A 115,343-nucleotide genomic window follows, 5' to 3' on the forward strand; every position below is an offset into this window, starting at 1 on the left:
TTAGTTAGTCTAGACTTCATAATAACGCCTCCTAAGGTGAGTTCTGAGGGCTCCAACCCAGTACATACTCATCCTAGCGGGGCGTTCGTTTTACTGCAAATTGAATCTACTAACACCTACAGGAATGTTAACGGGCAGTTTAGCGCAACTTAAGACTATATTAATCATATGAATTAGGTAGGAAAGTAAATGAGTTCCATAAAAGGGATGAAGCTAGTTGCAGACGAAAAGATGGATTGTATCAATCAGCTTGATTATTATCGTCATTGGCGCAATCTGGGTCATGTATGTGAAGCACCCCAGCACAATTGATGTAAAGCTGATTGGTGTTAAGTATCAGTTAGGTTACGAAGGTGTAAAATCTGGGATAGAGCCTGCGACTGTTATAATTCAGGGCAAGGTGCATACGAGCTTGAAAAGAGAGCGAATATTTAAGGGTGTAGTACGAATTGTAGGTGAACAAATTCCAGTGCCTCAGGATCAGCGCAATATAGAAATTCATTTTTCTAGAGACGGCTGGGGCTCAATAGCCTATCCTTATTTTCTTTATGACGAACGGGGAACAACTGTAGGAGCTGAAATTTACCAGTCACATTCTATATTCGCGAACAAAGACTTTAGTCAAGTAACATTCCTTATAACAACGCCCAATCAACAGTCTGAATCCGAAGATGGAAATCTTCAGACCGTTTGGAACACTGAGAATGGAAAGATGCTATCTGCCCCCGCAACAACACGAGAAGAGGCCCTAGCCTTATCCAATAAGCTGATGCGTGAATATTTGAAACCTTATGGGAAGTCTTTACGATAACCTGTACATCACATAATTAAGCTAACGGGAAATGATTGTTCAATACACTACGTTAGCTGGTCTAATGCTCAGCTGCCGTTTCTAATTGAAATAACGAGCAGGAATATAAAGAATTGGAAACGAGTACATAATTCAGCATCAAAAATAGGTTGATTAACGTGATTTCAACAACCGAGGATTTTTGTAAGCATCATAAAACTAAAAGGAGTAGCTGTTACTATGAAGGATTTACATAATTTTGTTTCAGATTACACGAAAGATAAGAAACATTTGCATCTTGCGATCGGGATTATTAGAGAGGGCGGTATTGAATACTTTTCGTTCAGTAATAATCAAAAGAGAAGTACGATTCCTCCTGAGCATATGTTGTTTGAAATCGGCTCCATAACCAAAGTTTTCACATCCATTCTCTTATTAGAAATGGAACGGGAAAAACTGCTTTCCTCGGATGACATGGTTGGTAAGTTTGTGCCAAACGTTAAAAACGATTATTTGAATAAGATTACCTTGAAAAGCCTTGCTACTCATACCTCTGGTTTACCTAGATTGGCAACAAACCACAATCTGGCTAAAAAAAGATCGAATCCTTATTCAATGTATACCGAGCAAGATTTAACTGCTTTTCTATCTGATGCTGACTACACGGATAGTATTGGTTCATTTGGATATTCCAATATCGGTGTGGGCTTACTGGGGAATATTCTATGCAAGGTGTCAGGAAGCAAGTATGATGAACTGTTGAAAAAATACATAACGGGCCCATTAAAGATGAATGAGACAGCCGTTACACTTGATTCAGAACAGAATAGAAGGTTTTTGAATGGACATGCTTCAACTGGGAAGAGAGTCCCTCACTGGGATCTCTCTATACATGAAGGAGCTGGGGGGATTAAGTCATCGGTTAACGATTTAAGTTTATTTGTCCAAGCCAATCTAAATGATGATAATCCGATAGCCTCTACACTGCAAAAAAGTCATATCCCTATGTGGATCGGAAATTCAAACCGTTATTTTGGCTGGGGTGAGGATAAACTTCTAGATAAAGGTATCCTCTGGCATAACGGGGGTTCAGCTGGTTTTAACAGTTATCTAGCTTTCAACAAGGAACTCCGTGTAGGAATTGTATTGCTATCCAATTATTCTTGTTTCTCAAATTCTCTTATGGATTATTATGTTGCTCAATTAATAAAATGGATTACTAAAAAAGAGCCTTCTCAAGGAACTATGATAGACGTTACAGGGTTAAAAATATTTGAAGCCATCCTAAGTAGTGAAAAGTCATGAACTAACGGAGAACGTTAGTTGAAATAGCCGCGGCAGTCTAAGACTTTATTTATCTGGTCTTGGTTCGCCGCTGCTTTTGTTATGGGGTTAGTCTAAAACTTATTTTTTAACCCCTATTGTTTTACACGAAATCGTTTATTATGCGCGAATCTATCACAATAGTGACCATATAAATCAAAAAAAGAGAATTCCACCCCTTATTAACATAAAAATCCCCTTTCTTTCATAGGTGCAATCCAACTACTATAGGTATGAGTTCGAATGGTAAAAAGTATCATTTTTTTGATATTAGTATCAAATTAGTCAGGATGACCACGCTCTTTGATATCAAAATAAGCTAAACCTTTACAGCATTTTCCCACACCTCTTTCATTGCGCAGCTCTTTTCTAGTAAATGATTTCATTGCTAATCACTTGCTTGTCAGTCTCCCCAACAAGTTAACCCACATGTTATTTTAACTCGAATATTCAACCCGCATAAGCTATACCTTCAACCAAAACTACTTAGTCGAATGCATTCAGAAGTTATTAACAAACTATTGTTAACGCTTTCATGTTAACGGAGCGATTTCTTTGTCTTTTTTATTTTAAAATTTGCAATAAATACAAATAAAAGTAACTTTAAGGTTGTGTTAAAGCACTATTATTTATCGGTATATTAACCAAATTCACTATTCTATGAGGAGTGTGTTATTTATGTTTAGAGAAATTCACAAATCCAAAATTCACCGTGCGGTCGTTACGGAAGCAAATTTAAATTATGTAGGCAGCATCACGATTGATCAAGATATTTTAGACGCATCCAATATTTTAGAGAACGAGAAAGTACAAGTTGTAAATATCAATAACGGCGCGCGGTTGGAGACGTATGCGATCACTGGCCCAAGAGGCTCAGGCATGGTTTGTCTAAATGGAGCGGCTGCGCGAATGGTTCAGCCAGGAGATCTCGTTATTATTATCTCCTACGCCATGATGGAAGATCATGAAGCGAGGGTGTACAAGCCCGATGTGGTCATTATGGATGAGAATAATCGGATTGTGACGGACAAGTATCAAGAGCTGCACTCTACAACGGTATAATGCCACAGACAAAAAGTAGGGGGAGCTATATGAATATCATCCGAAATCTCTCAGAGGTACTCATTGCAAGCGGAACGAGCGGTGCGGGCATTACGTTCTGCGAGGCGGGTAAGGATCGATTCGTGTCGTATGGGCAACTACGCAAGGCAGCGGGTGCAGTACTCGGTCAGCTGCAGGAAAGAGGGCTTGGCAAAGGGCAGCATGTTGTGCTGCAGACCGAAGATAATGAACGATTTCTTGTTTTGTTTTGGGCCTGCCTATTGGGCGGCATGATCCCCGTTCCACTTACAGCGGGACGAACTGACGAAGGCAGGAAGAAGCTTCTTCAAGTAAGCAGCCAACTTGGAAATCCGTATTTGCTGTGCGAGCCAGAAATATGGGAATCTGTTGCAGCTTATTGTCTCAAAAATGAAGAACATGCCGCAGGACAGCTTCTGCAAAAAAAAATGCTGCCGATCAAGGATGTTTTGGATGAAGCAGCTGCTATAGATCGCCAAGGAACAGTCTATGCGGCAACCGAGGATGATGTTGCATTTATCCAATTCACCTCTGGTTCTACAGGTGATCCTAAAGGTGTTGTTTTGACACATGGCAACTTACTTTCGAATATGCGGGCGATATTGGAGGGCGCGCAGTCGACCGAGGCTGATTCCTCTTTAAGCTGGCTCCCGCTTACGCATGATATGGGTTTGATCGGATTTCATCTAACTCCGATGCTTGGGCTTATGAATCAATGGCAGATGCCGACCTCGACATTCGTGCTTCATCCGATGAAGTGGATGGAGCTCACGCATCAGCATCGCATTACCTGTCTATCATCACCTAACTTTGGTTATGTTCACTTTCTACAGCATTTTAAACCTGAGAATGCCACCTGCTGGGACCTTAGCTCGGTAAGGCTTATCTTTAACGGAGCGGAACCAATATCTGCGAGCAATTGCCGCGAGTTTCTCGCACAGATGAAGCCTTATGGGCTTAGAGAACAATGTATATTTCCCGTCTATGGACTAGCGGAAGCAAGTTTGGCCGTTACATTTCCGCATGTGGAGGAGAGCTTGAATACCTTATATGTAAGCCGAAAGGGCTTGAATATCGGAGATGTTATTCAGGATGCTCCAGCAGATGATCCCAATAAAATAGAAATCGTTGAGCTCGGGTTCCCTGTATCCGAATGCGAGCTTAAAATTTGCGACGAGTCTGGTCGGGAAACGCCAGATCGCTACGTTGGACTCCTCCATATTAGAGGGAGGAATGTCACCAAGGGTTATTTTAACCGCCCTGATGTGAATGCCGTTATTCTATCGACAGACGGATGGCTGAATACCGGTGATCTTGGATTTATGCAAGACGGCAGATTGTATGTGACTGGCCGCATGAAGGATATTATTTTCGTCAATGGACAGAACGTATACCCGCATGATTTGGAAATGCTGGCAAGCGAAATAAAGGGAGCAGAAATAGGCAAAGTAGCTGTCAGCGCGATTCAGAATGAAGCAACGAAGCAGGATGAGATCGCCGTATTTATTCAATATCGAGGCAAGCTTAACGGTTTTGTGCCGCTGAGGCAAAGCGTGCAGCGATTGCTAAATCGAAAAACTGGACTCCAAGTGGAGCTCATTGTTCCAGTAAAGCGTATTCCGAAAACTACCTCTGGGAAAATTCAGCGTTACACTCTTGCTGAGAGTATGCAGAGCGGACAATTCTCCTCAGTCATTTCGGAATTGGAGTCGCTGGCAGCGATTATGGAAGAAACAGCTCCCGAGTCGGCTGCTGCAGCTCCTGAAACGGATGCCGAACATCGCATATTGTCTATTTGGAAAAAAGTGCTGAAGACAGACCGCATTGGAATAGATGATCATTTTTTGGAGCATGGCGGTAATTCACTGAGCGCAGCTTATGTAGCTGCCCAGCTGCAGTCGGCGTTTGGCATAAATGTATCTCTGAGCGAGTTGTTTCAGCATCATACTGTTCGGTTACTAGCCGCTTATGTCGCTGAAGTGACTGCTGGGGAAGATCAAAGAAATGACAGAAATGGCCAGTGCGAAGTGATTTCAAATGGAGGCACGAGGGATTGGTATCCCGCCACGTCTGCTCAGAAGAGATTATTTATTGTTGAGGAAATGAATTCAGGTCTCCTTCGTTATCATCTTCCGCAGCGCATAAGCATTGAGGGGGAACTGGACCTCAGTAAGTTTCAGCAGGTGTGGGAGTCCTTGATCAACAGGCATTCTTCACTACGTACATCATTTGTTATGGATAATGATATCGTGGTTGGTCGAATTTCGGATTCAATAAAGCTGCCCATTGTTTATAAAGACGGCCGCGGCTGGTCAGAGAGTGATATGCAGCACAAAATAAGTGCATTTCTGCAGCCCTATGAGCTGTCTAAGGCGCCGTTGTTCCGAATGGAGTTAATCACACTCGGCCATAACCGCCATCTGATGTTATTTGATATGCATCATCTCATTACAGATGGCACGTCGATGGGGATATTAATCGGGCAATTTGTTGCGATGTATGAAGGGGCTGAGCTGCCTCCAATTTCTTTTCAATACAGCGATATTGCTGATTGGGAGAAAAGGAGCAGGGCAGAAGATAGGCGCATGATCGGACAGAGAGAGTATTGGCGGCAAATGTTCAAGGAGGGAGCGGAGGAGATCGACATCCCGGCAGATTATCGGCGTCCGCTCACTCCTAGCTACAAGGGAGCTATTGAAAAATTTGTACTCGATGCAACACTTACAGCTAAGCTGGAGCAATTGGCTTTCCGAACAGGCGGTACGTTGTATACCGTTTTAACTTCCGTTTACTTTATGCTGCTGAGCAAGTACACCGGAGCAGTTGATATGGTGATCGGTACTGCGTCGGCAGGGAGAACAAGGCCGGAGATGGAAGGTATCGTGGGCCTGTTCGTCAATATGGTGCCGCTGCGACTTCAGGCAGGCAAGGAGCTTTCGATCCTTCAATGCTTTGAAGAGATCAATAAACAAATATTGTTATCGCTAGACCATCAGGACGTCCCTTACGAAGAAATTGTAGAGCTGGCAGAGGTAAAACAAGAACATGGCCGTAATCCTTTGTTCAGCACTGTATTTACGTTGCACAACATGGAAATTCCACAGTTTCATACAGCGAATGTCACATTCAAGCCTGAGCCGATAGGGACAGGTACATCTAAATTTGATATGAGCTGGGAATGTATAGCTTCGGAGGATGGCATTACAGTATCTATTGAATATTCCCTTGACTTGTACAGTCAGGAAACAGTAAGAGGATTTGCTCGCCATTATAAAACATTAGCTGATGCAGCAGTGCAATCCCCTGAGACGACTGTTGAGCTGCTTCCTATGTTAGACGAGGATGAATGCCAGCTTATTTTGGCTACTAGCGAGTCGAGTCGAGCACTTTACCCTAACGATACTTCACTGTACAGGCTGTTTGAGAGGCAGGTGGCTCATACACCACAGCTCCCGGCTATAGTTATGGATGAGGCAACCCTCTCCTACACAGAGCTGAATGAAATGGCAAATGCTCTGGCTAGATGGCTCATCAACCATGGAGTAGTTCCGCATTCACGTGTGGCGCTGCTCCTTCATCGATCCTTTAATATGCCAGTTGCGATACTTGCTGTGTTGAAGACCGGCTCCGCATATGTGCCAATCGACCCGAGTTATCCTATCGACAGGATTGAGTTTATGCTTGGGGACGCTGATATTTCTACAATGATAGTAGATGCCTGGACAAGCCATATAGGCGGCAAGCTTGCTCAAGCTGGGAATAGACCAGTAGATAAGATTGACATGGATGCTATGAGGAACGAGTGGAGACAGGCAGAGAGACATAATTTGAACGTGGATGTAACAGGGGACGACGCAGCTTATGTGATGTACACATCTGGTTCCACAGGACGGCCAAAAGGAATTTTAACTACGCACCGAAACGTCATTCGCATTGCTCGGGCTACTGACTATATCCGAATCACGAATGAGGATGCGCTGCTGCAGTTATCGAATTATGCGTTTGACGGATCGACGTTTGATTTTTATGGGGCACTTTTGAACGGCGCAAAGCTCGTCCTTGTGAATGAGAACGATTTGCTTGATATCCATCAGCTTATTTTATTGATGAAGAAACAAAGGGTTACGGTGTTTTTTGCGACTACAGCTTTGTTTAATGCATTCGTTGACTCTGGATTGAAGGACTTGCCTTCCCTTCGTCATCTATTGTTTGGCGGTGAACGCGCATCAGCCTCGCATATTAGAAGAGCTTATCAGACCGTCGGTTCAGGCGTGCTGCTTCACGTGTACGGTCCAACAGAGTCTACTGTTTTCGCTACTTGTTATCCGATTGACTCGCTAGAGCAGGACAATGCTGCGATTCCAATAGGCAAGCCTATCGCACAATCAGAAGCACTTGTATTGGACGAAAATGGTGCCTTGCTCCCAGTACTTGTGCCTGGGGAATTATGTATTGCCGGCGATGGTTTAACACAAGGTTACTTGAACCTGCCAGAGCTTACTGCAAATAAATTTGTTCCCCATCCTTTTAAGGAGGGAACCAAGCTTTACAGGACAGGGGATTTGGTTAGGCGGCTGCCTGACGGTAATCTAGAGTTTTTGGATCGGCTCGACACCCAGGTGAAGCTGCGTGGATTTCGTATAGAACTAGGGGAAATTGAGAGCAAACTGCTAGAGTGCGAGGACGTTAGGGAAGCGGTAGTTATGCTGAAATACCGCAGCGGCGATCCACAGCTTGCTGCCTATATCGTTGCAAATGGTGAGCTTTCCATAGATCGGCTGCAAGCAGAGCTGGGAGCAAAGCTGCCGCAATTTATGATTCCGGCAGTCTTCGTGCGGGTGGAGAAGCTCCCGCTCACTTCTAACGGCAAGATTAACAAAAACGCATTGCCTGAGCCTGACTTTTCCAAACTGAGCATCGGAATGGCAGCAGCCTATGTTCCGCCTACAACCCAAACCGAGATTCAGCTTGCAACCATTTGGAAAATGGTTTTGAAGGTAGAGGCTGTAGGCGTTAATGATCACTTCCTCGCACATGGCGGTCACTCTTTGAAGGCTGCAGCACTTGTATCGGAAATTTACAAGCAATATCATGTCCGAATGCCGATCAAGGAAGTATTTCTACGTTCAACAGTTAGAGAGCAAGCAGAATGGATTGACAGTGCAGATATAGAGGCATATGAACCGATAATACCGATAAACATTTCTCAATCTTATCCGTTAAGTCCATCCCAGCAGCGTATTTTTCTCATTGAAGAAATTGCAAACGCGGGTATAGCCTATCATATCCCGCTAGCGCTGCGCTTAACTTGCCATGTTCAGCGAACGGATATGGAACGGGCCATAAAAGGACTTATTGCTCAGCATGAGCCGCTTCGTACATCATTCCAGTTTATTGACGGTGAGGCGCGTCAAATTATACATGAGCATGCTTCGTTCGAGCTTCAAGAGATAAGCGATACAACAATAGATCTGGAGCAACATTTCTGCGAATTTGCCAAGCCGTTGTCGCTTTCACAAGCACCGCTCCTTGACGCACGGCTGCTCAGCAGCGCATGCGGAGAAACTTATTTGCTTCTAAATATCCATCATATTATTGCGGATGGCATTTCGGTGAGTCTGCTTATTGAAGAGCTAGTCAAACGACTAGACGGCAAGCGCTTGGAAGAGCCGCATATTCAGTACAAGGATTATGCAGTATGGAGAGCAAGCCAAGGGAATACGGAACGCATGCGGAAGAGCATCCGATATTGGGAGACCGAGTTAAGCGATCCACCCCCGAGCCTCGACATGCCGCTTGACTTCCCGCGTGGGGAACGGCAATCGCTAGAGGGGGAGACGTTTGGATTCCATGTCCCTTCAGAGCTAGCAATTCGGCTTCAATCTATATCCGATACGCTCAATATTAGCTTAAATAGTCTGTTGTTTGCTTCCTACGCTCTGCTTCTTCAAAAGTATACAAGTGGAAATGACTTGATTATTGGGGCGCTAGCGGCAGGAAGATCACATCCCGAAACGGCTAATATGATCGGTATGTTCAATAATTTTCTTCCAATTCGCCTTAAAATAGGCGATGGAATGAAATTTGATCAATTTGCGAAGGCGTCACATGATCATCTTCTTGCAGCACTCGAACATCAAGATGTGAGCTTTGACCAGATGATTGAAGCTGCGCAAATGACGATGGATCCCTCACGAAACCCGCTGTTCGATACGATGATGATTTTGCACAACCAGATCGGAAATGATCTGGAAGTGAAGGGTCACACTGTAGGGGTACAGCCTATACGCGCAGGTAAAAACATGACATCTAAATTGGATTTTAAATTTGATCTTTATTCTCATGGTGACGGAGGCCTTCGAGCAGAGCTAGAGTTCAATACGCGATTATTTCATAAAGCAACGATGATGAGGTTGGCGGACCATTGGCTCAATGTACTGAAACAAGTGACGGATGAGCCAGGTATGAGATGCTCTTCCCTCAGCTTAATTATGGAGAAGGAAGCGCAAATGCTTCTTCAAGAATGGAATGATACAGCAAGGCCGTATCCTGATGGCGAAACCATCCATGGCTGTTTTGAGGAACAGGTACGCAAGACGCCGAATGCTCCAGCCATTCGATCGAACGACGGTATGTTTACTTACCGTGAGCTTGATGATCGTGCAAACCGACTTGCTCTGCTGCTCCGTCAGAAAGGTGTTGGAGCTGACACAATCGTCCCGATTGTTGCAGAGCGCTCTTTTGAAATGATGGCAGCGATTTTAGGCATTCTAAAAGCCGGGGGCGCTTACTTGCCTATCGATCCGCATTTTCCAGAGGAGCGTATTGGGTACATTCTTGAAGATAGCGGAGCCAATATATTATGTTTCCAGCACAAATGGATGAACCAACTGCCGTTTAATGGTGAAATTATAGATATAGATGCTGTTGAAGACAAGGGTTCCCATGATGCTGAAAAATGGCTATGGGAGCCTGCAGTGAATGCGCATCATTTGGCATATGTCATCTATACATCAGGTTCTACTGGAAAACCAAAGGGAGTTATGATCGAGCATGCTGCGGTCATCAACCGTATACATTGGATGCAAGATCAATATCCACTTGATTCGCAAGATGTCATTCTTCAGAAGACACCTATAACTTTTGATGTTTCAGTGTGGGAGCTGTTCTGGTGGAGTTTTGCAGGGGCATCTGTTTACTTGCTGGAACCGCGGGGGGAGCGGGAGCCGCAGGTCATGATGAAAGTAATCCGTGAGCAAGCGGTGACGGTCATGCATTTTGTCCCATCCATGCTGGGCGTATATCTCCAGTATGCATCGGAAGTTAAGGCGGACAAGCCTTTCGGAGGTTTGCGTTACGTATTTGCAAGCGGAGAGGCGTTGAAGCCTGCACAGGTGGAAGGGTTCTACAGCCAACATTCTGCAGGCAGCGAAAGTCCACGACTCATAAATTTATACGGACCGACTGAAGCGACCGTGGATGTCAGCTCATATGACTGCGCGAACTATAAGCAAGGATCTGTTCCAATTGGCTCACCGATTCAAAATATTCGGCTGTACGTTGTGGATGAGCAGCGGCGGCTGCAGCCCATTGGAATTCCGGGCGAGCTCTGCATCGCTGGAGTGGGACTCGCTAGAGGTTATTTGAACCGTCAAGAATTGACAGCCGAAAAATTTGTAACCGATCCTTTTTTTGCTGGGGAACGAATGTACTTGACCGGAGACCGCGCGCGCTGGCTTGCTGACGGTCATATCGAGTATTTGGGTCGATTCGATCATCAAGTGAAGATTAGAGGATTTCGAATGGAATGTGGAGAGATTGAGCATGCGCTGATGCAGCTGGAGGAGGTTTCCGATGCGCTCGTCATGACCGTAAAGGATCGTACGGGAGAGCCAGCCTTATGTGCATATGTGGTTTCATCTTTTGAACGCAATGAACGTGAGCTGAAGGAGAGGCTGAGGGGGATGCTTCCGGAATATATGATTCCTTCCCTGTTTGCCTGCCTGCATTCCTTTCCTCTTAATGCTAGCGGGAAGATAGACCGCAGCCGCCTTCCACAGCCGACGTTTGCTGATTCTATTGGCGGCGCCGATCCGCGCAGTGAGACGGAGCTTCGACTAGCAGAGCTATGGAAGAGCATACTTGGTGTTCGCATCGTACGCACCGACGATCATTTTTTCCAGCTTGGCGGACATTCGCTGCGCGCAGCGCAGTTAACGGGTGCAGTGGAGCGGCAGTTAGAGGTCACATTTACACTAAAGGATGTGTTCGCCTACCCGGTCCTAGAAGAGATGGCAGCGTTCATTGATAGATCGCCGAAAAGGACTGCAGCATCTATCACAAGGGCCGAGCAGAGGGATGTTTATCCATTGTCGCTTGCGCAGAACCGACTATTCGTTCTTCATCATATGAAGCCTTCCAGTACAGCCTACAATTTGCCGCTCGCACTCAGTATGCGTGGTGAACTGAACGTTGAGAGACTGCAAGAGGCGCTGCAGCGGCTCATTGATCGTCATGAACCGCTCAGAACAAGCTTTGAATGGCGCGATGGCGCCCCCGTTCAACGCATTCATGAGCGAGTAATGGTGCGAGCTGATGTAACAAAAACGGATCAAGTGGATGGATGGAGCAGCATGCAAAAATTCGTTCAGCCATTCGATTTGAGCATTGCTCCGCTGCTGCGCGCTTCACTTATTACGAATGGCGTGCAAGAGCATTTGCTGTTGCTTGATATGCATCATATCGTATCTGACGGTATTTCAATGACAGTGCTGGCACATGATTTCACCAAGCTTTATGAAGGCGGCACGTTGCTGCCGCTTGAAGTCCAGTACAAGGACATAGCTGTATGGCAGCAGGGTTTTATGAAGAGCCGAGAGCGGGATAGGCAAGAGCAGTACTGGCGAGAGGAGCTGGCGGGAACGCTGCCGCTTCTGGATTTGCGAGTGGACAAGCCAAGGCCAGCCGAACAAAGCTTTAAGGGGAGAAAAATCATTCATGCGCTGCCTCTCTCGTTAATGTCCGAGGTAGAGTCATTGGCAGCAACGGCTGGCATGACTAGTTTTCCAATATGGCTTGCTTGTTTTCACGTGCTGCTTCATAAGCTGACGGGGCAAGAGGATATCATCTCTGGTACACCGATTGGAGGAAGATCCCATCCAGAGACAGCCCCGCTTGTTGGGATGTTTGTCAATACCGTTGCTATCCGGAGCCAGCCATCTGGCGAGCACAGCTTTCTTCATTTTGCCCGACAGATCAAGGAGAAGGTGCTTGGTGCGATGCATAATGGGATGCTGCCGTTCGAGCATTGTGTAACCGCACTTGATGTAAAGCGAGACCTGAGTCGAAATCCAATCTTTGACGTCATGTTCGTTATGCAAAATATGGATGTGCCGGCAATGAAAGCTGATGTGCTGCAAATAAAGACGCAGCCGCTGGAGCACGCTGTATCCAAGCTGGATCTGACGTTTGAGCTTGCAATGCGTGAGGATGGTGCAGACCTTACTGTAGAATATGCAACGGATCTATTCGAACAACAAACAATCAACCAAATGATTAGCTACTATATTCGAATTGTGGAGCAAATTACAAAAGATACGCATATCTCTTTAAACCAGATAAGATTGCTGAATTCGGATGAAGAAGCCATTCAACTTGTTCAATTCAACGAAACGGCTACCGCTTATCCAAGCCATATAACCGTTGAGTCTTACTTGGAAGCACAAGCTGAGTGGATACCGCATGCTACTGCCCTGATCTATGAGACTGGGGAAATGTCATATCGTGAACTGAATGGGAAGGCCAATCGGCTGGCAAGAGCTCTGAGAAAGCACGGGGTGAAGCATGAGGATACTGTAGCCGTCATCATGGAGCGTTCTGTAGACATGATCATTGCGATTTACGGCATATTGAAGGCAGGAGCGGCGTATATCCCGATCTCACCTGGGCTTCCTGAAGAGCGAGTTCGATATATGCTGGATGACTCGGGAGCAAGGATTGTTTTGACTCGGGGCTTAGACGGGCAGATCGGCAACATGTCGCTAGACTCTGAACGATTGAACATAGAGGAAGCGCTGCAGCATGAGCAAAATGATGGGCCGTTAGAAAAAATCCATCGATCGCGCAGTTTAGCGTATGTGTTGTACACCTCAGGGTCAACAGGACAGCCGAAAGGGGTAATGATTGAGCACCATTCCGTAGTGAATCGCCTTACGTGGATGCAAAACAGATACACACTTGATATGCATGATGTGATTTTGCAAAAAACGCCATTTACGTTTGATGTGTCGGTATGGGAGTTGTTCTTATGGAGCTTCTCAGGCGCTAAGCTATGCTTGCTTGCACCAGGCGGAGAAAAGGACCCTGGGGCGATATATGATGCCATTAATAAGTATGCGGTGACTACGCTACATTTTGTACCTTCTATGCTTCATCTGTTTTTGGATTACCCGGGCCTTGTTAAGGATAGTAAAAAGCTTGAGAGCTTACGTTATGTTTTTGCCAGTGGAGAAGCGCTTACGGTCAATCAAGTAGAGAGATTTAGAGAGCGAATCGGAGAACCTAATGCTGCGAAGCTCATTAATCTGTATGGTCCAACGGAAGCGACGGTCGATGTGTCCTATTACGAGTGTATAGGAGAGCAAAGTTTAACGAGCGTGCCTATTGGCAAACCAATCGACAACATTTCCTTATATGTGGTCAATGAAGTTATGCAGGCTCAACCGGTAGGCGTGGCGGGAGAGCTGTGTATTGCGGGAGTTGGCTTGGCGCGGGGGTATTGGAAACGTCCTGATTTGACCTCGGAAAAGTTTGTGATAAATCCATTCGCAGCTAACGAGCTCATGTATCGTACAGGTGATCTTGCGAGGTGGCTGCCTGATGGCAGCATCGAATTTCTGGGACGAATGGATCACCAGGTGAAAATTAGGGGGTACCGCATTGAATGCGGGGAGATCGAGCATGCGCTTACGGGTCATCCAGACGTAAGGGAAGCCGTTGTCATGAAGCGTGACGGGGCTGCGGGGGAAAGCGCATTTCTATGCGCGTATGTCGTAACGAGTAATGCAGTCACTACTGCACAATTACGTTATCATTTGGCTAAAACATTACCCGATTATATGGTTCCGGCTGTCTACGTGGAACTGGATCAAATGCCGCTTTCTCCAAATGGCAAGGTAGATCGCAAGTCATTGCCAGCACCAGACGAGCGGTTGGATGCAGGCGTGCGTTATGTGGAGGCAGCAAGCGAAACGGAAAAAACCATTTCTATTGTGTGGGGAGAAGTGCTAGGCCGAACCGCTATTGGGACGCATCATAATTTCTTTGATGTTGGGGGAGAGTCGCTGCTGCTTGTCCGTACCCACCAGCGACTGGAAGAGCTGTACCCAGGTTTACTCAAGGTGACGGATCTATTTAATTATCCGACGATTGCCGCGCTTGCGGAATATATTGATTCCCGAAGCAATCTTCCTCACATTTGGCATTACGCTGGAATTGCTGCAGGTGAGGACTCCTTCAATAACACATACACTGCGCAGCGGAATGGTTCGTACCAATTCACCCTTGAGGACGATTTAATTGAGGGACTGGCGGAAATGGCATATTCGCAGTCTGTGTCCATTACAACCGTTGCTCTAGCAATCTATCTGCTCTTCTGGAAGCAGCAGTCAGGCGCTAATGACTTGGTTATGCCGGTTGCAACATCAAGGGGACGGCTCACACCTTTAGAGCTTGACTTTAGTACGGTGCTGGAGTTTAGCGAACTAATCCGAGCAGCCGACTCGTTGTTTGACGATACGAAAATTTCCTACGATTGGAATCAAGTGGAGAGAGAGCTTGGGAGCCATAATAGTTCCCGCATAACGCCTTTGTTTGTAGATCGCTCACGCACAGGCTTCATTCCCGAAAATCAACTCATGCACCTCTTCGATATCATTCTGACGTTAGACAGCGGCAGGGGAGCAGCAGGTAAAGGGATGAGCGGTTTATGGGAATTTAATGCACGTCGATTAAAGAAAGAAAAGGTTAAGGCATGGGCTCAGGGCTATATTAAACTGCTCAGAATGGCCGTTCATCAATTTCAGCAGACTTCTAATGCTAGAGCTGGCGGCAAGCAGTAAGGACAACCCCATATGCAAAGGAGCATTACGTTGAAAAAGATCTTGTTTATGCTCGGGAATATCGCATGGTATTTAGGTATCTTCTACGCTTTGCTTTATCTGCTGCGATCAACCTATCAGTATGAAGCTACACTCGGCCTTGCCAAGTTTATGGATCGTAACCCGGCGATGTTCATGGCGGTATTATTTACCTCCATTTTGCTCATCTATATGCTTGTTTTCCGTTTGAAGAGAAGCATATGGAAAGAGCAGAAGCAAACCTTGTTTCAAGTTAGCGGATTCAAGAAGATCGGGGTCAAAGATGCCGGGTTGATGCTGGCTATGGGGGCAGCCGGATGCCTGTTTAGTATTGGTCTAATTGAAATTGATGTCATCGCTCGACACTTTCCGTCCATCCCCTTTCTCGTAGATGATCTCATTAGGGGAGATTCCATTTTATATGTTATTTTAGGTGCGGGGCTTATTGCCCCCATCTATGAAGAAATTTTGTTTAGAGGATTAATTTACGGACAATTGCGTCAAGTGATGCCGCTGTATGCTGCGCTTATTTTGCAAGCATTGGTTTACGCCTATTTTCAGCCAAGCCTCAGTCTGTCATTCATTGGTTTTGGTTCTGGACTCATCTACGCGATATTGTATATCCGAATAGGGAGCCTGTGGGCGCCAATTATTGTACAAACCTCAGCCATGAGTCTTATTTTTATAACAAAATATGTTGGTTGGCATGAAGCGCTTAACGAAATAGGAGAACCCTTGTTGTATGTTCTAACGGCTGGAAGCCTGCTCTTTCTCGTAGGAGGAACGGCATATATTTGGCGCAGAGGGCTCGAAAAAGGTGCAAGTTCAGTACAAGCAGACCCGATTACGGTTGGAAGAGGGCGATAAGATGAGAAATTGGACTGTATCGATAGGGCGTGTTCTACTAGTCATCGGGTTGTATTTCGCCTGGTTTCTTACCGTTACCAAGTTATTTTTTGCTTATATCTACCCGTTGAGTCCTTGGTTTGAACAAAATACGCTTACTGTCATTATATTAAATGACATTATTGGTTTTCCGCTTATGTACTTTGCAATAAAGCTAATATTTAAACAAAACCTATTCAAGGAAGCCCGATTTCAAAAGATGGATGGCAGCGCTATTTCCTTGTCGCTATGGGTGGGTTTGGGTGCGGGCTTGTTCACTGTGGCATTCTCGCAATTGCCTGCGATCCAGTCTGATCAGTTCAAATTCCAAGAGTTATTCGAATATTTGAATCGGGCAGAATGGTATGTTTTCCTCGTTTTTCTATTGCTAGGGAACGTATACAAGGAAACGTTATTCAGAGGTTTACTGCTGAACAGTTTTAGAGGCGTTCTGCCTGTCACCGTTGCGATTTTGCTGCAAGGGTTATTATATGGCGTTCTATTCTTCTTAGGCGATATTCCGCTTTCCTTGTATGGGTTTCTTGGCGCCATCATTTTTGCCCTCTTGTACGTATGGTTTGATTCCATCTGGGCGCCGATTGCCGCGCAGGTGGCTTGCCAAGGAGTTCAATACTTGCTCTGGCATCTAGGCCCGAAGAGTGACGATATATTCATATTGTCAGCTGTAATGGCAGTTGCAGGTGCCATGATTGCAACTGGCTTATATTTGGGCAATCGCCGCTTTCGCAAGCCATACAATCACAAAGAGGTCATTCACACATGAGAACTTTAACTGTAATTAGTAAAGTTCTACTCTATTTAGCTATTTATATCTGCGTAGTTTTATTCACGAATTGGGCGTTGAACAATTTGATTCAAGATGCTGAGTTTAGTGCGTGGCTTAGCAAAAATCCAGCGAGCTCTCTTATCGCAGCGAATACGATTGTGATCGCCATTTATGTGCCGCTGCTTCGCTGGCAAAACATTCGAATGCAAGACCTCGGCTTCGTTCGACCACAATCAGCAGTGATGGCTGCTGGGACAGGAATTTGGCTTGGTCTGTTCATCGCGGTGTTCACACAGCTTGCTTGGATCGCTGAGAATTTTCCGGAAATTGCGAATTTGGTTCAATTTGTAGCTGGTGGAGGGAATTTCTATGTATTTGTATTGAGCAGCTTATTGCTAGGTTCTTTGCTCGAGGAATGGCTGTTCCGGGGGATGCTGATCCATGTTTTCCGCCAACGATTCTCCTCTGGATGGTCTGTGCTGCTGCAAGCTTTGTTGTTTGGAACTGTATTTATGAGCGTAACCATTGGTGCCTTCGCTGCTCTTGGAGCGATTATTTATGGTGTAATTCGCGTGAGCACAGGATCGATATGGTCATCTTTGCTCGCGCATGTGTTCAGTACAGCAACCTTGTACGTCGTCTCTCATTTTATGAAGGATTCCTCTCCCGAAATTTTTCTTATTCTGTCGTTCATAAGCGGAATAGCGATTATTGTGCATTTGTATATTTTGCTGCGTAAACAATCGGAGGATTTGAAGCGGCAAAATAAAAGTATATCAATTTAAATCAATGATTTATGGTAGTGATCACATTGCCACTGCAAACAACCGCAAAAGAGGAGTGTGCAGCATGTTCCAGTTGGATTTGTTGGAACCAAATCGCAATGAAAATGAAGGAGACGCAGGTAGTGACGCGGTGCTGGAAACCGCAAGTCAAGAAATTGCGATCATCGGCATTTCTGCCAAGCTTCCAAAGTCAGACACACACCGAGAGTTTTGGGATATGCTGCAAAATGGCGTGGACGGTGTACGTTCCTTCCCGCAGTCGAGGCGGCAGGAGTTGGAACCGTATCTTCGTCGCCTGAGCGCATTGTATGAAACCATTTCAATATTTGATGGTGCATATTTGGAGGATATCTCTTCCTTCGATTATTCCTTTTTTCGATTGTCTCCGAAGGAAGCTTCACTAATGAGTCCGAACCAGCGCATGTTTCTGCAGACCGCATGGAGCGCATTGGAGGATGGCGGTTATGGGGGCGAAGCGCTCCATGGCTCACGAACAGGTGTATTTATCGGTCATAACGCCGATGCGCTGCATGATTATAAACGTATTATTGAAACGGTAAATCCAGAAGCGCTCGCAATGGCAGCGCCAGGCAATTTAAGTTCAATGATCGCAAGCCGCATCTCTTATCTCTTGAATTTGAAAGGGCCGGCACTTAATGTCGACACCGCTTGCTCATCCTCTCTTGTGGCCGTCCATTTAGCATGTCAGTCCATTCGCAGCGGTGAATGCGATGCTGCTATCGCTGGAAGTGTGAAGCTCAATCTGCTTCCGATCGATATGGGCATTCGGCTTGGGATCGAGTCAAGCGATAACCGTGCAAAGCCGTTTGATGACAGCTCTGACGGGACCGGTATCGGGGATGGTGTAGTCGCATTGCTGCTTAAACCGCTCGCAAAGGCGCTGCAGGATGGGGATCATATTTATGCACTCATTAAAGGGAGCGCTATGAATCAGGATGGCAGCTCCGTAGGCATCACTGCGCCTAACGCCTTGGCGCAGGAGGATGTCATTGTCCGTGCTTGGCAGGATGCAGCCATTGATCCCGAAACGATCATGTATTTGGAAGCGCATGGTACAGGAACCACATTGGGAGATCCTATTGAAATTGACGGCATTACGAGAGCATTCAGACGTTTCACAGACAAGAGGCAGTTCTGTGCGATTGGCTCGGTCAAAAGCAATATCGGACATCTGGATCATGCTGCTGGTATTACAGGGCTGCTGAAGGCAGTTCTTTCTCTTTGCAATAAACAGATTCCACCTACGCTGCATTATCGTTTCCCCAATCGCAAAATATCGTTTGTTGATTCTCCAGTGTATGTCAACGACAAGCTATCGCATTGGAGTGATGAGTTTGGTGCGCGTAGATGCGGTATTAGCGCATTTGGTATGAGCGGAACCAACTGCCATGTTGTGCTGGAAGAAGCACCGTCAATGTCAATGAATGATAGCGTTATGTTGGACGAGGTAGCGAATGCAGCTTATGGGGAAGAAAAAAATGAAGTTTTTTGCCTATCCGCCCAAAGCGAATCGGCTCTTAAGCGATCCATTATTAATTATCGTGCTTGGTTTACCGATCAGGAGCAGCAAGAATGGCGCTTGACGGACATCTGCTTTAGCGCGGCGATAGGTCGCGGACATTATCGATATCGTTTGGCGATCGTCGCCAAAAATGAAGTTGAGCTTAGAAATAGGCTGGAAGCCTTAGATGTTGAGCGGTTGCAAAACACGAAAATGCCGAATATTTATTACGCCGATTCAAATGCAGCGCATATGGGAGGGAATGACGAGCGAAAGCAAAGGGAGCTCTTAGAGCAGGTTGTCCGCAGTAATCGGGGCTACGATGATGCAAGTACACAGTTAGCTCAGTTATATGCAGCTGGTGCTAAAGTAGATTGGAAGGAGCTTTATCGTGATGAGAGACGCAGAAGGGTACCGCTGCCTGTATATTCATTTGATCCCTATCCGTGTTGGGTAGAGGAAGATGATCGCAGTGTTAATATAGCACCTCTGAGAGAGATTAAATATGAATCGGCAGTTAACCATGTGAGGCTGTGCAGTGAAGGTGCCGTCTCGGAATCGGAGCAAAGTGTCGCTAATGTATGGGGGGAACTGCTCGGTTATCGTGAGTTCAGCAATGATGCTAACTTCTATGAATTGGGCGGTGATTCGATCATTGCGCTGCGAATCGTTAATTCACTTAGTCAAAGCTGGGGGATTCGACTAGAAGTGCAGCATTTGCTAGGACATCCTACACTTAGCGAGTTTGCTGGAGTTGTGGAAGAGCGGCGATTAAGGAGCGGTTCGCCAGAAACGGAAAAAGTAATTCATATGCCCCAGGTGGCGGAGCGGGAGTATTATACGATCTCTTCGTCGCAAAAGCGCATGTACTTGCAGCAAGCTGCATCGCCTAGCGATAGAAGCTATAATTTGCCGGAGCTTTTACATATAGAGGGGGAAATTGATGCAGGCAGATTGGAAGCGTCTATACATTTATTAATAAAAAGGCATGAGATGTTAAGAACGTCATTCGCCATAGTAGACGGTGAAATTTGTCAATTTGTCCAAACTGATGCTCACTTTTCCCTTCAGCGGCTGCAGGCATCCGAAGAAACGGTGCTTGAAACGCTGCATAGCTTGTTTACATCATTTGACCTGAGTCATGCACCGCTGCTTCGCGCTGCTTTATTGACCGTTAATCCTGAGCGGCATGTGTTGTATTTGGATATGCATCATATTGCTTCGGATGGCTTCTCCGCAGGTATTTTGCTCAAAGAGCTTATGATGCTTTACCGAGGAGAGAGTCTTGAGCCGTTAACCTTGCGGTATATAGACTACGCAGCGTGGCAGAGAGAGGAACTGCAATCGGAGCGGATGGAGCGACAGAGAAGTTACTGGATGAAGCAATGCCAAGGGGAGTGGCCTGTGCTGGAGCTTCCGACTGACTTTCCTCGCCCTCTGATAAAGAGCAATCGCGGCGAAACATTTGATATATATGTGGACAACGAGTTATCGGATAATCTGCGAAAGCTGGCAAAATCAACGGAATCTACGCTATTTATGGTGCTTTTATCGGTCTATTATACCCTTCTTGCAAAGTATTCTGGCGGGGAAGATATTGCTGTAGGCACACCGATTGCGGGGAGAGTCAACCGTGAAGCTGAGACTCTGGTAGGGATGTTCGTCGGAACACTTGTATTGCGCGGGTATCCCGTGGCAAACAAACCGTTTACCCAGTTTTTAGAAGAGATAAAAGCAGCATCGACAGAGGCTTATGAAAATTCCGACTTTCCATTTGAAGAGCTAGCGTCCATGGTGGATCGGCGAGACAGCAGCCGCAATCCGTTATTCGATACGATGTTTATTATGCAAAATTTGAACATTCCCAACTACTCGAGTGAAGAATTGACCTATCGACACGAGAGGTTCCCGCATGGGACGGCGAAATACGATCTGATGGTTCAAGCCGTGGAGCAAAATGACGGCACCCTGCGATTGGTAGTCGAATATGGCAAGGACTTGTTCCGCGAAGAGACTGTAAGGTCGATGATGAGGCATTACGTTACGTTGCTAAGTTATGTATCGGACTATCCAGACCATACATTAGGCGAGTGTGAAATGTTGTCCCCTCAAGATTACAACAAGTTGCTGACGGAATTTGGCAGTCGTGCGGCTGCTTTCCCTAGTGCTCGCTGTATCCACAGCAGCTTTGAAGAACAGGCAAGACGGGTTCCTGGAAGAGTCGCCGTTCAGTGCAGAGGGGAGTCATTAACGTACGAGCAATTGAATGGGCGAGCAAATGCGCTGGCGCGCAAGCTTGTTCGCTGCGGTGTTGGCCCTAACAGCATTGTCGGTGTGATGGCTGAACGTTCGATTTCAATGGTGACAGGAATGCTTGCGATTATGAAGGCTGGCGGTGCATACATGCCAATCGACCTTCAATATCCGCAGGAGAGAATTAGCTATATGCTTGTTGACAGCGGAGCAAGTTTGCTTTTAGTAGACGATTCGGTTCATAGAAATGTGTATCCATCCGTTCAGGAAATTCGATTAACGGATGAAACGATATATGACGGGGATAAAAGCAATGTGGACGTATCCATTTCAGCAGATGATCTTATGTATGTCATCTTCACTTCGGGATCTACTGGGCAGCCGAAGGGGGTTATGGTTCCGCATCGCAGCTTTTATAACTTCAGCCATTCGATGAAGCTGTTTTATGACGGAAATTTTGATGAAAGAGACCGCTGCTTAAGCCTTACCAATATTTCGTTTGATGTGAGCGTATGCGAGCTGTTTATGCCTTTTATGTTTGGCGCGTCCCTTGTCCTTTATCCAAATCCCAAGCTTCTTGATCCTAGAGAGCTAGCAAAAGTATTAGTAGAAGAGAAGATAACTTTTGCTTATATTCCGCCGACGCTGCTTCGGGATATGGCGCAATCGTTGGAACAATCGAGGATGACGATCTCCTTGGACAAGCTGCTTGTTGGCGTTGAACCAATAAAAGATACAACGCTTGCGCTTTTTGTTCAATTAAATCCGAATATACGTATTGTTAACGGCTATGGTCCGACTGAGGCAACGATCTGCTCCAATATGTATGTGTATAAATCAGCTGCTGCGAGCGGCGTTAATGTGCCAATTGGCGGGCCGATGCATGGCGTCGCGGTTCATATTTTAAATTTTGGAGACAAGCCTGCACCGGTGGGATCGGCTGGGGAGCTATGCATCTCCGGCAGCGGCCTTGCTGCTGGGTATGTTAATAAACCGGATTTGACCGCGGAGCGGTTTGTTGAGCACCCGCTGCTGCCAGGCACCATCATGTACCGTACCGGTGATTTAGCTAAGTGGCTGCCAGACGGAAATGCGATGTATTTAGGCCGAATGGATGATCAAATCAAGCTAAGAGGCATTCGGATCGAGCTTGGAGAAATTGGTGCGCAGCTTCAAAGACATGAGGCGGTAGACGAAGCGGTTATCATCGCTCATGAGGATCAAGCAGGCGATAAAAAACTTTGCGCATACATGGTTGTGAATCAAACAATAGGAGCTCACGATTTAAAGAGCTTTTTGAAAAGTAAAATGCCAGATTATATGATCCCTTCGTTTTTTATGGAGATCGCTGCGATACCATTAACACCTAATGGCAAAGTGGATCGCAAGGCGCTCCCAGAACCTGTTTTACAGCAACGAGTCGTGGCTGAGCTTACCCTGCCGCGAACCTCGCTGGAGGCAGAGGTGGCTGAAATATGGAGAGATGTGCTCGGCATGGAGCAAATTAGTATTTATGATGATTTTTTCGAGTTGGGTGGACATTCCCTGAAGGCTGCAGTATTGGTAAGCCGGATTCAAGCTAAATTTCATGTTGAAATGCCGCTGAGCATCGTATTTGAACGACTGTCTGTTGCGAGTATGGCTGAGTGGCTGGCAGGGGGAACGCTGTTAAATTCTGAGCTGGGCATCGGAGGAGCTATCATTCCACTGCAAGCAAATCGGGATCATTATCCAATGTCTCCTGCACAGAGACGCCAATATATGATCGAGCTCATTGCCGGACAATCGACGATGTATCATATTCCGTTTGTGCTTCACATCCAAGGTAATTTGGAAAAAAAGAAACTGGAAGCCGCGTTTACTGCTCTAATTACGAGACATGAGAGCCTGCGAACATCATTCCACTATGTGGGTGAAGAGTTCTGTCAGCGAATTCATCCTGCTCATCCATTTCAGCTAACGGAAATGGTTATGAAAGGCGGACAGGCTGATCTATGGCAGCGCGCGTCAACTGCAATCGGAGCAGATGTACGGATCAATGAATTAATGGCCCAATATACAGATCCATTTGATCTCGGAAGCGGCTCACTGCTAAGAGTCGGTCTTGCTCAATTGGCAGAAAACCGTCACTTGTTGTTGCTGAATATCCATCATATTGTGACGGATGGGATATCGATGAGCGTGCTCATAAAAGAGTTGATCGATTTATACAACGGGCAGGCCTTGCCAGAGCTGACGGTGCAATATCGAGATTATGCAGTCTGGCAGCTGGAACGATTAAGCGGTGACTATTACTCGAAGCTGAGGCGTTATTGGCTGGGCATGTTCTCGGACGAACTCCCGGTGCTTGATCTGCCTGCAGACAAGCAGCGTCCGGCGGTTCAGCGTTTTGAGGGCCGAAGGTATGCTTTTCAGCTAAACGAGGAGCTGGCATATCGGGCGCGGCAATTGGCAAGGGAACGAGGGACGACGTTATATACGCTGCTGCTTAGCGCTTATACGGTTCTCCTTGGGAAGTATAGCGGACAAGAGGATATTATCGTGGGTACTCCCGTAGCCGGACGCAATCACATTGATGTAGAAAGGCTAATCGGCATGTTCGTCAATACGGTTGCCATTCGTTGCCGCCCGCAAATAGGAATGACGATTGGCAGTTACATTACTGAAATGCACGGGAATGTGCTGCAAGCGCTGGAGTATCAGGAATTTCCGTTCGAGGATCTTGTAAATCAGCTTGATATGGAACAGGATTTAAGTCGCAATCCCCTATTTAATACGATGTTTATTTTGCAAAATATGGAGCAGCCAGCAAGGCAAGCGGGGGATTTGATCTTCGAGCCGCAGCCGTACGAAACCGGATTCAGCAAGTTTGATTTGTCGCTGGAAGCAGTGGAGACGGGGAAGGGGATCACATGCTGCCTTGAGTATGCAACCTCCTTATTTCATGAGAGTACGATCGAGAGAATGGCCTCACATTTCTGCACAATCGTTAGGGAGATGACATCAAGCGAAGGGTCCAGGAGGACGATTGGTGAGCTGGAATTATTGGATGAGGCAGAGCAATTGCAGCTTTCTTCGCTGTCAGCAAGCGCTGATGATAAAGCGGAACAGAAGAGTAATGACATCGCGGAGAAGGTAAGAGATGCACTGCTCGATGAAACAAAAGAGATGGCAGAAAATAATGCACATTTCTCTGCATCCACCGAAGAGCATCCCTGCTGGATGAGCATTATGGAAGAGATAGAGCGGCAAGCGGCAGAAACGCCGCATTCCGCTGCGATTTTATTTGGTTTGGAGACGCTCTCGTATTTCGAATTAAATGAGCAAGCGAATCGTCTTGCACATACGCTTCGCAGCCGCGGGGTAGGACCGGAGCGAATTGTAGCATTGATGGCAGACCGTTCACCTCTGTTGATGATCGGCATTCTTGGCATTTTGAAAGCAGGAGGCGCTTATGTCGCTATTGATCCGGCATACCCTGCTGAGCGTATTCAGTGGATGTTGGAGGATTGCGGCGATCAATGGCTTCTGACAGAAAGAAAATATGCCGGGTTTGTCATGAACGCTTCAGAAGAATGGTATTTGGATGATGCAGATCTGTATAGCTCGGAACGAGGAAATCTGGAGATCGTAAGCCGTCCGGAGCATCTGGCATATGTACTGTATACTTCCGGCTCAACGGGCAGGCCGAAGGGTGCAATGATCGAGCATCGCGGACTGGCAAGCTTCGTGAGCGGATTCCGTGAGCGAATTCCATTCGAAGCAGGCCAAAGTCTATTGGCAATGGCGACCGTGTCATTCGATATTTTCATTGTAGAGAGCCTGCTCCCATTAACAATGGGGATGAAAATGGTGCTGTGCAATGAAGAGGAACGGGGTGATGCTCATCTGCTGCAGGAGCTTATAAGTAAGCATCGGGTAGAAGTGCTGCAAATTACACCATCACGCTTCAAGTGGTGGATGGCGCAGGTGAGCCAAAGCGAGGTTTGGAAAGCCTTAAGCGTCGTCATGATTGGAGCGGAGCCGTTGACGATGGATTTGCTGGAAAGACTTCGTTCGGTGACGAATGCACGTATCTTCAATCTCTATGGACCAACGGAAACAACAGTATGGACATCGGTGTGCGAGGTAACTAGCGGTGAGAACATTACGATTGGCAAGCCTATTTCCGGGGCAGCAATGGTTGTGCTAAATCCAGCGCTGCAGCTGCAGCCGACGGGTGTGATTGGTGAAATCTGCATCTTAGGGGCAGGCGTTGGACGGGGTTATCTTCACCATCCGGAATGGGATCATGGTGTATTCATCACGAGCCCGTTTAATGCAGGTGAGAGGATGTACCGCACGGGTGATCTTGGCCGAAGGCTGGCGAACGGTGAATTTGTATACGCAGGCCGCCGCGATCATCAGGTAAAAATACGAGGACATCGCATTGAAACCGGTGAGGTGGAGCAGCAGCTGCTGCTGCATGAGCATGTGAAGGAAGCAGTTGTCATTGCATTTCAGGAGGAGAAGGGCGAGCATGCGCTTTGTGCGTATGTAGTACCCGCTCCCGACTCTAGTTGTAACAACAATATTAACGAACACAACCTCTCCGACATGATTTCGGAGCTGCAGACCCATCTCAGCAGCAAGCTGCCTGCCTATATGATTCCAGCTTATGTGATGCTGCTAGATGCAATACCGCTCACACCAACCGGAAAGCTGCATCGAAAGGCGCTGCCGAAACCTCATAAGTTTGCGCTGAGTGAGCGCCAGTACTTAAGGCCAAGAAACGAGACGGAACACAAGCTTGCCGAGCTGTGGAAAGATTTGCTGAAATCGGACGATATTGGCGTGATGGACAGCTTCTTCGAGCTTGGCGGCCATTCGCTCAAGGCTGCAGCGCTGGTGAGCCGAATCCACGAGCAGTTCGGTGTACATGTGCCGCTGAGGGAGCTGTTTTTAAATCCAAAGCTAGGGTCCCTTGCTGAAGTAATTGAAGGTAAACATCTGCAAACATATGAATCGATTCCTCGCCAGATGGATCAGGAGCATTATCCGATGTCGCATGCGCAGAGAAGACAATATTTGCTGGGGCTGCTAACAGGAGAATCAACGATGTACCATGTTCCGTTTGCACTGCGAATTCGGGGCAATCTGGACGCTTCGAGACTTGAAGCTGCGTTTTCATCATTGGTTGCTAGGCATGAAAGTTTACGAACTTCGTTTCATTATATGGATGAACAATTCAGGCAGCGAGTTCATCCAGCGACGGCATTTCATTTTGAGGATGCTGTAGAGGAGCTAGTGCCAGCTGGCAAGTGGTTGGGAGCATCTGGTGATGAAGTTAGCGCCGAATCCGAATGGCTGAATGAGCTCACTACGAAGTTTATAAGAACTTTTGATTTGGAAAGCGGACTGCTGCTAAGGGCAGGACTTCTTCAACTGGAAGAAGAGCATTACTTGCTGCTGCTGGACATCCATCATATTGTGACTGATGGCGTTTCAATGAGTGTGCTGGTAAAGGAATTAACAGCATTATACGGCGGAAATGAACTGCCAGAGCTGCGGGTGCAATATAGGGATTATGCGGTCTGGCAGGAGGGACAGCTAGGCGGCGAAGCAATCGAGGCGCATGAGCGTTACTGGTTGAAGAAGTTTGAAGGCGAGCTGCCGCTGCTGGAATTGCCGACAGATAGGAAACGCCCAATCGTTCAAACTTTCAAGGGGCGAAAACATGTCTTCCATCTGGATGGGGAGCTTGCACAGAAGGCGCGGCGTTTGGCGGTAGAGCAAGGTGTGACACTATATTCAGTGCTGCTGAGTGCTTATGCTTTTATGCTTGGGAAGTACAGCGGACAAGAGGATATTATTGTTGGTACGCCAGTAGCTGGACGTAATCATGTTGATGTGGAGGGACTCATCGGCATGTTCGTCAATACAGCAGCCATTCGTTGTCGACCGCAGCTCGAACTTACAGTTAGCAGCTACATTGCTGAATTGCACGAGGATGTGCTGCAGGCGCTGGAGTATCAGGAGTATCCGTTCGAGAAGCTGGTGGAGCGGCTAAACCTCGTTCAGGACAAGAGCCGAAATCCGTTGTTCGATACGATGTTTATTTTGCAAAATATGGAGCATTCAGCGTTGCAAGCGGGCGGTTTGAGCTTCGAGCCGCAGCCGTTTGAACACGGTGTCAGCAAGTTTGATTTGACACTTGAAGCTGTGGAGCGCGCTGAAGGCATTGCCTTCAGCTTGGAATATGCAACGGATCTGTTTCATGAGGAGACGATCATCAGGATGGCGCACCACTACTGCGCGATTATTAAAGCAATGGCGTCGAGCGAAAATCGATGGCGGACACTAGGCGAACTAGAGCTGCTAAACGATGAAGAAAAGTTGGAACTGCTTGCGGAATTGGATAGTATGACGTGGATGAACAGCAGTGGAGCTGATGGTGGAGGGGCTGTAGCAGCAGGAGATGCACCCGCTAAAATGCCGCAGAGTTTGCAGGGCCAAGTTTCATCTTTACCAGGTGTCCCGTTCAAATGGCGATCCGTCATTGAAGAGATAGAGAAGCAGGCTGCAAAAACTCCAGATGCGGTTGCAGTCCATTTTGAATCGGAGCAGATGACCTATCGCGAACTAAATGATAGATCCAACCAGCTGGCACATACGCTTCGCAGCCGCGGGGTGGGACCAGAGCAAATCGTAGCGCTGATGGCAGACCGTTCACCCCTGTTGATGATTGGCATTCTTGGCATTTTGAAAGCAGGAGGGGCTTATGTCGCTATTGATCCGGCATACCCTGCTGAGCGTATTCAGTGGATGCTGGAGGATTGCGGCGATCAATGGCTTCTGACAGAAAGGAAATATGCCGGGTTTGTCATGAACGCTTCAGAAGAATGGTATTTGGATGATGCTGATCTGTATAGCTCGGAACGAGGAAATCTAGAAATTGTAAGCCTTCCCGAGCATCTGGCGTATGTATTGTATACTTCCGGCTCAACGGGCAGGCCGAAGGGGGCAATGATCGAGCATCGCGGACTGGCAAGCTTCGTGAGCGGATTCCGTGAGCGAATTCCATTCGAAGCAGGCCAAAGTCTATTGGCAATGGCGACCGTATCATTTGATATTTTCATCGTAGAGAGTCTGCTCCCATTAACAATGGGGATGAAAATGGTGCTTTGCAATGAAGAGGAACGGGGCGATGCTCATCTGCTGCAGGAGCTTATAAAAAAGCATTGGGTAGAGGTGCTGCAAATTACGCCATCACGCTTCAAGTGGTGGATGGCGCAGGTGAGCCAAAGCGAGGTTTGGAAATCCTTAAGCGTAGTCATGATTGGCGCGGAGCCGTTGACGATGGATCTGCTGGAGAGATTGCGTGCGGTGACGAGTGCACGTATTTTCAATCTCTATGGCCCAACGGAAACAACCGTATGGACATCGGTATGCGAGGTAACTAGCGGTGAAGCTATTACGATTGGCAAGCCTATTTCAGGGGCAGCAATGGTCGTACTGAGTCCAGAGCTGCAGCTGCAGCCAACAGGTGTGATTGGTGAAATTTGCATCGGAGGAGCGGGCGTTGGTCGGGGTTATCTTAATCATCCGGAATGGGATCAAGGAGTATTCATCACAAGCCCGTTTAATGCAGAGGAGAGAATGTACCGCACGGGTGATCTTGGCAGAAGGCTGGCGAATGGTGAGTTTGTATACGCAGGCCGCCGCGATCATCAGGTGAAAATACGAGGACATCGCATTGAAACCGGTGAGGTGGAGCAGCAGCTGCTGCAGCATGAGCGTGTGAAGGAAGCGGTTGTCATCGCGTTTCAAGAGCCTGAGGGTGAGCCTGTTCTCTGCGCTTATGTTGTCCTACAAAAGGCTGATGATGCTGATCTGCCAAATATGACCTCGTACGCGGATCATTATGTTGCAGCAGCACTCGAAAGTATCCATAAGGGAGAAACCGTATGGTTAGAGAGCGTAGGCGGGCATTCTCTCGGTGTAACTGAGGAGCTAATCCAACATCTGAGAGGCAAGCTGCCTGCTTATATGATTCCAACCTATGTGATGCTGCAGGATGAAATACCGATGACGCCAACAGGCAAGATAAATCGCAAGGCACTTCCAAGACCGCAGCAGACAGAACGGAATGTACGACATTACCGGGAGCCGAGCACGGAGACGGAGCGCAAGCTGGTTATGCTCTGGCAGGAGCTGCTATTGACGGATAACATCGGAGCGACAGACAGCTTCTTCGAGTTAGGGGGACATTCGTTAAAGGCGGCAACATTGGTCAGTCGGATAGGCGTACAATTTGGTGTGCGCGTCCCTCTGAAAGAATTGTTTCAGAATCCGACACTAGAGTCACTCGCTCTAGTAATTGAAGGTCAAAGCCAGCAAACGTATGAATCGATTCCGCGTCAGATGGACAGGGCGTATTTCCCAATGTCGCGCGCTCAAAGAAGGCAATATGTTTTATCTCTGCTGTCTGGAGAAGCAACGACGTATAATGTCCCTTTTGCACTGCATATTCGTGGGAATCTGGATGCGAAGAAGCTGGAGCAGGCGTTCACCGCTTTAATCATGAGGCATGAGAGTTTACGGACGTCTTTCCATTTTGAGGATGGACAATTCAAGCAACGGATTCATCCATCTGCGGCATTTAAGCTGGATGGCAATGCATGGGCGCGAATGACTGCCAAACGTATGTTGTCAGAAACGAGAATGGATGAAACCATCACTAGATTAATGGCGCGGTTCATCCGTCCATTTGATCTTGGCAGCTGCTTATTGCTGCGGGCAGCTCTTGTTCCGCTAAGCTCTAGCTCTCACTTGCTGCTGCTTGATATGCATCATATTGTTACGGATGGTGTATCGGTCAGTGTGCTTCTGAAAGAATTGATCGAATTGTACTCCGGCAATGAGCTTGCAGAGCTGCGGGTGCAGTATAGAGATTATGCTGTCTGGCAGGAAGCTCAATTAATTGGTCCAAGGTACGAGGCGCATGAGCGCCACTGGCTGGATATGTTCTCAGGCGAACTGCCAATACTGGAGCTCCAGGCGGATAATCCGCGACCAGCGATGCAGAGCTTCGAGGGGCGCAGATATAGTTTTAAGTTGAATGAGGAACTTACGAGACGAGCGCAGCACATGGCAAGAGAGCTGGGGACAACATTGTATACGGTGCTGCTTGGTGCTTATGCGCTTTTGCTTGGCAAGTACAGCGGCCAAGATGACATTATTATTGGCACGCCGACAGCGGGACGTGACCATGTCGATCTTGAGGGCCAAATTGGCATATTCGTTAATACAGTTGCGATTCGATGCCGACCACAGCCTGAAAGAATACTCGGCGGTTACATCGCCGATGTTCATAATCATGTACTGCAAGCGCTGGAGCATCAGGAGTATCCGTTTGAGGATTTGGTGAAGCGATTGGAGCTTGGGAAAAATCAGAGTCGAAATCCTTTGTTCGACACGATGTTCATTTTGCAAAATATGGATCGTTCTGTCATCCAAGGAGGCGATTTAACCTTTGAGCTTCAGCCGTTCGAGCCAGGAGTTAGTAAATTTGATTTGACGCTGGAGGTTGTGGAGAGCAATGGTGAAATGATTTGCAGCTTGGAGTATGCCACAGCACTGTTTCACTCAGATACGATTACGCGCATGGCTCAGCATTATTGTGCAACTGTAGAGGAAATGACGGCTGCTGCCAGCCCTCTGATGAAACTAAGCGATCTATTGCTGCAAGATGGTCCGAAATAACATCCTTCTCGGCGGTATTTCCTTCGTGCAGTACCGCCGAGAAACGATTAAATGATACGAGTTTGGATCTATTAAGGAGGATAAGCGGATGAAAGTTACGTTGGACAGACAACCATTTAATGAATTCTGGGCGAACTGTATGCTCAATCAAGCCTATTCAATCGCTGTTTCTGCTCATCCCAGCTACCGATATGCGGCATATTTGAACATTCATCGATATTATCCTTGGTCTGCAGCGACAGACCAGCAATTTCGATATCCGACGATTGATACGCTATATTATCTCGACGATTGGACCAAATTCCCATTAACCGGTGTTATTAAGTGGATTGAGCCGGGGCACTTCCGCGATAAGGAAATGTTTATAGATGAAATAAAAGAAGTGCTTGACGGTGGCCGCAATTTAAGTGTGAATGTCGATTTGTTTTATTGGCTGCCGGGAAGCATGGCTTGGAAAAAGTTTCATTGGTACCATTATTCGCTGTTTAATGGTTACGATAATGAACGCTCATCCTTCTATGTAATTGACGATACGCTTGCTGGCTACAATGAACATGAGGTTCCTGAGGATCGGCTCAGAAAAGCATTCAAAAATTCAGAATACAATATCAACAAAAACTATAATGGCCCTGCCTATTATATTTACAATCTTCATTCAACGATTAAGCCGTATGAATTGAACTTATCGGAAGTTGTTGACAATGCGGAGCGGCTTACGCGGGAGCTTGATGATTTCTCTATGGAGGGAATGTGGCAAGTAGATTCAAGCCCGGATAAATATAGCGCTCATATTACGTATGCACTCATTGGAATCAACATTATATGCAACCGGCATATTGCAAATGAAGGACTTATTCGAACGCTGCGAGAGCATAAGCAAATAAATGTGACGTTATACGAATCCCTTAAGGATCAATTGGAGATGATCTGTGACGGCTGGCATGCGATTAAACAATCTTTTGTTACGCATAAATTTCAGCGAGACAGAGAGATAGCTCTAGCAGAAAAACTACTTGCAATGGAAAAAACATTTTGGCGTACGCTGGCTAGTGGTGTTTAACAAAATCAAATCGCTTCCTAACAAGGTGGTCGTTCCTAATTATGGATAGTATACCGTTGCTTTGTTTGCCTTACGCGGGGGGCTCGGCTCAGGTCTATAAGAAATGGTCGCGGCAGCTAGATTCTTCTATTCAATTGATCCCGATTGAATTAGCTGGGAGAGGAAGCCGGATGAGTGAGCCGCTCTACGAGGATATTCATGAGGCAGTTAAGGATGTATTGCATTTAATCCGTGACTATACACAAAATCAGTATGCTTTATTCGGCCACAGCATGGGATGCTTGATCGCTTATGAATTAATTCATAGCATTCATGCAGCAGGATTGACGCTCCCATCCGTAGTTTTTATGTCAGGGTATGGGGCGCCTCATTCCAGCCATGTGAACCGAGAATTATATCAGCTTCCCGATAAAGCTTTTATCGAAGAAGTATTAAGCCTTGGCGGAACATCTGCTGAGCTGTTTGAGCATAAAGAGCTGCGAGACGTATTTATGCCCATATTGCGAGCTGATTTTAAGCTGGTTGGCACGTACAAGCCAAAAGGTAAGCCGCCGCTCCCTCTTAATCTCATTGTTATGAATGGCTCTGAGGACAGCAGCCTGTACGGGACTTCAGAAGATTGGCAGTCACAAACGACGGAGACCTGTAAAATCGTCAACTTCGAAGGAGGACATTTTTTCATACATGAACGGGAACAACAAGTCGTTTCGCTCCTAAATGATACGCTCCTGAGGACATGGGCTGGCAAAGAAATCATCCAATCATAATAGAGAGGAGCAAAAAATATGGATAAGGTATTCATAGACGCTGGCCAGAGAAATCAATATTTGTGGCTAGAGGATGGAGGGTTTCCCTCAGACTTGCTTAGCAGAGAAGCGGAGTATCGTTCTATGGAGCAGCGCATCCATTTACCCAAAGAGCTCGCAGAAATGCTGCTTCGAGATGCTGAACATTCCAATCAGCGATTGTATAGCGTACTGCTTACTGCGGTTTATATCATGCTTTATAAATATAAAGGGGATGACCGATTAACGATCGGCATTCCGTCTCAGAGATTCGGAAGTCATATGGACGGGACATGGATTCCGCTTCAAATCAGGGTAGATGAGCAAAATATGCTTCAGTCATTACTAAAGCAACTAGACGGAGCTCTGAATGAATTCGAGAATAGTAACAAGGGACATATTTTGGAACAAGAGACTATGGATTCCGCCAGAACAAGCAGCTTCAATTCAGGACAGGCTGTAGCCGTAACCTTGGAAAATAGTTATGGGAAACCGAGCGCTGACGGGGTTGGTTTGCTCTTTTCGTACAGTGTCTTGGAGTCAGAATCACCCGCCATAACGCTTACTATGACATACAATAGCTCTGCTTACAGCACGACAATGATGAAAAATCTAGCTAATCATGTTCATCGGGCAGCGGAGTTGTTAGTTCGAGGCGACGACATTCTCCTTAGAGATGCAGCCATATTGGATGAAGATGAAGTTCAAGCATTAATAAAATCACTTTGTGTTGGTTCATGCTCATCCACTGAAGCTAAGCCTTTACATAGAAAGGGAATAGCTGGTGAATCAAGCATGACCCTGCATCACCTATTCGAGAAGCAGGCTCAATCTCGCCCCTATGAGACTGCACTTATTTGCGGCGAAGAGTCGTTTACTTACGACACGCTGAATCAGCGGGCACACGAACTTGCTAGTAGACTGCGTAGCGAAGGCGTGCGTTCAGGAATTGTGGTTGGACTGATGGTGGAGCGAACGGTCGAGCTGGTAGTTGGCATCATTGGCATCTGGAAGGCTGGAGGCGCCTATTTGCCCATTGATTTGGAATACCCAGAGGATCGCATTCATTATATGCTGGAGGATACTAAGGCTCCGGTTTTGTTAACGCAGCACGATTACCTCTCGAAAGCTTCTCAATATGAAGGCAATATTGTTTGTATCGATGAGAGAGACGAGCAGTGCGCTGCTGGCGGGGAAGAGAAGGATTCACACATACTCTCAAGCAGCATGGAGCAGGATAATTCCTCTCAAAATCTAGCTTATGTGATCTATACATCAGGTTCAACAGGCAGACCAAAAGGTGTCATGATTCAGCATGAGAGTGCGATACGGTTCATAGAAGGAATGGCAGAGCAAGTAGAATATGTACCAGGAAAAACGATTGTTGCTTTAGCAAGCGCTGCGTTCGATGTATCTATACATGATTTAATTATGCCGCTTCTTTATGGGATGAAGGTGATTCTAGCATCACAAGCGGAGCGCAGAGACCCAGAACTGCTGGATCGTCTCATCGTCAAACATGATGTTGAGATAATGGTAACTACCCCGATGAGACTGCAAATGCTGCTGGCTGGCAAAGAAGAGAGATCATGCTTGCGCTATTTAAAAGATTTGATCATTGGGGGGGAGCCATTTATTCCAACCCTATGGAATCGACTGAAGCCTTATCCACAGCTTCGAATATACAATGTGTACGGGCCGACAGAAACGACGGTATGGTCAACGATACAGCGGATAGAGGATAATCATCCCGGAATAGGCAAACCGCTTGCTGGAGTACGAACGTACATTTTGGATAAGGTGGGACGTCTTCAGCCTCCTGGAGTAGCTGGTGAACTTTGTATAGCGGGGACAAGATTGGCCCAAGGTTACCTTGGGAAGCCGGAGCTTACGGAGGAACAGTTCGTTAGCGACCCTTTTTATCCCGGTGAGAGAATGTATAGAACAGGTGATCTTGCACGCTTCTTAAACGACGGAAACCTCGAATTTCTCGGGCGCAGTGACTTTCAAGTGAAAATCCGCGGACATCGCGTCGAGCTGGAGGAAGTTGGAATGATGCTCGCACGGCACGAGGACGTTACTGAATCGGCGGTGCTGCTGGAAGATGAGCAGTCTAATGGCGGATTGTTATGCGCTTATTATGCAGCGGAGTCTGAATTGTCGACATCAGAGCTTCGCAGCTTTATGGCAAGTCGAGTGCCTGAATATATGGTGCCGCAGCGTTACATTTGGCTTGCAGCATTGCCATTGAATAATAATGGAAAGATTGATCGCAAGGCGCTGCCAAAGCAGAGTGAAGTGGCTCGTTTGCAGGATAATGCTGCATTTGCTCTGCAGCTGCTTGAGCTGGATACCAATACGGAGCGGAAAGTAGCGGCTCTTTGGCAAGAGGTGCTGCATACAGTCGATTTTGCCGCTGAAGACAACTTCTTCGAGGTAGGAGGCAACTCCATCCTGCTTGTTGCTTTACATCACAACTTGGAGCAGCACTACCATTCTCGTGTATCCGTTGCAGATCTGTTTGGACATGCGACACTCCGCGGAATGGCTGCGCTAATGGATGCACCATTCAGTGAAGAAGGAGATATGGAAGGGCTAGCAGGGCTGAAAGGTTTAACTTTCCCTAATCGCATGATAAGTAGAGAAACGGGTATAGATCATGCAGCCATTCCCCGTTCATGCAAGCTGGATGAAGCGCTGCTCGGGAAATTGATGCAGCTATCAGAAGACATTGGATCAGATATCGTCGATATATTGCTTGTCCTTTATATGTACGTGCTCTCCGATATTACGATGTCCGATGAAGTTACAGTCATCGTCAAAGACGGTGTAGGAGATCGGATGGTGCCTGTGTCGCTGAATATGTCCCACTATATGACGGTTGTGGAAATGATCCCTGAAGTAGCTAATCAACGGGAAAGCGGCGACTATTATACCTTTTCCTCGCTTGCGACAGCAGCTGGTTTCCGTACATTGGACAATGGAATCATACCATGGTTCTCTTCAACCGACTTGAGAGGAATGGAGTCCTATATGCCGCTAATCGGCTTTGCGCTTCAGCTTGAGTTTAGTGAAGACGAGTTAAACATCCGATGTCTATATGATGCTCGTTCATGGGACATAGCAAGTGTGGATGAATTGCTCTCTCTGTATCTAGCATCTCTCAAAGTTGTAATGGCAGAATTAGAAGAGGGAGCTGAAAGCGTATGGTAGGCGGCACATTGCTGTTTCCCGGTCAAGGCTCACAGTATGTTGGCATGGGCAAGGATTTGTATAGGAAATATGAGCTCGCCAAAGAGACCTTTCATGAAGCGAGTGAAGCGATAAACATGGATCTCACAAAACTTATGTTTGAGGGCAGCATGGAGGAATTGACAAGGACGGAATATGCACAGCCAGCTATATTAACTGTAGGGATGGCAATGTACAAAATATACAGAGACCTTCTGGGGAAGGCTCCGCAATTTTTAGCCGGTCATAGCCTTGGAGAAATTACCGCCTTGACTTGTGCAGGGGGTATTCCATTTGACAGCGCTGTCCGTATCGTTCATCGTCGTGGCGAGCTCATGCGTGATGCGGACGATGCTGGCAGTGGTGCAATGGCGGCGGTAATGTCGCTTAGCGCAGCTGAAGTTGCAGAGATCTGCAAGCACGCTAGTTCCTCGTTTCAGGGTGGAGCTGAAATTGTTGTAGTGTCTAATATTAATTCAGATGATCAGGTTGTCATTTCTGGACATAAAGGAGTAATGAACGAAGCGGTGCAGCGTATCTCCAAGCGGGGAGGCGTTGTCATCCCGCTTCATGTGAGCGCGCCGTTCCACAGTCCTCTTATGGCACCGGCAGCGCAGCTATTTGCAGAGGAGCTTAAAGGACTGAAGCTTGGAACACTCCAGCATCCGGTTGTTTCCAGTGTGACTGCAAGATTATATCGGAGTGCGGATGAGATTCCAGCAGTGCTGGCAGAGCAGATTACCGCACCCGTACAATGGACAGCGGTTATCCGTTTTTTGCTGGAGAACGGGGTTTCGGAAGCGGTTGAGATGGGCCCCCAATCGATATTGAAGAAACTAGCCAACAATAGTACAGCTCTTAGGGTGCTTTCTTTCGACCATGAACCGGATAGGGAACAGCTCCTTGGGAAGGGCCGGGATGAGGGGCAAGACTATTCGTTAGATTTTATTATTCAATGTTTGACTATCGTTACTTGCATGCGTAATCGGAACAGGGATTTAGAGCAGTATGAGCAAGGTGTAGTTGTACCTTACCGCGAGGTTCAGACGATGTTGAATGGGCTTCAGCTTTCTCGTGGCCAGGCAGAGTGGAAGCATCTGGTTAAGGCTTATGAGATGCTGATTTCTGCGTTCCATACGAAGCTTGTTCCAGAGAACGAACAGCAGGATCGATTGGAACAAGTGCTTCACGACAACGGCCTTAAGGATAAATTAGGGAGTCGATTTTCAGCTTCTAATAGAAGTTAAAGGATGTAAAAGGGAAGTCAACCATGCCAAGGAGGACTTTACGATGATTAGCAGCTTGGTCGGGCCAATATATGAGTCACCTCAATATCTATTGCAGCAATTAATACGGTTTAATACAACGAATCCGCCAGGCAATGAGCGAGATTGTATTTATTTTATTCGTGATCTTCTTCTTGAATCGGGAATCAGCGATACGATCATTATTGCTCAAGAAGAGCATAGACCTAATTTAATTGCACGATTAAAGGGGTGCGGAGATGCACCTCCTTTTCTCATGTACGGGCATGTTGACGTTGTAGGTGTAGAGAAGCAAGTATGGAGCCGCGATCCATTCGGGGGTGAGATTATCGATGGTTACGTATGGGGGAGAGGAAGCCTAGATATGAAAGGCGGTGTAGCGATGATGCTTGCCGCCTTTCTAAAAGCCCACGCAGAGAAAACAGCATTACAAGGCGATATGATTTTGGCTATTGTAAGTGATGAAGAAGCAGGCGGGGATTTAGGAGCCTCCTACTTAGTTAAACATCATTCTTATCTTTTTGCTGGCGTGAACTATGCGATTGGGGAGTTTGGGGGCTTCTCCTTTCAAGTAAGCGGCCAAAAATTTTATCCGATTATGGTGGCAGAGAAACAAATTTGTTTCCTTAGAGCTACGGTTAGAGGAGGGGGCGGACATGGTTCTCTCGGCCAAAATGAAGGAAGCATGGCGCAGCTTGCCTATATGCTGGGAGCGTTAAATAAGGTCAAGCTGCCGATTCATGTCACGCCCGCAGCGTCGTATATGATTCAATCCATGGCATCGGCATTGCCCCTATTGCCGAGGTTATTATTGAAAGTGCTGCTTCGGCCACGTCTGAGCAATCTCATGCTGAGGATAATGGGTGACAAGGGAAAGCTGTTTCAACCGCTGCTTCGCAACACAATAAGTGCTACGGTTGTGCATGGTGGCGAAAAAATCAATGTGCATCCAAGTGAAATCATCGTGGAGATGGATGGGAGGCTGCTGCCCGGTTTTACTCCAGAGCAGTTCATAGCCGAGCTGTACGATCATGCCATACAACATCAAATAATGTTAGAGGTGATTCGTCATGACCCTTGTCCAGAAAACCCGGAAATGGGAATGTATGAATTGCTGTCAGATGTGCTGAAGAAAGCGGATGAAGCTGCAGTGCCCATTCCGATGCTGCTGCCGGGTGGAACAGATGCGAGACATTTTTCAACATTAGGTATTCAAACGTATGGTTTTTTGCCTATGACGCTCCCAGAGGACATGAATTTCTCGGAGTTGATCCATGCTGCAGATGAGCGTGTGCCTGTTGAGGCTATTCGTTTTGGGGCAAAAGCTATTCATGAAGTGATGGCGCGTTATGGAAATTCGAGGTTATGATAGATTCAGACGAGTGCTTTTAGGATTAGTTGAGGGGGAAAGGAGCAGCAAACTGTGCAGGCTGAGATCATGGTTTTGAAAATACCTCAAAACATCACGTCGAATGACTACCGGCAATTGTTAAGTCTCGTATCAGAAGAGAAGCGTTTAAAAATAAGTCGATTGCGACAGCAATGTGATGTTTATCGGACGTTATTTGGTCAAGTGCTTGTACGTGCTGCAATTGTGCGAAACCTAGACCTATCCAATCAAGCGATTCAGTTTACTTACAATTCATATGGTAAGCCGTCACTTATCGGCTGCGAAAACTTTCACTTTAATATTTCGCATGCTGGAGATTGGGCTGCCCTATTTATAAGCTCTTCCCCGGTAGGTATTGATGTGGAACAAATATGTGAAATAGATGAAAGTATAGCAAAATCTTATTTTTCGAAAACGGAATATGAACGTTTGATTTGTTTGAGAGGGGAGGAGCGAACCGCTTATTTCTATGAGCTTTGGACGCTGAAGGAAAGTTACATAAAAGCAAAAGGTAAAGGGTTGTCCATACCGCTGGATTCCTTCTCAATACATATTGGTGAGGATAGCTCCATCGCTTTAACTCCGAGAACGGAAGCTTATTTTTTCAAACAATATGAACTGAACCGAAGCTATAAGCTGGCGGCTTGTACTACTGCTCCAAAAGGATTCCCTAATCAGCTGCAGCATTGGAGCATGGAGGATTTAATACACCTCTTTTTCTAATTGTAATACATTGCGTTTGTACCATTCATGTGAAACGACATGGCGCGTGATAAGCGAAAACCCTTTCTGTATCGAAAAGTGGACTTGGCTTATCGCGCGTCTTTTGTGTTTATACTATAATCAAAGATACATGTGAATGGAAGAAAACGGATGTATGGAGGTTGTTGGATTGACATTAACGTTGATTGGTGAAATTAGTGGCATAAGCAGGTACCCGATTAAATCATTTGCAGGAGAGGAACTGGATGCCTGTAAAATCGATAGATACGGATTAATGGGCGACCGTTGTTACGCTTTTTATGATGAAACAAAGGAAGGCTGGGATAGCTTCTTTACTGCAAGAGAAATTCCGGCGATGCTGGCATACAAAGCGAAGCTGGTTGATGAGCGCACGAGCGCAGAGCATCCCCTAGTAGAAATAACTTCTCCAGAAGGTCAGACCTTCAGCTGGAACGAGGAGCTGTTAGCTGAAATGCAGAAGTACTCCAAGAAGAAGATGCGGATGCGCAGCTATCAAGCACAAAGTCCTGACCTTAAAGCGGTGGATGAAGGCAGTATCCTCATCATCACCGATAGGAGTTTGCAAAAGCTCGAAGCGATATGGGGAAAACAGCTGGACGCGCGGCGCTTTAGAGCAAATATACTTATTACAGTAGAGGAGGGCGCTTTTGGAGAAAAAGAGTGGATAGGCAGACGAATAACGGTAGGCGGTGCTGAATTGCAAGTGGATAAATATTGTGATCGCTGCTCCATGGTTACGCTTGATCCAGATTCGCTAGCACGTGATGCTTCCTTATTGAAAAAAATTAACACAGAGATGAATTTAAACTTCGGGGTGTATGCTTCTGTAAAAAAGATAGGAGACATTGAAGTAGGCGAAAAGGTATTTCTTATGGATTGAAAAAGATCGCTGCCCGAATGCCACTGTGGCAAAGGGTAAGCGATCTTTTTTTTGAACTAGAATGCTTATAGTCGTTTACGTTTATAGAAGACGATGAATGCACAGGAGAGAAGCAGGATCACGATGGCGATTCCAGCAGTCACGGCTTCTTTAGGGCTGCCTTGTGCCTGAGTTTGCTGCGTGCCAGGGCCGCCGAAGCCACCGCCCATGCCGCCACCCATATCGTTTGGTCTTTGGCCGCCAAACCCGCCTTGCATGCCGCCTTGCTGATTAGGCATTTGACCATCTGGAGGCGCCATGCCCGCATCGCCCTGAGGGACCTGCCCGTCAGGAGCAGCAGCACCTGCATTGCCCTGAGGGACCTGCCCGTCAGGAGCAGCAGCATCTGCATCGCCCAGAGGGACCTGCCCGTCAGGAGCAGCAGCACCTGTATCGCCCAGAGGGACCTGCCCATCAGGAGCAGCAGCACCTGCATCGCCTTGAGGGCTTTGTGTAGTAGGTGAGGTAGTGTTGTCAACTACTTGTTGAACGGAGCCATCTGCCACAGCACCTTGCGGGCTCAGCTCTTTGTTCGCTGTTATTCCGGCATTAAGCTGTCCGGCTCCTGCATTAACAGCAGCATTGCTGTTTCCAGTGTTGCCCTGAGTGTTACCCTGCTGAGCGTTTGGGCGGTTGCCGCCGAAACCGCCACCTCCGCCCATGCCACCACCCATCCCGCCGCCGCTGCCAGAGCCGTCGCCTGCAGCAGGAATGGTGCCGGCCAGCTGCTGTGCAATGGTGCTGGTTTGCTGCGAGTTAAAGGAAACAACCTGAGCAACACCTTGCTCATATTGCTCATACGTGTAGAAGGAGGAAGGGTCTGCTTTTACATAATCCGAGATCATAGCTTTAATTACATCGACCCTTGCCTGAAACGTATCGGTTGCCAAATATCCTTCTAACATGCTTGTAACGATTTCGTGATACATATCTTTATAGGCATCCACTTTAAGCAGCTTGTCAATAAGCGGCCGATCGGCTATCGCGCCAGTAGTTGGCTCATCAATGAGCACGCTGGAGCCGCCGAAACCGCCAAAGGACATATTGTAATCCCATGGCAAAATGCTGAAAATACCATCATCCTCATACAAATAATAATTATGTTTTTTCTCAGAGAGGTAGCTGTCAAAGTTGCCGGCTACTGCGTTTAAGGCAATGAACTTAAGCGCTTCATCAACGTCCAGCACACTCTCGTAACTTGCGCCATTGTTCAGTACATCCAGCATATCGAGCAAAATATCATCATTTGATTTGTCGGACTTCAAATCGAGTCCCGTATAGGCATCGATCGTTTCGAGCCAGTTGAGCTCGCTGCCGTTGCCGCCGTTTGCTTTGTAAAGCGCGCCATATGCATTGCCGAAATTACGTTCAAGATAGGCATCGCCAATCTGCTCGACAGCCAAATAAAAACCCCAAAGCTCGCCATTGACATAAACATTGACATAAGAATATTTTGGGGTTGGAAGTCCCATTTGCTCAGCAAGCTCATACGATAGAAACTCTCGCATATAAGAGGCATCGCTGTAGTTGTTATTTAAATTAATTTTGCTTATTCCTTGCAAGGTTTGATTAACATACTCATCGAATGAAATTTTAAAGCTGTACCGATCGGAATCGGTCATTCTTACGACACTGTTCAAGCTGAGGTTGCCCTTCGTTCGAATGGCTACGTTATCGAACTTCTGACCGTTATATTCGACCGAGGCTTCTTTATATTCCTCCGCGCTGGCGTTGTCCAGCATATTTTGGAACGCATCCTCGTCGATTGTAATTTTTACATCTACGATTTTATCTTTAGGAAAAACCGTTTCATCTAGCTTTTGCTCATCCGCTGATTTCTCATCTGTACCCGTTGCCGCACCCGAGCTGCTGAGACTGAAGGATGTACCGCTTGCGGCACATCCAGCGAGTAAAGTAATCAGGAGAATGGAGCAAAAGCATAATAAGCTTACACGCGCTTTCGCTTTCATGAAAACACCTCCCGATAATTAGGATACATAGTCCCCGCTATAGCTAATAAGTACGGCGTTACGAACGCCAGCCAGCTCCGTCAGTTGGTTAACGAAACGTCCGGTTTCGTCGCGAAGGCGAATTTCCAGCGTCATTTCAATATTGCCCTGCGTCACTGTTTTTTGCTTCACGTTATAACGCTTAACGAGCGTGCCGACTTGTTTGTGAACAAGCTGCTCGGTAGCATCGCTGTCGCAGTTAACAACAAGCAGGTAGGGTGTTTCCACCGATCCGCCCTTAACGAAGAAGAACAGAATAAGACCAACAACAACCGAACCAATTACCGCTAGTGTAAAGAAGCCCGCGCCTGTAACGATACCTGCAACGGCAGCCCAGAATAAGAAAATTAAATCGGTTGGATCTTTAATTGGAGTACGGAAACGGACGATAGACAAAGCGCCAACCATACCGAGCGACAGCACGAGATTGGAGTTAATCGCGATAATGACAACTGCTGTAATCATGGTCATGCCGATCAGCGAAACGTTAAAGCTTTTTGAATAAAGCACGCCGCTAAATATTCGTTTATAAAGCAAGTAAATAAAGAAGCCAAGTAAAAAAGCGACTCCCAGCGTAATCAATATTTTCGAAAGGCTGATATCAGAAGCAAAGTTATCCAGTACTGAATTTTTTAAAAGATCGGCAAAATTTGTTGTCGACTCCGTTGCTGCCGCGGCAGTTGTATTGGTTACCATTTTAATAATCCTCCCAAGTGTTGAACTTCAAATGTTTTCGGCAAATGACATATTTTGAAGCGGATTGCCGGTTTAGTCCTTCCAGCTGCAAAGCGATTCGGATAAAGGCTGGAATGTATTCGTCATATTTCACCTCAAGAATGATTAAATCATTGTCGAGTGCGCGTACGGGCTCCACTTTCTCATCAAAAATATTAACGGCATGAAGCCCGGTGCGCAGCTCCTTGTCGAACGTAATGCGTACGTTGCCGTTAGCGTAAACATATGGCTCACGGACATAATCGACGATGACCTTCGGACGCAGCAAATGATGCTTCATTTCATTGTGAATTTCGTTCAAAAGCGGCTTGTCCGGCCCTCTAAGGACGTCGTAATCGCCATCCATAAGCTTGTCGTACATTTCCCTCGTTAGCGGTTCCTTCACCTTTGCGATGTAATCCTTGAATTTAATTTTTTTCTCAAAATGAATGACATGGTCTTGGCCATTGTATATGCGGATACGATATTTGACCCGATCGCGAATGCCGCCAAGCTTCTCATGCAAAGCTTTGTTGTTTATATCATCAAAATATAAGCTTCTAATATGGTACTCGCCTGACGGACCGACATGTTTGTCTTGTTCCATCAGATCCTTTAGCCGCTGGCGAATAATAAAGTATTGATGATAGTTAATGAAAAATTTCAATTCATGGCGATAGTTTAGGTTCTTGTTCATCTCACACCTCATTTCATGTTCAGCGCCCCTCGCTGCTTACAAATGTTATTCTACGGTCCTTTACTTATTCTTAACTTAAGGCTGGCTGAAAGATTGCTGAATGCGCCGTGCAACAGCTTTTTGTTAAGATATAATTAAAATTAGATAGAGAAGAAGGAGTGTGACTAGGATAAAAATCCGAAAAGACATGATGATACTGCTCATATGCTGCGCCTTATTAGTTGTGGGAGCCATTGGCATGGAATGGTTAAAGGCCAATAAGTCGGTGAAGCCAGCCGCGATTGTGACTACGTTCAAGGGAGATCCAAAAACTAGCCGCGCCTTCACTTGGCATAGTACGAATGCACACTCCGATTCAATTGTTCAGATCATTGAAGGAGCCGCCCCTAACGATTGGGAAGAGGCTCTTGTAATGACCTTTAAGGGTACGACATCATCGATTGACATAGGTGAGGATACTTTACGGGGTGTTCATAAAGCAGAAGCAACCGGCCTTAAGCCGGGTACCACATACACGTACCGAGTAGGCAGCGGAGAAAAAGAGGCATGGAGCGATGCTGCACAATTTAGGACGGAGGCTGAAGCAAGCGATGCTTTTACTTTCATAAACGTAACGGATTCGCAAGGCGTGACGGAGCAGGATTTTGAGCTGTGGGGAAATACGCTGGATCAGGCGTTTAACCTTTTCCCATCCTCTGCCTTTATCGTTCATAATGGTGATCTGACAGAAGAGCCCACCGATGAGCAAGCCTGGACCGAGCTTTTCGCAAAAGCAGGCAAGTGGGTAACACAGGTTCCATTTATGCCAGTTACGGGCAATCATGATGAAGTGGATGGAGATGCCAAGCGATTTGTTTCTCATTTCAACTTACCTGCGAGTGGCGCGAAGGGATCGAATGCGGTAACGACATACTCGTTTGATTATGGTTCTGTTCATTTTGTTATTTTAAATTCGGAATCAAATATAAAGGAGCAAACAAGCTGGCTGAAAAAAGATTTGGAGAGCACGGATAAGCCATGGAAAATCGTTGCTCTGCATCAAGGGCCTTTTGGAGGCAATACGAATAAGAAGGTAAAGGATTGGACAGCGCTATTTGACGAATTTGAGGTTGATTTGGTGCTGCAGGGTCATAATCATGAGTACTCCAGATCCTATCCGCTTCGTGATGGTCAAATCACAGGCGACGGTGATCAAGCGGTGCAAAACCGAGCGGGCACTGTATATGTGGTAACCAATACAGCAGGGCAAAAATTCAATGAGAAAAAGGAAGATAAGTTTTATCACAAGGTTCATTTTCAGAATGAGAAGCAAATGTTCGCAGGGATTACGGTAAACGGCGACTATTTAACCTATCAAGCCTATGACGTGGAAGGTGCAAAGCTGGATGAGTTTGTGCTTCAGCACGGAGCTGCAGATTGAAAAATGAAGTGACATTACAAAAAGCCGATTTCTTTGCAAGCTAAGAAATTCGGCTTTTTCCATTTAAAATAATGTTTTTAGTTTTCGTTTGATTCCATTTATTATTTTTTGTCCGGTATTTACTTTATGAAGTGCAATGTCCCACAGCAGGACATCTCGATCTGATGTATGATTAACAAATTTTATAGTAAGTTCCTTTGCTCCATTTAAGGGGATTTGAAAAAACTCGGAAGGAAGCTCTTCCTGAAAAGCCGAAGCCCATCCATATGAATGGATTACGGTTCCGTCTGCGATAAAAATGAGATCGATATTTCCAATGCTGTTGCTTTGAATTAAGGCTTTTGATATCACGACATTGCCTGCTATCATGTGATATTTGCCGTCTAAAAGATAGGTAAACTCATTTGTTCGTGTATTGTTTCGGCTGTACATATTTAGTTTCGGCTCAACGTTCTCTTTGGCTGCGGGAAAGCTGGAGAGACTTTTATCCCAAAGAACAGTTCCAGCCTTTAATGGCAGTTTATCTAAAGCGATAACCTCGCTGCTTGCTTTATCTAAATAATTATTAATGCCTCCAACACTGCCAATGACAACAATCGCAAGTACAAATGCTGTTATTATTATTTTGCAGAAGCCTTTGAATGTATCACGCTCATGTCGAACAAACCTTTGTGCGCAGTAGCCTACTGCAGCGCCTAACGTATTAATAATAATATCGTTGATATCAAAGGAGCCTAAACGGGAAAACATCTGCAGCGTCTCAAGCATGGTAATCGATACAATAAATAGCAGTATGAAACGCAGAAAACGAGAACGAAACAGAAGCGGGATCATGATTCCGAAAGGTATAAATGCTGCAAAGTTGCCGAACTCAAAAAGCGAAAATGAAAACTCTCTCTGCATAGGGAGGAATAAATGGATCTTCTCGGGTATTAGATTATATCGCAAGCCGCTGTCATGAATAGAGGCAGCTCTGTTGAATCCGACATATAAGAAATAGAAGATTAATACGGTATATAAAACCAACAGTAAAATAGTCATTTTTCGCAGCTTTCCTTGATACATCGTTACATCCTTTCTTGTCTGAGTGCGGCTATTACCAGAACAATTGCTTTACGTGTTATTCTATAGAATGAACATGAAAACTTTTTTAAGCATCTCTTATTTTTTCCTGAAGATTACTTTTATCCAAGACGATATTCTGATATTATCGGTGTAACTTATTAAATGAATTTAATAAGTGTAGCACTCAGAGGTGGTGATCATCATAAATGAGCTATTTGCAACTCCAAAAGAATGGAAAAAAGTTATTTTACGCAGCATTCGAGCGGCTCTTCTGGAGCATGGGAGTGCCACGAAGGTTGAGCTAAGTCAAAAGCTAGGAGTAAGCTTCCCAACCATTAGTAAGTTTCTCACGCAAATGGAAAAGGACGGGGAACTCATTTTAGTTGGTCTCGATCATTCAAGTGGCGGGAGAAGAGCAAACAGATACGCATACAATCCCGAGTTCATGCTCGGTTTGGCTATATTTTTAGAAAAAACAGAAACTAATTATACCATTTTTAATTGTTTAGGCGAAGAGAAAGAACAAGGCAGTACTTCAAGTGTGCTAATGGATGATGCTTTGAGCTTATCTCATTTACTTGAAAGCATTATAGAAAAGCATCCCAAAATCAGCTCTGTAGCTATAGGTGTGCCGGGTTCTGTCAATAATGGCCGAATTATTTTCATCCCAAGCTATGAGCAGTTTCATGATTTTGATTTAAAAGGATATTTTGAGGAGCGTTTATCCATACCTGTCGTTGTAGAGAATGATATGAATGCGGCTGTCCTTGGGTACTACGACAACCGAAACAATAAAGACAAGGGTTCCTTGGTCTACTTGTATTTGGGTCAAAATGGTCCTGGTGCCGGCATTATGATAAATGGTGATGTCGTGCGAGGCAGTACGTTTTTCTCAGGAGAAATATCCTTTGTTCCTCAGTATGATGACCGAAATTTTGTACAAGCCCTGAATAACGAAGATAGCATAGAAACTGCATTGGTTCATGATGAGAAAAAGATTGATGCGATTAGTCGGTTGGTAGCCTCATTTACAGCTACAATAAACCCGCACACGATTATTTTTTCCAATGATGAAATAAATAAGCTAATAACCGACCAAATAACATTAAGAAGCGCAGCTTATATTCCTAAAGAACATTTGCCGGAGCTTACTGTGAGCGACTGGAAACAAGATTATTTGTATGGATTACAGAAGCTTGGTTTAGGCCTCATGATTTCAGGAACAAGAAAGTAATCGAATGTAGTGACCAGACAAACCGTATTTCTGCTTAAAATTGAAACAACAAACAGGAGTGGTACCAAATGAAGACAGAAAAAGAGAAAATGCTGAATGGTGAGCTTTATAATGCTGCCGATGCTGTGCTGGTTGCGGATAGAATGAACGCTCGCAGACTTACGAGGTTATTTAATCAAACATTGGAGACAGAGGATAACAAAAGAACTGAGCTGCTAAAGGAATTGTTCGGGTCCACAGGCAAAAGTCTATATGTCGAGCCCACTTTCCGTTGTGATTACGGCTACAACATTCATGTTGGAGAAAACTTTTATGCTAATTTTGATAGTGTACTATTGGACGTTTGCGAAATTCGAATTGGCGACAATTGTTTTCTTGCACCAGGAGTACACATCTACACAGCAACTCACCCCTTGAATGCAAAGGAGAGAATATCTGGCGTTGAATACGGAAAACCGGTATCGATTGGCCATAATGTATGGATAGGCGGGAGAGCCGTTATAAACCCTGGCGTGAACATCGGCAATAATGTCGTTGTTGCTTCCGGTGCTGTCGTTACAAAGGATGTGCCAGATAACGTAGTTGTAGGTGGAAATCCCGCCAAGATTATAAAGCAGATTGAAGAGTAATGAAACGTAATTGAAATTTTTTATTAAACAAAATCGCGGGCTTATGCTTGTTTAAGGTGCCGAGCTTGAGAAAATAATATCGTTGACCATCCATGTATTTTGAATTTGTTTAAGGATGATTTTTCGCTCGACAATCATGCCTCCAGCATTTAAGGGGGATTCATATTGATTAATAGATCCTTCCTTTCCTTCGGAATGACTGTATGCTGTACCTGTGAATGGAACGTTGAACTCTAATCCATTTTGTTTGATGATTTTATTAATGAATGTCCCAGTAAAATTGGATTTAAAATGGGCTCTAATTTGTGAATAGGAAGATAGCTTAGTCGCTTCGTTCGCTTTTTGGATCAGCGTATTAATATGTTCTTGCGGGATCGTAGACAAGTTAAAAGTAGACTCTGTAGTAATTCTAACTTGTTTGTCGCCTAAAGAAACGTCTGCTGATCTACGTTCGGCATCCCAACTAATGGTGCCGCCTAAGGTCTGTGAGATAAAGCGAATGGGGACGTATGTAACCCCTTTGGTTATTTGAGCAGGAACATCAATCGTGATTTCAGTACCATTCTGCATCACTTTATTTGAATTAATTTTGAGCATAACCTCGGTTTTTTCGTTAAGAATGGTTACCGTTTTGGACTGTTGGTTCCAATTAACCTCAGCCCCTAACCCTGCAGCAACATAGCGTACTGGAACTAAAGTGCGTCCCTGAACCACTTTTCCCTCTATTACGAATGGCTGATTTGCTGCTTCTGCATGAATGTGATTAACTGAAAATATACTGGCAGACAACATTAGCGCTAATAATGCAATAGTAGTTTTTTTTATCTGAAAGCCCTCCATATCATGTATATCGTAATAGACGTCTCTACAAAGGATTAGTTGCTTAGATCACATAAGCAATTTAATCCTTTTTTCATTTTTATTTTGGCAGGATGGGTGTAAACTGAAAGGAAAGATTGCTATACAGATATGAAAGTGTGGATAGGAGGCTGGACAGCTTTATGCAGGTGAAAATCGAAAAGGATCGGTTCGTTCGCAATGAGCGCGAAGCGGAAATCGCGGCGACAGCGGATCAGCTGGCGAGCAAGTTTGCAGGAAGATCAGCTAAGCATGATAGGGAAGGCTCTTTTCCACATGACAACTTTGCCGATATGCGGGAGTGCGGTTATTTGAAGCTTACTGTGCCGAAGCAATATGGCGGGGATGAAGCGTCATTGTATGAATTTGTACTAGCGCAGGATCATTTGGCCCGCGGTGACGGTTCAACGGCGCTCGCCGCGGGCTGGCATCTGGGGCAGGTAATGCAAATGCGGATAAGCCGTCCATGGCCCGAAGCTTTATACGCCAGCTTTTGCAAGGAGGTTGTAAGCAAAGGCGCCACAATAAATCATTATGCAAGCGAGCGAGCAACTGGAAGCCCAAGCAGAGGCGGCAAGCCGGAAACTACAGCGATAAGAACGGCTGGAGGTTTCCTTGTTAACGGGCGCAAGACCTATAGCACGCTTAGTCCTGATGTGTCTTATTTCACCATATCTGCATGGATGGAAGAAGAAAATCGTGCAAGCGAGTTTTTAATTCCAATGGGTGCAGGCATAAGTATTGAGGAAACATGGGATACACTCGGCATGCGGGCAACAGGGAGCCATGACCTCCTGTTGAATCAAGTATTCGTGCCAGACAGCGGTACGCTTGAAGGCGCAGAAATTAATCGTAAAGGCGGGACGGCCTTCGATGGCGGAACGCTGCTTCATATTCCTGCCTGTTATATCGGCATTGCACATGCGGCACGTGATTTTGCAATTCACTTTGCCCAAAACTATCGGCCTAACAGTTTGCCAGGCCCGATATCCGAACTGCCAACGATCCAGCGGCAAATTGGCGAAATGGAAGCGGAGCTAATAACGGCTCGCACCTTACTCTACAGCATCGCCGATCGCTGGGACCGGGAACCGGAGGGACGGAGCGGATTAAAGCCAGAGCTGGGCCTCGCTAAATATGTGGCGACCAATTCAGCCGTTCGTATCGTTGATCTTGCCATGAGAATAGTGGGGGGAAGCAGCTTGTCTCGCACGCTTCCGCTGGAGCGGATGTACCGCGATGTTCGCGCAGGCTTGCATAATCCGCCGATGGATGACATTACTTTAAACGGATTAGCTCAGCGGGCATTAGCAGAGATGCAGTCTGCGGAATAAATAATAAATCATGAAGAAGAGGCAGTCTCAAAAGTAGAAAATCTACTTTTGAGACTGCCTCTTCCTGTTTTTTTCTAAGTTAATCTTGCATATCAATCGGCTGGAGCGGGGTGGTTGGGAGCAAAATGCGGAAGGTTGTTCCTGCTCCGGGCAAGCTGTCTACTGCAATTGTACCTCTATGAGCATCTACAATCGATTTCGTAATGGCAAGCCCGAGACCTGCGCCGCCCTTCTTTCGCGTTCTGGATGATTCGTTTCGATAAAAGCGTTCAAACAAATGAGGCAGATGCACGGCCTCAATCCCTGTTCCATTGTCGGCAACGAGTATTTCAGCTTGAGTATTGTATGTGGCAAGCGTGATGCTGATCACGCCAGTCTCCGAATCGGTATGCTGCACCGCGTTGAAAAATAAATTGAGCACCACCTGTTTCAGCTTATCCGCATGGAACTGACCGCTCACATGAGGAGTGAGAAGCAGCGCTACTGTGCGATTGCCAGCAATCAATTGTAATTGCGGCTCCATCTCGAGCAGAAGCGCATCCAGCTTTGTTTCGGCCAGCTGCAGCTGCGGGTCTTGATCAAGCTTCGCCAGCACGAGTAAATCCTCGACCAGCTTGTTGATACGATTGGATTCAAGAAACATGCTGTTAAGCGCGCGCGCGAGTTGATCCGGATTCGAGGCCGCTCCGCGCAGCAGCACTTCTAGAAATCCGTGAATCGAAGTAAGCGGCGTCCGCAGCTCATGGGAGGCGTCCGCTACGAAACGCCGCATTTTTTCAGTTGTTTTCCGTTCCGCCTCGAAGGAATGATCGAGTCGCTCAAGCATCCCGTTAAATGCATCGGATAAACGATCGATTTCCTCTTGTCCTTGGCTGGCGGGAATTCGTTTCGTTAAGCTGCCTGCATCGGTTTGCTGCGCTGCCACAACGACGCGAGATAAAGGACGAAGCGTACGCCGAAGCAGCGGCAAATAAAGCGCGAGCCCTGCTGCAAGTGCAAGTACAGATAAGCCAGCGAATATGGCAAGCTGTGTCATGAGCAGCTGCTTGAGTGAATCGGTTTCGGTGCTCACTTGAATGAGGCCTTCGGCTCTGCCTGGCGGTCCAGCCATACGGAAGACGACTAGCTGCTCGATGCCTTCGGCATTGTTCAAGATTTTATAACCAATTTGCTTATGCGCTTTAAGCTGATTTCTAATTTGCTCATATTCATCCGTTGATAGAAGCGGGGCGTTAAGGTTATTATCCTTCGATACGTCAGCCGTGACACCGTTTGGATCAATAAGGACGATAGACAAGCCCGGTTGATAGAACATGGGCGAGTCGCGTCGATCACGCTGGGGCCGTTCAGCCGGATTAGCGGGATCACCCTGATTGCTCGTTTCAGGTCGGTTATTCGTATCTTTCCCATCCATAAACCAATCCATGGGCATCGACATGATTTGTGCATTTAAGGCATCGGCTTTATTTTGAAAAATAAAGTCCTTCATAATGAAGTATTGAAGCACGCCAATTAACAGAAACAAAGCCGCTAGTATAAGCAGCGACCGATATAATAACTGATATTTTAGTGAACGTGGAGCAAAGAAACGAGTGACGTCTGACGTTTTAATACGCGTCATGGCAGATCCATCCGATAGCCGGCCCCGCGGAGTGTTCGAATGAGGCGATGCTCCTTGTCGTCCAATTTGTCGCGAAGCGAGCGGATATACACCTCGACAATATTTTCTTCTCCACCGAATTGATATCCCCATACCTTATCTAAAATGAGCGATTTACTAAGCACGACACCATGATTTAGAATGATAAACCTTAGCAGCTCATATTCGGTAGGAGACAGCTCAAGAACCTGTTCCATATAAATGAGTTCTTTGCGGCGGTCATCGAGCCGGAACGGTCCATACACAGCTTCACCAAGCAAATTAGGAAACTGATTCCGCAGTCTTGCACCTATGCGGGCAAGCAGCTCGCTGAAGCTGAAGGGCTTCACCAAATAGTCGTCAGCTCCAAGGGTTAAGCCTTTGACACGATCCTCAATCTCATCTTTTGCTGTCAGCATAATAATAGCGATATTATCGCCTGTAGCCCTTAATGCCTCGCATACTTCAAATCCGTTCAGCCGGGGCATCATCACATCGAGGATGACGACATGGGGCTGAAAGGTACTCGCTTCCTGCAAAGCGGATTCCCCGTCATAGGCGAATCGAATATCAAATCCTTCGTTGATGAGCCCGAGCTCCAGAAATTGCACGATATTTGGTTCATCATCTACAAGCAATATTTTAATCCCTTTGAAGGACACCATTTCAAATTCCCCTTTCGCAGCTTACCCCTCTATTATCTGTCTTTTTAGAAAAAGATGCATCTGTTTACTCGTTCTTTCAGCAAACTTTCAGCCACATACGAAACCGATTGATGGGTTTAGTTTACAGGTTCTATTTTGCAAAAAATGAGGTAACCTTTATATTTATAAAGCATCTTATTCCTAGTGCGTTACTTAAACTGACGTAAACTTGTTTTTTTGTATTGACTAGAGAGGAAACGTTTGTTAATTTATTGATTAATAGAAACTAATTATTGAATAATGATAATAAGGAGAATCGGATATGGATCGAATTGTAGCTGCCAGAGGCGTTGAACTGCGTTGCAAAGGCTGGAGGCAGGAGGCGCTGCTGCGAATGCTTGAGAATGTTCTTGAAAATGGCGAAAACCAACAAGAGCTTACTGTCTATGCTGCCCTCGCGAAAGCAGCGCGTAATTGGGACTCCTATCATGCAATTGTCAGCACCCTCAAATCATTAGAGGAAGATGAGACGCTGGTCATTCAATCAGGCAAGCCTATCGGCATTATGAGAACGCATAAGTACGCTCCAATTGTTGTAATGGCGAATTGCAACATTGTTGGCAAATGGGCAACGAGCGACAATTTCTATAAATATCAAGAGCAGGGATTAATCGTTTGGGGCGGTTTGACCGCGGCAGCTTGGCAATATATCGGTTCACAAGGAGTCATCCAAGGAACCTATGAGATTTTTCAATCGATAGCTAGAATGCATTACGACGGCAATCTGACTGGGAAGTTTATTTTGACAGCCGGTCTCGGAGGAATGGGCGGCGCACAGCCGCTTGCAGGAACGATGGCGGGTGCCGTTATTTTATGCGTAGAAGTGTCCGAGGCTAGAATCGACAAACGTATCGAGGTCGGTTATTTGCAGAAAAAAACGGCAAGCTTGGATGAGGCTTTGGAATGGATTCAAGCAGCTTGTGCGAATAAGGAGAGCTTGTCAGTCGGTCTTCTTGGCAACGCAGCCGATATTTATCCTGAGCTGATACGCAGAGGCATTCAGCCTGACGTTGTAACCGATCAAACGTCGGCGCATGATCTCATGTACGGTTATATCCCTTCAGGCTACAGTTTAGATAAGGTTGCTGAGCTGCGCAGAACAAAACCGGATCAGCTTCAATCGGATGCAAGAGCTTCAATCGCATTAGAAGTTGAGGCGATGCTGGAGTTTCAGCGCAGAGGTGCAGTCGTTTTTGACAATGGCAACAATATTCGTTCGCAGGCTGTACAAAATGGAGTTACAAATGCTTTTGATATTCCTGTGTTTACCGAAGCGTTTCTAAGACCGTTGTTTTCTCGTGCGATTGGGCCGTTCCGCTGGGTCGCTTTGAGCGGTGAGGTTAGTGATATTCGCAAGATTGATCAATATATTTTGGAGCATTTCAGCGATAACGAGGTTGTAGTCAACTGGATTCGCTTAGCGAATCAGTATGTTCCGGTCGAGGGTTTGCCTGCGCGCATTGGCTGGTTCGGTCATGGCGATCGGACGAAGCTGGCACTAGCGGTTAACGCCATGGTTCAAGCTGGCGAGCTGAGCGGTCCCATTGCCTTCTCGCGTGATCACCTCGATGCGGGAGCGATGGCTCACCCGAATATTATGACGGAGAACATGAAGGATGGCAGCGATGCAATATCGGATTGGCCGCTGCTTAATGCGATGATTAACTGTTCATCGATGGCTGATCTTGTAGCGATACACTCCGGCGGCGGCGGCTACAGCGGATATATGACAAGCGCGGGTGTCACGCTCGTTGCAGATGGCACATCCGATGCAGAGCTTCGATTAAAAACGACGCTAGACAACGATACAGGCCTTGGCGTACTGCGATATGCTGACGCTGGTTATGAGGAAGCGCTGGATGAAGTAAGCAAAAAGGGAATACGTCGAATTGATACGAACCGGAAGGAGAATGCATGATGCGTGAATTAACGATAGAGGATGTAAAAGCAGCAGTAAGAGGAGGGGCAGTATTCGCATCCGGAGGCGGGGGCTGGGTTGATCATGGTCTTGAGATTGGCGGAGCAGCAGTAGGCATTGCTAGACCAAAGCTGGTTTCGGTTGATGAGCTGCCTGATGATGCCATTATTGTGACAGCGACGGCGATTGGCGCACCAGCAGGCAATGACTGGGAAATGTGGGGCATTGATTATATTAAGGCTGTTCAACTGCTGATGGACAACTATGACGGCAAGGTTGTGGGGGTTATGACACCGCAAAACGGCATGTCGAGCACCATTAATGGCTGGCTTCCAGCTGCGGCGCTCGGTCTGGTTGTCGTTGATGCGACTGGTGATATTCGTGCGCATCCAACAGGCAAGATGGGTTCGATGGGCCTTGCTTCCCGCACCGATTATGAAACGATTCAGGTCGTTGTTGGCGGACGCAGAGATACGGGTTCTTATTTGGAGCTCGTTGTAAAAGGCACGCCAGCTAAGACATCGAACATTTTGCGGACAGCAGCAGACATGTCGGGAGGATTTATCGCTTCTGCTCGCCATCCGATTCCAGCATCTTATGTGAAGGAGCATGCAGCGATTGGCGGCATTTCGTTAGCGCTTGATCTAGGTTATGCGATGATCGAGGCTGAGCCGAATGGCGCGGAAGCGATTATGGAAACGGTTTGCAGCAAAACAAATGGACAGATCATCGGTCGCGGTGTCGTATTGAAAAAGGACGTTCATTATTCAGGCGCTTTCGATATTGGCACCATTACTATGACGGATGGATCAGGCGGTCAACTGACGATGCATGTCATGAATGAATATATGGCTGTGGATGATGCAGACGGCAAGCGACTTACTACTTATCCGGATGTCATTACGACCTTTGAAGCAGCAACAGGTTTGCCGATCAGCGTAGGCGGCGTGAAGGAAGGCATGGAGATCGCATTGTTTGCAATCGATAAGCAATTTGTGCCTCTAAGTTCCAGCGTGAAAGACCCTACCGTATATCCAGAGGTGGAAAAGGCGCTTGGCATACCGCTTGCTGAATATGGCTTGAAGGGTATCGTCTAGCACGATCATTCTAATTTATCGATATCTACTAAGAAGGTGCCTGTTATGAATGAAGTTATAGATGGTATCGGTTTGGAGGATACACAGTCGTCCGAACGGGTGGTTACGCTTGATGGCAATGCGCTCACGATTCGCGAGCTTGAGCAAATTGCATTGGAAGGTTATCGCGTGGAGTGCTCACAGCATGCATTAAAGCGAGTAGAGGAGGCTCATGTTCTCATTCATGAGCTTGCCGCCGAAGGCATTCCGATCTATGGGCTAAACCGCGGCGTAGGTCTTAATAAAGATCGAACCATTACAACGGAGATGTATGAACAGTTTAACCGCAATCTTATTTATTCCCATTCGGCGGCTATTGCGCCTGCTGCTTCTGAGCAGCAGGTGCGGGCCGTGCTCGTTGCCAGGCTGAATTCATTGCTTATTGGTTGTACAGGTGTGCAGCCTGCGGTCGTACTCATGTATCAGGATTTGCTTAATGCAGCTATCCATCCGATCATTCCGCTTCGAGGATCTGTTGGCGCAGGCGACATCTCGGTTTTGTCTCATATCGGCTTAACGATGATGGGAGAAGGAAATGTGAATTACAAAGGCCAGATGATGAGCGCGGAAACGGCTTTTCAAGCTGCGGGGATTACTCCTGTGAAGCTGGGGCCAAAGGATGCACTGGCAATTGTAAGCTCCAATGCGCTGTCCGCGGGCACTGGTGCACTGGCAGCAGCAGCGGCTTTAAAGCTGCTCGGTACGGCAGATGCTATTTTTGCATTGTCGCTTGAAGCGCTTCGGGGATGCATGAATCCGCTTGATCCGGCGTTATTTGAGGTAAGGCCATTCGAGGGAGCTGCAGCAAGCGCGGCAAATGTGAGAAGTTATTTGCAAGGCGGAACGCTGCAGCAGTCAAGTAAAAACGATAAAATTCAAGATCCGCTCAGCTTTCGCAGTGCTTGCCATGTACATGGCGCAGCTCGTGATGCGCTTGCTTATGCGACAAGGCTGCTGCTCATTCAATTAAACGGTTCTGATGATAATCCTTGTGTATTAATAGATGAAAGAAGAGTAGTGCCCTCCTCAAACTTTGACGTGACCTCATGGACCGTGGCGTTTGAGATGGTTGCGATAGCGCTAAGTCATGTATCCAAAATAAGCTGCTACAGATCACTTAAGCTCGGAACGCCATCCTTTACCGGTCTGGAGAGGTTTCTAGCACCAAATCCAGAGTCTATCGCTTTCGGAACGCTTCAAAAAACATACACCTCCCTTGATGCGGAAATCCGCTTGCTCTCTAATCCGGTATCTGCTGATTATTTATCGCTGGCAGGCGACATGGAGGATCATGCAAACAATACACCGCTCGTCATTCGTAAGCTCGAAGACATCATCGATCGCTTAACCTACATTATAGGGATGGAAGCGCTGCATGCAGCCCAAGCCATTGATTTACGCGGTATACAATCTGAATTAGGCAGAGGCTCGGCCGCTGTTTATTCGCAAATTCGCAGTGCAGTGCCTATGTTGACGGAAGATCGTCCGCTAACCCCAGATATTTCTGCTATGTATGAGCTTATTCGCAGTGGCATTCAATTGGAAGGAGGAGCAAATGGTGAATAACAGCTATGATCTCGTCATTTATGGAAATCTCGTACTTCCAGGGGGCGTCGCATACCATTCCGCAGTTGGAATCAAGGACGGTAAAATTGTTCGTATTGGTGATAGAGACGACACGGACATGGCTACCGCAACAGAAAAGATTAATGCCGAAGGCAGCTATGTGCTGCCTGGTGCAGTCGACGCTCATGTCCATTGTTACAGCTCGCTTGACGAAGGGTTTTACACAGCGAGTGCAGCTGCAGCTGCCGGAGGCGTAACGACGATTATTGAAATGCCTTATGATGCGACGGGGATGATCTGTACGCTTCCTGCTTTTGAGGAAAAAAAACAACAGCTGGAACAGCAATCCATAGTTGATATGGCGATGCTTGTTACGATTCATAAGCAAGACGGTTATGACCATATCCGCCAGCTTGCCGAGGCCGGTGCATGCGGCTTTAAAGTATCGATGTTTAATACGGATTCCTTCCGCTTTCCGCGAATAGATGACGGACAATTGCTTGATTCGTTTGCGGTTATTGCTGAAACAGGTTGTCCGGTTGGCGTGCATGCGGAAAACGATGAGATCGTCCGCAGATATATTGATAAATATCGCTCCCAAGGCGCAGATCCACGTTCGCATGGCTGGAGCAGGCCGAAAGTAAGTGAATCAGCAGCAGCGCTGACCGCTATGGAGCTTGCTTATGAGACAGGAGTCAAACTGCATTTATATCATTGTACGTATCCGCGTATTTTTCAGCTGGTGGACTATTTCCGTTCAATCGGAGCGAGAGTCACTGCGGAAACCTGTACCCACTATTTGACGCTAAGTGAAGAAGATATGCCGCGTTTGCAGGCGAAAGGTAAAATCAATCCACCGCTTCGCACGAAGAAAGATAAAGAGGATTTATGGGACTTATTGAAAACCGGATCGATCGATATGATTACTTCCGATCATGCTCCGTGGCTAATTGGGCGTAAATCAGACGCGGATATTTTTAATAATGCTTCAGGTGCTCCCGGAGTAGAGCATTTGCTTCCGATTATTTACAGCGAGGGAGTGGCGAAAGGAAAATTAGCGCTTACCGACATGGTCAGGCTGATCAGTCAAAGGCCTGCTGACGTATTTGGGCTTGGTCATCGCAAAGGCAGATTAACTGAAGGTTACGATGCCGATATCGCGATTATCGATCCTGCTGCAGCTTGGACGCTAGATGAGCGTGAGCTTCAATCGAGTGCTGGCTGGAGTGCTTATAACGGCATGAGTATGCAAGGAAAAGTGACGCACACGCTCGTAAGGGGAACGCTTGTGTATGAAGCGGGAGCGGTTACCGGCAAGGCGGGTCATGGCGAATTTATTAGAGCAGAGCATCTTGCTTAATCATTTTGCGAGAGAGGAATGAATGGGATGGGTAGCAAAATGGATAGACTGGTGCCAAGTGTATCTCGAATGATGTCTGATATTGAACATCTATCAATGTTTGTTGATCCAACTAAACCCGGCTGGACGCGTCGTCCATTTACGAAGCAATATGCTGACGGCAGGCGCTGGCTGACCGAGAAAATGGAGGAAGCGGGCCTGTCTGTTTCGCTGGATGCAGCTTCAAATTTGATAGGCAGCTTGCCTGGTAGCGATCCGAATTTAGCGCCTATCATGATTGGCTCGCATACAGATACCGTTACTGGCGGCGGGCGGTTCGATGGAATCATAGGAGTGCTAGCCGGCATAGAAATTGCCCGTTTACTTCAACAAACAGGAACGAAGCTTCGGCATCCGCTGCAAATTGTCGATTTCACGGCAGAGGAGCCGAGTGAGTTTGGCATCTCCACGATTGGGAGCAGAGGGATGGTTGGCAATTTGCCTGAAGCGATGCTGGAGCTTCGCGATGATACTGGGCTGAAGCTTAGCGATGCGATTAATCAACAAGGGGGAAATGTCGAACGGCTGATGAGTGAGGCAAGGCAGCTGGGTGATGTAGCGCTCTATCTTGAGCTTCATATCGAGCAAGGTCCGGTGCTGGAGCAATCAGGCCATCAACTTGGGGCGGTGCTCGGTATCGTAGGTATTCATCGCTATCGTGTCACGCTCAAAGGTGCGCCAAATCATGCAGGGACGACGCCGATGACGCTTCGGAACGATGCGCTGGCAGGCTTTTGCGAGATTGGTTTAGCATTTGAACGTCACTGCAACGATCATGCGAGCGTAGCCGTAGGCACGATCGGCAAAGTGACGAATGAGCCGAATGCATCCAATGTCGTGCCCGGCCTCGTTCGGTTTGAGCTTGAAATCCGCTCACTTGATCGTACGGTGGCTGACGCGGTTTACGCCGCTTTTGCTGCGGAGACGATCCAGATTGCTGCAAGGCGAGGCCTTCGTTTGTCGCTTGAGCTGCTGTCGAAGTCAGATTCCGTCATTGTCAAAAAGTCTGTGCTGGGTGGAGTGCTTGCAGCCTGTGCTTCTGTTGCTCCAGCTATTCACCTCGCAAGCGGGGCGGGGCATGATGCGAACCAGCTTGCGCGCATTGCGCCAATCGGCATGATCTTTGTTCCTAGCAAAGATGGCAGAAGTCATTGTCCCGAGGAATGGACCGATGAGGATGATATTGCTGCGGGAACGCAGGCTCTAGCCGCCGCATTGCTTTATTTTGATAAGGAGGATTTAAGCGGGTGGCATGATGGCTAAGGCTCAGCATGTGCAGGTCAACGGTAAACGGTTATGGGATTCAATTCAAGCTTTAGGTTTAATCGGCGCAGATCCAAACGGCGGTGTAACACGGCTATCGCTCAGCAATGAGGAATTTATAGCGAGGCAATTTATTATCAGTGAAATGAAAGCAGCGGGACTAGAAGTCAGGCAGGATGAAGCGGGCAATCTAATTGGGCGATTGGAGGGGGCGGAGCCGCGGACAGGAGCTGTAGTGACGGGCTCTCATATCGATACGGTCATTCAAGCAGGCCAATTCGATGGAGCGCTTGGTGTACTTGGCGGTATTGAGGTTTTGCGAACGATCAAGGAGCAGTCAATCAGGCATGATAGACCTTTCGAGGTTATTTGCTTTACGGACGAAGAGGGCGTGCGCTTTGGAGCCGGCTATTTGGGAAGCCGTGCGATGGCAAATACTTGGGATGAAAAGTGGCTGGATCTTACGGATTCTTCCGGCATGTCGCTTCGCGAAGCGATGGAGCATGGCGGCTTGAACCCTGATCAAGCAGCTCTTGCAAGTCGCAGATCAGAAGCCATTCATGCCTATGTTGAGCTTCATATTGAGCAAGGACGAGTTCTGGAAGAGCTGAACAAAGCGGTTGGCATTGCAACAGCGATTTATGGACATCGCTGGTTCGAAGTGACCATTCATGGACGAGCGGACCATGCGGGAACAACGCCCATGAAGTTAAGACAAGACCCTTTGCCTGCCGCAGCAGAAGTTGTGCTTGCTGTGGAACAAATCGCAGTGAAGTATGGGGGCGTCGTAACAACAGGGACGTTTAAGCTTGCGCCAGCCGCAATCAACGTAATTCCGGGTGAAGCGGTGTTTACACTCGATGTGCGGCATGAATCCTTGGAGTCGCTCAATAAGCTGGAGGTTGCGATAAAAAGCGAGTTGTCACGCCTTACTGCAGCAAGAGGGCTGACCTACGCTATCCGGACATTAGATGCTGCTGTGCCTGTTCAAACGTCGGAGTATATTACAAAAGTGATTGCAGATAGCTGTGAGGATGAAGGTTTGCCTGCGGAGTATATGATTTGCGGTGCAGGTCATGATGCGGTGGTCATGAGTGAATTAACGGAAATGGGGCTCATCTTGGTACGTTCAAAGGATGGTATCAGTCATCATCCACTTGAATGGAGCAGCCGAGAGGACTGTGAAGCAGGAGCAAACGTACTGCTGCAAACCCTTATTCAGCTAGGAAATGATGTAAATTAATAATTCCGATTGACATAATGGGGTATAAAGTTTAATAATAATGGTAACAAGTTATTGATTAGTGATAATACATAAGGGAAGGAGGATGACTAACGGGTGAATGTGTTCCTCGAAGCTTATGAATATGTGAATGCTAACAGCGACAGATTTTTGGAAGCGGTCAAGGTGCATTTAAGCATAAGTTTCTACGCGCTCCTTATTGCTCTCGTCGTATGTGTGCCGCTCGGTATATTATGTGCCAAGAAAGAGTGGCTGACCGGTCCGATTATGGGGCTGTTCAACTCCTTGCGAGTCATCCCAAGCCTTGCGGTTTTAGTCATTATTTTACCGATCATGGGAACTGGCTTTGCACCGGCATTAGTTGCATTAACGCTGCTTGCTTGTCCGCCTATTCTCATTAATACATACATGGGCTTTAGAGGTATTGAGCCAGCGATTATTGAAGCTGCTTCAGGCCTCGGTATGGGAGAGAAAATGATTATGCGGAAAATCGAGCTGCCGTTAGCTGCTCCGCTGCTGCTGTCAGGACTAAAAACAGCCGCTGTAGAAGTTATCGCCAGTGCAACATTGGCCGCATTCATCGGAGGAGGTGGGCTGGGAACGTTTATTATCAACGGTCTTGGCATGTACAAATTCTCATTGCTGCTTGTCGGGGCGCTGCCGGTAGCGCTGCTAGCTATTTTATCGGAGATCGGATTTGCTGGAATTGAAAGAGCAGTAACCAAATATCAGCGTGTATAATGAAAGGGGAAAATTCAGATGAAAAAGAAATGGGTAAGCTTGGCATTATTGATTATAAGTGTGGTACTCGTTATTAGCGCTTGTTCTTCTAAAGGAGGTTCAGGCAAAGAAAAGATTAAAGTCGGCTCGAAAAACTTTACGGAATCATTGATTTTGGGCGAGATGTACGCACTGGCACTTGAGGACGCAGGTTACAAGGTAGATCGCAAGCTCAATCTTGGCGGCACACTCGTTGCCCATGAAGCGCTCAAAAAAGGCGACATCGACTTTTACCCGGAGTATACAGGAACAGGTTTAATCAACGTATTGGAATTGCCGCCAAACTCTGATGCCAAAACCGTATATGATACTGTAGCAAAAGGCTACAAAGAGAAATTCAACCTGGTTTGGCTGGAGCCAACAAACGCAAACGATTCACAAGGTCTTGTTACAACAAAGAAAATTGCTGAAAAATATAATCTTTACAAAATATCAGATTTGGTGAAATTAGCTCCTGAGCTTAACCTCGCTGCTGTTCCTGAGTTTGAAGAGCGCGAAGACGGATTAAAGGGACTAAATACTTTCTACGGTAAAATGAACTTCAAAAGCATCAAGCTGTTTGATTACGGCATCAAATACCGCGTAACGCTAGATGGTGAAGCGGATGTAACTGTTGGCTTCACGACTGATGGCGATTTGACGAATCCGGATCTTGTATTGCTTGAGGATGATAAGAAGTTTTGGCCTCCTTACTTCGTAGCTCCAGTGCTTCGCGGCGAGCTGAACGAGAAGGACCCTGAAATTGCTAAAGTGTTGAACAAAATTTCTGCAAAGCTGGATAACACAACTGTTCAGAAGCTGAACGCGCAAGTGGATATCGACAAGAAAGAATACGCGGATGTAGCGAAGGCATTTTTGGTAGAGCAAGGTTTATTGAAAAAATAATTCATAATTAAATGCAGCGGGGTTTCTCCATATTGGGGAAGCCCCCTTCCTACAGGAGTTGATATAGAATGAGCAAAGAGGCCATTATTTTTGAGCAGGTGTCCAAAACATTTCCAAAGTCTGCGAATCCCTCCGTTAATGAAACGAGCCTTATTATTCCGCAAGGCTCCTTTGTTACGATTCTAGGTGCTTCAGGCTGCGGCAAAACGACCTTGCTAAAAATGGTAAACCGAATTATTGAACCGACCGCAGGCACGATTTCGATATTTGGCAAAGACATTCGCAGCTTGCCCGTGACAGAGCTTCGCCGAAGCATCGGTTATGTAATCCAGCAGGTAGGGTTGTTTCCGCATTTGTCGATTGAACAAAATATTGCAACGGTCCCCAATATACTGGGCTGGGAACGCCAAAAAACAGCGGAGAGAATCGATTATTTAATGGATCTTGTTCATTTGCCTGTAAGCTATAAGAAGCTTTATCCGCGGCAGCTGTCAGGTGGACAGCAGCAGCGTGTAGGGATTGCTAGAGCGATGGCAGGTGATCCAGCTATATTGCTGATGGATGAACCGTTTGGAGCAATTGACGCTATTACGCGTACGAAGCTGCAGGATGATTTTAAGCAAATACAACGTGAGCTTGGCAAAACCGTATTGTTTGTGACGCATGACGTGGAAGAGGCGATGAAGCTCGGCGATCATATGATCGTGATGAATGAAGGGACGATTCAGCAATATGATACGCCTCTTGCTATCATGTCAAAGCCCAATAATGCTTTCGTATCGCAACTGATTCAAGCCGATGATTTGTTCCAACAGCTTCACCTGATTAGAGCAGAAGAGAAAATGATTGCGCTGGAAGAACCGGCTGGATCTGATATTCCCCGCATTCCCGCTGGTGATAGTCTAAAGTCGGCGCTTCAAATTCTGCTGCAGCAAAATGTACCATATGTGGCTGTGGAAAATACCGAACATGAAATCATTGGCAAAATAACGCTTGAGCAATTGAAGCTGCAGAACGGCAGGTGAGAGGCGTGATTGACTATTTAACCCGCCATTATGATGATTTATTAACCTCGTTGCTGGAGCATATTTATCTCACCTTTGTTTCGTTATTTATCGCACTTGTTATTGCGCTGCCATTAGGGTATTGGCTGTCGAGGCATCGGCGGATTTCCGTTCCTATTTTGTCCGTGCTAGGCATTATCTATGCGATTCCAAGCCTCGGGATGTTCGCTTTGCTAATTCCGCTAGTTGGCCTCGGCAGCAAGCCGGCGATTATCGCATTAGTTGTGTATAGTCAGCTGATTTTGGTGCGAAATGTCATTTCAGGCTTTCAATCGATTGAACCTTCGATCATTGAAGCAGCCAAAGGAATGGGCTATGGCAAGTGGAGGCTGTTCGTCCATATCGAGCTGCCGCTGGCACAGCCTGTCATCATTGGCGGCATTCGTATAGCATCGGTATCCGTAATAGGTATCGCAACCATAGCGGCATGGATTAATGCCGGCGGGTTAGGCGGTATTTTATTCGAAGGCTTATATCAAAACTCAGTACCAAAAATGGTATGGGGCACGCTGCTCGTATCGTTATTAGCTTTATCTACAAATACGATTTTGCTGCAAGTTGAAAAATCAACGATGCGCAGAGCACGCGGAGAACAAAGGGTATGATATACTGATCCTTATAATTGACTACTATTGTAAATATTTTGAGGTGCAATGATGAATGGAACTCAAACATTAGGACGTGCTATCGATATTTTATTCGTGCTCGCTGAATCGGGTGCAACGCTCACGGTTAGTGAAATTGCGGAGAAGGTAGGCATCCCCGACAGTACCGCATATCGTTTTATTCAAACACTTATAAAAAATGGTTTCGTAGAGCGTAAGGGCAGAGGGCAAATTGGTCTAGGTCTGCGTATTTTTGATTTAGCAAGAAGCTTATCGCAGCAAATCGAGAAGGAGCTTCTTACGATCGCGAGGCCGATTATGGAGGATCTCACCGCGCTTACGAATGAAACGACGGTGCTTTTTGTCCGCTCCGGTTCCAAAGCCATTTGTATCGAAAATGTAACGAGTAAACGTTTGATCAGGCTTTCTATTGAAAATGGAAGAATATTGCCGCTTAATTCAGGCGCTTCTGGGAAAACGCTGCTCGCTAATGAAAATGACAAAGTTATTGAAGAGATGTGCAAGCTTTTTGGCGAAGATGCCGGCAAGCCTTTGCTTTTGAAAGAAATGCATCGTATTAGGGAAGCGGGTTATTGCTTTACTTTGGGTGAGGTGGATACGGATGCTTTTGCAATTGCTGCCCCTATTTTTGATCCTCAGCAGCGAATCGTAGCCAGCTTATCTGCAGCAGGACCTATCCATCGGCTTAACGAGAATGAAATTCCTAATGTGATCCAATATGTAAAGGCAGCTGCATCACAAATTTCGTGCAAGCTCGGTGGTTTGGCATAAGTATTTTCAAATAAGATGAAGAAGAGTAGCGGAGCGCAAATAAGCGATCCGCTTTTTTTATTGATTCAATATGGAATGAAATTAAATATTTGGGGATAGTAAGGGGGGAGTTAAATTCAAGAATCAAAAGGATGGTGTATTTTGCATGCAGCAACATAAAAAGGCAATTGGTTTGGATGAACAACGCAATAAGATTGGGAGGTTTGCTGCAAGGTACATAGGCGCAGCATTACTCGCGATCACATTGATGTTCAGTATGCCTCATACTGGTCAAGCGATTGGCAAAAATGCTAAGGGTCCAGATGTCTATGTTATTCAAGGCATGCTGAAATCCCTGGGCAGCTATTCTGGTAAAATTGACGGTCGTTATGGGCCTTCTACAGTGCGCGGCGTAAAATATTATCAAAAAACACATGGCTTGCCTACAACAGGCGCCGTAGATGCTAAAACGCTACAATCGATTTCTTATTCCTATTCGGAGAAGAAAGCAGCAACGAAGGCAAAAACGCAAGCAAAATGGAAAGGTAAAGCAAAATCACTCGGCAACGGTAAAGGCGCTGGCAATGGAGTAGGCGGCGGAGCTGGTAACGGTGCAGGCGGCGGAGCTGGTAACGGTGCAGGCGGCGGAGCTGGTGGCGGTGCAGGCGGCGGAGCTGGTGGTGGCGTAGGCGGCGGAGCTGGTGGTGGCGTAGGCGGCGGAGCTGGTGGTGGCGCAGGCGGCGGAGCTGGTGGTGGCGCAGGCGGCGGAGCTGGTGGCGGTGCAGGCGGCGGAGCTGGTGGCGGTGCAGGCGGCGGAGCTGGTGGCGGTGCAGGCGGCGGAGCTGGTGGTGGCGCTGGTGGTGGCGCAGGCGGCGGAGCTGGTGGCGGTGCAGGCGGCGGAGCTGGCAGAGGTTATGGTGAGAACCAAGGCAAAGGCGGCGGATTTGGCGGAGGCCAAGGAGAAAACCGTGGCAAAGGCGGCGGCATTGGCGGAGGCCAAGGAGAAAACCGTGGCAAAGGCGGCGGGTTTGGCGGAGGCCAAGGAGAAAACCGTGGCAAAAGCGGCGGCATTGGCGGAGGCCAAGGAGAAAACCGTGGCAAAGGCGGCGGTATTGGCGGAGGTCAAGGCAATAACCAAGGTATCGGTGGAGGCAACTCTAATAATCAAAGCAACAAAGCTCCATCCGAGAATCAAGGCAAAGGCGGCGCTCAAACGGAAAACCAAGGGCCGAATGGAAGCCATTAAGCAATTCGCTTCCTTGCTATAGATGAAAGGACTTCTCTTAAGTGGAGGTCACAGATTAACAGCGATTAATGTTGTGAAGTGAATTTAAAATCAAAAAGGCGGCTTTCATTCCGTAGTGAATGTAAAGTCGCCTTTTTATATTTTCGGATGTTGCTATGAGATCCATTCTATTTCCTTATGCGATTTGCGTAATAACAAGATGAGCTGAAACAGATCTTGTTCCTCCAGCGAGCGGTGTGATCGTAAGTGCCGTGGAATTGCCCGCAGGGTTTCGCACGGTGAGTATTGAATTAATGACAGTCGTTTGTACAAGAGCCATTCCTACAATTTGAGAAGTACCTGTTGCTCGGGCAACCACTGTATAAGCTAGATCGGCGCCATTAACAGTTAAAATGAGCTGCCCCGGTTCGGTCACACTTACTTGAAACAAAATCTGATACGTTCCAATTACAGCTAAGTTAAACGTAGTAGCACCAGTACGGGTAATGTTAGTTCCGCTAGTAGGTCCATTTTGCGGGAAACTTACATCTGCACCGACAGCAACTGTTGCTGCATTATCAGGCGGCATCAATGCAAAAAAATCGGCGAAGCTTAATACTCCTCCGGCTCCACCAGTTGCGCCTGTAGCTCCAGTTGCCCCATTAGTACCAGTCGCACCAGTTGCGCCAGCAGCTCCAGGTGCCCCATTAGTACCAGTCGTACCAGTTGCGCCAGCAGCTCCAGGTGCCCCATTAGTACCAGTCGCACCAGTTGCGCCTGTAATACCAGGTGCGCCATTAGTGCCAGTCGCACCAGTTGCTCCTACTGAACCAGGAATACCTTGGGGTCCTTGAGGTCCTGTTGGTCCTGCCGGAGCAGTTACATTCACTTGAGGAGGAGGACATGTTACCTTCACAATCTTTTTAACAACTCTATTACAGCGTTTTTTTCTTCTTCTGGATTTGCATACTGCTACACGTATGTTTTTGCAGCGCTTTTTTCTATTCAAGCAGCTCACTAAAGACACCTCCCTAGATCATTTAGTTTACGTTTATACCATTTTTAAAGGTTGGACTAATAACCATTTTTAACTAGACTAAAAACTATTTTAAGAAAAAAGGGCTAATGATAGTGTTATTTCGCCGCCCAAAAGTTGGGTCTATTAGACTTTTTATGGAATATAGGATATGATTCTATCGAATAATCGATAGAGTGATAGCTATGCTCATAAAGGAGAGGATGTAGTGAGGTTCAAAGGGAAAACAACCGTTATTATTGGAATCCTGCTGATGTTTATGCTGGCAAACGCCATGCAGGCGTTTGCGTATGATGCGCAATTAAAGCCTTATCGAGATGTAACTGTGAAGGATTGGGCAGCCGAATCTATTTATCGTTTAGTCGCACTTGGAGTTGTTTCTGGATATGAGGATGGAACCTTTCGTCCAAGCGCCGAACTTACGAGAGAAGCATTCGTAAAGTTGCTAGTACAATCCGTTAAACCGGTGATAGATAAAGAGAAGTCTGCTGGACTCTCTGACGTAGCCAAGGATCGTTGGTCTTATGCCTCTATTAAACCCGCATATGACGCTGGTTGGTTGGATTTGCTCATCGTAAATGGGAAATTTAATCCGAGCCAAAATATTAAGCGTGAGGAAGTAGCAGCTTTAACGGCTTTTGCACTGCTCCAAGGAAAAACGGCAGAAGATAAGCAGCAATGGTTAGATACAGGCTGGCAAGAAGCTAGCGAGAAAGCGGCTTTTGCCGATATGAATCAAGTGGATAAAAACCTTGCACCATACGTGCTGCGTACATACGCGGATTCCATTATGCAAGGAGATAATAAAGGCTTGTTTCTTCCAAAAAAGTCGTTATCACGACGCGAAGCAGCCGCTATTGTTGATCGGATGATCGACTTCCAAAGCGAAAGCCACCAGCTAGAGGTATCAGCTTTTTTTGCAGCAGGTGGACCTTACAAGAAACTGGATAGATTCGCTGCCGCAGATGAGGTTATCTTTGACTGGGCTAAGCTTGACTATCAGGGAGCGGGCAAAGCATCCGTTCTTATGTCGCCGCCAAGCGATTGGAAGCAGACTCTAACAGCGGCAGAAACGAGTGGTTCTACGAAGACGCTAATGATCTTTGGAAATACAACGCTTCAGAAACTTGGTGATTTTATAATCGATGCTGAAGCTCGCAAAGCATTTGCTAGTTCTGTAGCCGAGGCAGCCGCTAATCCATTATATGGTTTTGAGCGAGTGGCGATTGATTTTGAAGGCATGGTACCTGCTGAGTATAAGCAGCCTTTCGTTGAACTGATTCGCGCAATTAAGGCTCAACTAAGCAGTGAAATATCACTTACGGTAGTTGTACCGCCTTCTTATTATTATGCAGGTTATGATTACAAACAAATTGGCGAACTGGCTGATGAAGTTATATTGATGGCCTATGAATTTACGCATGAGGAAAGTGGGTTGCCGTCTGCGCCGCTTACGCTTGTTGGTGATTCCGTACGAAATATACTCTCGTATATTCCAGCAGATAAACTGAAGCTAGGCATTTCTAAGCAGGCTAACCAATGGACAACAAAGGCAGACGGTACTGTAGAGTTTTTCCGTTCGCCAGCCATCGCGGCTGTAGAAAGTCGCTTAACAGCTGCAGATACGAAATCCGTCATGCAACTGCCGTACTTTTTGAATCAAATTACGTTTAAGGATGATAGAGGCTCGCATCTGCTTTGGTATGAGAACACGCAGAGCATCGAGGCCAAACTACGTTTAGCGAAAGCATTTGGCTTGCGCGGTGTTGCGGTATGGCAAATCAATCAATTAACGGATGCTGATTGGACAATGATCTCTTCTTATCATCATTAAGCAGCAAAAAAATAGGACAAAGCAGGCTGCTACAGCTGCTTGTCCTATTTTTTGTTGCCATTAGAAGGCAGACCCTTAGAATTATACCCTTATACCTTAGTTTCTTACATCGTCACATTATGAATGCGCTTTTATAATTGAATTATCGCCTTGAAGCGATCGCTTCTCCGAATAGGCTGTTCGATAATCGGTTGGGGTTAGATTTGTTTCTTTACGGAAAAATTTCGTGAAATGATTCGTTTCTTTAAAACCAGATTGATCGGCAACCTCCTTAATACTGCGAGAAGTTGTCGTTAAGAGCTGTTTGGCGCGATCTATTCGTTTGCGGCTGACGTATTTAAGCGGAGGCATTCCGAAATGTTTTTTGAAATAGGAACTGAAATAGTTGGGATGAAGATGAACAGATTCGGCCATTTGATCGACGCTGATGCTCGTATGAAGACGACTGTCTACATATTGCTGTATGACGTTCAAACGGTTCATCTCCTCGGTTCGGTGCTGCAGTACGCGAATTGGAACGGATTCGAGAAAACAGCTTATGATTTCTAGCAATACAGCTTTTTCGCGGAGCCTAGCAACGATTGAATCTTGTTTATGCCATTCGATGAGATCATGGAACAAGCGCGTCATGCTGCTCGTATTTTTAATATTGATGCAGAGCGGAACTCCAATCCACTGAAAAAGATCAAGTGGACCTGCCATGATATTGAAATGGCACCAATACTTTAAGTATGGGCGATGATTTAAAGAGGAGAACGATATCTTTGTATGCGCAGGAGTGAGAAACAGCTGGCCGGGTTTAGGATAATAGTCGTCGTTGCCGATGCGAATCCAGCCTTCCCCCTCGCAAATAAAATAAAGCTTATTGTATTCAGGAACAGAGTCGGTTTCTCCCCAATTTAGAGAGACTTGCGTTTTATGCGCCATAAGCAATTTGAGCTGCAGCGACTGCAGCAGCTCAGATAACGCATGTTGTTCACTTGTTCTATCCACCTGCGGCACCGCCATCCAATGTTTTTTGAAGGATTATTAATATAGTAATGGATTGTTCTCTTAAATAAAAGATGAATGAATGAAAAGGGGATTGGAAGATGACGCTGGTTGAAGAAACGCGCTTATGGTATAAGGAGCCTGCCTCCAATTGGGAGGAAGCGCTGCCTGTTGGCAATGGGAAGCTCGGAGGCATGGTATTTGGTGGCATAAGCCGTGAGCGGATTGCTCTGAACGAAGACAGCGTATGGTATGGCGGACCGCGTGATCGCAACAATCCAGATGCACTGCCGCATTTGCCGAAAATTCGTGAGCTGCTGCGAGAGGGAAGACTGCATGAAGCACATGATTTATCCGCGATGGCTTTATCTGGCGTTCCCGAGACGCAGAGGCACTATATGCCGCTTGGAGATTTAGAGCTAAACTTAAGATATGATTCGAAAGAAGAAGTACGAGAATATGTCCGAGTTCTCGATATCACCAACGGTATTGCAAGTGTAACCTTTACTAAAGGAGACGTTCGATTTGCCCGTGAGACATTTGCTAGTTTCCCAGATGAAGCGCTAGTTACAAGATTCTCAGCAGACAAACCGGGTAGCATCAGCTTTAAAGCTCGATTACTGCGCGGCAGCAATCGCTACTATGACGAGCTGGTGAAAGCAGACGAGAATACGATTGTAATGCGCGGCATGTGCGGCGGTTTAGGCGGATCTGATTTCCGAACTTCTTTGCGCGCGGTTGCAGATGGCGGTTCAGTATCAATTATTGGCGAGCATCTCATCGTGGAAGGCGCCAATATCGTAACGCTACTATTAACCGCAGCAACTTCTTTCCGTCATGCTGACCCGGAGTCATACGCTGTCCATGCAGGAGTCCGTGCTGGCTTAATAAGCTATGATGAGTTGAAATCGCGCCATATTCAAGATTTCACTTCATTGTCAAAGCGGGTACAGCTTCGCTTAACGGATGCTGCTCATTCGAATGCTGCCGATGTACCTACAAATGAGCGCTTAAAGCTAGTTCAAGAAGGCAGCGCCGATGCAGGATTAATGGCCTTATATTATCAGTTTGGCCGCTATTTGCTCATTTCAAGCAGTCGTCCGGGCTCGCTTCCTGCCAATTTGCAAGGCATCTGGAATGAGAAGATGCTGCCGCCATGGGACAGCAAATATACGATTAATATTAATACGCAAATGAATTATTGGCCGGCAGAAGCGGGCAATCTAGCAGAATGCCATGAGCCATTATTTGATCTCATCGAGCGGATGCGTGAACCTGGCAGAATAACCGCAAGAGCAATGTACGATTGTGGAGGTTTTGTCGCTCATCATAATACCGATATTTGGGGCGATACCGCTCCACAGGACATTTATTTGCCAGCCTCGTATTGGACGCTTGGTGCGGCTTGGCTTTGCCTGCATATGTGGGAGCATTATGAGTATGGCCTTAATGATGCTTTTCTTGAGCAAATATATCCAACCTTGAAGGAGTCGGCACAATTTTTTGTGGATTTCTTGACGGAAACAGAGGATGGCCTGCTCGTATTGAATCCTTCCGTATCTCCTGAGAATACCTATTTATTGCCAAATGGACAATCCGGTACGTTATGCATTGGTGCATCGATGGATAGTCAAATTTTATATGAATTGTTTACGGCTTGCGCAGAAGCGGCGAAGAAGCTTGGCATCGACTCATCGGAGCAGGAACTTTGGCACAAGATGAGAGCCCGTTTGCCGGAGCCCGCAATTGGCAAGCACGGGCAAATTCAAGAATGGATGGAGGATTACGAGGAAGCGGAGCCGGGACATCGTCATATCTCGCATTTGTTCGCACTGCATCCAGGCAAGCGCTTTACGGTTAGAGGGACACCTGAATGGGCAGTTGCTGCAAGAGTCACGCTAGATCGAAGGCTTGAAAGCGGCGGCGGCCATACAGGCTGGAGCAGAGCTTGGATTATTAATTTCTGGGCAAGGCTTGAGGATGGGGAGAAGGCGTATGCGAATGTGCAAGATCTGCTAGGTCATTCCACCCTGCCAAATCTGTTTGATAATCATCCTCCGTTCCAAATCGATGGCAACTTCGGAGGCGCTGCAGGCATAACGGAAATGCTGCTTCAATGCCATGCGGGCAGCCTGCATGTATTGCCTGCTTTGCCGGAAGCATGGCCTCATGGAGAAGTGACAGGTCTCCGTGCAAGAGGCGGCTTCGAGGTGGACATCCGCTGGTCAAATGGCTTGCTTGTTGAGGCTCGCATACGTGCTGCCGCAGCTAATAGCTGTGTCGTGCAAAGCAGCATTCCGCTCATCGTAAGGAAAGATGGCCATGAGGTGAAAGACGTATTCAGCAAGGATGGGCTTGTATCATGGACGGTGAGCGCCGGAAGCGAATACGTGCTTTCTCCGAAGTAGAGGGTTAGCCCAAAGAAACCAGCTGTACCTGATAATCGGGTGCAGCTGGTTTCTTTGGTTTGCCGGCTTTTCTCGGCTGGAGACATTCAATTCTTGAGGGCTTTGCCAATGCGACGGACGCCCTCATAAATTTGCTGATCATCCAAATGCCCGTATCCAAGCAGCATCCGGTTATTCGGCAGCAAGGCCGCAAATACAGACGCTGCTTCCAGCCGGTTCATTAAATCCTCCGGCAGCTGCGCTTTAAACTGAGCGACCAGATGCAAACCAGCCGCTCGTCCACATATCTGGTAAGGCAGGGTAATTTGCTCATGTAAAGCATCAAGCAGGAGCTGGCGTCTCTTTTTGTACAACTTTTTCATTTTTAAAATATGAGCATTAAGAGATCCGCTGTTCATGAAACGAATCAAAGCAAGCTGCTCAATCATAGGCGTTTGATAGTCAGACAGCCGCTTAAGCTGACGGCAGGGCTTGACTAGCGGTTCAGGGACTATCATATAGCCGATTCGCAGCGAAGGGAACATGACTTTGCTGAAGGTTCCAATATAGACAACCTGTTTAGGACATAAGCTTTGGAGTGAATGGATAGGAGCGCCGTCATACCGGAATTCGCTGTCATAATCATCTTCGAGGATATAGCTGCCGCTTTGGCGGGCGTATTCAACTAATTCAATCCGCCTTTGTATCGGTAAAATGCCGCCAAGCGGGAATTGATGAGAGGGTGTGACATAGATGCATTTTGGCCGAAGGTTTACGGGAAGCTTGTGGGTTAAAAGGCCGGAATCGTCAACGGGAACGCCATGTAGCTCGGCTCCTGTAGAAGTTAATATCGTCTTTAAATCTACATTGGACGGATCTTCGACTAAAACATCTTCCCCGTCTCTCAGCAGCAGCTTAACGATCAGCTGAAGCGCCTGTACCGCACCGTTTGTAATTATAATTTGTTCGGGATTGCTGACGACTCCTCTTGAAATCCACAGCTGTTTGGATAGCAGACGACGCAATTCCAAATCACCGGACGGATCCCCATAACCTAATTCAGCAATAGAGGAATCCATGCATACACTTTGCAAAATAGAGCCCCATTTTTTCATCGGAAAAAGATTCAGTGCGGGCAGGCCCGTACGAAACGAGATGAAATCGAGCTCTGATGTGTTCGTCGATTGTGCTAATGAAGCGGTTAATGGTAACGGTGACGCCTTCGTAAAGCCAAGCAAGCAGGCTCCTTGAGCTACATAAGTTCCTGCACCAGAGCGGCCTGTTATGTATCCTTCAGCTAATAAAAGCTCATAGGCTTCCAAAATCACGTTGCGCGAGACATGAAGCTGCGAGGCAAGCTCTCTAGTAGATGGAAGCTTGTAGTCAGCAGGCAGCTCACCCGAGAGAATAGCACCTTGGAGTGAATTGAAAACCTGGCGAAACATAGGCAAATTCGCTTGTCTATCGATGGACAGCCACAAAATATCCAGACTCCTTTTGAAGTGGTACTATGAAAATGCCTGTTTAATGGCACTACAACCAGTTAACGACCCTTTGCTACAGTATACATGAAACAAAAGTAGAGGGGTTGCTGAATGTGAATCATTCTCGTATTATGGCGTATTTTGAGCTGACCATTGCCGCTATTCTCATCGGAAGCTCCATAGTAGCCGGCAAAATAACGACGATGCAGATGCCGGTTTTTTTGTCACAGGCGATTAGCCTAGTCATTGCTTTATTGTTGTTAATTCCGATTTTGATGCTAAGCGGCAAATCCTCGCTCCGAGTCGGGAGAAAGGATTTTTTATTTGTACTGCTGCAAGCGTTTCTCGGGATGTTTTTATTCCGTGTATTCATGCTGTATGGTCTGCGGACCGCGCTCGCAACGGAAGCGGGTATTGTGACGAGCTTAACGCCGGCGGTCGTTGCTTTCCTTTCGTATATGATTTTAAAAGAAAAATTAACGAATCCGATTAAAATAGGCATCATTTGCTCCATACTGGGTGTTGTTAGCATTCAGGTGCCAGGATGGCTGATTCCTTCCTCTGCACCTCCGTCACAAGCTTCGTATATTGGACTTTTACTCATTTTAGGCGCAGTTGTTGGGGAATCGATGCTTACGATCCTGCGCAAAATGACCGCAAGCAATGTCTCTTCACTGCTTGGGACAACCTATGTCACCTTGTTTTCATTCATCATGTTTTTGCCAATAGCGCTTGTTGAGGCTAAACAATACGATTTCAGCAGTCTAACTGTTGGCGATATCGGCATGTTGTTTTATTACGGTATTTTCGTTACCGCCTTGGCTTATATATTATGGTTTCGCGGTGTTTCCAAAGTGAGTGCGGGAACAGCCGCTGTCTACACAAGCTGCATTCCGCTTAGCACGGTGCTTCTATCCTACGGCATTTTAAACGAACCTTTCTCATGGTCTCATCTCGTAGGGGGAGCGTTTGTTTGCTTAGGCATTTGGCAAGTTTCTAAGAGCGATTCATTCGTGTCTCGGAAGCCAAAAAAAAGCCCTAAAAGCAGCAGCGCTTAATCCTTATAAAGATCAATTATCAGATTATAGAAACTCCATTGTTTCACACCCTATACATATGGGATAATTAATGTGGAACGATCATCAGGAATGGAGCTTGTGTATGAACAAATTCAGTATTAAGAAAAAAGCGGATTTCGCGCTTCTTTTCTCAGCGATCGGAATATTGGCGGCTTTTCCCTTTCATGAAACATTTATTGGCGGCCTGTTATTTTCCTTATTTAGCGCTGCAACGATCGGCGGACTGGCGGATTCCTTTGCAGTTAGCGCATTGTTTGGAAATCCTTTGCAAATAAAGTGGCCGGTCTGGATGGGAACCAACATCATTTCTCGAAATCGTGAGCGCTTGATTGGCGAGCTTGTCCAAATGGTTCAAAATGAATTGTTAACCATCCCGAATATTAGGGAGAGGCTTGATGAATACAATATCGCAGACGTTTTAGTCACATATTTGAAGCAGCACGGCGGCGAACAGGGTGTGAATGACATTTTGCAGCAGCTTGCGGATGATGTAATTACGACCATTGATTTGCAGGAACTGGCCAAAACCGTTCAAACCTTCCTTCTCGAGCATGCCGATTCGATTCCTGTAGCAGACATTGCTGCCGATGCTGGCGATTGGACCATCAAAAATGGTTACGATGATCGGATTATTGAGTTTATCATTCCGGAGCTTATCAAAATTGTGAAATCGGCGCCATTTGGTGCTGTTGTCGGCCAAATCGTCGATTCAGCCATTCGTTCCTACGAAGGCGATAAGTTTAGAAGGAAGCTGATCGATTTCTCCGCAGGGCTGGAAGCGGCAAATATTAGCGGACGATTGCAGGAGTGGCTGGTATCTTTTCTACAGAAATTTCATGCTGAAGACCACCCGCAGCGCAAGGAAATCAAAGCTTTTATTGCGCAATTTGTTGCAAGACTGCGTACGGATGAACAATTGCGCAGCCGAATAGAAGCGGGGAAAACAACGCTTCTGGCATCTGTTAAGGATGAGCTTAAGCTCGATGCGTTCATCCAGCGGGGACTGGAGTCCATTCGACTCGCTGCGGCTTCAAATGCGGAAGGCCAGCAAGTGCGCTATCCTTGGATCAAGGATAAAGTGGAAGAAGGAATAGCTTATGTAGTGGGAAATACAGAGCTGCTTACTCGACTGGATCAATACGTGAAGACGACGCTGCTGAAATGGGTGGAGCAGAAGCATTCTTTTATCGGCAAAATGGTAACTGACAAGCTGAACAGCTTCTCTGAAGAAGAGCTTATCGAGCTGGTTAAAGAGAAGGCGGGACGCGATTTGCAGTACATTCGGATTAATGGAATTGGTATCGGAGCGCTTATCGGCGTAGTCCTGCATCTAGCGACGTTTTGGATTGGAGGGCGAGCATAAATGGCTATGAGAAAAAAAGCAAACCGCAGCTTAATATTGCTTGCCGCCTTGTTCGTTATTGCCGCTTGCTGCTTATATGTCTTCCCAGACCAGTGGTGGGCACGGATGCTGCTCTACACGACCGAAGCGGGGCTCGTTGGCGCATTAGCTGATTTATTTGCTGTAACGGTTTTGTTCCGCCACCCATTTGGGTGGAAGTGGATTCCGCATACAGCGATCATTCCTAGAAATCGCGATAAGCTGATTGAAGGCGTCGCGAATATGGTCGAGCAGCAGCTGCTCAGCAAAGATTTGTTAAAGGAAAAGGTAAAGCAAATATCGCTTGTAGAGATCGGCATTTCATGGATCGATCGCCGACCAAACGGCATGCTCGCTGAGCAAGGCTGGACGCTGGTGGCTGGTCTGCTTGCCAAGCTGGATATTAAAGGTCTATCCGTCATTTTGGATGAGAAAGCACGGAAAAGCTTAGGCAAGATCAGCTTGTCGCCTTATGCGGGCAAAGCGCTCAAATGGGTGATGGCTAAAGGCAATTTCCAAAGCTGGGTTAGCCAAATCGTTGAGTTTGCAGCGGCGCGCGCAGCTGAAGAACAAACCAAGGTTGTCATTCGTGAGCTGCTTGGCAAGGAGAAGGAGAAGTTTGTAAATCAAGGCAGTATCTTCTCCAAGTGGCTCAAAAAAATGGCAGTGGAGATCGCTGAATCAACGAATGCACTGAATCTCGACGATGCTACAAATGTGCTGTTTGACGATTTGCAGCTGCTCATTAATGATTTGCGAAATCCTGAGCATGAGCTTCGTGTTTTGCTGGAGGAAATGGTGCTGCAGCTTGCCGACAATTTGCAGCACCGCGAGGATGTTTCGGCTGCTGTTGATGAATGGAGAGATGAAGTGATTGAGAAGATCTCGTTGCTTCCTTCTATTGAAGCTTTGCTAGGCAACTTTAGACAGCTGCTGATCAGCGATCCGAAGCAGCAGCTAGCCTTGCCGCAGAAACATTCCGTCAATCCATCCGATATTAAGGAGCTGATTAATCAGTTCATTATGTCATACTGGGAGTGGTTCAAAGCGAACGAGGAAACGAAGGGCTGGCTGGAGCAATACGTGCAGAAATTCGTGCAGAAGATGATTGAAACCGAGCATGCAATTATCGGAATCATCGTACGCAAGACACTTGATAGCTTCACAGAGCAAAAGCTGGTGCATTTCATCGAGAGCAAGGTCGAGACCGATCTGCAGCGTATTCGTTTGAACGGAGCTTATATAGGCTCAGCGCTCGGAGCGGCATTTTATATTCTGCTGTACGGAGTATACGAGCCGATTTTGAACTTGTTATAACACGAGAAGCAGCTGTTTCCAGCAGGTTTTTGAGACCTATTGGGACAGCTGCTTTTATTTTTGAGTGAGCTTGTCTTTGGATGATCGTCTGAAGGTGCGCAGGTACACTCGTTTATTTAATACTACACCATAAAGTTTGCAATTACCCCCGTGTAATCCGAAATACAGTCAGGTAGTATGTAGTTAGGTAATGGTTCCGTATTGAACATCTTTGAAAATGCATGAAGGGGAAGGTGAGAGGATGCTGCGTGCTTTAATAGTGGACGATGAATTCGAAATCCGCGAAGGTTTACGTAACCGCTTTCCATGGGAAACATTCGGAATTGATGAGGTGCTGGTGGCTGATGATGGAGATACGGCATTAATGCTTGCACTGGATATGAGACCGGATCTTATCGTCACAGATATTAAAATGAATCGGATGTCGGGGCTGGAATTTCTTCGTTCGTTGACTACCGTTGAAAATTATAAACCGGAAGCGATTGTTGTAAGTGGGTATGATGATTTTGAGCTGGTGAAGCAGGCGATACAAATCGGCGTTATGGACTATATCCTTAAGCCGATCAATTTGGACGAGCTGACCCAAATCGTTAGAAAAACGATGGATCATATCCACAGAAAGAGAATGGACCAGCATAATGAGCAGCAGCTTATTAATCAAGTGAGGTTCGCGATTCCAAAAATGCGCGAGGAGCTTCTCAGAGAAATGATTGAGCAAGACTATGATCCTTACCGTGAAGCACGGAGAAGACATCGCTTGCAGACATTGAATTTGGAGTGGATAGCGAATCAGCATATGACGCTTGTTGTTGTGGAAGCTGATGATCTGAAAGCAATCGAGAATCGCCATACCAAGGAAAAGGATTTAATATTGTTCGGAATCGGCAATGTGGTCAATCAAACGCTGGAGGAAGATTATCCTCACCCCTTTGCGCTTTGCATGGACAGCAGCAATCGATGGATTGTTATTTTCAGCTGTTCGCGGCCAGAGCATGCGGAGCTGAGCCGGGGCATGGCGCAGCTTTGCTTACAGCGAATCAACGATTTTGTTAAGGTGAAAGCAAGCGCTGGCATGCGAACAACACCTTGCACATTTGAAAATCTTCATGAAATGTATGCGGAAGCGATAAACGTATTGGAGCAAAAGGCTGTATACGGAGGCAATCGATTATTTACGGAGCAGGGTTTATTTTATGAGGGTGACGGGAGTGACTTGTCGCTTAGCGAGCCTGAAGAGGTGCTCGATCTCGTGAAGTATGGCACGGATGAGGAAATTACAGCAGCGATGGATCGATTTGTGGAGATGGTACAAGCCTGGCGTCTCAATCAATTGCGTGACATTCAACAAAAAATATTTGAATGGCTGTTCGAGGTGTTTCGCAGAGCAGCGGCGGCAGGTGTTCCAAGCAAAAATTTGGGCAGCAATCCGATCGCGGTGTGGGAGCTATTAGAGCAATACGATACATTGCAGTCGCTGCGTGTGCAAACAGAGCTGTTCCTTCTTGCAATCGCAGCAGATTTCCGCAAGCTGTCCAATACACCGAGCCAGATCGTTTATGAAGCGGAGAAAATATTGCAGAGGGATTATGCTGAAAGCTTAACTCTTCAGAGTGTTGCAATGGCCGTTCATGTGACACCGGTATGGTTGAGCAAGCTCTTTAAGAAGGAGAAACGGAAAACCTTTTTGGAATATTTGACAGAAATACGGATTGAGAAGGCGAAGGAAATGTTAGGCGACATCAAATACAAAGTGTATCAAATCTCATTTCAGGTGGGGTATAAGGACCCGGTTCATTTCTCGAAGCTGTTCAAAAAGCAGGTCGGCTGCACGCCGAAGGAATATAGACGACAAAGAGGCATTGCGGATGAAGAGCCAGCTGTGCCACACTAATGATATGAAAAATTGCACTGCGCAAGAAACATGAAGAGGCAGACTCCTAGGTGAAAATGGCATAACCTTGGGAGACTGCCTCTTTGCATTTTATCTTTTTATTTTTTGATTTGGTTATTTTGAAGCAGCGGCTAAACCAATCGTTACGATTTTGAAGCCTTCGACCTGAACGCTGTTTTTGATCTTATTAGCGCTATCGTTCTCCATAATGTCACTTACATAGGACGCAGAAGCAGCGCTTGGATGAATAGCTAAGCTGGTCGTGGATTCTGCTAAATTGTACCACCTTGCCATGCTGTCGCCACGTTCTTCATTGATCTTCAGGCTGGAGAAAGCGAGCTGGTCACCATTCCATTTGAGGAAATCACAAGCAGGAGCGAGCTCGCCATCATGCAATCCAGCTGCGATTGCCGTAACGGGTATAGGGAAACGATAGGCTTCGCGATAAGCGGCAAAACGTTCTTCAGCGCTGCCGTAAGGAATGATCATCCATTCGGCTTCATTTGTACCTAAGCACTGCGCTTCAGGCGTATGAAATACACCCCAATCGCCAAGCTCTCCGACGGAGCGCAGAAGGGTTACAGCGATCGTATTTCTGCCATCTTGAAGCACTTCATATTCATTTAAGCCTTTGCCTGCAATCGTCAAGCCTCTTTGCTCGCCGTGTACGTCAATGAACGTCTGCATATGCTGAGCATTGCTCGGATTTTGCCATTCCTTTGCAGGAACGTTTTGACGCTCAGCGACCTCGAAGATTGAATCTGCAAAATGTGTGGATGCAGCAATATCCGAAGGAAGTAGCACGCGCAGCCTGTGATCTTGCGATTGATTTTCAATGCGCGCATGGACTTGTACACCTTTGCCCTCACGTTCTAGGCTAACTAGTGTCACAATTTCTAGCGGTACAAGGGAAGTCGATCTGCCAGCCTTCCGCTGCCGGAATTCAACCATTGTGCGGATTTCTTCAGCCAGAAGATCGTCTGCCCGTGCAGGTATAGCAAGGCGATGAGTGATTTCAATGGATGCCCGGTAAGGCGAGTCTTCAACTACTCGAATTTCGGCTTTGCTGCCCTTAGTCGTGATCGGCAAGTCGCCGACTGGCTGCTTGAAAATATATTCATTGCCAATATCGCCTACATTCTCGTAATGGCCAAGATCCGAAAACAGCTGCTGGCTTTTCTTATCATAAACCGTAAAACTTCCGTCTTCCTCTATCGTCAATGTAAGACGAGCATTTTCCAGTGTTCGTTCACTAGTCACTAATGAATGGCGATTCTCGCTTGAAGTTATAATCTCATTTTGACATGGTATCCAAGCAAAAGATTCATATCCCATCGAAGGCAATATGCCGGTCTCGAAGGTCAGACGCAGTGCGCGAGCCATATAGGGCTGCCGGAATTTATCATTTGGCAGTTCATAGCCGAAGCGAACGCCCAAATCATGAGCAGTAAAGTCGATGCGTTCACCTCTGCCGTTCACCAAGTACCCTTCGGCGTGCGTCCGATCTTGAACCTGCTTAGCAATGGCAACAGGATCCTCGCTTTGATCGAAGAAGCGATGCGACCATTCAATCTCGAATTGGTGGACTGATGAGCCTTCATAGCCGCTTGAGTTAAAGACGATGAAGGGAGCACCTGACTCACTGATATTGGCAAAATGACTTGTATTGACCTTAGCGCTAATAAATTTAATGCTCTCGGTCGTTAATGCTTTGCCAACCTCCATGCTTTTGGAAAAACGGGTTTTCATTTCTTGGTACACCTCATCGACACTGCAGCCGCAAATGCTGTCGTGCGGATGATTTTGCATCAGTGTCTTCCAAGCATATTGGAAGAGACCATGTGGATAAGGCTTGCCGAGCTGATGGGCGATGGCAGAGATCGGCTCGGCCACTTTCTCCAGCAGCGTCTGATTTCGTTGATTAAGCTGTTTGATGTAAACACGAGCAGACGCTGTATTCACTAACGAATACCAGCCGTCCGTTTGCTGGCCGCGCAGCTCTCCGCGCGTTAGGCTCAGGTTCGGAGGCTGCTGCGTTTGAACCGCCTTTACATAATCGTCAAAGTTGGAGTGGATGAACTCGTACGCAGGGAACAGCTCTCTCGCTACGCGGAGCGCTTCGGAGAGATTGGTCTGAATGGGCTGATGATCGCAGCCGTTCATAAGCAGCAGCTGGGAGGTTGAAGCATATTGTTCCGCTCGCGCAAGGCGATGCTCCCAGTAAGGCTTTGCTTTGAGAGGATCAACTGGAATCTCCATACCATTGTTATACCAATTGGCAAATAGGATGCCTAATACGCTTGAACCGTCGGGTGCCTGCCAGATGAGCTCGGAATAAGGGGATTCAAGGCCGGAGGAATCTTCCACCCGATTGTTGAAGCCAGTTGCTTTTACACCTCTTCCGAACACGGCGGTATCGATGCCTGCTTGTCTTAATAGCTGAGCAGCCTGTCCCATATTGCCAAACGAATCTGGGAAATAACCAAGCTTCGAAATCGGTCCATATTTTTTGGCATCCCGATGTCCGATTTGCAAGTTTCTTACGTTTGCTTCGCTGCTGGTTAGAAACTCATCCTGCAAAATATACCAAGGACCCAAAGAGAGCTTGCCTTCATCACACAGCTTTTGGATTTGGCTCTGCTTCTCTGGGTACACCTGCAGATAATCATCTAAAATTATCGTTTGACCATCGAGGTAAAAGCTGCGAAAATCAGGATCGGCCTCGAACGTTTCCAGCAGCGTGTCCATTGTCTCAATCAGCTTGACATGATGGGCTTCGTAAGGCATATACCATTCTCGATCCCAATGGGTATGCGAAATGACATGTACCACCCTTTTCGATGCAGTCATCGTTGTTCCTCTTTTCGTTGAAAGGTTAGGTATTACGCCATTAGTCTAAAGAATATGCAAGCTGCTCACAATGAGGGATATGCAAACTTTAAGGGGAATTATTATCGCTTTGCCAGGAATGTGGAATTATGCCTATCGAAATGCTGTAACAAGCTTAAATTACTTATTGCAAAAGTAACTCAATGAAGTATATTATCGAGGACAAGTCTACTCCAGTAATGGGGTTAGCATAGTGGAAGGCAGGTGTATACTTGTGAACAAAGTGTCCTTTCGGCTCGCTTCATCCTTTCGCAATCGGATGATTCTCATATTTTTTATGATCATTATCGTTCCGTTTCTGCTTTTTGCATATTATGCGCATATTAAATCGATCGAGGGCATCTCCAATACGAATACGAAAATGTCCATGAGCTATCTTCTTCAAGCAAGAAAAAACTTCGAGATTTATCTGGGCAACTTAAATGATCAAGTTAACGATGTCATCGGAAATAAGGAACTTCAGGATTTATTGGAAACGGAACCATTAAACAAGGCAGAAGAGGAAGCGTTTACAGTCAATTTATTGACCGTGCTGTATCACGCTACGTCTACGATTGATGCTTTTAGAGTCAAGGTGTACCCAATCAAGCCAACAGATTATCCGTCCTATATGAGAACAATTGATGAATCGGTGCGTATCGGTGACCAGTATTGGTTTCAGCGCTCGAAAGCGACGGTTAGTCCGACGTGGTATCTGACCATGCCCATGCATGGGAAATACGCAAAACCGCTGCTCTCCTATGTGAAGCGATTCTCGGGCTTGTACGATCAAAAATTAAGAGGCATTATTGCGACCGACTTATCCGAGGACTATTTAAGAAGATATTTCTCGCCGTCCGATCAGCTAAAGGATCAGAAGCTGCTGCTCATTAATGAGAAAGGCATCGTGCATTATGATTCTACAGTTAATGAATGGACAGGCAAGGAATTTCCGTCAACAGCCTTAATCTCTTATATGAAGTCGGGTGATGAAGGCTCTACGTCCATTACGATTGAAGGGGAAACCTACCTCGCCACGTATTTGAAGATGGCTAACCATCCATGGACCATCGTGAGCCTGACCCCTCTTCATGAGCTGACGGGTACGATTGATGAAATTAACCGCATGCTCGTTATTTTTTTGATCGGTTATCTTATTTGCTGCATTAGTGTCGTCTTTTATATCACAGCTTACTATACACAGCCTATTGCGCATTTGGTTCGCTTAATGAGGAGGCTGGAGGCGGAAAATCTTCATTACTTGCTGCCTTCGTCGTCTCGCAAGGATGAAGTTGGCTGGCTGTATAGAGGAGTAAGCAATCTTGTTCAGCGCATAGATGGATTGATTAAAGAGGCAGCGCGCTCCGAAAGGAACAAAAAAGCGCTGGAGTTTCAAGTGCTGAGTCACCAGATTAATCCTCATTTTCTATACAACACCTTGGAATCAATTAGGTGGAAGGCGGAAAATCATGGACGCAGCGACATAAGCGAGATGGTATCGGCACTTGGAAATCTGCTGCGGCTCAGTCTAAACCAAGGGAAAGAGATTACGACGCTGCGCCGCGAGATTGAGCAGGTAAAGGCTTATGTATCGATTGAACAAGCAAGAATGGGCAAGGTCGTTCGTATTTTGTATTCCTGTGAGACAGAGACGCTGGATATGCCGTTTCTAAGGCTTTTGCTGCAGCCGCTTGTTGAAAATGCGATTCAGCATAGCGTGCGCGACGATTTTGATAAAGGGAAAATTATGATCGCAGCCAGAAAAATCGGAGAGGATATCGTAATCGATATTGTGGATAATGGTAAAGGCATTCCAGCGTCCGTGCTGGAACTGCTGGAGACGGAAGAAGAGCCTAGCGAAAAGTTCTCACATACGCGCAGAGGCGTAGGGCTTCGCAATGTGAATGATCGTTTGAAGCTTTATTTTGGAGATCGTTACAAGCTTGAAATCAAGACGGGGCCCGAAATGGGAACAACGATAACGTTAAGGCATCCCATTTTGAAGGAAGACCAGAATATCGATTCAATTGGCAATGAGTGAAGCGTGAGTATCAAAGGAGGCATAATCTTGATAAACAAACGTAAACAAACATTTGTTATAAGTATACTCCTGATGTTTATGCTAGTTCTAACCTCTTGCACGTTTAAAGGCTGGGATGGCGAGAATGCGGCAGAGGGATCAAATAGTGGTCAAGAAGGGCAATATTCAGGCAAAACACCAGTTACGCTTAAGCTTCTGACCTGGGGAGGAGAGACGTATAAGGAGCTGTACGATAAATTCAATGCCAAATATCCATGGATTACGATTGAGCCCGTTCAAATCGTGGGCGGCGATGACGAAATCATGAATCAAATTATTGCATTGGAGGCGGCAGGCACACCAGCTGATCTGACTTGGGTTGTTGGTGATTTGCTTCGTTATGAACAAAGCGGCCTGCTCGAAAATTTAAAGCCGTACATGGATGAAGATGCTTCCTTCCAAGGCAAGGTGCTGCCCGATGGATACTTTGATACGATGGCCTTTAACGGCCGCAGGCTTGCTGTGCCGTTCGTCGATGTTCCAATGTGGATTATTGTAAATAAAGATTTATTGGCCAAGCATGGCATAGATATGCCTTCAAATGATTGGAGCTTTGATGATTTGCGTGATATTGCAAAACGTGTCACGGACCCTGCAGCTGGGGAATACGGCCTCACTACGAACAGTGATTTTGTGATGCGCTTGCTGCCGATGAAAGCAGCAGCGGATGGACATGCGCCTAATTTGGCTTACTTAAATGATCGATTGACCCAAAGCTTGCTAAGCACGCCGGATGTGATGGCGGATGTGCGCTGGCTGACTGAATTTGTCACCAAGGATGGGTCTATGCTCTCTTGGGCAGAATCCAAATCACAAGGCGATGTGGTTAAGCAATTCATAAATGGAAAAACAGCGTTTGACATTGCCGGAGATTGGCTACTTCCGACACTGCATAAGGAGGCTGATTTTAACTGGGATATACTTCCCTTTCCGAGAGGGCAGGTCAACCAATACTCCTTCCATATTTATGGTCCGCTTGCGATGCTGAGCGGCTCTAAGCATAAAGAAGAGGCATATAAATGGATTAGTTTTCAATTCGAGATGGAGGCGCAGAAATGGAAAATCGAGAAGGGAGCGAATGCTTCCGTTATTGATCCAGAGCTGACAGCCTATATTGATGAGGTTCCGTTGTGGCAAGGGAAAAATATCGAAGCCGTGAAGATGACCAAGGATAACAGCCTCGTATTGCCCGGCGCCACGATACCCGGTTTTTCGGAGTACAACTGGATCAATGTTATTAATGATATCGTATTTCAAGGTGCCGACATTAACCGTATTATTCCAGAGACAGAGGCATGGAACAAGAAAACGCTGGAGCTGCGGGAGCATTGGAAGCGGAATCGTGATAAGTGAGAGCAGGCAGCGGAGGGGGTGTTTGATGAGGACGAGATGGAAGGTTATGTTTGTTGTTTTCTCGGTCGTCATAATGATCACGGGTGGCTGTAGTCATTCCATTACGGATACAGCTACAGAGAAGAGAATAGAGTTGATTCAAAACTCGGATTCCTCATTGACGAAGGTAAAAGTAGAAACGGATGGCATGCTGTCAGAGCTCGGTTATACGCATCCCCATCCATTTGCTTTAAACAATGAGGTGTTGGTTGATTTGAATTATTATAAGGAAAATCAAATATCTCGCGGCGATATTGCCTTATTCCAAATTAAAAAAGATAAACAAGCGACGGATATAGCAAGAGTTGTTGGGCTTCCTGGTGAGGCGGTTCAGGTTAAAAAAGGGCAGGTTTATATTAATGGGAATAAACTGGATGCCTTTTACGGGAGCGATCCTTCTTCCGATAAAAATGATTCTATGAATAAGCCATTGCAGCTAAAGGAGAATGAGTATTTTATATTGGCGGATGTACGTTGGCGAGGATTCCATGACAGCCAATCAGCGGGTGCTTTTGCCAAAGAGGAAATAGTAGGTAAAGTAGTCGGCTATGAGAACAAACGTTAAGTAGCAAAGGAGGTTAGGAAGTAACCCAGAGTAATGGGAGCTAATAACGAAGGATATGAGCTTATAAATTTATGGGGAGATATCTATGATGACATTCTTGATGAACAAAGCTACAAATGGATACAAAGCTTAATTGGTAAAAACGAAGGAAGAAGTCTGTAACTTCGTTAGAATTCTGTGCATGTAGAGATCACCGGTTGTTTAGGTGGTCTTTTTTTGTTTGAACTCGATAAGCACAAATATATGCTTAAAGAGTAGTTGCGGCGTCTCGGCGAGGCGGAAATGGAGCTGTAAGCACGTATGTGTTATTAAAGCTTGAGAAAAGGGTTAGTTTGTTGTTTGTAAGCGCATATGTGCGCTTATTGAGTAGAAAAGCTGTGTGGTTGAGGCGGAAATGAAGCTGTAAGCACGTATGTGTTCTTACAGTACGAGAATAGCTTCAGTTTGTTGTCGGTAAGCGCAAATATGCACTTATTGAGGTAGATGAGGCGTCTGACAGAGGTGGAAGTGAAGCTGTAAGCACGCATGTGTTCTTACAGCTCGAGAAAAGCCGTGGTTTGTTGTCGGTAAGCGCAAATATGCGCTTATTGAGTAGATGAGGCGTCTGATCGAGGTTGAAATGAAGCTGTAAGCACGTATGTGTTCTTAAAGCTCGAGAAAAGGGTTAGTTTGTTGTTTGTAAGTGCAAATATGCGCTTATTGAGGTAGATGAGGCGTGTAGTTGAGGTAGAAATGGAGCTTTAAGTACGCATGTGTTCTTACAGCACGAGGATAGCCTCAGTTTGTTGTCTATAAGCGCAAATATGCGCTTATTGAGTAGAAAAGCCGTCTGGTTGAGGCGGAAATGAAGCTGTAAGCACACATGTGTTCTTACAGCACGAGAATAGCCTTAGTTTGTTGTCTGTAAGCGCAAATATGCGCTTATTGAGGTAGATGAGGCGGTCTGATCGAGGTTGAAATGAAGCTGTAAGAATATATGCGCTTAAAGATTAGAGAAGCCATCTGGTTGAGGTGGAAGTGAAGCTGTAAGCACGCATGTGTTCTTACAGCTCGAGAAAAGCCTTGGTTTGTTGTTTATAAGCGCAAATATGCGCTTATTGAGGTAGATGAGGCGTCTGACCGAGGTGGAAGTGAAGCTGTAAGAACGTATGTGTTCTTAAAGCTTGAGAAAAGGGTTAGTTTGTTGTTTGTAAGCGCATATGTGCGCTTATAGAGTAGTGAAGCCATCTGGTTGAGGTGGAAGTGAAGCTGTAAGCACATATGTGTTCTTACAGCGAGAGAATAGCTTTAGTTTGTTGTCTGTAAGCGCAAATATGCGCTTAAAGAGTAGAGAAGCCATCTGGATGAGGTGGAAGTGAAGCTGTAAGAACGCATGTGTTCTTACAGCTTGAGAAAAGGGTTAGTTTGTTGTTTGTAAGCGCAAATATGCACTTATTGAGTAGAAAAGCTATGTGGTTGAGGCGGAAATGAAGCTGTAAGCACGTATGTGTTCTTACAACACGAGAATAGCCTTAGTTTGTTGTCGATAAGCGCAAATATGTGCTTATTGAGGTAGATGAGGCGTCTGATCGAGGTTGAAATGAAGCAGTAAGAATACATGCGCTTATTGAGTAGTGAAGCCATCTGGTTGGGGTAGAAATGGAGCTGTAAGCACACATGTGTTCTTACAGTTCGAGACAAGCCTTGGTTTGTTGTCTGTAAGCGCAAATATGCGCTTATTGAGTAGAAAAGCCGACTGGTTGAGGTAGAAATGGAGCTGTAAGCACACATGTGTTCTTTCAGCGCGAGACAAGCCTCGGTTTGTTGTCGGTAAGCGCAAATATGCGCTTATTGAGTAGAAAAGCCGTCAGGTTGAGGCGGAAATGAAGCTGTAAGCACACATGTGTTCTTACAGCTCGAGACAAGCCTTAGTTTGTTGTCTGTAAGCGCAAATATGTGCTTATTGAGGTAGATGAGGCGTCTGATCGAGGTTGAAATGAAGCTGTAAGCACGCATGTGTTCTTAAAGCTTGAGGAATGGGTTAGTTTGTTGTTTGTAAGCGCATATGTGCGCTTATTGAGTAGAAAAGGCGTCTGGTTGAGGTAGAAATGGAGCTGTAAGCACACATGTGTTCTTACAGCGAGAGAATAGTCTTAGTTTGTTGTCTGTAAGCGCAAATATGCGCTTATTGAGTAGAAAAGCCGACTGGTTGAGGTGGAAATGGAGCTGTAAGCACACATGTGTTCTTACAGCGAGAGAATAGTCTTAGTTGGTTGTCTGTAAGCGCATATGTGCGCTTATTGAGTAGAAAAGCCGTCTGGTTGAGGTAGAAATGGAGCTGTAAGCACACATGTGTTCTTACAGCACGAGACAAGCCTTGGTTTGTTGTTTATAAGCGCAAATATGCGCTTATTGAGTAGAAAAGCCGTCTGGTTGAGGTGGAAATGGAGCTGTAAGCACGTATGTGTTCTTACAGCACGAGACAAGCCTTGGTTTGTTGTCTATAAGCGCACATTAACGCGAATAGAGTAGAGTCGGCGTCTGGGAGATGGGGAAAAGGAACTTTATGTATAGGAGGATAATCTTAAACCACAAAGTATAAGATTGGCTCATAGTAAGCCCAGGCGGGCTCCCTTAGAATAAAAGTATCACATCAATGGAAGGGAAATCGATTATGAAATCTAATGGAGTCATTCGGGAATTACTCAGAAATCGAACGCTGCTGCTCATGTTCCTGCCCGTCGCGACGCTCCTTTTTCTCTTTAACTACTTGCCGCTTGCAGGTCTAGTCATCGCCTTCAAAGACTTTGACTTTGCTAAAGGAATTTTCGGAAGCGATTGGATGCACCCGCTGCTGAATAACTTTGATTATTTGTTCTCTTCTCCGACCGCTTTTCGGGCGATGAGAAACACGATACTGTTAAACGCATTGTTTATTACAGTCGGGCTCATTTTTGAAGTAGGGTTTGCCTTGCTGCTCAATGAGATTAGAAACAAATATTTTAAAAGAGTTACGCAGTCGTTAACCTTTCTTCCTTTCTTTATTTCGTGGATCGTAGTCGGAGTGTTCGCTTACAACTTAATGAACTTTGAGAGTGGAGCGATTAATCGTGTGCTAGAAACGATAGGCTTGCAGCCGATTGATTTTTACAGCGAAGCTGGCTTATGGCCGCTCATTCTAACGATAGCGGTTCGCTGGAAGGTTACCGGATACGGCACAATCATTTATTTGGCGGCATTAACGTCCATCGACAATTCGTATTATGAAGCAGCGTCCATCGACGGTGCGACAAGATGGCAGCAAATCCGTTTTATCAGCATTCCGATGCTGCGGCCAACGATCATTATCTTAACCTTGCTGGCTGTTGGCAGAATCATGAACGCCGATTTTGGAATGTTTTACGCAATGGTCGGCGATGCTTCTCTCTTATTTCCTACAACTGACGTTATTGATACGTTTGTTTATCGCAGCTTGCGCAAATCAGGAGATATCGGCATGGCATCTGCGGCGGGCTTCCTCCAGTCGTTCATCGCATTCGTGCTTATTATCGGCAGCAATTACGCGGCACGCAAAATAGACAAAGACTCGGCTATTTTCTAAAAACGTCCATTCACATCAAGGGAGGATCATCTGCATGCATCTGAAGAGATTTTCAATTTCACAATTTATTATCATTATAGCGATCTCCTTGTTCAGTCTGTCCTGCTTGTTTCCATTCATTATGGTCATTTCAGGTTCGTTAAGCACGGAGAAGGACATTATGGATTATGGGTACACGCTATGGCCAAAGAGCATTACTTTCGATTCTTATCGCATTTTATTTCTAGGCTCTAATCGCATTATTGATGCGTATGGCGTAAGTCTTCTCGTTACGGTGGCAGGAACAATTCTATCCTTGCTCGTAACGAGCATGGGCGCATACGTAATGGCGAGACGGTCATTCAAGTATAGAAACATTTTGTCTATCTACGTCATTATTACAATGCTGTTTAATGGCGGATTAGTACCTTGGTACATCATTTGCGTGAGATATTTGGATCTAAAAGATACACTTTGGGCGCTTATTTTACCGATGCTCGCTAATGCATTCAATATGTTCCTCATTCGCAACTTTATGTTATCCATACCCGAGGATATGAATGAATCGGCCAAAATGGACGGTGCGGGCGACTTTAAAATCTTTTATCGCCTCATTGCACCGCTTTCCTTGCCAGTACTTGCAACCGTCGGTTTATTCGTAGCATTGAGCTACTGGAACGATTGGTTTCTAGGTCTCATGTTTGTCGATAAGCAGGAGCTTCAACCGCTGCAGCTGCTGCTGCGAACGCTCATCTCCAACGTGGAATTTCTGAAGAGCTCGAGCAATGCATCCGCTATGCAGCGAATATCAGCGCAAATTCCTTCGGAATCGATCAAGATGGCGCTTACGGTCGTTACGATTGGCCCTATCATTTTCTTGTATCCGTTCGTTCAACGTTTTTTTGTCAAAGGTTTGATGGTGGGCGCAGTAAAAGGATGACTATCTCGGCTTCAGCCGTGTAGTATATAAAACATAAGCTAAGGGGAGAGGTTCAGATGCAGAAAAGCATAACAAAAATGCCGCTATTTATTGCTGTCATCATGCTGCTAAGCGTTATTCTAGCAGCATGCAGCTCAAGCAACAGCAATACGCCAAGCAATAATGGGAAGGCGACTAATGCGCCAACTGGCGGAACCGAAGAAGTGAAGCAAGAGGATGAAGTTACGCTGAAGTTTTATTTTGGCGGTGATAAAAAAGCGGCTACGGATGAGGTTTGGTCCAAGGTTAGCGAATATGTGAAAGCGAAAGGTCTTAACGTGAAGTTCGATATTAACTTCATTCCGTTTGGCGACTTCAAAGAAAAGATGCTCGTTATGGCCGCATCCGGCGACAACTGGGATATGAACTTTGACGGCGACTGGCTTTCGTACAAGCAGATGGCTGCAAAAGGATCATACATGGCATTAAACGATCTGCTGCCGGAATTTGCTCCTAACTTGCACAAGAAATATGAGGAGCAGGGTACACTTGCTGCTGCAACGGTAAACGGCAACATCGTAGGTCTTCCATGGACGATGAAAATGAATGAGCGTAAATTTACTGGCTGGCGCTCTGATCTTGTCGAGAAAGCGGGACTTGATATTCCAGCAGGCTCAATCAAAACAATTGAGGATGTCGACAGATTGCTGCGTGAATTGAAAAAAGCGTACCCGAACGAAAGAATTTCCCGGACGCCGCCGGTATCCCTCATTATGATTCGTGATGAGTGGGTAGATCTTAACTTCCACGGCCTTGGCTTCTATTTAAGCGATGACAAAATTACGATTAAAGCGGTTGAGCAGCAACCATTCTACCTAGAGGCTGCAAAGCTGGCTAAAGTTTGGTATGACGATAATTTGATTAACCGTGATGCGATGATCGATAAGTCAGACGAAGCAGCAGAGTGGAGAAATGGCAAAAAGCTGTTCACTGTAACATCGCATGAATGGGTAAGTGCTAATCCTGGTTTCTCTGATCCGTCGTTCAAGATGGAATCGGCAGAGCTTTATCCTGACAAAAGATTCGTTAACCGTACGGCTCTTGCCAATGTCGTTGCCATTAACCGCAACTCCAAAAATCCAGAACGAGTGCTTCGTTTCTTGGATATGATGGAAACCGACAAAACGTTGTATGACCTTGTGCAATACGGTATTGAAGGCAAAACCTATGTATTGAACGGGGAAACGGCTGAATATCCGGAAGGCATGGAAACAACGACGAGCAACTATATGGAGTGGGGCGGACAATGGGCATTCTGGAAGCCGCAATTCATGCGTCCGACGATGACATATGGAACGGATTTCTGGCTGAAGGAAGCTGAATTTGCAAGCAAGCCTAATAACGTCAACTCACCTATCGACGGCCTATTTATCGCTGAAGACAATATGAAAAACGAGATTGCAAAACGTGATACAGCAAACGATGAGCTGAACAGACCGATAGAGTTTGGCGTGGTGAAGGATGTCGAGAAGGCCGTTGCTGCTTATATCGAAACGCAAAAGAAAAATGGACTTGATGTCATCATCGCTGAAACTCAAAGACAAATTGATGAGTTTCTTGCGAAGAAAAAATAAAGTGTGACGAATGAGAAGCCGACCTTATGTAGAGGAAGGCTTCTCCTTTGACAACGTTTGAAAGCGGATACATTGGATAAGTATGAAAGAAGCCGCTGCGAAACGGCAGTTCTCTTGTATCGCATTTACAACCAGCAGCCTTAAAACGCGAGCCTGGTCCCCCGGGGGACCAGGCTTTTTTCGATACCCCAGAAGCGGCGAAGGAGGTGGTAGGATCGAATAAATAGGGATTGGAGCATCGCGGTATCATCCATTTTTTGAGGAGGGAATTTATGTTGGTTAAAGGAAGAAGACAGGTTTACGTCATCCTATTGCTTGTTCTGGTTCTTATCTCAACGCAGCTCTCGTTATCACCATCCAAGGTATCGGCAGCTGGCAATTTGGCGCTGAACAAAAGTGTAACGGAAAGCAACCATACTCAGAGCTATATAACTTCAAACGCAACAGATGGCAATCAAGCAAGCTATTGGGAGGGAGCTGCAAGCAGCTATCCGAACTGGATTAGGGTCGATTTGGGCAGCAGCCAAGCCATCAATCAAGTAGTTCTTAAGCTGCCGCTTGCTTGGGGTGACCGTACGCAAACTTTATCTGTGCAGACTAGCAGTGATGATACAAACTACAACACCATTGTTGCTTCTGCGGCCTATACTTATCAATCCGGTACAAATGCGGTCACCATCAACTTTACAAGCACCAATGCGCGTTATGTCAAAATAAATGTGACAGCTAATACTGGAGCAACTGGCGGACAAATATCGGAGCTTGAGGTGTATGGACCGACCGTTGTAGCAACGCCAACGCCTTCACCGAGAGCGACGACAGTTCCAACAGCTACACCTGCTCCAACAGCTGCGCCAGGCTCGATATCGGCTTTTGTTCAAACGGCAGCTTCCGCCTTTAACAGTCAATTTGGCACGCAATTGGAAAACTCCAGTGAAGGCGGTCAAAATGTTGCTTATGTGGACAACGGGGATTACCTTGTGTTTAACAATGTGAACTTCGGGAGCGGAGCCTCATCGGTTGCTCTGCGTGTGGCAAGCCAAACAACTGGCGGCAATGTTGAAATTAGACTGGACAGCTTGAATGGCACGCTGGCAGGTACTTGCGCGGTAACGACTACGGGCGGCTGGCAGTCATGGACAACCAAAAACTGTTCCATTAACACAATAAGCGGAGTCCATAATCTATATTTAAAATTTACTGGAGGAGCAGGTAATCTGTTTAATATCAACTGGTTCAAATTTGCTGCTGCCGCAATTGGCGGCGATGTAGTCGGAAAGGTGTTTGCGGGTTACCAGGGCTGGTTTACCGCTGGGGGTGACGGATCACCTCTAAACAACTGGACACATTGGTCCAAAAACAATAATAATCTGACAGCGAACTCCAACGTAAACTTCGAGATGTATCCAGATTTAAGAGAGTATACGAAGCTGTATCAAACGAACTTAGGCAATTTAGGCAACGGTCAGCCAGCCAAGCTGTTCTCCTCTTATGATCAAGAAACGGTGAACAAGCATTTTGAATGGATGCAGACATACAACATTAGCGGCGCAGCGCTGCAAAGATTTGGGGCGGATGCAAACTATGCGCCGAATAATTGGAATCAGAACCGCGACAGCGTAGCTGTGAAGGTGAAAAATGCTGCTGAAACCTATAACCGCAAATTTTATGTGATGTATGACATTACGGATCTCAATCCAAGCCAGTGGGTCAATGCGGTCAAAAATGATTTTACGAACAATGTTGTTGGCACGATGAATTTAACCTCATCGACTGCCTATGCCAAGCAGGACGGTAAGCTGGTCATCTGTATTTGGGGGATCGGGTTTACCGATCGGCCGGGAACAGCAGCGGAATCCGCAGACTTAATCGCTTGGTTCAAAAACCAAGGCTATTATGTGATCGGCGGCGTTCCTACCCATTGGCGCAATGGGGATAACGATTCGAAGCCTGGTTTCCTCGATGTGTACAAATCGCTTGATATGCTATCGCCTTGGTTTGTCGGTCGGTTCAGCCAGCTAGCGGGAGCTGATCATTACAAGACGAATCAGTGGGCGCCGGATTTCGCATTTACTCAGCAGAATGGCATCGTATATCAGCCCGTGATTTGGCCGGGTTTTGCATGGAAAAACATGAAAAACGGTCCCGTCAACGAAATTCCTCGTCTGCATGGCGATTTCATGTGGCGACAGGCTTACAATTTAAAAAGTTTAGGCATCAATACAGGTTATATTGCGATGTTTGATGAATATGACGAGGCGACAGCGATTGCCAAAGCCGCCGAGAACAGCTCGATGATTCCGAACAATCAATATTTCCTTACGCTCGATGCGGACGGCGTAGCCGTATCCTCTGATTTCTATTTGCGGTTGACTGGCGATATTGCACGTCTTTTCAATAATGAAATCCCCTTAACCGTAAATCATCCGACTAGTCATCAGTAAACATTCGCAGCTTTAAACGAAAAAGGCGCTCCCCTAGCGGGATCGCTTTTTTCATGATTATAATAGAGAGAGATGGTAGGAGAGGAGAGATTGTTTTGAACAACATTAAACATATTATTTTTGACTTTGATGGTACACTTGCCGATACTTGGCCGGTGATGTATCAAGTGATTTCAGGTGTATTCCAGAGATATGATGGCAGGCAAGTGTTGATTGAGGATATGTACGCATTGGCAGGGCCGACGGAGCTTCAAATTATTGAACAGCATCTAAACAATCGCGAGCAAGTGGAAGCAGCCATAACCGAATATGTAGCTGAATACGAGCAGCGGCATGAGGAGCTCGTAGAGCGAAATACGGAAATCGCTGATTTGCTAGTCTCATTGCGGCAATCAGGCATCGGAATTGCCATGTTCACAGGCAAATCGCGGCGTACGCTCGATATTTCGCTGGACAAGCTGGGCTGGGAGGTTAGCTTCGACAAGATTGTAACGGGCGATGATGTGGAGAAGCGCAAGCCATCAGCGGAAGGGATCCATCTTATATTAAACGAGCTTGGCTGGGCAAAGGAAGAAACTATTTTTGTCGGCGACAGCAACGATGATATGATGGCAGGTCAAGAAGCCGGAATACGTACCTTTGCTGCCCAGTGGATGGCTGTCGTGCAGGATAAAGATTACCGGGTCCTGCCGGAGCGAATTTTTAACGAGGTGGAAGCTTTCAAGCAGTTTGTACTTGAGCAATTAGAGAAAGTCTAATTTTAAACAGGTAAAAAGAGAGTATCCCATATATTGGATGCTCTCTTTTTTATATTGTAACTACTAAGGCAATAAGCATCATAGGATTAGGAAAGAGGCTAACAATAGGACAGAAAGTTTAAAAATGCCTCATGTGGAATGCCGTGTGATTGACTTAAACTAAACGAGACACGGAAAGGAAAGGTGAGGGCATGGCGAAAATAACGGGAATCAAATGTATTCGAACGCGTAAGAACGGAACTTGGACGATCGTAAAGGTGATGACCGATCAAGACGGGCTTTATGGACTCGGCTCGGCTTCGGATGTCTACAATCCGGAAGCCGTTGTACAAGTTATTGAGCAGTTGCTGGCGCCGCTTCTGATCGGCAAAGATGCCGCTAACATAGAAGATTTGTGGCAGACAATGTATATGAGCGGCTATTGGAGAAACGGAGCTATTTTGCATACGGCAATCGGCGGTATTGATATGGCATTATGGGATATAAAAGGGAAGGAAGCGGGATTGCCGGTCTATCAATTGCTCGGCGGGGCAAGCCGCGCGGCTGTGCCTTGTTATGGACATGCAGGGGGATCGGATATTTCCGAGCTCAAGGAGGATGTGCAGCGTTTTATGGAAGAGGGCTATACCGTCATCCGCGTGCAGATGGGCGGGTATGGGGGAGGCGGCTTCATTAATGCTGACAAAGCGAACCTGCCCGAGCGAGCTTGGACAAAAGGTCCAGTGTTTGACGAGCAGGCTTATTTGAATGCCATTCCGAACATGTTCGAGCAATTGCGGTCAGCGTTTGGCATGGGTATCCAGTTTACGCATGATGTACATGAGCATCTGTCGCCTATCAATGCGATTCAGCTGGCAAAGCGGGTTGAGCCCTATGGTCTGTTCTTTCTTGAAGATGCGCTCGCACCGGAGCAAATTGGCTGGTATCGCCATCTTCGTCAGCAGAGCGCAACGCCCCAAGCGGTTGGCGAGCTGTTCGTGAATCCGCAGGAGTGGACGGAGCTAGTCAAGGAGAGGCTGATCGATTTCATTCGCGTTCGCGTCTCGAAAGCTGGGGGCATAACGCCATGCCGCAAAATAGCAGCGCTGTGCGAAGCGTTTGGCGTACGTACCGCGTGGCAGGAAGGCGGAGAGAATGATCCCGTTAACCAAGCGGCAGCGGTACATCTTGATATGGCGATATGGAATTTCGGCATTCAGGAAGTGAACCATTTTAGAGCGGAAGAGCTTGATGCCTTTGAGGGGCATATCGTTAGAAAGGGCGGTTATCTTTACCCTTCGAACAAGCCGGGTCTTGGCATTGAGCTGGATGAGCTAAAGGCGCAGCTGCTCGTTGGGGACAATTGGAATCGCTCCGCATATCACAATCCTTATCATCTGGATCGAAAGGCTGACGGTACGCTTGTGCGGCCATAATACAAAGTTGGAAATTGGAGGTGCTTCTTCTATGAAAACAATCGCAGTAACTGGCGGGAGCGGCAAGCTCGGGACACAGCTCATTGGGGCGCTTCAGCAGGATGGCTATCAGGTTGTTTCCTTGGACAACGAGCGGTCAAATCAGCTGCATTGCAAGCAAATTAAAGTGGATTTAAATGATTTCGGGCAAGTCGTTTCAGCGCTTCACGGTGCGGATGCCATCATACATATGGCTGCTATTCCTGCACCGCTTGGCCATTCGTACCCGTATATATTCGCGAACAATACGGTTGCAGCGTATCATATTTTGGAAGCCGCCTCGATTCTTGGTATTCGGAAGGTTGTTATGGGCTCAAGCGAGTCTTCTTACGGCTTTGCATGGGCACCGACGCCATTTGCACCGGATTATTTGCCGCTGGACGAGGATCATCCGCAGCAGCCGCAAGAGTGCTACGGTCTATCGAAGGTAGTGAATGAAGTGACCGCTGCGATGTTCGATCGAAGAAATGGCATGCAGGTCATTTCACTCCGTTTCTCCATGATTACTAAACCTGAGGATTACAAGCATCTTGCTGTTGATAAGCCGGAGTCCTTTAAACATATTTTATGGAGCTATATTGATATACGAGATGCAGTCAGTGCATGTATCGCATCGCTTCATGTGGAGGACCGCGGAGCGATTTGTCTCAATATTACGAGCAACGATACGCTTAGCGAATGGTCAACCGAGCGTTTGCTGCAGCAGTTTTATCCGGGAGTCATCGATCTGCGCGCGCCTTTAACTGGGCGGACAGCCGTAGTCAGCAATCAAATGGCAAAGGATACGCTGGATTGGAGCCCTAAGTATTCTTGGGCAGACCTTCGGTAAACAGCTGAATAAGTACAAATGAAAGAGGCCGACTCAACAGGTGCAAACCTAGCGAGGCGGCCTCTTTTTTTTATTGGCAGCAGAAGAGGCTGATTGTGGATTTGCCCCTATTATAGAAAGCGCTTTCTAAGAATGGAGGGAAAATAGTGATTTTCAGCTGATAGAGGCTAATTTTTGACAACAAAAGAAAATATCACCTCATATTTGCCGGCGAATGTATGCGTTAACATTAATAGTAGCAAGAGGAAGACAATACGTCATGAGAGGTGAGCAAGGGTGGGAAGCATTACGTTTAGCCATGTATATAAGCACTATAAAGGGGAGTCGCGTCCGGCGGTCAACGATTTCCACCTTTCCATTGAGGAGGGGGAATTCCTGGTGCTCGTCGGTCCTTCCGGCTGCGGCAAATCAACAACGCTCCGAATGCTGGCTGGCCTAGAGGAAATCACCGAAGGAGATCTGTACATCGATGAGAAGTTCGTAAATTATGTCTCGCCCAAGGACAGAGATATTGCGATGGTATTTCAGAACTACGCCCTATACCCGAATCTAACCGTTTACGAAAATATCGCGCTAGGACTTAAGCTTCGCAAGACGGCAAAGCACGATATCGAGCTAAGGGTCAACCGTGTGGCAAAAATTTTGGAAATATCGCATCTGCTGGAGCGCAAGCCAAGCCAGCTGTCAGGCGGTCAGAAGCAGCGTGTCGCACTTGGCCGTGCGATAGCAAGGGAGCCGCAAGTGTTCCTCATGGATGAACCGCTGTCGAATCTCGATGCGAAGCTGCGTGCTCAAACAAGGGCGGAGATTATTAAGCTACAGAGCGACCTCAAGCGGACGATGGTCTATGTGACACATGATCAAGTCGAAGCGATGACGATGGGAACGCGGATTGTCGTTATGAAGGATGGCGTTATTCAGCAGGTTGCCCCGCCTCGCCAGCTTTATGATGAACCGACGAATTTGTTTGTCGCCGGATTTATCGGCTCGCCCCAAATGAATTTTATGGATGGGAGCCTAGTCTTGGAGGATGGTCTTTATTATTTCGTTAATAAGCGAATAAAGCTGCTCGTTCCAGAACGTCATTATGTGCATTTTGCGGTAAAAAGCGGATCGCTTCGCAACTGTGTGATGGGCATTCGCCCAGAGCATGTATGGCTGAAGCGGGAAGAAGCAAACGCGGAGGAGAATGACTTCTTTCGATGCGTAGTAGAGATGACGGAAGTAACGGGAGCCGATTCGTACGTGTACGTGAAGGTAGGAGAGAAAACTCTCATTGGCAGAACGGAGCCGGAGATCGTTTATCACAAAGAGGAGAAGCTTGTCGTTGGTTTCAACATGAGCAAGGTTCATTTCTTTGATGAGGAAACCGGCGTATCTTTGGCAGCTGGAGGAGAAGACAGATGAGGAGAATGAGGATGCTGGGCATCGCTCTTCGTCTCATTCTGGTACTGGCGCTGGTGTTCGGAGTCATCCGCTGGATTACGGCTAGTAGACCCGTTCTTCATGCAACCTCGGTGAGCACGGAGCAGCTGCTGTCCTATAAGAGCAAAACAGAGGAGCTGCCATACGCGAAGCTGATGTACCAATATCCGGAGGCGGCCAAAACCGACGAGAGTCTTCCGTCCATTCTGATTTCACCAACCGCATATCAAGCTGCTGCTGAAGAATCGGCGGTCAGGATTGATAAGGAGCAAGGTGAAGCTGCGCTTTATTGGGAAAACGAAAAGGGCTGGGTGGAATGGACGTTCGACGTGCCGAAGGGCGGCTGGTATGAGCTTCATTTTGATTACAAGCCTTTAGAAGGCGGCAACGCCTCCGTCGTACGCGGCGTTCAAATTGATGGCCGATATCCGTTTACGGAGTCGGAACGCATTGAACTGGAGCGACTTTGGAAGGATTCCAAATTTCCATATGATCGCAACGAGATCGGACAGCAAATTCGTCCTCCGCAAACCGAGCTAGCCGGTTGGAGCGCAAAAGCGGCAACGATATTTTCCGCTTCATCCGAGCCAGTACTCTACCGGTTGGAACAAGGCCAGCATAAGCTGCGGTTGGTTGGGGTGAGAGAGTCCGTCGCGCTCCGAGAAATAGCATTCAAGCCAAAGGAAGAAATTCCAGCTTACGAGTATTACAAAAACTTGCATCCGCCGGAAGAGGAGAAGCAGAGCTGGTTCAGCATGATCGAAGCGGAGCAGTTTCAGCGGAAATCAAGTCTCGCGATTCAGACCGATTTTTGGTCAGAGCCTTATATTTCACCTGACCCGAAAGGGCGAATTACTTATAACGTCTTAGGCGGTCAGCGCTGGCGATTGCCGGGGGAGTGGGTGGAATGGGAGCTTTCTGTGCCAGAGTCCGGCTGGTATGAAATCGACCTGAAAACATTTCAAAACTATCGCAACGGCTTTGAGGCATACCGCACTATTTCGATTGATGGAAAAACACCGTTTAAGGAGCTGCTTCATTACGGTATTCCGACGAAGAAGGAATTCGAAATTGGTACGCTTGCAGATTCAGAAGGGAAACCTTTCCTCTTTTATTTGGAGAAGGGCGCACATGTCCTGCGCATGACCGCTGACTCCTCACTCGTTCAGCCTGTTTATCTGGCTTTGAAGGAGACGCTGGATCAGCTTGCAATATTTGACCGACATATACGATTGCTTACAGGAAACTATAGCAAATCGGCTTTTGACGCCAACATCGATTCAACGCGAACGTGGAATATGAAGAAGCTTGATCCAGATGTGGAACAGAAGATGACGGAATTTGTTGCTCAGTTAACGAATATTCGGAATTATATCAATGGTCTCAATAAAAAGGATTCAGATTTATCCGAGGCGATCAAAGGTTCCGTAGCGATACTCGAGAAGATGCTGGTGGATGTGAACGAAATACCGAATAAAATCAATGATTTCTCGACGATTCAGAACAATATTGGGACTTGGATGGCAACGCTGACTCAGCAGCCTTTGCTCATGGATTATATCGTCGTTCGGACGCCAAATACGGTTACGGATCTGAAAGTGCCTACGACGCTTTCAAGAGTGCCTTACTCGATTGCTGATTTTGGCCGCTCCTTCTATTTGGACTACGACACGCGCAAGCATAACAAGAAGGAAGCACTGACCATTTGGGTGCAGCGCGGTCGGGATTACGTCGAGCTGCTGCGTGAGATGGTGGATAATGATTTCACGCCTCGGACGGGAATTGAAGTCAATATCAATCTGATGACCAACCCGAACATGCTCATACTTGGAAATGCAGCAGGAGACGTGCCTGATATTGCGCTTGGCGTTGGGGAGTCTACGCCAGCTGACTTCGCAATGCGGGATGCGGCCGCGGAGCTGTCTGACTTTCCAGGCTTCAAGGATGTGCTTGATCGATTTATTCCCGGAGTCAGCCGTTCGCTTAGCTACGACGGGAAAATTTATGGACTGCCAGAGGTGCAGAACTTCCAGATGATGTTCTACAGAACCGACATTCTAGAAGGCTTGAACTTGAAGGTTCCGGATACATGGGATGAAGTGTTCGACATTTTACCAACGCTTCAGGAAAACGGAATGACAATGAATTATCCGAAAAGCGATTTCACTACACTTTTTTTCCAAAATGGTGCAGAGGTGTATTCGCAAGACGGTTTGAAGGGTGCGCTCTCGAGCGATGCCGGCCAGCAGGCATTCAAGCGCTGGACAGAGCTCTACAAGAAATACAATCTGCCGATTGACATACCAGCATTTTTCCAGCATTTCCGCGATGGAGATATTCCTATAGGTGTGGCCGATTTCAACACCTATGTGCAGCTGCTCGTTGCTGCTCCGGAAATAACTGGACACTGGAAAATCGCACCGCTGCCGGGCATCGAGCGAGAGAACGGCGAGGTAGCAAGATGGTCGCCGCAGGCTATATCTGCCGCGATGATCATGAAGAAAAGCGAGCGGAAAGACGATGCTTGGAAGTTTCTAGAGTGGTGGACCTCGGAGGACGTGCAATCGCAATACGCCAAAGACGTCGAGTCCTTTTATGGCATTGAGTTCAGATGGAATACGGCGAATGTCAATGCGATGAAATCACTAACTTGGCCGAGCGATGACCTGAAGGCGCTTCAAGAGCAGGCGCGCTGGGCGAAAAACATGCCTTATGTACCGGGTTATTATTTCTTGAACAGAGAGATGGAGTTTGCGTGGAATCGGACGGTTCTCGAGGGCATACCTGCGCAGGAATCGCTTGAGGCTGCTCAGCTTTCCTTGCAGCGGGAAATGAATCGCAGACAAAATGACTTTGGCATATCGGCTAATGAGGATTTGAAAATTCCGCAAATTAAACAACCTTACGAATGGGAGGAACCGCAGAAATGAATACGCAGCTTTCTCCCAGCATAGCTAAGCCGAAGCAGAAATCTGCTTTGCGTGTGAAATGGAATCGCTTTTGGCGGGAAATGAGACGTGATGCTTTTTGTTATCTGTTTCTTGCGCCGTTTCTCATTTGCTTCCTAATGTTTATCGTCATTCCGGTTGTTATGGCAGCGACACTTGGATTTACGTCCTATGACGGCTTTGGATCGCTTCATTTTATCGGGGTACGAAATTACATCAGCTTGTTCACACAGGACATCATTTTTCTAACTAAAGCGATTCCGAATACGTTTTTGTTCGCGTTAATCGTAGGGCCGGGAGGTTATATTTTAGCTTTCCTGTTCGCTTGGCTCATTCATCAGCTGCCCATTCGCATTCGCGATTACTACACGCTTGCGTTTTATGCACCGTCTATGGCTGGCGGCGTCGCTTTATCCGTCGTTTGGATTGCGACGTTCAGCGGTGACCGCGTCGGTTATTTTAACAATTTTTTGCTTAAGATGGGCTGGATCGACAGTCCGACGATTTGGCTGCAGGACCCTAAATATTTGCTCAATATTATGATCATCGTATCGCTCTGGGTTAGCTTTAGCGTTGGTTTTCTCGCTATGCTGGCTGGTCTTCAGACGGTAAATCGGGAGCTGTACGAGGCTGGCCGCATAGACGGGATTTCCAGCCGCCTGCAGGAGGTTTTCTACATTACAATTCCTTCGATGAAGCCGCAAATGCTGTTCAGCGCGGTCATGTCGATCGTAGGTACGCTGAAGGCAGGAGGCATATCCACCCAGTTGACGGGGATGGCGATTACTCCTTCCTATTCAGGGCATTTGATTATTAATCATATTGACGATTACGCTTTTATCCGTTTCGAGCTCGGTTATGCATCCTCGGTCTCAGTCATGCTGCTGATCATCAGTTATTTTGCAATGAGATTTGCTTATCGGCTGTTCGGATCAAAGGAGGAGCTGTAAAACCATGATTCGAAAACTTCGCAGAGTGACGCCGTTTCAGATCATCCTTGTCACTGTTTTTACCGCGCTGGCCGCATTCATGTCGCTGCCGATCGTGTTTATTTTGAACCATGCCTTCAAGCCGCAAAATGAGCTGTTTCTTTTCCCGCCGCGATTTTTGGTGCAAAACCCAACGCTGCGAAATTTTGAATCGCTTATATTGCATGCATCAAACGCAACGGTTCCGTTTACCCGTTATTTGTTCAACAGTTTAATTGTAGCGGGACTTACATTGTTTACGGTCATCATCGTCAGCACTATGGCAGGTTATGTGCTTGCGAAATACCAGTTTCATTTCAAGCAGCTGATCTTGTCTCTTATTACTTTATCGTTGATGTTCGCACCTGAGACCGTTGGGATTCCGAGGTACTTGATCATCAGCGGAATCGGCATCAACAATACGTATTTCGGACATATTTTGCCGGCATTAGCTTCTCCGATCGCCGTATTCATGCTGGTGGGCTTTATTTCGCAAATTCCGGGAGAACTGCTGGAAGCAGCCAAGATCGACGGGGCCAGCCACTTCGGTATTTTTACCAAAATGGTGCTTCCGCTCTCCGTTCCCGCCATTGCGACCATATCCATCTTCACATTCCAAGGCGTGTGGGGCGATGTGGAAACGTCAACCTTATTCATGCAAGAGGAAACGATGAGAACGTTAGCCTTCTATGTCAATAGTCTGCTTAGCGGACTGCAAAACAGCGTATCGGGACAAAACATGGCCGCCGCTGCCGGCTTGCTCATGTTCGTACCGAACCTAATTATCTTCTTGCTCTTCCAGCGAAGAGTGCTTGAGACGATGGTCCATTCCGGAATTAAGTAATTCAAACCAGCAAAGGAAGTCGTGACGATGAAGAGATTTCTAATATTCCTGCTTCTTGCGGCGACCTCCATGCTTGTCGCACCAGAAGCGATACACGCGGAGCTTCCCTATCGAACGGCCTACTATGACAGCAATCAATCGACTTGGCTGCGCATACAGCCGGTTTATTCACCAGCTGAAACGAAGGGAATTCGCTTTGTAGAGCCGATCGATCTGCAGGTGGGCGCAGACGATAAGGTTTATGTGGCTGACAAAGGAGCAAACCGAGTTATTGTGCTTGATAATGACGGAGCGCTGCTGCAGACGATTGGCGAAGAAGAGGGAGCCGGCATGCTCAGTGCGCCAGAAGGCTTATTCGTTACGCCGGAAGGGGGCGTTTATGTAGCCGATTCGGGCAATCAGCGCATTGCTGTCTTTCGTGCCGACGGTACGTTCGACCGTGAGTACAAGAAGCCCGCATCAACTTTTCTGGAGCAGGAGCATTTTGTTCCCGTAAAGCTTGTCGTTGATCGGCGCGGCGTTATGTATGTCAGCTTGAATTCCTCCTATCAGGGCTTGCTGCGCATGAATGATAAAGGGGAATTCATGGGTTTCTTTGGTGCCAATAAAGCGCAGCAAACGGTACTCAACTGGCTGAAGAAGCTCGTTCTCAACAAGGAGCAGCTGGATAAGGAGACGGCGAGCCTTCCCCGTCCAATCTCCAATGTTGCCATTGATAAAGATGGATTTATTTTTACAGCAACGGCAGCGGGATTTGGGCAGGGCGCTATTCGCAAGCTAAATGCGGGCGGTGTCGATGCCTTTAAGAATAAGACGCTCGTGAACGGCCATGGCATCGTTGATGTTGCAAGCGATTCAAAAGGGTTCTTATACAACATTGATATGGAATCGGCAAACATTAATATTTATGATCAAAATGGCGAAGCATTGTTTGCTTTCGGGTTCATTGATAACGCAACACAGCAATATGGTGTTCTTGGATTTCCGACGAGCATTGGCGTAGATTCCAAATTCGGCGTCTGGATTTCTGACAGCCGAACAGGTACAATTCACAAATTTGTTCGCACGGAATTCGGAAGCGACGTTATGAATGCGTTAGGCCTCTATTTGGAAGGCAAATATGAAGAGAGCAAGCCTTATTGGGATCGCGTTTATGCCCGCAATGATATGTACAATGGTACATTTCAAGGACTAGGCAAGGTGTATCTGCATGAGAATAACAATGAGGATGCGTTGACCTTCTTGAAAACAGCCTTTGATACGAAGGGCTACTCTAAAGCGTTCTGGCAAATCCGACTAGAGTTTTTGCAGCAGCATTTCATATGGATCGTTTTAGGTTTGGCAGCTTTGTATCTCTTGCTTAGGTATAGCCGGATTCTGCTTAAAAAGCAGATTCAGCGCCGCCCTTTGCCTGAATCTTGGCAGCGCCCGCTTGGCGATTTGCGCAACCTTTGGTACGTCATGCTCCATCCTTATCATGGCTTTTACAAGCTGAAGGAAGCTAGAGTTGCACCTTGGATTATTATTTTGATTTTAGTTTCGGTTGTAGCGGTGAAGATCGTTACGATTTATTACACCGGATTTTTGTTCCATCCCGTGGAGCTCTCGCAGGTCAATCTATTTGGAAGTCTGGGATTATTCGTAGTTCCTTGGGTAACGTGGATCATCGCGAATTATCTCGTATGCAGCGTGAAGGACGGGGAAGGGAAATTCAGAGAGGTTATTCAAGGCAGCACCTATGCGCTTGCACCATATCTGTTCTTTTCCATTCCAACATTACTGCTGTCCAATATCGTGACGCTTGATGAGCGAGTGATCGTGGACTCATTAAACACCGTTATGTTCCTCTGGATGGGTGTCATGCTGATCGTTATGACGCAGGTCATTCACAATTTCGATTTTGTGGAGACGCTCAAAAATATCGCCATCACGATATTTACCATTGGCACGATTTGGCTGTTTGCCTTTCTCGTCTTCGGATTGTCCTACAATTTATACGATTTCTTCTATCAGCTTTACAAGGAGGTGACCTTCTATGGTTGAGTTCATCAAGCGTACTTCCCTTCGAGTAAAGCTTGCAGCAATCGCAGTTTGCGCGTTACTTATTATCATTTTGGTTGTTATCCTGCAAGGAGATGAGCTCTCGCCGGCACAAGCTCTTGCCTACACAGGGATTAAGGAGAGAGCAGTGAGCAAGGCTCCTCTTTATGAAGGCGAGGCTTGGAAACCGCAAGCGGGAGCTGATGGTTTCGCAGAAGCACTAGCAAGCGAGAACTTCGCGCTTTATATTCAGCCCGCAAGCACACAGATTGCTTTGGTTGACAAACGTACTGGATACAGGTGGAGCAGCAATCCTTCAGAAGCTCAGCTAAGCAGCGAAACGGTTAAAGGTGTGCTGCTTGCCAACTTGAAATCGCCTTTTGTTCTCATTTATGTCAGGACACAAGGGAAGGATCAGACGATCAGGGAAGTGCTGAATGCGAATGATCCGAAAGTGCAAACAACGCTGATCAAAACGGCAGAGGGGCTTCAGGTCTCCTATGTTTTCCCGGAAAAACAGCTGGGCTTTACGATCCAATACGAGCTTACGTCAAAGGGGCTTAAGGTACGGATTCCAACGGAGGGAATTAAGGAGGACGGAGAATATGCCGTCTTTACGGTAGACTTGCTTCCCTACTTTGGCGCTGCTTCCTCAGAGGAGGATGGATATATTTTTGTTCCAGATGGACCAGGCGGCTTGATCCGATTTGACAGCGAGCGGGCTGGCGTGTCTAGAGGTTATATCCATCAGGTATACGGCCTTGAACTAACCAATACCGGAAATTGGACGCGTTCAGGTGAAAGACGTGAGAATATTGCTTACCCGGTGTTCGGCATGAAACGAGGCAGCAATGCCTTTATGGCGGTGCTTACGGAGGGCGGTGATTCGGCGAATATTGCTGCGATGCCGCCAGGTCTCAAATCCAATATGTATAACGTATTTTCCAATCAGATCTACCGTGAGGAATATTTGTACAGAATGAGCCGGCTTGCCGCACCGCTTAAAGCGGTACAGAAACAGCGATTGGATACGGATAGAGAGGTTGAATATCGCTTTCTTAATGGAGATGACGCTGGTTATGTCGGAATGGCGAAGGCTTATCGAGAGTACATGACGGAAACCGGCAAGCTGAACGAACCGTTAAAGCCTGTTGAACACACCCCTTTGTATTTAAAAATTATGGGGGGCAACTATACGGAAGCCTTCAGCAAAATCAAATATATTACGGCAACGACCTTCCCGCAGGCAACGAATATCGTAAATGGGCTGCTGGAGAAGGGTGTCGCTAATCTGAAGGTCATTTATTACGGCTGGCAAAATCAAGGCGACTACGATCTTTATGACCGTTTTCCAATTGAGGAGTCGCTAGGCGGCGAGACGGCTGCCAAGGCTTTTGTCTCCAATATGACAAAGCATGGCATTGACGTCATGTTCGAGGATGATTTTGTCTGGATCGATTCGGACAATTCCGATTTATCTGGCAAAACGAACGGTATTCGCGGCATTGATGAAACGGTATTTGTTGATGAGGGATGGTTTATCAGCAAGCCGTCACGCACCGTTGCCATGGCCTATCAAACGATTGAGAAGCTGAAGGAGATTGGCATATCCGGCATTTTGTACAACTGGATGGGTGAAATGGTATTCCATGACTATGATCCGTCAGGCATAGAAACTCGTTCGGACACGATTGCTGTATACGATGGTTTACTCGAATACACGCAGAAGACGCTTGGCACGGCTGGCGTATATCGCGGGAATGACTACGCAGTTGGCCAAAGCGATTTTATTGCTAATTTGCCGCATGAATCCAGCTATGATTTCATGGTCGACGAGACGGTTCCTTTTTACCCCATCGCGCTTCATGGTTATGTATCGTATTCGTTTGGAGATGGCAATCTTCGTAATGATGTAGAAACTGAGTTTTTAAAAGCCATTGAATATGGAGCTGTTCCTTCTTTCTTCCTCACACATGAGGATTCACGGAAGCTCAAGTACACGGCTGCGAGCTTCTTATTCAGCAGTCAATATGAGAAGTGGACAGACCGCATTTTAAAGGAATACGAGGCTTTTGATTCCCTAGCAGGTTTGTATTCCCAAACGATTAAAAATCACGAAAAGCTGTCTGAAAATCGGTTTGCTACCGTTTATGAGGACGGCACACGGGTAATCGTCGATTACAACAGCAAGACTTTCGTCGTAGAGAAGGGAGCGGGCGCCTAATGCAAGCAAAAGCTAGAGTCCGTGCAGCGCGCCTTCATCTCTGGAAGCGCTACGGAATGGGACTGCTGTTCATGCTGCCATGGATTATTGGGTTTGCGATGTTCGTCATTATCCCGATTAGCTGGTCGTTATTTATGTCCTTTAACAAGGTGCAAGTAGCGGTCGGAGGATTTAAATATGAATGGGTCGGATTGCGCAATTTCCGGGATGCATTTTTGAAAGATAACATTTTCCCAATTGAACTTATCACTTATTTCCAAGAAATGCTGCTAATGGTTCCGATCATCGTTATTTTTGCCCTGCTGATCTCATTAATGCTGAATCAGAAATTTCCTGGACGATTTATTTTCCGCGCGCTGTTTTTTCTTCCAGTTATTTTTGCAACAGGGCAAGTGCTCTCAGAGCTGTTCTTGCAAGGAGCGGGAGATATTCCATTCCTGGAGCAGTACAATTTGCTTCCGATAGTTGAGGAATATGTTGGCAAGCAATTTGCAGAGACAGTAATGGCAGTTTTGGGCAAAGCGATTCTAATTTTATGGTATTCCGGTGTGCAGATTCTTATCTTTATTGCGGGTTTCCAGACGATTTCACCAACGATTTATGAGGCTGTGCGGATCGATGGCGCCTCCCCTTGGGACAGCTTCTGGAAAATAACGCTGCCAGCCTGCGTGCCATTCATCAGCTTGAATGTGCTATATACGATTATCGACCTGTTCACATTCCCGCTTAATCCTGTGCTGAAGCATATCAAAGACAACATGTTTAAGGTCGATACCGGTTACGGCTACGCCAGTGCGCTCGCTTGGATTTATTTTGGACTCATCTTCGCGCTGATCGCCCTCGTATTATGGCTGTTTAACCGGAGCCTCAAGACAAGGAGGGTACATTCATGATTACTGCGATGAAGTCTGAGTTCGAGAAGGTTAGCCGCAGCGTAAGGGGAGTTCTATGGGGCCGCAAAGCCCAGAAAACAAAAATGCTTGTGCTCGGACGAAGCTTGTCTGACGGTTTGCTGGCGAAGCTTATCATTTATTTGCTGCTCTCGATTGTCGCTTACCTTTATTTACAGCCGATTCTTTATATGGTCAGCACGATGTTTAAGAACATGAGTGATCTTCTTGATCCGACGGTAAAGTGGATTCCGCGCGAGATTACTTGGGAAAATGTGACGAAAGCGCTGAAAGGTTTGCAATATCCGGAAGCGCTCAGAAACACTGCCCTTATATCGGTGACATGCTCGCTCGTACAGGTCATTATTTGTGCGATGACCGGCTATGCGCTTGCTAGGCTGGAGCTGCCATTCAAGGGACTTTTTACGGCGCTGATCATATTGACCTTCTTGATTCCGCCGCAGGTTATCATCATTCCGCTTTACGTTATATTCAGCAAGCTCGGCTTGTTGAATTCGATTTTTGTGTTTCTCATACCGGCTATTTTCGGGCAAGGCCTTAAGGGCGCCTTATTTATTCTCATTTTCCGGCAGTTTTTCAAAGCGCAGCCGCCAAGCTTGGAGGAGGCAGCGAAGCTGGACGGAGCTTCTACAGCGAGGCTGTTTTTCGGAATTATGCTGCCTCTGGCAAGGTCAGCGTGCTTAGTCGTGTTTCTCTTCTCATTTATTTGGTACTGGAACATGTATTATGAGCCATCGATGTTTCTTACCAAAGGCTTCACGCCGCTGTCGATCCGTCTAGATATGCTGGAGGATGTGCTGAATCCGTCATTGCTCGGAAATACGCGAACCATCGTTAATCCGATTACGGAGAGCACCAAAATGGCCGCAGCCTTCCTTATTATTTTACCGCCGATCATCGTGTTTATGTTCCTACAGCGCTGGTTCGTTAGTGGTATTGAAAGAACGGGAATTGTTGAATAGTTCTTTGTCTGCGCTAAGGCGCAGCAGCTCTTTAGGGGGGTGATGTTTCGGCAAACAGCTGCTGGAACGGTTTCAACGTTATAAAGAATGCTAAACCGCAAAAAACGAGGGGAAGGCTTACGAAACGAAGCCAGTTTTGCTTCACAAAACTAAGCCTATGCTTACGAAGCTAGTTTTGCTTCACAAAACTTTTAGGAGGCCAAAAAATGAAAAACAAAAGCGCTTTGACATGGATGTTGTGTATGGTCTTGTTATTTTCAGTCGTTCTCTCAGCTTGCTCCGGCAATGGAGAAAAGAAAACGACAAACACTCCTTCTAATAATACAGCGACAGATGCACCTACCGATGATGCAGCGAAACCGGCTACAGAAGAGAAGCATGAACCTGTTACGATTAAACTCATTTCATGGTCTGATTCCTACACGGAACTATACAAAATGTTTAACGAAAAATATCCATGGATCACAATTGAACAGGTTCCTGTAAACGGCAAACCAATTATGGAGATCATCGCTACTTTGGAAGCGGCAGGAACACCAGCCGACTTAACTTGGATCGACAGTGATTTGATCTCGTTTGACCAAGCTGGCTTGGTTGAGGATTTGACTCCTTATATCGAGAAGGATATGACATTCCAAGACATTCAGCTGCCTCAAGGTTTTTTTGATACGATGACGTATAAAGACAAAAAATTGGCTGTGCCATTCGTTGACGTACCGATGTGGATACTCGTCAATAAAGATTTGCTTGCTAAGCATGGTGTTGAAATGCCAGCAAATGATTGGACTTACGATGATTTCCGCGATGTAGCCAAAAAAATTACCGATCCAGAAGCAGGGGAATATGGCTTAACAACACAGCCAGAATTTCAAATGCGCGTTCTTAGCACAAAAGCAATTGCTGACGGACATGCTGCAAACATTCATTACTTAAATGAAGATTTGACACAAAGCTTGCTCAATACGCCAGATGTAATGAATGATGTTAGATGGCTTTCAGATTTTGTGTGGAAAGACGGCTCCATGCAGAGCAATGCGAAAGCTAAGGAACAAGGCGATGTTTCGAGAGAATTTATTAACGGTAAAACGGGCTTTGCGATCGGCGGAGACTGGGTACTTCCAGGCCTCAAAAAGGATGCGAAGTTTGAATGGGATGTTTTGCCTTTCCCAAGAGGAAAAGTAAGCCAACCAGGTTATAGTATTTATGGTCCGCTTTCACTGCTTAGCGGTTCCAAGCATAAAGAAGAAGCTTTCCTATGGATTAGCTTCCAATTCTCCAAAGAAGCGCAAAAATGGAAGATTGACCAAGGAGCAAATGCTTCGGTTATCGATCCTGAATTGACAGCTTATTATGATGAAACGCCAATGTGGGAAGGCAAAAACAAGGAAGCTGTAAAAATTGCAAAGGAAAATGCAAAAATTCAGCCAGGTGTAACCATTCCTGCTTGGTCTGAATACAACTGGAACAATATTTTGAATGAAATTATTTTTGATGGAGCAGATATTAATAAACTGATTCCAGAAACGGAAAAATGGAATAAACGTACGCTAGAGGTTCGTGAATCGTTGAAATAATCGGAGTCTACCTTTAGTAGGCTAATCTCGAAATCACCCTATGTCGCTTAGTTTGCGGCCATAGGGTGGTTTTTTTGTATTAATAAGGTATGTAGATAGCTTAAGCTTAGTAATTCATAAACTTAGTCATATAAAATAATTAATAAATTCAATATAAATATGTATTATTTAAGAAGTTTCAATCTAATTGGTTTAATTTACATAACATTTTAGTTAAACTGGTTTAATATAGATAAATTAACAGTGGGGGTTATCAAAAATGAAGATGGGATTACGCTCGTTGACGAATAAATTTATGCTAGTCATGGCCGCCGCATTAGTCATAATCGTTAGTGTGATTCTCATGTATGAATGGAAATCCACTCGTATAGCTGTTGAGCAGCAGCTTCTGGAAAAGGGTCGCACGATGGTTTTATCGCTAGCTCGCACACTTGAGAATGTTACGGAGCAGGATTTTAAAACAGGTGTTGTGCTGGAGGATGGAACGAAATGGGACGGAAACAAGCTAAAAGAGGACTTTTTCAACGATACATTGACTGTAAATCCTGAAAGTGAGAAAGTGGCTGAAAAAAGGCTAAAGGACTCAACCTATGCGGGGAAAGAATCGATTTTGTACAATGGAGAGTCCATTCCGCTATCTCAATATGAACTGAAATATGATAGTGCCTATGACCGTTATACGGATTACCGCTGGCAAGGCATTATGGATAGTTTTCTGACGGAGGAAAATGTTATTTTTGCTATTGCAGGCGCTTATTCAGAAAATCCGAATTTTGCGGGCTATATCCCAACACATAATAGCATTTACAGCCCTGTTGGAGAAGAATCAAAAGATACTTGGGGCGACGAGGGACTTCTTAGTCAAAACTACCGGGCCAATCGGATTTTTAACGACAAAACAGGCTACAATGCCGCTACGAACACGAAGACGGATGATGTCCTCCTGCAAAAATATAATAGACTCATAGACGGGAAAACGGTAGAAACGTGGGATATTTCCTATCCTTTAATTATCGATGGCAAACATTGGGGCGGGGTACGTGTTGCATTGTCAAAAGAAAAGGCAGATGCGCTCATCGCTTCAGAAAGAACGATGGTTGTCATGCAATTTGGCGGCCTGATGGCTGTTGTATTGGTCGTTTTGTTTCTTCTATCACAATTTATGGTAGGACGTAAGCTTCGTAATATTGTTCATGCTGCAATTAATCTTAATTCTAGCGAAGCGGATCTTACCTATCGTATAGAAAATAAAGGGAATGATGAAATTGCTCGCCTAGGCGAAGAAATCAATCATTTCATTGCCCATATGCAAGGCTTAATGCGGACGATTCGGAACAATGCCGCATCCGTATCGGATTTTGCAGGCCGGCTGGGTGTAGGCTCGCAGCAAAGCCGAGAGCTCTCTTCGCAGCTAGCTTCCTCTGTGAATGAGATGGCAATTGGCGCGGAGAATCAAGCAGACGGGGCAGTTGAGGCAGCAAGGTCTATGGAGGAAATGGCGACGAGCGTAGGAAGGATTGCTCACTCCTCGAGCCAAATGTCGGAAGCATCGAACGATATGCTGCAAGCAGCGGAGCTGGGCCATGAAAAATCGGATCATGCGGTTGGTCAAATGGAGCGGCTTGGCGCGGCAACGGCTTCGATATCACGAGTGATCGGACAGCTTAATGAGCGCTCATCCGAAATCCAAGAGATGGCAGGCACGATTGCTGCTATTGCAAATCAGACGAATTTGCTCGCTCTAAATGCTGCTATAGAAGCGGCACATGCAGGGGAGTATGGCCGTGGATTTGCAGTTGTATCAAGTGAAGTGAGAAAGCTGGCTGAACAGGCTTCGGCTCATGCGGGCCATATCGAAGAAACGATTAATGAGGTGCTAGCCTTGACTGCCGATGCTGTTGGCGCGGTCACTGCAGGAGAGCAAGAAATGGAACAAGGATTACTCATCGTTCAGGAGCTGAAGGTATCTTTTGACACGATATGGAAGGAATCCCGCCTTGTAGCCTCCCAAATTGAAGACGTATCTGCTTCAACGGAGGAGATGGCAGCAGGCAGCGAGGAAGTGAGCGCTTCCGTTGAATCGATGGCGCAGGTAGCCAAGGATACTTCAACTCATGCTGCGCAATCGGCAGCAGACACTGAGCGGCAAAATCAGCTCGCAGCTGAAACGCAGCAGCTTGCTTCATCTGTAAATGAGCTTTCTGAGGAGCTTCAGCGCTCGATTACGAGATTTAAAATTGAGTAATTTGCAGCTGAAGTGGATTTATGATGAAATACTAGTCAAAGGCACAATAAATCGAATAGAGAATTGTACAAGTTGAAAAAAAACGGTCAGAACCTTTGTCTAATCCTTTCAAATTTGATACAATTCACAAAACAAGCACTTACAATTTCATAGAATAGCTAATATGGTGCTGCCGTGAATCTATCATTCACAAGCAGCTTAATAGGGAAGTTCGGTCAAAATCCGACGCGGTCCCGCCACTGTATCGCGGAGCAGACGATCGTGTTGTCCACTGTCATATCATGACGGGAAGGAGATCGTCTAAGCAATGAAGCGAAGCCAGGAGACCTGCCATAGGAGCGCTCTATATTTCTCACGAGGATGGGAGGGAGATGTTTATTCGTGCTTTTGCAATAGGTGGATTCCTATGCTTCCATGCGCACGTGTTTATCCAAACATCTTTC

Annotated in this window: 69 protein-coding genes and 1 riboswitch; of the genes, 58 read left to right on the top strand and 11 right to left on the bottom strand. The window is 46.5% G+C overall.

The annotated features are described in order from the left end of the window. The first annotated feature begins 217 nt into the window (after positions 1-217). The 15 genes from AC1DM9_RS21425 to AC1DM9_RS21495 all read left to right on the top strand — a co-directional run bounded on the left by AC1DM9_RS21425 (position 218) and on the right by AC1DM9_RS21495 (position 40,661). Positions 218-811 carry a hypothetical protein gene (locus AC1DM9_RS21425; protein WP_477582069.1) on the top strand — a complete coding sequence of 198 codons (594 nt, stop codon included), beginning with the start codon at positions 218-220 and terminating at the stop codon, positions 809-811. 219 nt (positions 812-1,030) lie between these two features. Further along, positions 1,031-2,095, top strand: coding sequence for a serine hydrolase domain-containing protein (locus tag AC1DM9_RS21430; protein ID WP_477528147.1), 1,065 nt, complete (start codon positions 1,031-1,033; stop codon positions 2,093-2,095). A gap of 696 nt (positions 2,096-2,791) precedes the next feature. Then, on the top strand, positions 2,792-3,175 hold the full coding sequence (gene panD, locus AC1DM9_RS21435) for an aspartate 1-decarboxylase (protein ID WP_076270779.1): 384 nt from the start codon (positions 2,792-2,794) through the stop codon (positions 3,173-3,175). A gap of 29 nt (positions 3,176-3,204) precedes the next feature. Next, positions 3,205-15,312, top strand: coding sequence for an amino acid adenylation domain-containing protein (locus tag AC1DM9_RS21440; protein WP_477582071.1), 12,108 nt, complete (start codon positions 3,205-3,207; stop codon positions 15,310-15,312). A 30-nt stretch (positions 15,313-15,342) separates the two neighbouring features. Then, on the top strand, positions 15,343-16,197 hold the full coding sequence (locus AC1DM9_RS21445) for a lysostaphin resistance A-like protein (RefSeq protein ID WP_477582073.1): 855 nt from the start codon (positions 15,343-15,345) through the stop codon (positions 16,195-16,197). Between the two features lies 1 nt (position 16,198). Next, positions 16,199-16,999 carry a lysostaphin resistance A-like protein gene (locus tag AC1DM9_RS21450; protein WP_477582075.1) on the top strand — a complete coding sequence of 267 codons (801 nt, stop codon included), beginning with the start codon at positions 16,199-16,201 and terminating at the stop codon, positions 16,997-16,999. Next, the gene (locus AC1DM9_RS21455) at positions 16,996-17,787 is read left to right on the top strand and encodes a lysostaphin resistance A-like protein (RefSeq protein WP_477582077.1); all 792 of its coding nucleotides are present in this window, start codon (positions 16,996-16,998) and stop codon (positions 17,785-17,787) included. The genes AC1DM9_RS21450 and AC1DM9_RS21455 overlap by 4 nt, the downstream gene beginning before the upstream one ends. A 64-nt stretch (positions 17,788-17,851) precedes the next feature. Beyond that, positions 17,852-31,306: an amino acid adenylation domain-containing protein gene (locus tag AC1DM9_RS21460; protein ID WP_477582079.1), complete on the top strand. Its 13,455-nt coding sequence runs from the start codon at positions 17,852-17,854 to the stop codon at positions 31,304-31,306. Between the two features lie 88 nt (positions 31,307-31,394). Next, positions 31,395-32,366, top strand: a complete 972-nt coding sequence (locus AC1DM9_RS21465) for a cysteine peptidase family C39 domain-containing protein (RefSeq protein WP_477582081.1) — start codon at positions 31,395-31,397, stop codon at positions 32,364-32,366. A 41-nt stretch (positions 32,367-32,407) separates the two neighbouring features. After that, positions 32,408-33,133, top strand: a complete 726-nt coding sequence (locus AC1DM9_RS21470) for a thioesterase II family protein (protein ID WP_477582082.1) — start codon at positions 32,408-32,410, stop codon at positions 33,131-33,133. A gap of 18 nt (positions 33,134-33,151) precedes the next feature. Then, complete coding sequence (locus AC1DM9_RS21475; protein ID WP_477582084.1) at positions 33,152-36,364, top strand: non-ribosomal peptide synthetase; 3,213 nt, start codon at positions 33,152-33,154, stop codon at positions 36,362-36,364. Next, positions 36,358-37,629: an ACP S-malonyltransferase gene (gene fabD, locus AC1DM9_RS21480; RefSeq protein WP_477582086.1), complete on the top strand. Its 1,272-nt coding sequence runs from the start codon at positions 36,358-36,360 to the stop codon at positions 37,627-37,629. The genes AC1DM9_RS21475 and fabD overlap by 7 nt, the downstream gene beginning before the upstream one ends. 43 nt (positions 37,630-37,672) lie before the next feature. After that, positions 37,673-39,016: a M20/M25/M40 family metallo-hydrolase gene (locus AC1DM9_RS21485; protein ID WP_477582088.1), complete on the top strand. Its 1,344-nt coding sequence runs from the start codon at positions 37,673-37,675 to the stop codon at positions 39,014-39,016. A 54-nt stretch (positions 39,017-39,070) separates the two neighbouring features. After that, complete coding sequence (locus tag AC1DM9_RS21490) at positions 39,071-39,760, top strand: 4'-phosphopantetheinyl transferase family protein (protein WP_477582090.1); 690 nt, start codon at positions 39,071-39,073, stop codon at positions 39,758-39,760. 169 nt (positions 39,761-39,929) lie between these two features. Next, the gene (locus AC1DM9_RS21495) at positions 39,930-40,661 is read left to right on the top strand and encodes an MOSC domain-containing protein (RefSeq protein WP_477582091.1); all 732 of its coding nucleotides are present in this window, start codon (positions 39,930-39,932) and stop codon (positions 40,659-40,661) included. A 65-nt stretch (positions 40,662-40,726) separates the two neighbouring features. Here the strand turns inward: AC1DM9_RS21495 and AC1DM9_RS21500 are convergent, their stop codons facing one another. From AC1DM9_RS21500 to AC1DM9_RS21510, 3 genes are read right to left on the bottom strand one after another with little or no spacing between them, the layout of a single operon-like run. Then, positions 40,727-42,670, bottom strand: a complete 1,944-nt coding sequence (locus tag AC1DM9_RS21500) for a CotH kinase family protein (protein WP_477582093.1) — start codon at positions 42,668-42,670, stop codon at positions 40,727-40,729. Positions 42,671-42,688: 18 nt separating this feature from the next. Next, positions 42,689-43,405: a DUF4956 domain-containing protein gene (locus AC1DM9_RS21505; RefSeq protein ID WP_477582095.1), complete on the bottom strand. Its 717-nt coding sequence runs from the start codon at positions 43,403-43,405 to the stop codon at positions 42,689-42,691. Between the two features lies 1 nt (position 43,406). Continuing rightward, complete coding sequence (locus tag AC1DM9_RS21510; RefSeq protein WP_339207981.1) at positions 43,407-44,120, bottom strand: polyphosphate polymerase domain-containing protein; 714 nt, start codon at positions 44,118-44,120, stop codon at positions 43,407-43,409. Positions 44,121-44,358: 238 nt separating this feature from the next. Here AC1DM9_RS21510 and AC1DM9_RS21515 point away from each other — a divergent pair, with 238 nt between their 5' ends. After that, positions 44,359-45,540, top strand: a complete 1,182-nt coding sequence (locus AC1DM9_RS21515) for a purple acid phosphatase family protein (RefSeq protein WP_477582098.1) — start codon at positions 44,359-44,361, stop codon at positions 45,538-45,540. Between the two features lie 63 nt (positions 45,541-45,603). Here the strand turns inward: AC1DM9_RS21515 and AC1DM9_RS21520 are convergent, their stop codons facing one another. After that, the gene (locus AC1DM9_RS21520) at positions 45,604-46,605 is read right to left on the bottom strand and encodes a VanZ family protein (RefSeq protein ID WP_477582099.1); all 1,002 of its coding nucleotides are present in this window, start codon (positions 46,603-46,605) and stop codon (positions 45,604-45,606) included. 202 nt (positions 46,606-46,807) lie between these two features. Between AC1DM9_RS21520 and AC1DM9_RS21525 the strand changes: the two genes are divergently transcribed. Both AC1DM9_RS21525 and AC1DM9_RS21530 read left to right on the top strand, forming a co-directional pair. After that, a complete protein-coding gene (locus tag AC1DM9_RS21525) occupies positions 46,808-47,839 on the top strand; it encodes an ROK family transcriptional regulator (protein ID WP_477582320.1) in 1,032 nt (343 codons plus the stop codon). A 68-nt stretch (positions 47,840-47,907) separates the two neighbouring features. Further along, positions 47,908-48,468, top strand: coding sequence for a maltose acetyltransferase domain-containing protein (locus tag AC1DM9_RS21530; protein WP_477582101.1), 561 nt, complete (start codon positions 47,908-47,910; stop codon positions 48,466-48,468). A gap of 51 nt (positions 48,469-48,519) precedes the next feature. On the opposite strand, the gene AC1DM9_RS21535 is transcribed toward AC1DM9_RS21530, so the two are convergent. Beyond that, positions 48,520-49,308 carry a copper amine oxidase N-terminal domain-containing protein gene (locus tag AC1DM9_RS21535; protein ID WP_477509305.1) on the bottom strand — a complete coding sequence of 263 codons (789 nt, stop codon included), beginning with the start codon at positions 49,306-49,308 and terminating at the stop codon, positions 48,520-48,522. A gap of 161 nt (positions 49,309-49,469) precedes the next feature. Here AC1DM9_RS21535 and AC1DM9_RS21540 point away from each other — a divergent pair, with 161 nt between their 5' ends. Continuing rightward, on the top strand, positions 49,470-50,660 hold the full coding sequence (locus AC1DM9_RS21540; RefSeq protein WP_477509304.1) for an acyl-CoA dehydrogenase family protein: 1,191 nt from the start codon (positions 49,470-49,472) through the stop codon (positions 50,658-50,660). A 79-nt stretch (positions 50,661-50,739) separates the two neighbouring features. Here AC1DM9_RS21540 and AC1DM9_RS21545 read toward each other — a convergent pair whose 3' ends face one another. Together AC1DM9_RS21545 and AC1DM9_RS21550 are read right to left on the bottom strand one after the other, a co-directional pair. Beyond that, the gene (locus AC1DM9_RS21545; protein ID WP_477582104.1) at positions 50,740-52,281 is read right to left on the bottom strand and encodes a sensor histidine kinase; all 1,542 of its coding nucleotides are present in this window, start codon (positions 52,279-52,281) and stop codon (positions 50,740-50,742) included. Beyond that, positions 52,278-52,964 carry a response regulator transcription factor gene (locus tag AC1DM9_RS21550; RefSeq protein WP_477582106.1) on the bottom strand — a complete coding sequence of 229 codons (687 nt, stop codon included), beginning with the start codon at positions 52,962-52,964 and terminating at the stop codon, positions 52,278-52,280. Before AC1DM9_RS21550 ends, AC1DM9_RS21545 begins: the two co-directional genes overlap by 4 nt. A 301-nt stretch (positions 52,965-53,265) precedes the next feature. Between AC1DM9_RS21550 and AC1DM9_RS21555 the strand changes: the two genes are divergently transcribed. The 12 genes from AC1DM9_RS21555 to AC1DM9_RS21610 all read left to right on the top strand — a co-directional run bounded on the left by AC1DM9_RS21555 (position 53,266) and on the right by AC1DM9_RS21610 (position 66,879). After that, positions 53,266-54,921 (top strand): urocanate hydratase, encoded by a 1,656-nt coding sequence (locus tag AC1DM9_RS21555; protein WP_477582108.1) that lies wholly within the window; start codon positions 53,266-53,268, stop codon positions 54,919-54,921. After that, a complete protein-coding gene (locus AC1DM9_RS21560; RefSeq protein ID WP_477582110.1) occupies positions 54,918-56,018 on the top strand; it encodes a DUF917 domain-containing protein in 1,101 nt (366 codons plus the stop codon). The genes AC1DM9_RS21555 and AC1DM9_RS21560 overlap by 4 nt, the downstream gene beginning before the upstream one ends. 45 nt (positions 56,019-56,063) lie before the next feature. Then, positions 56,064-57,623, top strand: coding sequence for an HAL/PAL/TAL family ammonia-lyase (locus AC1DM9_RS21565; RefSeq protein ID WP_477582111.1), 1,560 nt, complete (start codon positions 56,064-56,066; stop codon positions 57,621-57,623). Then, entirely contained in the window at positions 57,613-58,983 is a 1,371-nt protein-coding gene (locus AC1DM9_RS21570; protein WP_477582113.1) for a dihydroorotase, read from the top strand. The genes AC1DM9_RS21565 and AC1DM9_RS21570 overlap by 11 nt, the downstream gene beginning before the upstream one ends. A 39-nt stretch (positions 58,984-59,022) precedes the next feature. Next, positions 59,023-60,285: a M20 family metallo-hydrolase gene (locus AC1DM9_RS21575; protein WP_477582115.1), complete on the top strand. Its 1,263-nt coding sequence runs from the start codon at positions 59,023-59,025 to the stop codon at positions 60,283-60,285. Further along, positions 60,275-61,528, top strand: a complete 1,254-nt coding sequence (locus AC1DM9_RS21580; protein ID WP_477582117.1) for an allantoate amidohydrolase — start codon at positions 60,275-60,277, stop codon at positions 61,526-61,528. The genes AC1DM9_RS21575 and AC1DM9_RS21580 overlap by 11 nt, the downstream gene beginning before the upstream one ends. A gap of 96 nt (positions 61,529-61,624) precedes the next feature. Further along, the gene (locus tag AC1DM9_RS21585) at positions 61,625-62,269 is read left to right on the top strand and encodes an ABC transporter permease (protein WP_477582119.1); all 645 of its coding nucleotides are present in this window, start codon (positions 61,625-61,627) and stop codon (positions 62,267-62,269) included. 18 nt (positions 62,270-62,287) lie between these two features. Beyond that, the gene (locus AC1DM9_RS21590) at positions 62,288-63,193 is read left to right on the top strand and encodes an ABC transporter substrate-binding protein (protein WP_477582121.1); all 906 of its coding nucleotides are present in this window, start codon (positions 62,288-62,290) and stop codon (positions 63,191-63,193) included. Between the two features lie 68 nt (positions 63,194-63,261). Beyond that, on the top strand, positions 63,262-64,218 hold the full coding sequence (locus tag AC1DM9_RS21595; protein ID WP_477582123.1) for an ABC transporter ATP-binding protein: 957 nt from the start codon (positions 63,262-63,264) through the stop codon (positions 64,216-64,218). Positions 64,219-64,223: 5 nt separating this feature from the next. Continuing rightward, positions 64,224-64,862: an ABC transporter permease gene (locus AC1DM9_RS21600; protein ID WP_477582125.1), complete on the top strand. Its 639-nt coding sequence runs from the start codon at positions 64,224-64,226 to the stop codon at positions 64,860-64,862. 48 nt (positions 64,863-64,910) lie between these two features. Beyond that, the gene (locus tag AC1DM9_RS21605; RefSeq protein ID WP_477582127.1) at positions 64,911-65,654 is read left to right on the top strand and encodes an IclR family transcriptional regulator; all 744 of its coding nucleotides are present in this window, start codon (positions 64,911-64,913) and stop codon (positions 65,652-65,654) included. 145 nt (positions 65,655-65,799) lie between these two features. Then, entirely contained in the window at positions 65,800-66,879 is a 1,080-nt protein-coding gene (locus tag AC1DM9_RS21610) for a peptidoglycan-binding domain-containing protein (protein WP_477582129.1), read from the top strand. Between the two features lie 175 nt (positions 66,880-67,054). On the opposite strand, the gene AC1DM9_RS21615 is transcribed toward AC1DM9_RS21610, so the two are convergent. Then, positions 67,055-67,747 carry a collagen-like triple helix repeat-containing protein gene (locus AC1DM9_RS21615; protein WP_477582131.1) on the bottom strand — a complete coding sequence of 231 codons (693 nt, stop codon included), beginning with the start codon at positions 67,745-67,747 and terminating at the stop codon, positions 67,055-67,057. Between the two features lie 355 nt (positions 67,748-68,102). Between AC1DM9_RS21615 and AC1DM9_RS21620 the strand changes: the two genes are divergently transcribed. Further along, the gene (locus AC1DM9_RS21620; protein WP_477582133.1) at positions 68,103-69,728 is read left to right on the top strand and encodes an S-layer homology domain-containing protein; all 1,626 of its coding nucleotides are present in this window, start codon (positions 68,103-68,105) and stop codon (positions 69,726-69,728) included. Between the two features lie 117 nt (positions 69,729-69,845). Here the strand turns inward: AC1DM9_RS21620 and AC1DM9_RS21625 are convergent, their stop codons facing one another. After that, a complete protein-coding gene (locus tag AC1DM9_RS21625) occupies positions 69,846-70,721 on the bottom strand; it encodes a helix-turn-helix domain-containing protein (RefSeq protein ID WP_477509289.1) in 876 nt (291 codons plus the stop codon). A gap of 98 nt (positions 70,722-70,819) precedes the next feature. On the opposite strand from AC1DM9_RS21625, the gene AC1DM9_RS21630 reads away from it, so the two are divergent. Further along, positions 70,820-73,126, top strand: a complete 2,307-nt coding sequence (locus tag AC1DM9_RS21630) for a glycoside hydrolase family 95 protein (protein WP_477582135.1) — start codon at positions 70,820-70,822, stop codon at positions 73,124-73,126. 86 nt (positions 73,127-73,212) lie between these two features. Here the strand turns inward: AC1DM9_RS21630 and pdxR are convergent, their stop codons facing one another. Continuing rightward, positions 73,213-74,586, bottom strand: a complete 1,374-nt coding sequence (pdxR, locus tag AC1DM9_RS21635; RefSeq protein ID WP_477582137.1) for a MocR-like pyridoxine biosynthesis transcription factor PdxR — start codon at positions 74,584-74,586, stop codon at positions 73,213-73,215. 116 nt (positions 74,587-74,702) lie between these two features. Between pdxR and AC1DM9_RS21640 the strand changes: the two genes are divergently transcribed. The 4 genes from AC1DM9_RS21640 to AC1DM9_RS21655 all read left to right on the top strand — a co-directional run bounded on the left by AC1DM9_RS21640 (position 74,703) and on the right by AC1DM9_RS21655 (position 80,257). Then, positions 74,703-75,647: a DMT family transporter gene (locus AC1DM9_RS21640; RefSeq protein WP_477582139.1), complete on the top strand. Its 945-nt coding sequence runs from the start codon at positions 74,703-74,705 to the stop codon at positions 75,645-75,647. Between the two features lie 103 nt (positions 75,648-75,750). After that, on the top strand, positions 75,751-77,031 hold the full coding sequence (locus AC1DM9_RS21645; RefSeq protein WP_477582141.1) for a DUF445 domain-containing protein: 1,281 nt from the start codon (positions 75,751-75,753) through the stop codon (positions 77,029-77,031). Beyond that, complete coding sequence (locus AC1DM9_RS21650; protein WP_477582143.1) at positions 77,032-78,366, top strand: DUF445 domain-containing protein; 1,335 nt, start codon at positions 77,032-77,034, stop codon at positions 78,364-78,366. Between the two features lie 241 nt (positions 78,367-78,607). Further along, a complete protein-coding gene (locus AC1DM9_RS21655) occupies positions 78,608-80,257 on the top strand; it encodes a response regulator (protein ID WP_339208018.1) in 1,650 nt (549 codons plus the stop codon). 114 nt (positions 80,258-80,371) lie between these two features. Here the strand turns inward: AC1DM9_RS21655 and AC1DM9_RS21660 are convergent, their stop codons facing one another. Beyond that, entirely contained in the window at positions 80,372-83,107 is a 2,736-nt protein-coding gene (locus tag AC1DM9_RS21660; RefSeq protein WP_477582145.1) for an alpha-mannosidase, read from the bottom strand. A gap of 253 nt (positions 83,108-83,360) precedes the next feature. Here AC1DM9_RS21660 and AC1DM9_RS21665 point away from each other — a divergent pair, with 253 nt between their 5' ends. From AC1DM9_RS21665 to AC1DM9_RS21765, 21 genes are all read left to right on the top strand, one after another. Then, a complete protein-coding gene (locus AC1DM9_RS21665; RefSeq protein WP_441876105.1) occupies positions 83,361-85,166 on the top strand; it encodes a cache domain-containing sensor histidine kinase in 1,806 nt (601 codons plus the stop codon). Positions 85,167-85,193: 27 nt separating this feature from the next. Next, positions 85,194-86,558 (top strand): ABC transporter substrate-binding protein, encoded by a 1,365-nt coding sequence (locus tag AC1DM9_RS21670; RefSeq protein ID WP_477527766.1) that lies wholly within the window; start codon positions 85,194-85,196, stop codon positions 86,556-86,558. 25 nt (positions 86,559-86,583) lie between these two features. Then, the gene (lepB, locus tag AC1DM9_RS21675) at positions 86,584-87,162 is read left to right on the top strand and encodes a signal peptidase I (protein ID WP_477509281.1); all 579 of its coding nucleotides are present in this window, start codon (positions 86,584-86,586) and stop codon (positions 87,160-87,162) included. Positions 87,163-87,195: 33 nt separating this feature from the next. Next, entirely contained in the window at positions 87,196-87,324 is a 129-nt protein-coding gene (locus AC1DM9_RS21680; RefSeq protein WP_477582148.1) for a hypothetical protein, read from the top strand. Between the two features lie 2,491 nt (positions 87,325-89,815). Continuing rightward, positions 89,816-90,742 (top strand): ABC transporter permease, encoded by a 927-nt coding sequence (locus AC1DM9_RS21685; RefSeq protein ID WP_076269604.1) that lies wholly within the window; start codon positions 89,816-89,818, stop codon positions 90,740-90,742. Positions 90,743-90,776: 34 nt separating this feature from the next. Beyond that, the gene (locus AC1DM9_RS21690) at positions 90,777-91,661 is read left to right on the top strand and encodes a carbohydrate ABC transporter permease (protein WP_076269437.1); all 885 of its coding nucleotides are present in this window, start codon (positions 90,777-90,779) and stop codon (positions 91,659-91,661) included. A 56-nt stretch (positions 91,662-91,717) separates the two neighbouring features. Then, the gene (locus AC1DM9_RS21695) at positions 91,718-93,274 is read left to right on the top strand and encodes an extracellular solute-binding protein (protein ID WP_076269438.1); all 1,557 of its coding nucleotides are present in this window, start codon (positions 91,718-91,720) and stop codon (positions 93,272-93,274) included. A gap of 272 nt (positions 93,275-93,546) precedes the next feature. Beyond that, entirely contained in the window at positions 93,547-95,718 is a 2,172-nt protein-coding gene (locus AC1DM9_RS21700) for a carbohydrate-binding protein (RefSeq protein WP_477582151.1), read from the top strand. A 95-nt stretch (positions 95,719-95,813) separates the two neighbouring features. Further along, entirely contained in the window at positions 95,814-96,476 is a 663-nt protein-coding gene (locus tag AC1DM9_RS21705) for an HAD family hydrolase (RefSeq protein WP_441876121.1), read from the top strand. A 191-nt stretch (positions 96,477-96,667) separates the two neighbouring features. Then, complete coding sequence (locus tag AC1DM9_RS21710) at positions 96,668-97,891, top strand: enolase C-terminal domain-like protein (RefSeq protein ID WP_339208028.1); 1,224 nt, start codon at positions 96,668-96,670, stop codon at positions 97,889-97,891. A 31-nt stretch (positions 97,892-97,922) separates the two neighbouring features. Continuing rightward, a complete protein-coding gene (locus AC1DM9_RS21715; RefSeq protein WP_477582154.1) occupies positions 97,923-98,759 on the top strand; it encodes an NAD-dependent epimerase/dehydratase family protein in 837 nt (278 codons plus the stop codon). 276 nt (positions 98,760-99,035) lie between these two features. Then, the gene (locus AC1DM9_RS21720) at positions 99,036-100,166 is read left to right on the top strand and encodes an ABC transporter ATP-binding protein (protein WP_477582155.1); all 1,131 of its coding nucleotides are present in this window, start codon (positions 99,036-99,038) and stop codon (positions 100,164-100,166) included. After that, complete coding sequence (locus AC1DM9_RS21725; RefSeq protein WP_477582157.1) at positions 100,163-103,114, top strand: extracellular solute-binding protein; 2,952 nt, start codon at positions 100,163-100,165, stop codon at positions 103,112-103,114. Before AC1DM9_RS21720 ends, AC1DM9_RS21725 begins: the two co-directional genes overlap by 4 nt. Then, a complete protein-coding gene (locus AC1DM9_RS21730; protein WP_076269448.1) occupies positions 103,111-104,082 on the top strand; it encodes a carbohydrate ABC transporter permease in 972 nt (323 codons plus the stop codon). Before AC1DM9_RS21725 ends, AC1DM9_RS21730 begins: the two co-directional genes overlap by 4 nt. 4 nt (positions 104,083-104,086) lie before the next feature. Then, positions 104,087-104,944, top strand: coding sequence for a carbohydrate ABC transporter permease (locus AC1DM9_RS21735; protein ID WP_054027383.1), 858 nt, complete (start codon positions 104,087-104,089; stop codon positions 104,942-104,944). A 27-nt stretch (positions 104,945-104,971) separates the two neighbouring features. Next, entirely contained in the window at positions 104,972-106,987 is a 2,016-nt protein-coding gene (locus AC1DM9_RS21740) for a YIP1 family protein (protein ID WP_477582160.1), read from the top strand. After that, positions 106,980-109,208 (top strand): DUF5696 domain-containing protein, encoded by a 2,229-nt coding sequence (locus AC1DM9_RS21745; RefSeq protein ID WP_477582162.1) that lies wholly within the window; start codon positions 106,980-106,982, stop codon positions 109,206-109,208. The genes AC1DM9_RS21740 and AC1DM9_RS21745 overlap by 8 nt, the downstream gene beginning before the upstream one ends. Further along, complete coding sequence (locus tag AC1DM9_RS21750; protein WP_076269451.1) at positions 109,208-110,101, top strand: carbohydrate ABC transporter permease; 894 nt, start codon at positions 109,208-109,210, stop codon at positions 110,099-110,101. The genes AC1DM9_RS21745 and AC1DM9_RS21750 overlap by 1 nt, the downstream gene beginning before the upstream one ends. Further along, the gene (locus tag AC1DM9_RS21755) at positions 110,098-111,081 is read left to right on the top strand and encodes a carbohydrate ABC transporter permease (protein ID WP_076269452.1); all 984 of its coding nucleotides are present in this window, start codon (positions 110,098-110,100) and stop codon (positions 111,079-111,081) included. Before AC1DM9_RS21750 ends, AC1DM9_RS21755 begins: the two co-directional genes overlap by 4 nt. Before the next feature lie 206 nt (positions 111,082-111,287). Continuing rightward, positions 111,288-112,655, top strand: coding sequence for an ABC transporter substrate-binding protein (locus AC1DM9_RS21760; protein WP_475447598.1), 1,368 nt, complete (start codon positions 111,288-111,290; stop codon positions 112,653-112,655). A gap of 259 nt (positions 112,656-112,914) precedes the next feature. Further along, complete coding sequence (locus AC1DM9_RS21765) at positions 112,915-114,900, top strand: methyl-accepting chemotaxis protein (protein WP_477582164.1); 1,986 nt, start codon at positions 112,915-112,917, stop codon at positions 114,898-114,900. A gap of 147 nt (positions 114,901-115,047) precedes the next feature. Beyond that, a riboswitch (cobalamin riboswitch) is annotated at positions 115,048-115,249 on the top strand. Positions 115,250-115,343: the final 94 nt, after the last annotated feature.

The sequence above is a fragment of the Paenibacillus sp. 01T431 genome (genome assembly GCF_056398625.1).

Coding starts and splice junctions, on each gene's coding strand:
- AC1DM9_RS21595 (WP_477582123.1), top strand. CDS start 63,262: ATGAGCAAAGAGGCCATTATTTTTGAGCAGGTGTCCAAAACATTTCCA.
- AC1DM9_RS21535 (WP_477509305.1), bottom strand. CDS start 49,308: ATGGAGGGCTTTCAGATAAAAAAAACTACTATTGCATTATTAGCGCTA.
- AC1DM9_RS21725 (WP_477582157.1), top strand. CDS start 100,163: ATGAGGAGAATGAGGATGCTGGGCATCGCTCTTCGTCTCATTCTGGTA.
- AC1DM9_RS21650 (WP_477582143.1), top strand. CDS start 77,032: ATGGCTATGAGAAAAAAAGCAAACCGCAGCTTAATATTGCTTGCCGCC.
- AC1DM9_RS21510 (WP_339207981.1), bottom strand. CDS start 44,120: ATGAACAAGAACCTAAACTATCGCCATGAATTGAAATTTTTCATTAAC.
- AC1DM9_RS21700 (WP_477582151.1), top strand. CDS start 93,547: ATGTTGGTTAAAGGAAGAAGACAGGTTTACGTCATCCTATTGCTTGTT.
- AC1DM9_RS21550 (WP_477582106.1), bottom strand. CDS start 52,964: ATGGTGTCCTTCAAAGGGATTAAAATATTGCTTGTAGATGATGAACCA.
- AC1DM9_RS21555 (WP_477582108.1), top strand. CDS start 53,266: ATGGATCGAATTGTAGCTGCCAGAGGCGTTGAACTGCGTTGCAAAGGC.
- AC1DM9_RS21730 (WP_076269448.1), top strand. CDS start 103,111: ATGAATACGCAGCTTTCTCCCAGCATAGCTAAGCCGAAGCAGAAATCT.
- AC1DM9_RS21540 (WP_477509304.1), top strand. CDS start 49,470: ATGCAGGTGAAAATCGAAAAGGATCGGTTCGTTCGCAATGAGCGCGAA.
- AC1DM9_RS21685 (WP_076269604.1), top strand. CDS start 89,816: ATGAAATCTAATGGAGTCATTCGGGAATTACTCAGAAATCGAACGCTG.
- AC1DM9_RS21450 (WP_477582075.1), top strand. CDS start 16,199: ATGAGAAATTGGACTGTATCGATAGGGCGTGTTCTACTAGTCATCGGG.
- AC1DM9_RS21765 (WP_477582164.1), top strand. CDS start 112,915: ATGAAGATGGGATTACGCTCGTTGACGAATAAATTTATGCTAGTCATG.
- AC1DM9_RS21610 (WP_477582129.1), top strand. CDS start 65,800: ATGCAGCAACATAAAAAGGCAATTGGTTTGGATGAACAACGCAATAAG.
- AC1DM9_RS21485 (WP_477582088.1), top strand. CDS start 37,673: ATGATTAGCAGCTTGGTCGGGCCAATATATGAGTCACCTCAATATCTA.
- AC1DM9_RS21715 (WP_477582154.1), top strand. CDS start 97,923: ATGAAAACAATCGCAGTAACTGGCGGGAGCGGCAAGCTCGGGACACAG.
- AC1DM9_RS21710 (WP_339208028.1), top strand. CDS start 96,668: ATGGCGAAAATAACGGGAATCAAATGTATTCGAACGCGTAAGAACGGA.
- AC1DM9_RS21590 (WP_477582121.1), top strand. CDS start 62,288: ATGAAAAAGAAATGGGTAAGCTTGGCATTATTGATTATAAGTGTGGTA.
- AC1DM9_RS21520 (WP_477582099.1), bottom strand. CDS start 46,605: ATGTATCAAGGAAAGCTGCGAAAAATGACTATTTTACTGTTGGTTTTA.
- panD (WP_076270779.1), top strand. CDS start 2,792: ATGTTTAGAGAAATTCACAAATCCAAAATTCACCGTGCGGTCGTTACG.
- AC1DM9_RS21630 (WP_477582135.1), top strand. CDS start 70,820: ATGACGCTGGTTGAAGAAACGCGCTTATGGTATAAGGAGCCTGCCTCC.
- AC1DM9_RS21580 (WP_477582117.1), top strand. CDS start 60,275: ATGATGGCTAAGGCTCAGCATGTGCAGGTCAACGGTAAACGGTTATGG.
- AC1DM9_RS21745 (WP_477582162.1), top strand. CDS start 106,980: ATGGTTGAGTTCATCAAGCGTACTTCCCTTCGAGTAAAGCTTGCAGCA.
- AC1DM9_RS21475 (WP_477582084.1), top strand. CDS start 33,152: ATGGATAAGGTATTCATAGACGCTGGCCAGAGAAATCAATATTTGTGG.
- AC1DM9_RS21530 (WP_477582101.1), top strand. CDS start 47,908: ATGAAGACAGAAAAAGAGAAAATGCTGAATGGTGAGCTTTATAATGCT.
- AC1DM9_RS21655 (WP_339208018.1), top strand. CDS start 78,608: ATGCTGCGTGCTTTAATAGTGGACGATGAATTCGAAATCCGCGAAGGT.
- AC1DM9_RS21760 (WP_475447598.1), top strand. CDS start 111,288: ATGAAAAACAAAAGCGCTTTGACATGGATGTTGTGTATGGTCTTGTTA.
- AC1DM9_RS21690 (WP_076269437.1), top strand. CDS start 90,777: ATGCATCTGAAGAGATTTTCAATTTCACAATTTATTATCATTATAGCG.
- AC1DM9_RS21505 (WP_477582095.1), bottom strand. CDS start 43,405: ATGGTAACCAATACAACTGCCGCGGCAGCAACGGAGTCGACAACAAAT.
- AC1DM9_RS21755 (WP_076269452.1), top strand. CDS start 110,098: ATGATTACTGCGATGAAGTCTGAGTTCGAGAAGGTTAGCCGCAGCGTA.
- AC1DM9_RS21605 (WP_477582127.1), top strand. CDS start 64,911: ATGATGAATGGAACTCAAACATTAGGACGTGCTATCGATATTTTATTC.
- AC1DM9_RS21695 (WP_076269438.1), top strand. CDS start 91,718: ATGCAGAAAAGCATAACAAAAATGCCGCTATTTATTGCTGTCATCATG.
- AC1DM9_RS21575 (WP_477582115.1), top strand. CDS start 59,023: ATGGATAGACTGGTGCCAAGTGTATCTCGAATGATGTCTGATATTGAA.
- lepB (WP_477509281.1), top strand. CDS start 86,584: ATGAGGACGAGATGGAAGGTTATGTTTGTTGTTTTCTCGGTCGTCATA.
- AC1DM9_RS21455 (WP_477582077.1), top strand. CDS start 16,996: ATGAGAACTTTAACTGTAATTAGTAAAGTTCTACTCTATTTAGCTATT.
- AC1DM9_RS21565 (WP_477582111.1), top strand. CDS start 56,064: ATGAATGAAGTTATAGATGGTATCGGTTTGGAGGATACACAGTCGTCC.
- AC1DM9_RS21645 (WP_477582141.1), top strand. CDS start 75,751: ATGAACAAATTCAGTATTAAGAAAAAAGCGGATTTCGCGCTTCTTTTC.
- AC1DM9_RS21680 (WP_477582148.1), top strand. CDS start 87,196: ATGGGAGCTAATAACGAAGGATATGAGCTTATAAATTTATGGGGAGAT.
- AC1DM9_RS21660 (WP_477582145.1), bottom strand. CDS start 83,107: ATGACTGCATCGAAAAGGGTGGTACATGTCATTTCGCATACCCATTGG.
- AC1DM9_RS21740 (WP_477582160.1), top strand. CDS start 104,972: ATGAAGAGATTTCTAATATTCCTGCTTCTTGCGGCGACCTCCATGCTT.
- AC1DM9_RS21440 (WP_477582071.1), top strand. CDS start 3,205: ATGAATATCATCCGAAATCTCTCAGAGGTACTCATTGCAAGCGGAACG.
- AC1DM9_RS21470 (WP_477582082.1), top strand. CDS start 32,408: ATGGATAGTATACCGTTGCTTTGTTTGCCTTACGCGGGGGGCTCGGCT.
- AC1DM9_RS21735 (WP_054027383.1), top strand. CDS start 104,087: ATGATTCGAAAACTTCGCAGAGTGACGCCGTTTCAGATCATCCTTGTC.
- AC1DM9_RS21570 (WP_477582113.1), top strand. CDS start 57,613: ATGGTGAATAACAGCTATGATCTCGTCATTTATGGAAATCTCGTACTT.
- AC1DM9_RS21515 (WP_477582098.1), top strand. CDS start 44,359: ATGGAATGGTTAAAGGCCAATAAGTCGGTGAAGCCAGCCGCGATTGTG.
- AC1DM9_RS21560 (WP_477582110.1), top strand. CDS start 54,918: ATGATGCGTGAATTAACGATAGAGGATGTAAAAGCAGCAGTAAGAGGA.
- AC1DM9_RS21750 (WP_076269451.1), top strand. CDS start 109,208: ATGCAAGCAAAAGCTAGAGTCCGTGCAGCGCGCCTTCATCTCTGGAAG.
- AC1DM9_RS21460 (WP_477582079.1), top strand. CDS start 17,852: ATGTTCCAGTTGGATTTGTTGGAACCAAATCGCAATGAAAATGAAGGA.
- AC1DM9_RS21430 (WP_477528147.1), top strand. CDS start 1,031: ATGAAGGATTTACATAATTTTGTTTCAGATTACACGAAAGATAAGAAA.
- AC1DM9_RS21465 (WP_477582081.1), top strand. CDS start 31,395: ATGAAAGTTACGTTGGACAGACAACCATTTAATGAATTCTGGGCGAAC.
- AC1DM9_RS21500 (WP_477582093.1), bottom strand. CDS start 42,670: ATGAAAGCGAAAGCGCGTGTAAGCTTATTATGCTTTTGCTCCATTCTC.
- fabD (WP_477582086.1), top strand. CDS start 36,358: ATGGTAGGCGGCACATTGCTGTTTCCCGGTCAAGGCTCACAGTATGTT.
- AC1DM9_RS21545 (WP_477582104.1), bottom strand. CDS start 52,281: ATGACGCGTATTAAAACGTCAGACGTCACTCGTTTCTTTGCTCCACGT.